We start from the raw sequence: 115,343 nt of genomic DNA, 5'->3' as shown, positions 1-115,343 counted from the left end.
AGAACCAAAATTGTTTCCAAAGAATACGTTTTTAGATTGTGAGAATTCATTGTGAGTACCAATAGTAATTTTATTGATTCCAGTATTGATTTCAAAATTATCCGTAATAGTCAAAATCTTTTGGTCTAAAAGATTCGCAGTAGAAAACCCTTCTGCTCCAAAGAAAATACTTTGATTAGCTCCGTCAAAAATCTGTACAGTTGGGAATGGGTCTCCAGAAGGATCTCTATCATCAGCAACTGTAGTGTAAGCTACTACTAAATTATTAGAAAATTTATTTCCAAATCTTGAATTTAGTTCTAAAGCAGTAGAATTCGTTTTAGAATTAAATAATTGACTACCGTTTATGAAATTAATAGCAGTTGCAGAAGAACGGCTTGGAGAAAATTGCTCAGCAGTAACATAACTGTGTTTTAAAGACAATTTATGGTTGTCATTAATATTCCAGTCTAATTTACCAATGATTTTATCACTAACTAAAGTTCTTACATTATTTTCAAAAGATCCTGGATCATAACCATAAGTAGCTAATTTAGCTCTTAATTCTCCCAATCTACTTCCTGACAATCCAGTGTAAGTTGAAGGATCAAAAGGTTGTGGTGTTTCATTGTCTTGTTTTTCATAATTAACAAAATAAAACAATTTGTCTTTTATGATAGCTCCACCTGCACGAACTCCGTAAGTTTGAGCTGAGAAATCCGCTAATTTTTGTCTTCCGTTTGCTCCTGCTAATGAAGGAGGTGTTTTTGCAGCTAAAGACTCATCTCTGTTCAAGAAATAAGCTGAACCTTCAAAATTATTTGTTCCTGAACGTGTGATTGCACTAATAGCTCCACCTGCAAATCCAGATAATTTAACATCATAAGGTGCAACACTCACTTGAAATTGCTCGATAGCATCAATTGAGATAGGACTTACTCCTGTTTGACCACCATTTGTTCCGTTTGCAGCCAATCCAAAAACGTCATTACTTACAGCTCCGTCAATATAAATTGCATTAAATCTGTTATTTTGACCACCAATAGATAAAACATCATCTCCTCTTAATTGAGCTTGTGGTGTTAACCTAGCAAAGTCAGAAATATTTCTAGACAAAGATGGTAATGCTTTAATTTTATCAGAATTGATTACTGTTTGAGCTCCAGTTCTTTGAGAATTAAATGTATTATCTCTTGAAGTTCTAACTACAACTTCTTGCAATTCATTTGATTCTTCTGCTAAAACAACTTTAAAAGTTTTGTTTTCACCTAATTGAAGATAAACATCATTGTCTACAAAATTTGAAAAACCTACAAATGTTATTGTAACCTTGTATGGTCCACCAACTCTCATATTTGAAATACTAAAATTACCCGTACCATCAGTTGATGCAGAGTAACGAGTACCAGACGGTGTATGAACCGCTAGAATTGATGCTCCCGGTAAGGTTTGAGAATCCTTATCGTAAACATTACCACTAATAGAAGAATTAGTGTTACCCTGTGCGTAAATATTAGGGTTAGCGCAGAATAATACCGCTAGCACAAAAAACAACTTTAATAATTTTTTCATATTGTTTAGTTTATTAATATTTGGCAAAAATATAACATTTTTACTTTAATAAGTTAACACAACGTTAAGAATGGCATTATTTTTAAGCTGGATATTTCACTTAAAACAATATTTATAGCATTTTAAGTGAATAATGAATTTTTTAATAACTATAAATGCTTTTTATTAAATTATTCACATATAATTTTCAATAATCGACATTGAAAAAAATAACATAAATTTTAAAAAACTACTATAACAGAGTCACTTATCCATAAAAAAGCCCCGATTTAGATAAAATCAGGGCTTTTGAAACTTTTAAACTCTTAAAAAAGAGCTGTGAAATCGAAATCTTATGAAAATTTATAAAATTTTAAGAATTTGTTTCAAAATTAACACTACTTATTCAGCAAAAAATGATTCAATAAAAAAGTTGTGGAACTGTCATGACTTTTGACCGTTTTTGTATTAATTTCTTCTAAAATTGAATTTGCTAATTGTTTTCCTAACTCAACTCCCCACTGATCAAAACTAAAAATATTCCAAATAATTCCTTGTACAAAAATCTTGTGCTCATACAAAGCAATCAACGAACCTAAAGTTTTTGGCGACAACTTTTGGATTAAAATGGTATTCGTTGGCTTATTCCCTGAGAAAATTTTAAAGGGCAAAAGAAATTTAGCTTTTTCCTCTGAAACACCTTGTTCATCAAATTCAGCTTGAACTTGCTCTCCTGATTTTCCATGCATTAACGCTTCTGTCTGAGCAAAAAAGTTTGACATCAATTTATCATGATGATCATTGTCTCCATATAAAGGAGTTATGAAACCAATAAAATCTGCAGGAATCAATTTTGTCCCCTGATGAATTAACTGGAAAAAAGCGTGTTGCGCATTCGTTCCCGGTTCTCCCCAAATAATAGTTCCTGTTTGATAATTTACTGGCTTCCCGTCACGTCCAACACTTTTTCCATTACTTTCCATCGTTCCTTGCTGTAAGTAAGGAGCTAATTTTTGCAAATATTGTGTGTAAGGAATCAAAGCTTCACTTTCGGCACCAAAAAAATTGTTATACCAAACACTCAATAAAGCCAATATTACCGGCATATTTTTGTCGAAATCAGCTGTTTTGAAATGTTCGTCCATTTCATTTGCCCCTTGCAACAATTCATCAAAATTATCGTAACCAACGGCTAAACTTATCGTAAGTCCAACAGCACTCCATAAAGAGAATCTTCCGCCAACCCAATCCCACATGGGAAATACATTATTTGGATTTATCCCAAACTCTGTTACTTTTTGGATATTGGTCGAGACCGCAACAAAATGTTTAGCAATATCTTCTGGAGTTGTACCAAAATCTTTTGATAAAAACCATTTTCTGATTGTTTCAGAATTAGTCAACGTTTCTTGTGTGGTAAATGTCTTGGAAACAATTACAAAAAGAGTCGTTTCGGGATTTAGCTTTTTTATAATCTCATTTACATGATCTCCATCCACATTTGAAACAAAATGAACGTTAAGTTGATTTTTATAAAATTGTAATGCTTCAACAGCCATAGCAGGACCTAAATCTGAGCCTCCAATACCTATATTAACAACATCCGTAAACTGTTTCCCCGTATAACCCGTTCTTTCACCCGAAATTACTTCAGTCGTAAATTCCTTTATTTTTCTTTTTACTTCATAAATCTCAGAAACTACGTTGTTACCCTCAACATTTATAATTGCTGATTCTTTAGCACGTAGCGCAGTATGAAGCACTGCTCTATTTTCAGTTTGATTGATTATTGCACCATCAAAATAGTCTGCAATAGCACTTTTAAGCCCTACTTCATCTGCTAATTCTAATAACAACTGAAGCGTTTCTTGATTGATAATATTTTTTGAATAGTCAATTAAAAATTCATTCCATTTTAAATTGAATTTATCAGTTCTACTTGCGTCCAATTGAAATAATTCTTGCATAGAAGCTTTTTGCATCTCTATGTAATGCAATTCAAGTTTCTTCCAAGCAAACGTTTCTGTTGGGTTTATTGTATTTAAAGCCATTTCTAAGGTAGTTTGTAGTATTATTTTAATTTGGCAAAAATACTGAAATTAGTTTTAATGCTAAATGCCTTTTCAATTATATAACAATTTAGCAGGAAAAACACTAAATAGTAATCATTCAATAAGCATATAAAAGTTGCTTTTTTTTAAAGAAAATAAATGTTTTTAGTCCAATTATATTGTAGAACTATAAATTAGCAACACTATCTAATTGGAATTTTAGCGGAGTTATTTGCTTAATAAAACGACTTTTATTATTTCCGGTCATAGGTTCGCCGGTTGGTAATTTTAACCTCAACGCATCAACCTGTACCCCATTTTTCCAAAATCGATAACATACGTGAGGGCCCGTTGCTAAACCTGTACTTCCTACTAAACCAATAACCTGTCCTTGACTGACACGTTGGCCGCGTCTCACGAGTATTTTAGACATGTGTAGGTATTGCGTTGAAAAGGTTCCGTTGTGTTTTACTTTTACAAAATTTCCATTTCCGGCTGTAAAACCACTTTGCTCCACAACTCCACCAGCTGTTGTGGTAATAGGGGTGCCACGTGGCGCTGCATAATCCGTTCCCTTATGCGCTTTCCATCTATGTTGAACTGGATGAAAACGACTTGATGAAAACCGAGAAGATATTCTACTAAATTTTATAGGCGATTTTAGAAAGAAATTCTTTAACGTTTTTCCTTGTTCATCGTAATATTCAATTTTATCTGAATCCGGATTTTGAGCAAAAGGAAATGCGTAAATAATTTTCCCTCTGTACTCAAAAAAGGAAGCTTCTAGTTCTTCCACTCCGTCATAAATACTATCGTTTATGAATCGCTCCGTAAAAGTTATCGCAAAACGGTCTCCTTTTTTGAGTTTCATAAAGTCAATGGAATAGGCATAAATTTTAGCTATTTTACTAGCCAAAGCACCTTCAATCTTGGCATTGCCTAAAGTTTCTGATAATGATTCTTTCAAAACTCCTCCTATGGTGCGCCGCTTGATTGTAATAGGTTTTGTTTTTTTATACACCACAACAGCCGTATCGCGTAAGTCCACTACATAATAATTTAAGGCATCTGGTTGATAAATAAAAACCTGCAAGTCGTTTTTCTTGTTTTTTGAACGAAGCATTGTAAAAGGCTTATTTAGTCTAATGGTTCTCACATCAAAAGTGTCTCTTACCTTAGCAATGATATCATATACTTGTCGCTTTCCAATATTTTGTTCTTCCAGCAAAGTTCCAAAAGTGTCACCTTTTTTTATAGTATCATGAATGACATTAAAATCAGCATATACAAAACCAAACTCACTTTTTTTGGGAGTAAGTTTCACTACTTTTTCCTTAACTATTTCCTCCGTTTTATTGCATGATACTAAAGAAAATAATGCTATTATAACTATAAATATTTGTTTCAAACCGTGTTTTTTTATTCAACCTTCATTTCTACACCCCAATTCTCTAATTCATGACTACTCCACAATTCCGGGAAGAAAATTCTTCTTTGGTATTTAGGATGCATGTATTTTTTCCAATCACTTCCACCAGTAGCTTCACCATCACCTTTTCCGCTTTGATCAATATATTTTTTTGCTGTATTTAAATGTTGCATTACCCAAGTAATATTTACTGTATGATCATAATGACGCATCGCTTGAACTAAATCCGGATTTTTTTGATCCAAATCAGGTAATTGTTTGAATTTTTGCCAAATATTAATGGTGTTATATTCCTCCATATATGCTAAGAATTCTTTTTTATATTTTCTTTCAAATTCCTCTAGTAGATATGATTTTTTACCGGTATGGTAATCTTTTCCAGCTGCCTGCCAATACAAATGCTCTAAGGCAAACTCATAAGGTGTATTTCTATCTATTGAATCTCTATAACGGTGATCGATAAGATTTATTAGGTCTGTAGAGGAAAATTCTATTAAACGGTATTGTGCACTTTGAAAACCACTAGCAGGAGTTAGCGTATTTCTAAATTTCATATATTGATCTACTTCCATTCCATCTCCCATAATACTGAAAGAGGTCGTTAACATATCAAAATAGCGACTAATTCTCATTAATCTTTCAGTAAAAAAATCAGTTTGAATATTTTCACAATAGGAAATCTGTTTCATTTCCCATAGTATCATCTTAAATATCAACTCATTAACCTGATGATACATGATAAAAACCATTTCGTCAGGAAGTGTGGTTCTTTGTACTTGAAGACTCAACAATGCATCCGTTTGAATATAGTCCCAATACGTGATTGGTTTTGACCATAATAAACCTTCCAGTTGCGTTTCTGTTTTTTGATTTATTGCTTGGTATTTTATTTCAATTTCTTTTAAAATCGCTTCTGAACTATCAATACTATTCATTATTTATTTGTTTTAAAAGGATTTTTTAATCCTCTATATGCCTCTATATCTGCTTTTATTGAACCTACTGCTAAGCTGGCTTTTATTCTAATTGGCAGTTTATTATCATCATCTGAAATCCAAACCGTAAGACTTTCTTGCTCTTTAAACACACGACCTGATTGCACTAAAGGTCTGAACACCATTGTTGACACTTCACCAAATTTAGTAGTGATATTTTCACGTCCTATAAATTTGAGTTTAAACTTGGTTGTTTCATCATCAAAAAACATATCAATCGCAACAGATTCTCCTATTCTTAACTTATCAATTCCAGGATAATTCCTTAGATAATAAAAGGTAGACAAAATGTCTTGTGTGTTTTTAGGAACGTAAAGCGTTTTTTCTGTTTTATGCTTGTAATCTTTTACAAGAACTTTATTTGTAGACTGATTAAAAAAGCCTTCTTGGTTTTTAGTATATCCGCCTTCATTAATTTTTCGGACAAACTGATATGGGTTCCTAGTATCCTTATCAATATAGCTTTCGTATAAATCGTCTACTTTAAAAAAGAATCGAGACATTCCTGTAGTATAGCCTCTACCCACAACATGAAAGGTCTTTTTGTTATTTAGTGTAGCATCTTTTACCTCTAATGTGGCATAACCGGCATTTACTATTCCATAATGAATTCGAAATTTAAACCACTCACCCACATCATAAGCATCCTCTTTCGGAGAATCAAAACTTACGGTCATTACCACTACAAAGAATAGTATTATTTTTTTCATCATTACTTTATTCGTCAATTTATTGACTCTAATAGCAAATTTTGTTCCAAATATATTAAAACAAAAAAACTCAGTCAAATAATGACTGAGTTTTTATGCTATTAACTAACCAAAAAACTATAAACTATGAAATTTATATGAAATCAGGAAGGAAACCACCCCTTCCCTTTTTGCGAGTGCAAAGGTAGCTAACAAATTCAGTTTTTTTAGTGAAAAATAAAGTTTAACACAACATTTATATAAAAACACGCTGTTCATCGGTTATTTTTTCACAATATGTAAAAATAATGCTTTTTTACAACGTTCCTCGCAATTGTTGTTCTCTCTCAATTGATTCAAATAACGCTTTAAAGTTCCCTGCACCAAACCCTTTTGCTCCCATTCTTTGGATAATTTCAAAAAACAATGTTGGTCTATCTTGTACCGGCTTAGTAAATATTTGCAGTAAATATCCTTCTTCATCAGCATCAACCATAATGGCAAGCTTCTCGATTTCATTCAAGTCTTCTTTCATCATTTTCATGTGATCGCCCAATCGCTCTGGAATAGCTTCATAATAAGTATGTGGAGGAGCAGATAAAAACTCGACTCCTCTTGCTTTCAATTGTGACACTGTTGTGATAATATCATCGGTTGCTATTGCGATATGCTGAATTCCAGGTCCACCATAAAAGTCTAGGTATTCTTCAATTTGTGATTTCTTCTTTCCTTCGGCAGGTTCGTTGATTGGAAATTTGATTCTTCCGTTTCCATTTGACATTACTTTACTCATTAACGCTGAGTATTCGGTATTGATTTGTTTGTCATCAAAAGAAAGGAAGTTCACAAATCCCATTACCTCTTCATAGAACTTCACCCAAGTATTCATTTCATTCCAACCCACATTCCCTACCATGTGATCGATGTATTTTAAACCTGTTGGCTCTGGATTGTAATCGGATTTCCATTCCTTGTAGCCTGGAAGGAAAACACCTGTATAATTTTTACGCTCCACAAAAATATGTACCGTTTCTCCGTAGGTATAAATTCCAGAACGTACTACTTCTCCAAATTCATCTTTCTCTACCGTTGGCTCCATAAAAGAACGCGCACCACGTTTCATTGTTTCTTCGTAAGCACTTGTAGCGTCTTCAACCCAAAGAGCGGCTACTTTCACTCCATCACCATGTTTTCTCAAATGCTCATGAATAGGAGAATCCTGTGTTAACGGTGTCGTTAAAACGATACGAATCTTGTCTTGCTTCAGCACATATGATGTTCTGTCGCGCACTCCGGTTTCTAATCCGGCATATGCCAATGACTGGTAACCAAAAGCGGTTTTATAATAATGTGCCGATTGTTTTGCGTTTCCTACATAGAATTCTACATAATCGGTTCCTAATAGCGGAAGGAAATCTTGTGCTCCTTCGAATATTTTTTCTAGTCCGTATTCTACTGATTTTACTTCTTTTGACATGATATTTATTTTTGATTCGATACTTCTAGTTTTGGAACACGGATGACGCGGATAAAACTGATGTACACGGATTTATTAATTTAAAAAAATGTTGTTATATATTCTTAAGCCTAGCCCTGATAGTAGTGAAAATCCTTTTTTGAGGTTTTTCAACCGAAAAAAAGATTGCAACGAATAGCAGGAAATAGCTCCTTCTTTCGACTACGCTCAGGATGACAATTGTAATGTGATTGCTTCGTCCCTCGCAATGACTTATTCTACCCAAGATTTATAGTACTGACCATCGTCCAATCCCATCGCTTCTTCGGTGACCATCAAAGGGCGAAACGTATCGACCATTACAGCTAATTCGTGAGTTTCTGTATGACCAATACTGCGTTCCATGGCTCCCGGTGCGGGTCCGTGTGGAATGCCTTTTGGGTGCAATGTAATGTGACCTTGCTCAATATTATTACGACTCATGAAATCCCCATCTACATAGTACAAAACCTCATCGCTATCAATATTACTATGATTGTAAGGCGCTGGAATAGATTTTGGGTGATAATCGTACAACCTTGGAACAAAAGAACAAACGACGAAAGTTGCCGTTTCGAAGGTTTGATGTACTGGTGGCGGCTGGTGTACACGACCCGTTATTGGCTCAAAATTATGAATGCTGAATCCATAAGGGAAATTATATCCGTCCCAACCCACAACATCAAAAGGATGCGTAGCGTAAACTACTTCATGCATCATTCCTTCTTTCTTGATTTTAATTAGGAAATCGCCTTTTTCATCGTGCGTTTCTAACTCGTTTGGCAAAATGAAGTCGCGTTCGCAAAATGGTGAATGCTCTAAATGTTGCCCTGATTCGTTTTTATATCTTTTTGGCGTATAAAAAGGCGCAAATGATTCCACGTAAAATAATCGGTTTTCTGGAGAATCAAAATCAATTTGATAAATCATTCCGCGAGGAATAATCAAGTAATCACCGTATTCGAAAGGAATATTTCCCATCATAGTGCGTAATTTCCCTTTTCCTTTATGAATGAAAATCATCTCATCCGCATCGGCATTTTTATAGAAATAGTTGCGCAGGGATTGCCTTGGTGCTGCTAATCCTATCGTACAATCTTTATTGACAAGCATGGGTTTACGGCTGTCCAGAAAATCGTCTTCGGGCTTTAACTCAAACCCTTTTAGTAATAACGATTTTATGTTTTTTCCAATGGCGATTTTAGGCTCAACAGAATAGGATTTTAGAATTTCCTTTACTTGCGTTGGTCTATGAACATGGTATAATAATGATGAATGACCATGAAAACCTTCTGTTCCAAAGAGTTGTTCGTAATACAAACCGCCATTTGGTTTTTCAAATTGTGTATGTCTTTTTTGGGGAAAACTCCCTAATTTATGGTATAAAGGCATGATTTTTTTGTTTAAAAGTGTAACAAATTAAAGTTGAGATTACTTTATAATGTGCTATGATAAATCAAAAAAAGGAGTCCTTATTCGGGATTTCTCTTGATAAGGAATTGAAGATACTCTAATAAACCTAGCCATTTTGTTTTCATTATAACAAATATCGGAATTAATATTGAATTAAATTACAATTAAAACATAAACCCGATACTAAACCACGTATATCCTTTTGCATTTTCTGGAGACCAAGAATGTTTTATTTCTATAGGTCCAATTACGGTTTCCAAACCATAACCTACTGCATAACCTGAATATTTAGGAATTGAAACCCAATCTACTGTTTCAAAAATTCGATCTCCAACATTAGCAAAATTTGCCGAAAAATTGAAATGATTGTTTTTATAAAACTCATAATCAATAGTCCCTGTTGATTTTATGTAACTATTGGCTGCAATACTCAAATAGTCATATCCATAAAAATATTTGAAATTATTTATAGGATTGTAACCGTAGCCTCCCAAAATAAAATTAAAAAAAGAAACACTTTCATTCCCGAATGAAAAACCAGCATCGGTATGAAATTTAACCGTTGCATTTTTAAAAAGTGTTGCCGCTACCCCAAAATCAGCTTTTGCAATCGAAAAAGGTTGAAAATCTCCTGTATAATTGGAAGAGACTAAATACGATTGTATATCACCAGAGAAGAACCATCCTTTTTTAGGAAAATATTTATTATCATAAGAATCAAATCTCATATAACCAAAAAGACTCAAGTAATTACTGTTGTCAATTACAGGATCTGTATTGGCTAATGTTTCCGACTTTATTTTCAAATATTTTAATTCTATTCCGCCACCAATTAAAAATTTCTGAACAAAAAGCGATTGAAAATAAGCCTGATTTGTCAGGTCGTGAAAATCAACATTAATAGCATTTACACCCAAGGCCTCTAAATCTATGCTGCTTATTTCTTTGGCTATATTTCTATTAAATTGATTGAATTGTGATTTAAAACCAAAACTTAAATTAAACCCATTCTCTATGTAGTAATCTAAATTATACCGGATATTATCTCCCAAAACGATATCAAGAGAAGTCCTATCATTCTTAAACAAAGTTTTTTTGTGTGTTAGATTAATCAAAACAGCACTCTTGAATAAATTGTCATAATGTAATCCAAATTTCAAATACGTTTTTGACGGATTTTCTTTTAACGTTAGATTTAAATCATCTCCGTTTTTATTTTTATCTAATGAATAAGAAATAGCACTAAAATTTTGAGTGGCATTGATATTGTTTATTCCCTTCAACAAATCATCGTAACAGGTTTTAACTCCCGGTTTAAATCGCAACTTACCAATCACGTATTCCTTGGTATAATTATCTAATTCATTGCTGTTGATATTTACAATCTGCAAGCTATCAGTGACTAATTTTAAATTCGGTTTTGTATAGGGATTCGATTCATCAACCAGTCCTTTTATTTTTTCATAAACAGAGAATGTGGCTTCTTCCCCTTTTCTAATAATTTCTTTTCCTTTATCAAAAGACACTACACCATAATCCTTAATGTCCGGCTTGATATAAACATCCGTTTTATCTACATTTCTTTTCATCCTTTCAATGGACTGAAGATTTGTAATCTGAACCAAAATTCTCGTGGCATCTTTGAGTTGTTTTCTATCTAATAAATCATCTTGAACATCAACCCCTATGATAATATCTGCGCCTAATTTAAGAACCTCCTCAATAGGATAATTATTAATCACACCGCCATCTACAAGCAACTTCCCGTCAATTTCTACAGGAGAAAACAAAGATGGAAATGCAGAACTTGCGATCATCGCCTGCGCTAGATTTCCTTTATTCAATAAAACCTGTTCTCCAGTTTCTATATTAGTTCCAATACATAAAAACGGAATGGGAAGTTTATTAAAATCTTTTATATGTCTCACGTTTCTTGTAATTCTACTCAACAAATTATAATTATACATTCCTTTAGACAATGCTTCAGGAATACCAATTTTGAACTTATTGAACGGCAATACCAATGCGTATAACTCGTCATTCCTTTTTTCGTAAAAATTTTTAGAAGATCGAGGAATGAAATCGTTTAGTAATTCATTAAAATTAGTGGCTTGAAAAATAGAATCAATCTGACTGGCATTATAACCCGAAGCGTAAAGGCCTCCAATAACGGCTCCCATACTTGTTCCGCCAATGTAATCAATCTTGACACCGGCTTCTTCCAATACTTTTAAGACTCCAATATGTGCAAATCCTTTTGCTCCGCCACCACTTAAAACTAAACCTATTTTTGGTTTCTTTTGCTCTTGCGAAAACGCAGTCAAACTAGCAAAAACAAGGAATAACAGCGTGATTTTCTTCATAAACAGCAATATTGGTGGTATATAGAATTCAACAATAAAAGACAGTATTTGTCCAAATATCAAGACTCTAAATTAATCATTCATTTGTAGCTTTGTAAAATTCGGTAATTTTTTTGGCTTTAGACATACCTATAACGTCCGAAATTTCTTTTTCTGACGCTAATTTCAATCTTTTAACACTTTTAAAATGTTGAATCAAAGCCAACATGGTTTTTTCTCCAATTCCCGGAATACTTTCTATAGAAGAATTCAGTGCCGCTTTACTCCTTTTGTCTCGGTGATGGGTAATCCCAAAACGGTGCGCTTCGTTTCGCAATTGCTGGATTACTTTCAAAGTTTCAGATTTTTTATCGAGATATAACGGAATAGAATCCCCTGGATAAAATAGTTCTTCCAGTCTTTTTGCAATTCCAATTATGGCTATTTTTCCTCTCAAACCCAATTCGTCGATACTTTTCAACGCCGATGACAATTGCCCTTTTCCACCATCAATAATAATTAAATTAGGTAATGGTTGATTTTCGTCTAGTAATCGTTTGTATCTTCTGTAAACTACTTCGGTCATCGAAGCAAAATCATCCGGTCCTTCGACTGTTTTTATATTAAAATGACGATAATCTTTTTTACTTGGTTTCCCGTCCTTGAAAACTACGCAAGCCGCAACAGGATTAGTCCCTTGAATATTCGAGTTATCAAAACATTCGATATGTCTAGGCTCTACTGGCAATCGCAAATCTTTTTGCATTTGCGCCATGATTCTTTTTGTATGGCGATCCGGATCTACAATTTGAAGTTGTTTGAGCTGTTCGATGCGGTAAAACTTAGCGTTTCGAATCGACAAATCTAGAATTTGTTTTTTGTCACCTAATTGCGGAACAGTAATTTTTATAGTTTCTCCTAAATCAACGTGAAACGGAACAATCACTTCTCTAGACAGCAATTGAAAACGTTCTCTTAATTCAACAATCGCTAATTCTAATAATTCCTCGTCAGTTTCGTCGAGCTTCTTTTTGATTTCCATCGTATGGGAACGAATAATCGACCCATGAGAGATTTGCAAGAAATTCACATAGGCTGCGCTTTCATCTGAAACAATAGAAAACACATCGATATTAGTAATTTTGGGATTTACAATCGTAGAACGCGATTGGTAATTCTCTAAAATTTCAATTTTTTCTTTTATTTTTTGCGCTTCTTCAAAATGCATTTCGGCCGCCAGATTTGTCATGACCCGTTTGAAATCTTTCATGCTTTCTTTGAAATTTCCTTTCAAGATTTCCCGAATCGCATCCACTTGCTTTTGATAGTTTTCAAGCGTTTCATACCCTTCACAAGGCCCCATGCAATTGCCAATATGATATTCAAGACAAACCTTAAATTTTCCGCTATCAATATTACTTTTACTCAAATCATAGTTACACGTGCGCAGCGGATACAATTCTTTAATCAGTTCCAAAATTGTGCTTACGGTTTTAAAACTGGTGTACGGCCCAAAATATTCCGATCCATCTTTGACCATTCTTCTGGTTGCAAAAATGCGTGAAAAAGGCTCTTTCTTGATGCACAACCACGGGTAACTTTTATCATCTCGCAACAAAACATTATAACGGGGTTGTAAGGTTTTTATCAGGTTGTTTTCTAATAAAAGCGCATCGGTTTCGGTAGGAACTACAATGTGTTTTATGGTGACAATCTTCTTAACTAACACATTCGTTTTTGCCGTATCATGAATTTTATTAAAATACGAAGAAACTCTTTTTTTTAAATTTTTAGCTTTACCCACGTATAAAATCTTCCCTTCCTTATCATAATATTGATATACACCAGGACCATCAGGCAAGGTTTGAATTTGTAAAGCTAAAGTCGTTGGATTCATGTAACAAAGTTAATCTCAAAAATCACGAAATACAAGTCAATATTCTCGAAATCTTTCCGATGAAATTTTTATCAGAATTTTACTTTTTAATACCCTATTATCCTTATTTTTATCTTTTCAAGAACTTATGATAAAAAATAATTCCGCACCAATAGTAATTTTTGGTGAAAGCATTAATCCTGGCGAAAGCAAAACCATTAATGTGGAAATTGCTCGATTACACACGACAACAAAATTGAATATTCCGGTTATTGTGCGCCGTTCTAAAATTGACGGTCCCGTAGTACTTTTCTCTGCCGGAATTCATGGCGATGAGATTAATGGCGTGGAAATCGTGAGGCAATTGATTAGTAAAAAAATAAACAGACCCAAAAAAGGAACTATTATATGCATTCCAATTATCAATGTGTATGGATTTGTCAATAAATCAAGAGAGTTTCCTGACGGCAGAGACTTAAATCGGGTTTTTCCGGGGAGCAAAACTGGATCACTGGCCAGTCGATTTGCTTATCATATTTTAACCGAAATCATGCCCATTGTAAATTATGCAGTAGATTTTCATGCTGGTGGTGCAAGCCGTTTCAATGCGCCACAAATTCGACTTACCCAAAACAATGAACTTTTAAAAATATTAGCTGATGTTTTTAATGCTCCATTTACGTTGTATTCAAAAAATATTTCGGGGTCTTTTAGAAGTGCTAGTGAAAAATTGAATGTGAAAATGCTGCTTTTTGAAGGGGGAAAATCATTAGACATTAATAATTCTGTAGCTGAAGAAGGTGTTAATGGAGCCAAACGTTTGTTGAAACATTTGGACATGCTTGATTTAAAACACACCGTAGTACCACAAAAATCCAACACAATTTATATTGAAAAATCAGGCTGGATACGTGCCAAATGTTCTGGACTATTACACGATTTTAATACGGTAGGAAAGTTTGTAAAAAAGGGAACAATTCTAGCTACAATTACAGATCCTTATGGGAAATTTGAGCGAAAAGTGAAAGCACCAAATGATGGTTACATAATCAACGCAAACCATTCTCCTATTGTTTACGAAGGTGATGCTATTTATCATTTGTCGAATGCTTCTGGTGAAGAAGGAGAATAAAATTATTAAAATGAACAAAACTGAGTTACGACAAAAATACAAAGCTTTCCGAAATTCACTTTCCAAAAATGAAGTGGAAGAAATGAGTTTGGCTATTGCCAATAAAATACTGATACTTCCTATCTGGGAAAACAGCTATTTCCATATTTTCCTTCCCATAACAGAACACAAAGAAGTCAATACCGAATTTATTTTACACTTATTATCGGGAAAAGACAAAGAGATAATTGTTTCTAAAGCTGATTTTGAAACTAGAAACATGACTCATTTTCTATTGACAGACAATACTAAAATTAAGAAAAACAACTATAATATTCCGGAACCAGTAGATGGAATTGAAGTTCCCTCACCTAAAATTGATGTAGTTTTTGTTCCGCTTTTGGCTTACGACAAAAAAGGACATCGTGTAGGTTACGGCAAAGGATTTTATGACAAATTCTTATCCCAATGCAAACCAGATGTAATCAAAATTGGCCTTTCTTTCTTCGAACCCGAAGAAATAATTGCTGATATTTTTGAAGGCGATGTACAACTAGACTATTGTGTGACTCCAAATGAAGTTCACTCGTTTTAAATTTTAATCCGTACTTTCGCAACAGATAAAATCTAATTCATTCATGAGAACATTTAAAAATTCAAGATTTGCCGTAAGCGTTATGGTTATTCTATTTGCAGTTTCATTTTCAAACTGTAGTATTCAAACCGGAACCAGCAGGTCCACATACAAAGCAAAAAAACTACCTCCAGGTCAAGCCAAAAAAATATATGGTGGGAAAAGTGCCAAACGCTATGCTCCCGGACAAAACAAATAAGACCAATAAAGAAAAAGACCTATTCAGTTTTGAATAGGTCTTTTTTTATCTCATGAAAAACTTTGAATCTAATTGTGGTGAAATGCTTTTTTATTGAAAAAAATCAAGATTCCAACACCTGTAGAAATCGCCATATCGGCAACATTGAAAATAGCGTTGAAAAAAGTAAATTCTTTTCCGCCCCAAATTGGCAACCAACTTGGTAAATTTCCGTGCCAAATAGGAAAATAAAGCATATCGACTACTTTTCCGTGAAACCAAGTTCCATAAGGTTGGCCTGAAAATAAAGTAGCTAATTGTTGTTGGCTGTCGTCAAAAATAACGCCGTAAAAAACAGAATCAATGATATTCCCAAAAGCTCCAACAAGGATTAAAGAAATCGCGACAATTAAATAATCGGAGCTCTTTTTTTTCACAGAATCCCACAACCAATATCCAATTCCACCAACTGCGGCAATTCTAAAAAGAGTTAAAAATAATTTCCCATAAGCCCCGGGAATCTGAACTCCCCAAGCCATTCCTTCATTCTCGATGAACAGGATTTTGAACCAGCTAAAAACTTCAACCTCTTCTCCTAAAATAAAATTAGTTTTAATATAAATTTTAGAAACTTGATCAACAAGCAATAAGATAAAAATAAGGAGATACGCTTTTCGTAATGACATTTTATAAATTTTAATGGCGCAAAAATAACAATTTAATCAAAAAAAACGCTCCCAATGGAGCGTTAAATAGTACACTACAAATCGTTTAACGTTGCAAATTCTTTGCTTCGATACTCATTGTAGCGTGAGGAACGATTTTTAATCTTTCTTTCCCAATTAGTTTGCCTGTAACTTTACAAACTCCGTATGTTTTGTTTTCTACACGGAAGAGCGCATTTTTCAAATCACGAATAAACTTCTCCTGACGAATCGCCAGTTGTGAGTTTGCTTCTTTTGACATTGTTTCACTTCCTTCTTCAAAAGCTTTAAATGTTGGGGAAGTATCATCAGTCCCATTATTTAAATCATTCATATAGGCACTTTTTATCAAATCTAAGTCCAATTGTGCTTTTTGAATTTTGTTAAGGATTATCTCTTTGAACTCCGCTAAATCAGCATCAGAGTACTTTGTAGCTTCATCTACCATTTTGTATTATTTTGAAATTAATATCATTGTTTTTATATCGTCAAACTCAATTTCTGTACCGTTTTCTATTTCATCCACAAAAACCAAATCACTGGTTAATGTTTCTGATTTTATATAGGCTTCGTTTTTAAGAATTGCCTCTTCTAGAATTCCATTTCTCTTCAATTGAACTTTAATTTTATCGGTAACTTCAAATCCAGAATCTTTACGGATATTCTGAATTCTGTTTACTAATTCTCTTGAAATTCCTTCTTGTTTTAATTCTTCAGAAATTGTAATATCAAGCGCAACCGTTATTCCGTTTGAATTTGCTACTAACCAGCCCTCAATATCTTGTGATGTTATTTCTACATCTTCTATCGTTAAAAGTACGTTATTTCCAGCAATAACAATACTCAGGCTTCCTTCCTTGTCTAATTGACTTATTTGTTCTTTCGAAAATCCCTGTATCGCCTTAGAAATCAACCCCATATCCTTACCAAAGCGTGGTCCTAACGTCTTAAAATTAGGCTTAATTTGTTTTACCAAAACACCCGAAGCATCGTCTAAAAGTACGATTTCTTTCACGTTTACCTCTGCTTTTATCAGGTCAGAAATAGCCTCAATTTCAGCTCTTTGATTGTCGTCAAGTACTGGAATCATTACCTTTTGCAACGGTTGACGTACCTTTATCATTTCCTTTTTTCGGAGTGATAACACCAATGATGAAATGGTCTGTGCTTTCTGCATTTTACTCTCTAACATTTTATTAACATAGTTTTCAACCGAAATTGGAAACTCCGCCAAATGTACACTGTCATATTTTTCAGTCTGTGTTGCTACAGTTAAGTCTCTGTAAAGTTTATCCATAAAGAACGGAGCGATAGGCGCGCCCAGTTTACTTATGGTTAACAAACAGGTATATAAAGTTTGATAAGCTGCAATTTTATCTTGTGCATATTCCCCTTTCCAGAAGCGTCTTCTGCACAAACGAACGTACCAGTTACTCAAGTTTTCTTGTACAAATTCAGAGATTGCACGAGCTGCTTTTGTTGGTTCATAATCCGCATAAAAACCATCCACTTCTTTGATCAAAGTGTTCAATTCTGAGATGATCCATTGATCAATTTCCGGTCTTTCGTTTAACGGAATCTCCGCTTCTTCAAATTTGAAACCATCAATATTGGCATACAAACTAAAGAACGAATACGTGTTGTATAAAGTTCCAAAGAATTTTCTGCGGACCTCAGCGATTCCTTCTAAATCAAATTTCAAGTTGTCCCAAGGATTTGCATTCGAAATCATGTACCAACGCGTCGCATCTGGACCGTATTCTTTTAATGTTTCGAAAGGATCTGCGGCATTCCCTAAACGTTTGGACATTTTTTGTCCGTTTTTGTCCAAAACTAATCCGTTTGAAACCACATTTTTGTACGCTACTTTGTCGAAAACTAGTGTTCCAATGGCATGCAACGTATAAAACCAACCACGTGTTTGATCTACTCCTTCGGCGATAAAATCCGCTGGAAAATCTTGGTTTTGATCTATTTTTTCTTTGTTTTCAAAAGGATAATGCCATTGCGCATACGGCATAGAACCTGAATCGAACCAAACATCAATCAAATCCGCTTCACGCATCATTGGTTTGCCAGAAGCAGAAACCAAGGTGATTTCATCGACTACATTTTTATGTAAATCAACTAAATCGTAATTTGATTCAGCCATATTTCCAATTTCGAATCCTTTAAAAGGATTTTCCTTTTGGAAACCTGCTGCGATTGATTTTTCTATTTCGTTGTATAATTCTTCAACTGAACCTATTAATATTTCTTCTTGCTTGTCCTCTGTTCTCCAGATTGGCAATGGAATTCCCCAATATCTAGAACGCGATAAATTCCAGTCATTAGCGTTTTTCAACCAATTCCCAAAACGACCTTCTCCAGTTGCTTTTGGTTTCCAGTTGATGGTTTCGTTCAAGTCGAACATTCTATCTTTAACTTCAGAGATTTTTATAAACCAAGAATCTAATGGATAGTACAAAATAGGCTTGTCTGTTCTCCAGCAATGTGGATAACTGTGGACATATTTCTCTACTTTAAATGCTTTATTTTCTTCTTTTAACTGAATAGCAATTTCTACATCTACGGAGCGTTCCGGTGCTTCGCCTTCGTTATAATATTCGTTTTTAACGTATTTACCGGATAAATCTCCAAGTCCTTGAACAAATTTTCCTTGCAAATCTACTAACGGAACAGGTGTTCCATTTTCGTCTAAAACCAATAACGGCGGAATTTCTGGTGTCGCTTCTTTAGCCACTTTTGCATCATCAGCACCAAAAGTTGGTGAAGTATGTACAATTCCGGTTCCATCTTCTGTAGTAACAAAATCACCAACAATTACTCTAAATGCGTTTTCTGCATTTTGATACGGCAAAACCAATGGCATTAATTGTTCGTACTGTATGTTTAGTAAATCGGCACCTTTGCACGTTGCAGTAACGAAAAACGGAATTTTTTTATCTTCTTCTTTGTAATTCAACAACTCGCTAACGGCTGATACTTCGGTATATTTTCCAGCAAATTGTTTTCCCACTAAAGCCTTTGCTAATATCACATTAACTGGCTTAAAAGTATATTGATTGTAAGTACTTACTAAAACGTAGTCAATTTTTGGACCAACAGTAAGTGCTGTATTACTTGGTAAAGTCCAAGGTGTTGTGGTCCATGCCAAAAAGAAGGTGTCTTCAAAAAGATGTCCTATTTCAAAAATACGCTGTAAATTTGGTAGGTTGTCTTCCTTCACTTTAAATTGTGCCACAACAGTAGTATCCGTCACATCGCGGTAACTTCCCGGTTGATTTACCTCGTGCGATGACAATCCTGTTCCTGCTTTTGGTGAATAAGGCTGAATGGTGTAGCCTTTGTACATTAAATCCTTGTTGTAGATTTGTTTCAAAATCCACCAAACGGTTTCCATATATTTGGATTTGTAGGTCACATACGGATTTTCCATATCTACCCAATACCCCATTTTTTCGGTCAAATCATTCCATACGTCCGTATAACGCATCACGGTTTTTTTACACGCTTCGTTGTATTCTTCGATTGAAATGGTTTTCCCGATATCTTCTTTGGTAATTCCAAGTTCTTTTTCAGTTCCAAGTTCAACTGGCAAACCGTGGGTATCCCAGCCGGCTTTACGCTTTACTTGAAACCCTTTTTGCGTTTTATAACGGCAAAAAATATCTTTAATGGCGCGTGCCATTACGTGGTGAATTCCCGGTAAACCATTTGCCGAAGGCGGTCCTTCAAAAAACACAAACGGTTGATTGCCTTCGCGAGTGGTGACACTCTTTTCAAATATATTTTCTTTCTTCCAAAAATCCAGAACTTCTGACGCCACAGTTGGTAAGTCAAGTCCTTTGTATTCAGTAAATTTTGTGCTCATTTTATCCTTTTCTAAATCGAGGTGCGAAAGTAAGGAATTTTGAATAAAAGAAAGAAAAGATGAGAGAAAATAGACAAATTTGATTAGAGAATTCGATAAAATTCACAATAAGTCCGACAACATTCTATTTTAAGAAAAAACTTCTTTTAAAACATCCAAAGATTTTGGTTTTCTAAAACCATCTAGGTGAAAACTGTAATAGTCAATTAGGATTCGGAGCAAAATTTGACGTTCGATCACGTGAAAGATTTTTTGACTGTTATCAAATTTTAGATCAATCAGTTTTTTAAACAAATTACTTTCGTGTTCTGTGAGTGAACTGATCGCGTGAAAAGGGGTAAAAACACCTTCGTTCATTTCGAAAAAAGGCATATCAAGGTCAGAAATATCAGGGTAAAAGCCCAAATACTTTGTAGTTTCCAGCAATAAAATTAAGTGGAAATTAGCAATCTCGTCATGATTGTCTAACCAATGCATAGCGGCTTCTAAGAACGTAAATAACGGCTCATTTTCTTCCTCTTCGTGTATGGAATGGTGCAGCATTTCGGAAATAAACATCACCATCGTACTTTTATAAATATCCGAATGTATCGAATGAAAAGCCGAAGCAATTTTTATTTCTTTGAAATTCTCTAAAGTACCTTTGTTTTTATGAACCGCTTCTATATCAAGAATTGTAAGTGGCTGGAAATAGGCGATTTTTTGGTTCGATTTTCTTCCTGAAAACGCATCCCGAACAAAATAGGACTTTAAACCATGAGATAACGTAAAGCATTTTACAATCAAGCTTTTTTCCTGAAATTTTAAAGAGGAGAGCACGATGGCTTTTGTTTTAACTTGCATTTTAATTACGAATTAATAATTACGAAATTACGACTCGAAATTCGTAATTATTAATTCGTAATTTATCTGATTATCATTACTTTTTTAACTTTGGTCTCGACACCATCTTGTGCCGAAATAAAAATCATATACACGCCCGAAGCCACTTTGTATTTCCCAAAAGCGGTAGTATCCCATTCTATCGTTCCGCCTTCAGAAATGGTTTCATAAACCAGATTGCCTTCGATATCGGTTATTTTAATATTGGCTTTATCTAATAATCCCGCAATTTTAACCGTTCCTTGGTATTCTGGTCGCACTGGATTTGGATACACATACGCATTGCTTAAATCGTCATTGGCAGCAGTAGCAGTTCCTTTGAAAGAGACCAACCCTTTAGAAGTGGCAATAAAAACTTCACCCGTAGCACTATTGATATCAACGTCATTTACAACATTGCTGGGCAACGGCGAATTGCTAGTTGTAAAATGATACTTGGTTTCCTGTCCGTTTGGCGACACTAAAAATACCCCAGAATCAGCTGTGCCAATCCATTTATTATTAGCGCCATCAACAGCAATATCTGTAATAAATTGTTCAAATAATAATTCCTGCGCTAGGTTATCTTCCAAAATAATGATAGGATTTGCCGTCATCTGCTCCTCTGATTGAAAACTGCTTACATTTGGCAAAACCCGTAAACCTTTTGTGGTTCCTATCCAAAGTTGGTTTCTGTTATCTATGGCAACTGTTCTAACATCCGCAATTGGTAAATTTCCTGTATCAGAACCAGTAGTGATTTTTTTAAATTTAATATTGGTCTCATTAAAACCAACAACACCATCTCTGCTTGTTGACAGCCATTTGGTTCCATTTCGATCTATAGCCATTGTTCCAAAATTATTATCATTTGGTGAATCTAAAATAACATCCATTGCATAGCTTTGCCACTGCCCATTTGTTCTAAAAACTTTTAATCCATTTTTTACTCTACTATTAGTGACCCAAAGATTTCCTGATTTGTCAAATGCCGTTCCGTTTATCCTAATGTCAATATAAGTTGGACCTAAAAAGGTTAACGATTCTAAACCACTGTTCGTTTGATTATATAAAATTGTAGGCACATCATTTTCTATTTTTAACAAACCAGAGAAAAAAGAACTCGCATACACTTCGTTTTCCTTGTTGGGATTAACTATAATTCTAGTCATCGACTGGGCTCCTAGAACATCTTCATACGGAATATTCAACCATCCTGTTGTACTAAATTTACTGATTCCGTAACTATCTAACGGATACGGATTATAATCTGCCGTATAATCGCCATAAACCGTCCAAAGCGCACTTGTTGTCGTCTGAAGTCCAAATATATTATTCCGTGACGGGCCGATAGGCGTTATATTCTTAAAAGTTACTGCCGAAGAAAGTGAAGCCACAATCAATCCATTTTCTTTGGTACCAATGAAAATCGCGTCTCCAATTATTGTTGCACACGTAAAAATTGGATTACTATCGGTAATTTGATTTGTATTTATTTGGCGTATTAAAGCCATCTGATTATTGTAAATATAAACGCTGTTTGCGGTGGTTACAATTAGATGATTTACCGTTGCTCTCATATCTAATACGGGCTGAGAAAGAACAATAAGTCCTATAAAAGAATTAGAACCCGAATTAAATTTATGGATGTATCCTGTCCCATTAATAGCGAACATGTCCGTGCCAAAAGCCGCTATACTAGACCAATTTCCCGAGGCAATTGTTTCCCATTGGTTATAATCGATTAAATTTTTATTAGAAATATTAGCTCGACGTATACCGCTATTTGTAGCAGCATAAATAAATCCATTAAAAAGTGCTGTTTGATTCACTCTGATTTCGGCTCCATTGTCTCCAATAAAATAAGTATCTCCAAATTGCAGGGTAGCCAGATTAAATTGAACAATTCCAAAATCACAGGAAACGTAAGCAATCCCTTCAAACTCCATGAAATGATTGATTTTTTTGATATTTGGAGGAAGTTGCTTGTTGATAATATCGACCACATTCAGCATGCTTCCATCGGCTTCATTGATCACTATTAGGAGTCCGTTTTCGTAACCAACTATAGTTTTATTGAATGTTGCACTATGATACACCGATGAGATTGTTTGACCAGAAAGTCCGTCAATAGTATTCGTAGTTTTAATTACGTTTGTTCCTAAGTTCTTTGAAAACAATGCATTTTCGGAAGCTGCAAAAACAGCCGTTGCTGATTCTGATACATCTTTAATTTCATTATAAGAGAAATAACCTTGCCACGACAAGTTGCTTTGGGCAAAACCCATTTGGATAAAAAGTAAAAGCAAAAAGTATAAAACACTCTTTTTCATTATTTGCATCTATATTGGTTTACAAATATAGAACAAAGGATTTTAGATTTAGGTTTTACGATTTTAGATTACAGAATTAGTCACAATAAAGAATTTAAATAAACCTAAAAACCTTCTCCCGAACAAACGGAAGAAGGTTTTTTTTACATGATTTTAGATTTAAATCTAAAATCGATACTCTAAAATTCCTATACCACTCCTTGAGCAAGCATAGCATCGGCAACTTTTACAAATCCAGCAATATTAGCTCCTTTTACATAGTTAACATAGCCTTCAGAATCTGTTCCGTATTTTTTACATTGATTGTGAATCCCAACCATGATTTCTTTTAGTCTACCATCAACCTCTTCACTAGTCCAGTTCAAACGAATAGAGTTTTGAGTCATCTCTAAACCTGAAGCTGCAACACCACCAGCATTTGCTGCTTTACCTGGAGCAAAAAGCACTTTAGCTTTCAAGAACAATTTGATTGCTTCTAACGTACATGGCATATTTGCTGCTTCAGTTACACAAATAACTCCATTATCAATTAAGTGTTTAGCATCTTCCTCATTCAACTCGTTTTGAGTGGCGCAAGGTATTGCTACATCAACTTTTACTTCCCAAACACTTTTCCCTTTGTGAAACTCTGCTTTTGGATATTTTTCTAAATAAGCTTCGGCTCTGTTGTCTCCTCTAGCTCTCATTTCAAGCATAAAATCAATTTTCTCACCAGAAATCCCTTCTTCATCATAAATATATCCGTCAGGACCAGAAAGCGTCACCACTTTTCCGCCAAGGTCATTCACTTTAAGCGCTACTCCCCAAGCCACGTTTCCAAAACCAGAAATAGAAACTCTCTTTCCTTTGATGTTTTGACCAATAGTATTTAGCATTTGTTCTGCAAAATAAACTACTCCAAATCCTGTTGCTTCTGGTCTGATTAAAGAACCGCCATAAGCCAATCCTTTTCCAGTTAAAACTCCAGTAAATTCGTTTCTTATTCTCTTATATTGACCAAATAAATAGCCTATCTCTCTTGCTCCAACTCCAATATCTCCTGCAGGAACGTCCAATTGTGGCCCGATGTGTCTGCACAATTCAGTCATGAAAGACTGGCAAAAACGCATCACTTCCCCATCTGATTTTCCTTGTGGATCAAAATCAGATCCTCCTTTTCCACCACCCATTGGCAAAGTAGTCAAACTGTTTTTGAATACTTGTTCAAATGCTAAAAACTTAAGCACTGATAAATTTACAGTATGATGAAAGCGAATTCCACCTTTGTAAGGTCCAATTGCTGAATTCATTTGAATTCTAAAACCTCTGTTTACCTGAATTTCACCGCTATCATCTACCCAAGGGACACGAAATATAATAGAACGCTCCGGCTCCGCTATTCGAAGAAGCAAATTTTTTCCGTCGTATTTTTTTTGCTCTGCAATAAATGGAATAACAGTTTCTGCAAATTCCCTAACAGCTTGAATAAATTCAGGTTCATTTGGATTCTTGGCCTCAACTTGAGCCATAAAATCATTTATTTTTAGTAACATAGATTATAAATAATTTAATTAAGAAAACGATTTCGTTATAATGGACAAATATACATTTTATAAAAATATTCGGACTCTGTTTTTTTTAATTTCTAAATAGAATTATCTTTTCATTAAGCATTTTTAAACAATTGTGTTATTGACATCCTTATTTAAACCAAATGACTACTACTTTCGTAAGTAAATAAGAATTTGTCTGCTTATTTTTAATTTCCATTTTTTTTTATATGTGTATGATGTTTTTATATATTTGTCAGGATTAGAAATACGACCCTAATGATCAAACAAACAATCCTCTTTTTAATAATCTGTTTAGGCCTTTCACCTGATTTAACTGCTCAGTTTGGTGGATTTTCGCATGAAATAGGTATAATCGCAGGACCTATTGCTTTTCAATCTGATTATGGGGAACGTTATGATTTATCTACAAATGCAGGAAACACAGGCCTTGGAATTGGAATTATCCATTACTTAAATTTCTCTTACAAAGCTGAATGTAACTGTTACACACCTGAAACTTATTTTAACGACCATTTCAAATTAAGGTCTGAACTCTCTTATAATAAAACAGAATTAAAACATTTTGGACAATGGACTGAAGGCAAACCTTCGTTAGGAAAAGAGCAATTGAAAGCAATGACTGGAAATACTGCAGTAACTAATATCGGGATGCAACTTGAGTTTTTCCCTTGGAGCATTCGTGATTTTACGGCAAGAACAGGAAGTTTAGGACCGTTTGTCAGTCTTGGCGGACAATTCAGTTATTACAATGCCGAAGCCTCATCAACATTAGGTCCATTAGGAACACCTTTAACCACATTTCCTAAATATTTAACGCCAACAGATGGTCGCCCTTATGGATTTTCTAACGAAGGAGGAACGGTTTGGTCTGTTATTTCTAGTGTAGGAACTCGTTATAAACTAAGTCCGTTACGAGATTTAATGGTTGATTTAAGATTCCAATATTTTTTCTCCAATTGGGTAGATGGTTTAAATCCTAATCCAGAACTTTATAAAGAAAACAAAGCTAATGATTGGCTGGTGTGGTTCAATGTGGGGTATATTTATTACTTACAATAGCCAACATACTTTGCATAAAATATAAAACCCCAATTCTAAAATTTAATTTAGAATTGGGGTTTTTTCATCATCTCTCCCGAAGCAGCGGGACTCTCTACGAAAGAGAGGTAAAAAAATGGGATATTTATATTTTTTACGCTAATGCTTGTTTCAAATCTTCGATTAAATCCTGTGCATCTTCTATACCTACACTTAATCGAACCAGATCATCGGTAATACCGACTTCCTTGCGCTTATCTTCGGGAATCGATGCATGTGTCATCAGCGCCGGATGATTGGCCAGCGACTCTACTCCGCCCAATGATTCGGCCAAAGTAAACACCTTTAGTTTTTCCAGAAAATTAATAGCATCTTCCTTTTTACCAGAAACAAAAGTAAACGACACCATTCCTCCAAAACCGCTCATTTGTTTTTTGGCAATTTCATGATACGGATGACTTGGTAATCCTGGATAATATACTGTTTTAACTTTTGGATGGTTGTTCAAAAACTCCACTACTTTTCCTCCATTTTCGCAATGTCTTTCCACACGTAAATGCAAGGTTTTTATTCCTCTAAGTACCAAGAAACTGTCCATTGGTCCTAGTGTAGCTCCTGTTGCAAATTGTTGAAAATGCAATTGTTCGCCCAGCGCTTCATCTTTTACAATCAAAGCACCGGCAATAACATCAGAATGACCTCCCAAATATTTCGTCGCCGAATGCATTACAATATCAGCTCCTAAATCCAATGGTTTTTGTAAATAAGGTGTTGCAAAAGTATTATCAACTGCAAAAAGAATTTTATTCTCTTTTGTGATGGCAGCGATTTCTTGAATATCGGCTAATTTCATCAACGGATTGGTTGGTGTTTCCACCCAAACGAGTTTTGTGTTTTCGTTGATTAATGACTTGAATTTCTCGATGTCATTCATATCTACAAAATGAAATTTTATTCCAGAATCTTTGTAAATACGGGTAAACATTCGATACGTTCCACCATACAAATCATCCATAGCAATGATTTCATCACCCGCTTTAAAAGAACGTAAAACACAATCTGTAGCTGCTAATCCTGATGAAAAAGCCAATCCTCGTGTTCCATTTTCAATACTTGCCAATGCATTTTCAAGCGCGCTTCGGGTAGGATTTGCAGCCCTACTGTACTCATAATCTGGATTTATAGGCTGCCCTGGACTGGTTTGTACAAATGTTGATGTTTGATATACAGGTGGCATAACTGCTCCCGTACTTGGATCATGATGCTGACCACCGTGGATAACCTTTGTATTGAATTTCATATGTGTAAATTTATTGTTTTTTAAAGGTCATATGTAATTCGCATATTTTCATTGGTGCTTGCGACCAATTTACAGTCATGCTCATTTCATATCTTTTTAATTTTAAATGCTAAATAACGTCACAAATTTACCCTTTAATTTATTTTAACCAAGCTACAAGTTGATACCTTTGTATATAATTAACAATTTTGAGATGAAACACTTTATAATTTTTGCGGCATTCCTTTTTTTACTAACTGGTTGTTCGAACGAATTGGCTTTTAAAGACCAATCTTTTCAGAAAAAAACAACGTTACCCTGCAGACAAAATTGCGCTTCTATTAGTGTAAAAATACCTGTTGCAAATGCCGTCCCTATTGTAGCGGACAGCATCAACAAAAAAGTGTTTTCGGTAATGAAAGAGATTGTTTATTTTGGCGAAAAGCCATACACATCAACTGATTATAATGGATTATTAACCTCATTTATTGATTCCTACGAAAAACTACAAAAAGAATTTCCGAATGAAACCTTTGGCTGGGAAGCAAAAATTAATGGAAGCATAAAATACCAATCTGAAAATATTTTGAACATAGAAATCAACCATTATACCTACACGGGTGGCGCTCACGGATATCAAGGATTGCGTTCGCTATTGTTTGATTTAACGACAGGAAAATCTATTCCAAATGAGGACTTGTTCCATGACAAGAGTACTTTTATGGCTTTCGCCGAAAAAAAATTCAGAGCCAAATATAAAATCCCTGCAAACAAATCGATCAATGCAACCGGATTAATGTTTGAAGACGAGAAATTCAATCTTCCCCAAAATATTTTCTATACCGACAAAGGATTACTGCTTTATTACAATTCCTATGAAGCTGCATCGTATGCTGACGGACCAAAAGAATTGTTATTGCCTTATAACGAAGTGAACGATTATTTAGCGGTTAAATAAATTTCTTTAAATCACAATAATAATTCCCCTTCATCAAAATTCAAAACGCCGCAAAGAGGATTCTGGGTTTTAAAACGAACACTTCTCGTTGATGCTACTTCCTAGCCACGACAGTAGTGAAAATCCTCGTGATCAAAACACTATTTTTTCTTGACAGAAAAGAGCGACCGCAGGAAACTCCTTTTATGGCTTAGAAAAAAAGTGTTTTGATTGCGAGATTGTAGCGTATGGCTGGAAAAAACTCCCCATACTCCTTACTTGATTTCTAGAGAAACTTACGAATAATAGTCATAATCCCAAGGTGAAGCCCTTCGTGAAAATTACTGAAAGCCATGGCATCCTCGGCATTTTTTAAGACATGATTTCCCGTTGATGTGGTGTACTCATGGTAATTTTGGAAAAGTTCCGCATCATAATCCAGTTGTGTTTGCTGAATGGTGGAAAACAACAAAGTTGTGAGTTCCTCGACTTCAGATTGCGTAGCGGGATGTTCCGGCTTGGTTCCCTTTTTGTATTTCTCCACTAATTCATCAGAAACCATCATTGGCAAACCAGAAAGCTTGTATACTAATAGTTGTTGTGAGACGATTATATGACCGATGTTCCAAATCAAATTGTTGCTGAATCCTTCCGGAATTGTGTTGAGTTGGTCAAGAGTATATCCCGATAGAAATTTTGAAACCATATTTCTGCTTGTAGTGCTGACGTCGAATAATTGATTCATTTTTTTATTTTTTTGATAAAAATAATCATTTTCCGTGTCAAATGAATTTTCTTTGCACAAAGAAATCGCTATTTACATGGACATAATATACTATCTCGCTTCTTGCGACACCTGCAGAAAAATTATAAAATCATTACCTAAAGAACATGATTTTAAATTTCACGACATTAAACAAGACCCAATTACTGTTGCCGAATTAGAAAAAATGCGTGAGCTTTCTGGCAGTTACGAGGCGCTTTTCAGCAAAAAAGCACAGTTGTACAAATCAATGGATTTAAAGAACAAATCGTTAAACGAAGACGATTACAAAAAATACATTTTGGAACATTACACCTTTTTAAGTCGTCCCGTTTTTATCATTAAAGACAAAATTTACATCGGCAATACCCAACAAAATATGTTGCAAGTAATGAAAGCTTTGGCATAATGTCCAAAAGAAATCTTGCCCTTATTGGTGCCACAATCGTTTCCATAATTTACGGCGTCACGTTTACCATTGCCAAAGATGTCATGCCGTTGTATATTGATGCCTATGGTTTCATCTTGTTACGCGTGGGCGGTTCGGTGGTTTTGTTTTGGCTGATTTGGTTTTTTATGCCAAAAGAGAAAATTGCGCTCAATGATTTTCCAAGAATCATAGCGGCAGCTTTCTTTGGCGTGGCTTTTAATATGCTTACGTTTTTCAAAGGATTGAGTCTTACTTCTCCCATTAGTGCGGCCGTAATCATGGTTTCGACACCGATGATTGTTTTGACGCTTTCGGCATTGATTATGAAGGAACGCATGCAAAAAAGAATGGTTTTTGGGATTATCCTTGGATTAATCGGAACTGCTTTTCTCATTTTGTACGGAAAATCCATTGGCAGTGCCACGAATGCCGGGTTGGGAAATTTTCTAGTTTTGGTCAACGCCATTTCGTATGGATTTTACCTGATCATCGTCAAGAAATTAATGGATAAATACAATGCGTTTACGTTTGTAAAATGGATTTATTTGTTTGGTTTTATTATGGTTTTGCCTTTTGGCTGGAGCCAATTTCAAACTGTTGAATGGGCTTTGGTTCCCATGGATATTTGCTGGAAAATAGGATTTGTAGTAATTTTTTCTACCTTCCTGACCTATTTGCTGAATTTGCTTTCGATGAAAGAATTAAAACCAACTACGGTTGCTGTTTTTATTTATTTACAACCGCTATTCGCCACTATTTTTGCGATAAGCCTTGGCAAAGACGAATTGAGTTTGGTGAAAATTGGTTCGGCCATTTTGATATTTGTTGGTGTTTATTTGGTTACACAGAAAAAGAGTGTTCAGTAATCAGTGTTCAGTCTTTGATTTAGAATCTTCTAATCTCAATCCATTTATACGTCAAAACCTGATTATAAAAAAAAGCACTAAATACTAAAAACGGACCACTGACCACTTTTTTATTATCTTTGACCTCTTTTAGAAAATTATATGATACAATCAATGACGGGTTTTGGGAAAGCAACTTTGCAATTACCAACCAAAAAAATCACGGTAGAAGTAAAATCTTTAAACAGTAAAGGTTTGGATTTGAATGTGAGAATGCCTTCGCTATACCGAGAAATGGAATTGGGTTTACGCAACCAAATTGCACTGAAACTGGAAAGAGGAAAAGTAGATTTTTCTATTTTTATCGAAAGTACCGCGGAACAAACTTCTACGAAAGTAAACGTGCCGATTGTAAAAGCTTACATCAACCAATTAAGAGAAGTGTATGCTGATGCAGATGAAACCGAGCTAATGAAAATGGCGGTTCGCATGCCAGATACCATGAAAATAGAACGTGATGAAATCGATGAAAACGACTGGGTACAAATCCAAACCGTTATCGAAGAAGCGTTGCAAAACATCTTGAATTTCAGAAGAGATGAAGGAATGTCACTTGAAAAAGAATTTCAATTGCGAATTGGTAATATTCGTCAGTATATGACGGAAGCTTTGGCGCTTGATCCAGAACGCGTTCAAGCGATAAAAGATCGTTTGCAAACTGCAATTGCTGAACTTAAAGTAAATGTAGATGAAAATCGTTTCGAGCAGGAATTGATTTATTATTTAGAAAAATTAGACATCACCGAAGAAAAAGTACGTTTGACGAATCACTTGGATTATTTCTTGGAAACCATCAACGGAACCGAAGCCAACGGAAGAAAATTAGGTTTTATTACCCAAGAAATGGGACGTGAAATCAATACGATGGGTTCTAAATCCAATCACGCACAAATGCAAAAATTAGTCGTTCAGATGAAAGACGAATTGGAAAAAATCAAGGAACAGGTTTTGAATGTTTTATAAAGAATAATAAGTAGAGACGCGATTCATCGCGTCTTTTTGCATAAAAATTAGAAGTGATTGCACATCTAAAACAACAACAATATAATGAGCACAGGAGGAAAATTAATAGTGTTTTCAGCACCTTCGGGATCTGGAAAGACGACCATCGTTAGACATTTATTATCAAAAGAAGATCTGAATCTGGAGTTTTCTATATCAGCAGCTTCACGTTCTCCAAGAGGCGAAGAAGTAAACGGAAAAGATTATTATTTCATGTCTACCGAAGAATTTAAAAAACACATCAAGAACGAAGATTTCCTTGAATGGGAAGAAGTATATCGTGATAACTTTTACGGAACCTTAAAAAGCGAAGTAGAACGCATTTGGGCCAAAGGAAAAAATGTGATTTTTGACATTGATGTTGCTGGTGGATTGCGAATTAAGCATAAATTCCCAAATGAAACCTTGGCCGTTTTTGTGAAACCTCCAAGCGTAGATGAACTCAAAAGAAGATTAAAGGAACGCTCTACCGAAAGCGACGACAAAATCAATATGCGCATCGCTAAAGCTTCTGTTGAGCTGGCTACAGCACCGCAATTTGATGTGATTATAAAAAATTACGATTTGCCTATAGCTCTTGAAGAAGCGTATCAGTTAGTAAAAAGCTTTGTGAAAGAATAAAAAACATTACACAAAGATGCACAAAGAAAAAGCACAGAGACACGCAAAAAGTTTTAAAATTACTTTGTGAATCTTCGTGTAAACTTTGTGAAACTTTGTGAAACAAAATAGTATGAAAATCGGACTCTATTTCGGAACGTTCAACCCAATTCACGTTGGGCATCTCATCATTGCCAATCATATGGCGGAGCATGCGGATTTAGACCAAATCTGGATGGTGGTTACGCCGCACAATCCTTTGAAGAAAAAAAGCACTTTACTTGATGATTACCATCGGTTGCAAATGGTGCATCTTGCCACGGAAGATTTTCCAAAAATCAAACCTTCAGATATTGAGTTTAAATTATCACAACCTAATTATACCGTGAATACTTTAGTTCACTTACAGGAAAAATACCCCAAGTACGAGTTCTCCTTAATCATGGGCGAAGACAATTTAAGATCTTTGCACAAATGGAAAAACTACGAAGTGATTCTCGAAAACCATGATATTTATGTGTATCCCCGCATTTCATCGGAAACTGAAAATTTAGATCTGAAAAATCACCAAAAAATTCACATGATAGATGCTCCGGTTGTCGAAATATCATCGACTTTTATTCGGGAAAACATTAAAAACGGGAAAAATGTGCAGCCGTTATTGCCAGCTAAAGTTTGGGAATATATTGATCATAATAATTTTTATAAAAAATAATTACGCCAACACTCGTTTCAATTCCAATTGAATATTCTCAAAAACAATGCTCAGATTATCATTTTTACTTGATAATAAAAAAACTTCTGTGCTTGGCATTTGCTTGCTGTTCCACAACAATTGAATTTTATTTTCTTGCATTAAACTTTTAGCATTACAATCCCAAACAACAGCAATACCTGAGTTTTTCGAAATTATTTCCAGCATTTCATACTCGGACGGAATAATGTAATTTGGAATCATCGAAGGTCTTTTTTTATTAAAAACATGCAGCCAGAATAGTTTAATATGCGGAATTTGAGCATTGTGACTGAACCACTTTTGATCGTTTAACCACTGTTCGATAGCAGAGAAATCCTTTATTTTGATGTTTGATTTTAATTCTGTAGCATCAATATTCGTGGAACCCACTATAATTTGTTTTATTTCGCCAAGCTTCTTCTGGATTGTGTCAAAAGTGTCATATTGTTTGGTAACAACTGCAAAATCGAGCTTTTTAGAATCGACCAATTCAAAAAGGACATCATTTTCATGAAAGCTAAAATCAATAAAATCAAATTTAGAAACCAAAGCACTACCCAAACTACTCATCAAATGCTTTGAGATTCCAATAGAAATTAATCTATTGGCATTGAATGCTTTGGCACGAAAACCATTCTCCACATTTTCCAATCGGTCCAATGCTTCAATGATTAAATTATTGAGTAACTTAGCGTATTCCGTTGGTTCGACACCTTTAGACTTTCGATTGAAAAGTTTATATCCTACATGGGCTTCCAACATGGATATTTGCTGACTAACAGCAGGTTGACTGATAAATAATTCTTTGGCGGCCAAAGAAAAATTACCGTTTTTGTAAACGGATTTAAACGTTCGATACCATTCTAGATTAACCATGATATAAATATATTTATCACAAACATAATTTAAATTATTTTTACTGATAGCATATTCGCCCTAAATTTGTACAAACAAAATTACAAATGAAGAAAATAGCATTATTTGCCGTTATAGCATTAACCGTAAGTTGCATTTCTGCAACTGCACAAAATAAAAAAAGTATGAAAAAGGTATTATTTGTTGTTACCAGTCACGATAAATTAGGTAACACAGGAGAAAAAACAGGATTTTGGACAGAAGAATTCGCTGCCCCTTATTACGAATTATTAGATAAAGGAGTACAAATTGATGTTGCAACTCCATTGGGCGGACAACCACCAATTGACCCAAAAAGTGAAGATCCATCAGCAGCAACTGAAGATACTAAAAGATTTGATGCCGATACAGAATTATTGGCAAAGCTTAAAAACACACATAAATTAGCCGATGTAAAAGAGTCTGATTATGATGCGGTTTTCTATCCAGGTGGCCACGGTCCATTATGGGATTTAGCGACAGATGCAAATTCAAGCGCTTTGATTGAAGCTTTTTATACTAATAATAAACCAGTTGCTTTTGTTTGTCATTCCCCAGCGGTATTAAAAAACGTAAAAGTAAATGGAGAATTTTTAGTAAAAGGTAAAAAAGTAACTGGATTCTCTAATACTGAAGAAGAGGCGGTTGGATTAACTAAAGTTGTTCCATTTTTATTAGAAGATGCGTTGCAAGCTAATGGCGCGATCTATTCTAAAATTGGAGATTGGCAACCGTACGCCGTAGAAGATGGTTTATTGATAACAGGTCAAAACCCAGCTTCGTCTAAATTAGTTGCTGAAAAATTATTAAACCAATTGAATTCAAAAAAATAAGAAGATGTTAAATTTCGAATTATACAATCCTACCAATTTAGTTTTTGGAAAGGGACAAATAGAAAAACTATCCACATTAGTGCCACAAGGAGCAAAAATCCTTTTGGCCTATGGTGGTGGAAGTATTTTCAAAAATGGAATTCATGAGCAGGTTACTAACAATCTAAAAGGTTTTGAAATCGTAGAATTTGGAGGAATTGAACCAAATCCACATTTTGAAACATTAATGAAAGCGGTAGCAATTATCAAAGAACAAAAAATAGATTTTATCCTTGCCGTTGGTGGAGGTTCTGTAATTGATGGCGTAAAATTCATTTCGGCCGCTGTGAACTTTGACGGAAATCCAATGGATATTCTTCAAAAGAGATTATTGATTAAAGATTTGTCTAAAGTGATTCCTTTTGGAACTGTATTGACTTTACCGGCAACTGGAAGCGAGATGAATTCAGGAGCTGTAGTAACCATCGAATCTACTCAGGAAAAATTAGCTTTTGGCGGTTCTGCTTTGTTTCCAAAATTTTCTATATGTGATCCAACGGTAATTGAATCTTTACCAAAAAGGCAATTACAAAACGGAGTTGTAGATGCCTACACTCATGTTTTGGAACAATATTTAACATATCCGCACGAAGGATATCTTCAAGATAGAATTGCAGAAAGCATTCTGCAAACTTTAATCCAAGTGGGTCCAGAAGTAGTGGAGAATCCTAAAGATTATGCTCTAGCTTCTAACTTTATGTGGAGTTGCACAATGGCCTTGAATGGATTAATCCAAAAAGGAGTTCCTTCGGATTGGGCAACACACATGATTGGGCACGAATTAACGGCTATGTACGGAATCGATCACGCCAGAACATTAGCAGTTGTCGGTCCAAATTTATACCGAGTGATGTTCGAAACCAAAAAAGAAAAATTGGCACAATACGGAAAACGTATTTTCAATTTGACTGGAACTGAAGATGAAATTGCAAACGAAGCCATCAACAAAACCGTTGCATTTTTCCACACCATGGGAATGGACACTAAATTATCAGATTATACCAAAGATTTTGACAAAACTGCTGATTTCATTGTAAAACGTTTTGAAGAAAGAGGTTGGTTAGGATTAGGTGAAAAACAAAATATCACTTTAGAAAAGGTAAAGGAAATTGTTGAAATGAGTTATTAATTCTAGTAATACCAGTGCTGAATAAGTCAGTACAAAACAAAAGGCGTTCTCATTTTTATGGGAACGCCTTTTAAAATTCTAAACTATAACTAACTAACTCAATCCGCATTATTTTGTTAAATTATTAAACAATATATAACGATAACGAAATAGTAGTAATTATATTGTGTTAAAAAATAAAAAAATAAAAATTATTTTTTTATCGGTATCATCATGCCTTTTTTAGTACGTTTAAAAATCAATCCTCTTGTTCTATTTTTATTTGTGTAATCAATACTTTTTTAAGTACTTTTGATTAAATTCAATAAAAAAATGGCTGAAAATAAAAAATTCGCAGTAATAGGTGGTGGAAGTTGGGCGACAGCGATAGCGAAAATGTTATGTGTAAATCTTACTGAAATATCTTGGTATATGCGTAATGAAGCTGCTATAGAACACATTAAAGCATACAAACACAATCCAAATTATTTGAGTTCGGTTGAATTCGACATCAATAAACTGAAACTGACGAGTGATATCAATGAAGCTGTGGCGTATGCAGATTACATTATTTTTGCTATTCCATCGGCTTTCTTAAATGGCGAATTAGAAAAATTGACCGTATCATTACAAGATAAAATTATTTTCTCGGCTATTAAAGGAATTGTTCCTGAAACAAGCTTAATTGTAGGAGAGCATTTCCATGTAAAATATGACATTCCGTATTACAACATTGGTGTAATTACAGGTCCTTGTCACGCTGAAGAAGTTGCTATGGAACGTCTTTCTTATCTTACGATTGCGTGTGGCGACCCTGATAAGGCAAAAGTTGTCGCAAAAAATCTATCTGGAAATTACATCAAAACTAAAATTACGGATGATATTATAGGAACGGAATATGCTGCTATGTTGAAGAACATTTACGCTATTGCAGCTGGAATGGCGCACGGTTTAGGCTATGGCGATAATTTCCAGTCGGTATTGATGAGTAATGGCATACGCGAGATGAAAAAATTCATCAAGAAAGTCCATAAAATGAAACGTAACATCAATGATTCCGCATACTTAGGCGATTTATTAGTTACTGGTTATTCTATATTCTCCAGAAACAGAATGTTTGGAAATATGATTGGTAAAGGTTACACCGTGAAATCAGCAATGATGGAAATGAGTATGGTTGCCGAAGGATATTATGCCGCAAAAAGCGCTTATAAACTCAATCAGGCATATGGTGCCAAAACGCCAATTATAGATGCTGTGTATAGTATTTTATACGAAGGGCAGGAAGCGAAAGCTGTTTTCAAAAAACTAACTGATAAACTGGATTAATTTAGCTTCAAATAACAACCAAACACAATCACTTCATGAGCGAAAGATGGAAATACCAGATTAAAACTGGCGGAATTTGGGGTGTATTTATGACGGTTTTCAATGTATTGTTTGACATAAAAGAAATCCCTTTTTCGGAACAGGTTGCTACGCCAAATTTTTATATTCGCGCAGCAGTTTACATCTCGGTAGGCATATTTGTTTTGGGTTATTTTACTTGGAAATCAAAAGTTAAACAACAAAACCAATAAATTATTTTATGAGCGAAAGATGGAAATTCCAACTTAAAAACGGGATGATTTGGGGGCTTATGGTTTCTTGTATCATGGCTGGATTTGACCTGTTCGAAATGACTTTTGAGGATGCGTTTTTATCCAAAAAGAATCTATCCCGAATGTTATTATTTGTTGTTTCAGGGATATTTGTGGTCAGTTATTTTAGTTGGAAGAAGAAAATAAAAAGAGACAGTAATACTGGCTTATCTCACGATAACGCCGTCAACAAATAAAATAGGCACTTCTTCGACTTCCGTTTCATTGATTGAATTGGCTTTGAAAATGAACTTTTTATCGTATAATTTTCCATCCATGAAAAAAGTAAGCATGAACTCATTGTTCAGTGCCAAAACACTTTTTTCAATCATTTCAACTTTCACTACAGAAACCGCTGGTACTTCGACAAAAGCATGACGCAAAAGGGAAGTTTTCTTCATTTCGCCGTCAATAGTTCCAAAAGCTTTAGAAACCACCATAACACTTTCGATAAGGTAATCACTATCGTTTACTAAATAAGCGTACCATACTTTTTCCATGAAATCGTCACTCCATTCCTGGACTGCCGCAAAAAATACGTTTTCTACTTCGGGTATGATAATGTCTTTTTTCATAAGTTAGTCTTAATGTCTAAGGTCGTAAAGTCATAAAGTCAAGGAAAATCTAAAACAGGTATTTCTTTCGACTTTATGACTTTATAACTTTTGACTAAATTGAGGATTTGAATTGCTCCAAGAAACGAATGTCATTTTCGTAGAACATACGGATATCACCGATTTGGTACAATAACATGGCGATTCTTTCGATTCCCATTCCAAATGCAAAACCGTTGTATTCGTCAGGATTGATGCCACAGTTTTTCAAAACGTTAGGATCTACCATTCCGCAACCCATGATTTCTAACCAACCAGTTCCTTTGGTGATTCTATAATCGGTTTCTGTTTTAAGACCCCAATAAATATCAACCTCAGCACTTGGCTCCGTAAATGGAAAATAAGACGGACGTAAACGGATTTTTGATTTTCCGAACATCTCTTTGGTGAAATATAAAAGCGTTTGTTTCAAGTCGGCAAATGAAACGTCTTTATCAATATATAATCCTTCCACTTGGTGAAAAATACAATGAGAACGGGACGAAACGGCTTCATTACGAAAAACTCTTCCTGGAGAAATGGTACGAATAGGCGGTTTGTTGTTTTCCATGTAACGCACTTGCACTGATGATGTGTGCGTACGCAACAAAATATCAGGATTCGTTTGAATGAAAAACGTGTCTTGCATGTCACGCGCCGGATGGTATTCCGGTAAGTTTAATGCAGTGAAATTATGCCAGTCATCTTCGATTTCCGGACCTTCAGAAACGTTGAAACCAATGTTTGAAAAGATGTCAATAATTTGGTTTTTTACCAATGAAATAGGGTGACGAGAACCAATAGTTATAGGCTCAGCAGAACGCGTTAAATCTCCATAAAAACCTTTAACTTCATCTTTACTTTCTAAAGCTTCCTGAATGGTTTTTACTTTATCCTCGGCAGAAGTTTTAAGTAAATTAATTACTTGTCCAAATTCTTTCTTTTGTTCGTTAGGAACGTTTTTGAATTCAGCAAAAAGTTCTTTTAAAAGCCCCTTGCTTCCAAGAAATTTAATTCGGAATGTCTCTAATTCTGCTGCGTTTTGCGTTGAAAAAGCTTGTGCTTCGCCAATATATTCTTTTATCTTATCTATCATTTTCATTCAATAATTGAGAGTGCAAAATTACAAAATTTGTTCCAAGTACACCCTTTAAAGTTTAAAGTTTCCGTTCTAAATTGTTAGATTGTTTCGATCTCCGAAAGACAGAAAATGAAATCATCAATCTATAAGTTCTCTTTCAAGAAAATAATTCACAATAGCTTCCTTCATTAAAACTGATTGTTCACCCGCTTTTAGCGGAGGTAATTCCTCTTTTACCTTATAATGTGGCCATCCATCTTCATCAAAAAACTCAAATTCATAGAAGCCATACGGTTCTAATAACCTGCAAATTGCAATGTGCATCAAGTTTAATTTTTCGTCTTTTTTATATTCTCTGTGTACCTTTCCAAGCTCTTGTACGCCAATTAGGTAAATAATGGAATCGAGATCTAAGTCTTCTCCCTGAGAAAATTGATTGGAAAGTATATTTACAAGCTGTTCCCAGCGTTCTTTAAGTTGTGTGTCTCTTGACATTTTTAATTTAGGATTTGTGATTTAAGATTTAGGATTTGTTAAAAAACAAATTGTAAAAGTCTTAATCAAAATTATTTTGGCAAAGATAGGTACTCCGTTTTTGACTTTGGAATATTCTTTTATCTTTGTTCTTTTCTCTTTTATTATTTATTTATGGGATTTTTGGATATTATTTTGGGTGTATTACTTGCTTTTGCTTTGTATAAAGGCATTAGAAATGGTCTTTTTGTAGAATTAGCCTCTTTAGTTTCACTAATCCTTGGGATTTATGTAGCAGTTAAATTTTCTTCTTTTATGAAAGATTTTATCGGTAGTTTCGTGAAATGGAATCCCAATACCATTCAAGTAATTGCTTTTGTACTCACATTTATCCTGGTAGTAATTGGAATATCACTTTTGGGAAAATTCCTCACTGGAGTAGCTGATTTTGCCTTTTTAGGGTGGCTAAATAAGTTAGGTGGTGGTTTCTTTAGGGTGTTAAAAACAATTTTGATAATCGGAATTGTTTTCAAGGTTTTCGAAAAAATAAACTACCATAATTTTTTAGCCAAAAAAGAAACTTTAGACAATTCTCTTTTTTATAATCCAATTCAAAAAACAGCAGGATTCATGTATCCTTCAATAGAAAATTGGTATGATGATTTGAAGAAAAAGTAATCAATAGTCAGTAAACCCTATTATTTCACTTCCTTAATCGTGCTGCTCTCAATCCAGCCTTCGGTTCCATCCGTTAGTTGTACTTTTTTCCATTTTCCAATGATTTCCTCTACATACACTTTTGTTCCTTCGTGTAGCACAAATATTGGTTGACCGCCATTTCTGGGTTCGCTTTTTACATTGGCCATTTCAGCAAAAACAATCGCTGGCTTTTCAGTATCAAAATGACTTTTTTCAAAAATTGTAGATGAAACACTGATTAGAATTAGAAAAAAAAGAACAAACATTCCAAAAAAGAAAATCCTTTTTGAAAGTGAAACTTGGGAAAAATAATACCCAACAAAAAACAAAAGGAATGCCATTGCCAGTCCAACAGAAATCCAGGCCCACGTATTGTAATGATAGATTCCCGTAAAATCCCGAATCAACTTTGCAAAACCTACTTTTGGGATTACTTTAATTTCATCAATCGTTCGTTTTTGAGCGAATTTCAAGTTGTTAATGGCATCGTTATTATTTGGATTTAACACCAATGCTTTTTCATAATTATAAATAGAAGGCGCTACTTTATTCAATTTATAATACGCATTTCCTAAATTAAAATACAATTCTGAGGAATGTTTGCTTTCTGTCAAAACACTTTCATAAGCCGCAACCGCCTCCTGATACTTCCCTTTTTGATAATACGCGTTTCCTTTTTCAAAGCCACTTTGGGCAAAGAAAACTTGGGTTGTCAATAATAATATATAAAGTATGTTTTTCATTTTAATGTTATAAAGTTGTCGATTAACCATTCTTGCAAATCTACATGAGATTGCTTCGTTCCTCGCAATGACATCGTTGGTTAAGCAATTTGTTTTTCTAAATCTGAAATAATCACTACCGCTTTATCAAAATCTTGTTGTATCGTAACACTTGATGATGGTGCATATCGTGCCACTTCACAGTTTTCCGTAAGCGCAATAAAGTCATTTACAGCTTCTGGTTTTGCATTTCTTGACAATAACAATTCTTGAATATTATCCTTACTCATCTCTGAAGTCTCAATATGTAACTTCGCTTTCAAGAAATTATGCATTGCTTTCTCTAGTGCAATATAAAACAGTTCTTTATTGTTGATTTGTTTCTTGGCTTCTGATAAATATTTTTTGGCTAATCTATTATTCATTCGAATTCTGTTTCCTGCGACATCACCATCAATTGCTTCTTTTTTCTTTTTGAATAAAACGATTAAAGGCAGCATTAGAAAAGGAAAAAAGAATAATCCGTAAAATAAATTAGACCCAAAAAAGTCTTTGGTATTCATTGTCAAAAGATTACTTTTCAACTTTATAAATTTGAATTGCTCTACTTTCTCTATTTTATTTTTATTTCCATCTGCACTCGAAGCTACGGTTGCATCAGTAGGTGAAGGACCATCAAGAACATTAATCATTATCTCTGGAGAACTTAGCGTTTTGTACGTTTTGGAACCCAAATCAAAATACGTAAATTTTAATGGCTTTATCGGGTAATTCCCTTTGTATTGCGGAACAATGGTATAACTATCTGAAATTTTTCCCGCCATTCCTGAAAGAGGTGTATCGACTTGTTCGGTATGAACCGCATCATACATTTCTAGGGCATTTGGCGCTATCGGTTTTGGCAAACTGAATAATTTAAGATTCCCTTTTCCGGTTACACTCACTACTAAGTCCAGACTTTCTCCGTTTTTTAAATCGGTTTTCGTTGGTGTTACTTTGAAATCAAAATTTCCAACTGCGCCTGAGAAGTCTTCTGGTTTCCCTGCTTCGGGAAGCGACTTAACATTTATAGTTTTGGTTCCCGCAGAAACTCTCTTGGTTCCTTCGGTGACAACCATTCGGCCAAACATATCCCTACGATTCGACGGTAATTGAACATCAATATCCAATGCTAAAGGCTCAATGACCAATTTTCCTGATTTTTGAGGATATAAAACTATTTTTTTAAGTACTATAAAACGGTATTTCTCCCCTTTAAACATGCCCTCTTCAGCAACAAACTGTTTTATATCAATATTCTGACTCCAGAAATCATTGTATTTTGGCTTATTGACTTCGTTCGAATTTGTGATTCCGATATTATTAAAATACAATTTATAAACCACCGTAATGGGCTCGTTTATATACGGATTTGTTTTAGAAACATCAGCTACTAAATAGAGCTTTCCTTCCGCATCAATTTGAGGATCATTTGGATCTCTAGGCTGTTCCGTTGCAGCGGTAACATTTATTTTTATCGGTGCCGTTTTATAAATTTGCCCGTTGTATTCAATAGCCGCAGACTTGATTGTGAACGTCCCTTTTTGATTGGGTACCAGAAAATAGGAATATATTTTCTCGAAAGAACTTCTTCCGTTTACCCAAGACTGACTTACTTGCTGACTTGGTCCAGCAATAATTCTAAATCCTTCAAAAGATGGTTGAACAAAATTATCCCCATCTACATTCATCATAAAATCGATACGAAGTCTCTCGTTTATACCTAATGTAGCTTTACTCACTCTAGCCTCAAATTGCACTTGGGCGCTAAGTAAATTGCATATCATTAAAACGAGTACTGCTATAAATCTTTTCATTTTCAAATTATCTAATTGAACTACCAATCTTTCTCGGTCTTAGCTGGTTTTCCTTGTACTTTCTTAGCATTTACTTTATCCTGAACCTTTTTTTCTTCTTTATTCACTGCATTCAACAGGTTTTCTAAACGCTCTTTAGAAATTCCTCCTGGAGCTGGTTTTGGTTCTCCATTTTCATTAGGTTTAGGATCTTTATTTTGTTTGTCTTTATCTCCCTTATCATCTTTCTTGTCTTTATCCTTATTGTCCTTTTTATCTTTTTCTCCGTCTTTCTTATCGTCCTTCTTATCTTTATCACTCTTTTTATCGTCTTTCTTTTTATCGTCCTTTGGGGGATTTTCTTTTAGCATTTTTTTTGCCAAAGCATAATTATAACGCGTTTCTTCATCTGTAGGATCATTTCTCAAGGCGTTTTTATAGGCTTCAACGGCTTGCGTATAATCCTTTTCATTCATGAAAACATTTCCTAAGTTATGAAAAGCGCGATGTTTCTGAGGTCTTGTTTTTGAATTTTTTAAGGCTTTAGCATACGCAAATTTTGCTTCCGAAGATTGTTTTTGCTTATAAATAGTGTTTCCCAAATTGAAAGGCGCGGTTGCTTTATTTGGAAATTTTGAATCCGAAATTCTATAATTAGCTTCGGCATCTACAAATTTATTTTCAGCATATTCCTCGTTCGCTTTAGGCAATATTCTGTCTTTCTGTTGTGCGTTTGCAACAAAAGAAAAAAGCAATAACAGGTATAAAATTATGTTTTTCATTGTGTTTTTAAATGTAAGTGTCAAAGTATACTTAGTGCTTTTGTTCCAATAATGGAGTGCAACCCGATACTTTAAACTTTTTTATTCTCGTTAAATAAATTCAATTTGTTTACCCAACTTGTTTTTCTTTCCAAAAGGAAAATATCCAGAAATAAGAACACAAAAGCAAAACCTAAAAACCATTGAAATTGCGACTGAAAATCGGCCATTTCTGTTGCTTCAAATTCGGTTTTTTGAATGTTATTCAATGCATTCTTGACGTATTCCAGTACTTCTTTAGTGTTGTTTCCGTTTACATAACCGCCTTTGGTTGCTTTAGCAATAGCTGCCAAGCTCTCTGGAACTAATTTCGTAATCACTACTTCATTATTATTATCTCTCTTGAAACCTTCGACAACTCCATTTTTCTTTAATGGAATTGAACCTCCTTTTTCAGTTCCTACACCAATTGTAATGATTTTAATCCCCAATTTATTTGCTTCTTCGGCCGCTTCTTCCGCACCTTCGTTATGGTCTTCACCATCCGAAATCATAATCAGCAGTTTACTCGTTTTTTTATCATCAAAATACGTTGACGACAATTTAATCGCCTCGTTGAATGAGGTTCCTACTGAGGAAACCATATCTGTATTCATACTTTGCAAAAACATTTTTGCAACGCTATAATCCGTAGTAATGGGCAATACTGGGAAAGCGCTTCCGGCATACGCCACAATTCCTATTCTATCGCTTCCCAATTGATTGATAATTTGCGAAACAATTTGCTTGCTTTTGTCCAAACGATTTGGCGCCACATCTTCAGCAAGCATACTTTTGGAAACATCCACTGCAAAAACAATGTCTATTCCTTCTCTTTTTACGGTTTCCATTTTAGTACCAATTTTTGGATTTACCAATCCAAGAATTAATCCGGTCAATGCCAAAAGCAATACTCCTAATTTCAAAACTGGTTTAAAAACAGAGCTCTCTGGGCTCAATCTTTTCACCATTTCTAAATCGCCAAATTCGCGTTGTTTTTTTCTCTTCCAATATAGATTATACAAGAAAACCAACACCAAAAGTGGTAGTATAAAAAGAAGGTATAAATATTTTTTTTCGTCTAATTCCATAATTTTTCTTAACCGCTAAATTCACAAAGAAGGCGCAAAGTTCACAAGGCTTACTAACGGTATAAACCTAATTATTTAAAGACTTCCTGACTTTTGTGTTTAAATATTATATAAAGCTTTTAAAAACTGTATTTCGCAATCCTAATTCCAGCAACAATAAAAAACCTGCAAACCAAATAAATGGCCTGAATTTCTCATCATAATCATAGAATTTTAATTCCTCAATTTCAGTCGTTTCTAGTTTATTGATAGAAGCATAAATCTCAGCCAATTTACTGTTGCTTGTTGCTCTAAAATATTTTCCATCTGTTTTTCTAGCAATATTTTTCATTAACTGCTCGTCAATTTCCACTTTCATCATTTGGAATAAAAACTGTCCATTAGGTGCAACTGAATAAGGAAACATCGCCATTCCGTTTGTTCCAATTCCTACCGTATATACTTTTATTCCGTATTGTTTGGCGATATCCGAAGCCGTTTCTGGCTCGATAAATCCGGCATTATTCACCCCATCTGTCAAAAGAATAATTACCTTACTTTTAGCTTGACTGTCTTTTAATCTATTGACAGCAGTTGCTAATCCCATTCCTATTCCTGTTCCATCCTGCAAAACAGTATCGTATTTAATACTGTTGATAGCATCTAGAATTACGGCTTTATCACTAGTTACTGGAGTTTTCGTATACGCTTCTGATGCATATACCACAAGTCCAATCCTATCGTTTGGTCGTTCATCAACAAAATCAGCAGCAACTCTTTTCAGTGCTTCCATTCGGTTTGGTTTCAAATCCTTGGCAAGCATACTTCCAGAAACGTCAATTGCCATAACAATATCAATTCCTTTCGTCGTTTTTGTTTTATTACTCACATCAACTGTCCTTGGTCTTGCCATAGCTACAATCATAGAGCACAAAGCTAGAATTCTAAGCGCATTCAACATTGGCTTTAGCTTTGTCAAATAGGAATTAGAACCTTTAAATCCTTGTAACGAACTTATCTTTAAGGTGGCTGATTGGTGATTCTTTTTCCGTAACAACCATACAATTGCTACTGGAATCAGAAGAAACAACCAAAAAAACTCTGGGTTTAAAAAAGTTACTTTAGTCATTATTTACTTACTTGTTTTAATTCGACAGAGCTCAAAACGCGTTCTGATATTTCATTTGCATAGGTATCGCCTTCTTCATGAAACAATAAAATCTGCTGTAATCCGCCTTCTTGACTGAACAATAATGCTTCGTAATACATTTTTGCACTTGACTTACTGCCTTCATTAATTTGCGAAAAAGTACCATAAGCTTTAACGCCCTTAACACCTTCTTTGGTTTCAAACTCTTCTTGCTTTACAATCATATTCTTTGCACCTTGCGCTTCCATAGATTGCAATATACCATCCATTGATTTCGTCAAATCTATTTGTGTCTCCTGCTTGAATTTTAAAGTAGAAACCATCAGATAAAACGGATCTAAAGCACTTCCATACGCAAAAGACTGCATTTCTTTAATCAAAGCCATTCCCTCTTTAGGAAGTGTTTTTGTCAAATCTACTCGCTTAAGTACTTTTGGTGTTTCTATGATAATTCCAGGATTTCCATAATCACTTTTCACCCATTCTCCTTCTAATAATTCTTTGGTAGGATGACCAATAATGTTATCTTTTACATAACTAAATCCTTTAGTAACAATGAAAAAAGTAGTGGTCGCTGCCAATAAAAAAACAACTGAAGCTACTGCAGTTACAATGCGTTTATTTCTTTGTTTGCGCAATTGAATTTGAATCTGTTTTTGTCTTTGCGCTTCATTCAACAGCATGTCTTCCTCTACAGGAATTTCGACAGGAATTGAATTGTCTAATGTTAGAATTGCTTTTTGAATTTTATTTCGGTCTTCGGTAATTTCAAAATCCAATGGTTTTGACTTGGCAAATTTCACTAAATCGGCTTGTTTCAAAACACGCTCCAGATTTTCAATTATTTCCTGCGAAAGCGTCATTTTCTTTTTGACAGAAGCCGCTCTAAGACCCTGAATCAGTTCCGAAGTCGTACTTTCCATTGCCGGAATTTCTATCGCTTCTTCAATATAATTTCTGGCGATATCCGTCAACTCACTATAATACGCTTTGACTTCTCCTTTTTGCCAAAGTTCTTTTTTCTCTAAAGTATCCAGCAAACTAGTCGCTTTCTCGATTGGGGTTTTATAAATTTCTTCGTGTAGCTTCTTTTCTTGGCGTTTTTTAATGAACCAATAAATAAAAGCTCCAATACCTACAATCAAAGCAATAATCAAAAGGTATTTCCACCAATCACCTACTGGGTTGTCTGCTGGCACAATGTCTTTGATGTCAAACATTTTTTGCTTCAAAGTATCCACTTGAACATTCGCCACTTCTACCAAAATCGAATCCGTAAGAAACGGTTTGCTGTTGATAAAAATCTTGATACTAGGAACCACGTATCTACCGGAATCAAATTGGGTCAACCCGTATTTTTTAATTAACTCATAACGCCCGTCCATTTTGACCGTATCAATAGGATACGACTGAATCACCTCTAAAGCGCCAAAGTTTTTTAATTTCGGGAAAATCACTTTAGACGAAGTATCAACAGTAGTTTTTATAGACAGTTTAAATTCCGCACCAATTTTATTTTTAGTCGTGTCAATACTTGTGACTACTTGCTTTTGTTGTGCAAAAACCGCAGTCGAAAGCAGCAATAGTAGTAGGTATAATTGTTTTTTCATCTTTTATTATTGAACCCTTATCTCGATTTAAAGTAACTTAATAATTTCGTCACATAACTTTCGTCAACTCTTGTGTTTACAACACCGGAACCTGATTTACTGAATGTTTCTTTAAAATAATTAACTTTGTCGCGGTACTGTTTTTCATAATTCATTCGTACTGCTTTCGAACCGGTATTTATCAATTCGATCGCTCCAGTTTCGGCGTCAAGCATAGAAACCATACCTAAATCCGGCATTTTTTCTTCTCGAATATCGTACACGCGAATCCCAGTTATGTCGTGTTTTTTTGCAGCAATTTTTAATGTTTGTTCATAATCTTCCGACATGAAGTCAGAAATTACAAACACAATCGCTTTCTTTTTTTGAGTTCCCGATAAAAATTTTAAGGCTTGAGCAATATCTGTTTTACGACTTTTAGGCTGAAACTCTATCAATTCCCTGATAATACGCAACACGTGAGAACGTCCCTTTTTAGGCGGAATATACAATTCGATTTCATCCGAAAATAAAATCAAACCTATTTTGTCATTATTTTGAGTTGCTGAAAAAGCCATGGTTGCAGCAATTTCTGTAACAATATCTTTCTTGAATTGATTTTTTGAACCAAAACTTTCTGAACCCGAAATATCTACCATTAACATCATGGTCAATTCGCGTTCTTCCTCAAAAACCTTAACGTGCGCCTCGTTGTAGCGCGCGGTTACATTCCAATCAATCGCACGAATATCATCTCCGTACTGGTATTGACGCACTTCACTAAAGGTCATTCCACGTCCTTTGAAAGACGTATGATATTCTCCCGAAAAGATGTGATCGCTCAATCTTCTGGTTTTGATTTCTATTTTTCGGACTTTTTTTAAGAGGTCTTTTGTATCCATTTTTAATTTGTTTAAAGTTTAAAAGTTTAACGTTCCAAGTTCGTAATCCAACAACTTGAAACTTTAAACCTTAAACAAACTTTAAGGTACTTCTACTTCGTTTACGATTTTGTTAATGATATCTACTGAAGTAATATTTTCGGCTTCCGCTTCATAAGTAACTCCAATTCTGTGACGCAATACATCATGAACTACAGCACGAACATCTTCTGGAATTACATAACCACGACGTTTGATAAAAGCGTAGCATTTGGCGGCAGTCGCCAAATTGATACTTCCACGTGGTGATGCTCCAAAACTGATTAATGGTTTCAAATCAGCCAATTTATATTTCTCTGGATATCGTGTGGCAAAAATGATATCAAGTATGTATTTTTCTATTTTTTCATCCATGTAAACCTCACGAACTGCTTCCTGAGCGCGTAAAATTTGTTCCACAGAAACTACAGGATTTACTTTTTCATAACTTCCTTTTAGGTTTTGACGAATCACTAAACGCTCGTCTTCCATTTTTGGATAATCGATAACCGTTTTCAACATGAAACGATCGACCTGCGCTTCAGGTAACTGATACGTTCCTTCTTGCTCAATTGGATTTTGAGTAGCCAAAACCAAAAATGGTCTATCCAGTTTGAAAGTAGTGTCACCAATAGTCACTTGCTTTTCCTGCATGGCTTCCAATAATGCCGATTGTACTTTGGCTGGCGCACGGTTAATCTCATCAGCAAGGACGAAATTAGCGAAGATTGGTCCTTTTTTTATCGAAAATTCATTAGCCTTAATATTGTAAATCATTGTTCCTACAACATCGGCTGGCAATAAATCCGGTGTAAATTGAATTCTGCTGAAAGATCCCTGAACGGCTTGCGAAAGGGTGTTTATCGCTAAGGTTTTTGCTAATCCGGGAACACCTTCCAATAAAATATGCCCTTGACCCAAAAGTCCAATTAACAAACGCTCCACCATGTGCTTTTGACCCACAATAACCTTGTTCATTTCCATTGTGAGAAGGTCTATAAATGCACTCTCTCTTTCGATTTTTTCATTGATTGCTCTGATGTCTAAAGTCGCCGTATTTTCTTCCATTTTATTATTTTTAAAACCTTGAATTTAATGCCTTCGTTTTGAAGGTGCAAATTGAATTTTTTTTTAGAAGTAAGATGTTAATAAATGGTTAAAACTTCAATAAAACCACTAATTTTAAGGACGAATTATGATACAATTTTTATATTTTTAAGAACTTTGAAAAATATACTTTGAAATAGCAGAATTACGAATTTCAATAAAAAATAAAAACCATGAATAAAACAAAATTATCGCCTATTGTTGCTGGCGTCATGAATTGGGGAATATGGGATAAAAATCTCAATACCAAAGAAATGGAAAACATGATTAATGTGTGTTTAGAGAACAAAATCAGCACCTTTGATCATGCCGATATATATGGTGATTATACCACCGAATCTGATTTTGGAAAAGCCTTTGCTTCAAGTAAAATTGCGCGAGAAAAAATACAATTAATATCAAAATGTGGCATTCAGATGGTGACAGAAAACCGTAGCAATGCCATAAAACATTATGAATATTCAAAAGATTATATTATTTGGTCCGTTGAAAACTCCTTAAAAAACCTTCACACTGATTATTTGGATGTGCTATTATTGCATAGACCTAGTCCATTAATGCAAGCAGATGAAATTGCTGAGGCGGTTTTAAAATTAAAATCAGACGGAAAAATCATTGATTTTGGCCTTTCTAATTTTACGCCTTCACAAACCGATCTGATTCTTCAAAAAACAGAAGTTTTGTACAATCAAGTGCAATTTTCGGCAACGAATTTCGAACCAATGGTGGACGGAAGTTTTGATTATATGCAAGCCAATAACATTCGACCGATGTCATGGAATCCGCTGGGATCTGTTTTTAGAAAAGATATTCCACAAACCAGACGATTGAAACAATTACTGGCGACCTTAGTTTCAAAATACCATTTAGGATCGGATTCTATTTTACTTTCTTGGATTTTAAAACATCCTGCGCAAGTAATTCCTATAGCAGGAACGGTAAATGTGGCCCGAATTCAATCGTTGATGAAAGCAGTAGAATTAGAATTAGATAAAGAAGATTGGTTTGCCATTTGGGCAGCGAGTATGGGAAATGATGTAGCCTAGAATTAGTGTTCAATACAGCAACTTTAGAATATAAAACAGAAAAAAATAATGACTAAAACAGCCTTAGTGACCGGAGCGACCAGCGGAATTGGTAAAGCAACTGCACAAATATTAGCTAAAAATAACTATAAAATTATTCTTTGCGGACGCCGTGAAGAACGCTTAGACGAGTTGAAAAAAGAACTTTCGGCATTCACAGAAGTGCATACTTTGTCCTTTGATGTTCGGGACAAAAAAGCGGTTTTTGAAAGTATCAATTCTATCCCGGAAGCTTTTTCAACAATTGACGTTTTGATTAATAATGCCGGAAATGCACATGGTTTGGATCCTATTCAAAACGGAGATTTAGATGACTGGGACGCCATGATTGACATCAATGTCAAAGGACTTTTATATGTTTCGAAAGCTGTAATCCCGCAAATGATCGAACGAAAATCAGGTCATATCATCAACATTGGTTCCATAGCCGGAAAAGAAGTGTATCCAAACGGAAACGTGTATTGTGCCTCCAAACATGCTGTTGACGCCTTGAGCCAAGCCATGAGGATGGACTTGAATCCTTACGGAATTCGCGTTGGTGCCATTCATCCCGGTGCCGTAGAAACGGAATTTAGCGAAGTGCGTTTCAAAGGCGACACAGAGAAAGCCGCCAATGTTTACAAAGGTTTTGAGCCATTACATCCAGAAGATATCGCTGACATTATTCACTTTGTAGTTTCCAGACCGTATCATGTAAATATTGCCGATTTGATGGTATTGCCAACAGCACAAGCCGCTGCTACAATTTTAAAAAGAGATTAAATTATTATTTATTTCTATTATTATTTATAAACCCTTTAAATATGGCGAATTACAATTCTTTTGAGGAAATGGGAATCTATCAATTAGCTAGAGAACAAAGTAACCATGTTTGGCATTTAATTCAAAACACAACTCTTGGTCAAGATTATAAATTAAGGGATCAAATCAATGGTTCTTCTGGGTCAGTTATGGATAATATTGCTGAGGGTTTTGGCCGGGGAGGAAACAAATAATTTATTACTTTTTTGAGTTATTCAAGAGGTTCATGTTGTGAAACAAAAGCACAATTACAAAGGTCCTTCGATAGAAAACATATCAACGAAGAAAACTATTTGGAGTTAACTTTAAAATCTCAAATTATAATCGACCAAATTTCAAAATTCATGAATTTTTTAAAAAGTTCTGATAGAACAGGATCAAAATATGATTAATAAATATGTCTTAACAACAATAAAAAATAGAAATAAATAATAATCAATACCGATGATCAACAAACGCATTCTTATCAAGAACCTGCTTGCTCACAATGACGAGAGCAGTTTTTATGATAAAAAGCGTCAGTTGAATTTGCATACACGGGAAGGAAAAGCAAAATTTTTAAAACACATTTGTGCACTTTCTAATTCAAATCCTACAAACAATTCCTATATTGTTGTGGGCGTGGAGGATCATGACAATCTTATTGTGGGCGATGATTTTTTTGACGACAGCCGGATTCAGAATTTAGTGAATGCCTATCTGGAAAATCCTCCGAAAATTCAATATGAAAATGTGCCTTTCCCAAATTTGCCAAAAGATAAAGTTATCGGACTGGTAACGGTCAAGCCAAAAAGCAAAACTTCACATTTCAAAAAAGGAATTCACACGATTCCTGCCAACAGTATTTTTATACGGCGAGGCAGTAACACGATGCCTATTGAAGGCGAAATTGAAAAGAATTACCAGAACACGGAAACCGTAATTGGCATCGAAAACAACTCCCGAAACAGCATTGAATACACACTCGATGGTGTAATTGATTTCATGAATTTTCGGCACAAGGATATGGCGCCAAAATATAAAGTATTCAAAGAATTATTTGTGATTTGCTGGGCAGGAATAGCGAAAAAATCTCGTGAAAAAACGTATTTATCACGCGTAGATATTGAATTAATCAACGAACAAATCAAGCTATTTTACTCGGCTCAGGATGTGGTCGAAATTACTTTCGATGAAGATACTTTTACGATTATTGAATATGTTCCTTTGGGTTTAAACGACAAAACGAGCTACTATCCTTTAGAAAAACAAACGATTCATTTTCATGACAATGGCTATTACAAAATAGAAAGAGAGATGCTTTTTCAGCCTCCAGAATTCAACAAAAAAATGTTATTTCATATTTACAATGCCAATATTACTTTGCTGAACAAACTCCAAAAAGGACTTTCATTATCTGAGCGAGAACAAAAAGATTTAGAGAATTTACCTTCCACTTTTATGATTTGTTACCTCAACGGTTTTGAAGAAGCCAAACAAAAACTGATAGATGCAAAAACACTGATAAAACCTTTCAGCCAAGTATATTTATCGTTTAAAGAAGCGCTGCGAATTTTGAGAAAAATGAAATATGATGTACAGTAGCTATAATTTTATTATAGATTTCATTCTTTAAGAAAGCCCAATACATAAGCATTAATTTCTCTTTTTTGTCTTTTATTTCCGCTGTCATTCATGTCATTATGAATGGTATTGGGGAGTTTAATGATTTTTATTCCGAACTTTTTCTGATCTGTAACAGTAGGCAAAATTCCTTCATCTGCAGGTTGGTCACTGGAGCGAAGCGAGTAAATTTTAGGCGTAGAAGTTCTGGGCAATTCCATTCTGCGGTTGTCCAATGAAATTATTTTATTGGCCAAATTTGGGTATTTATGAGCAAATAAAACCGTCATATCGCCTCCATTGGAATGTCCAACTAGGTTTACATGTTTGAAATCTAATTCTGGTTTTATTCTTTTCAATTCATTAAGAACAAACAGGATATTCTCTGCTCCTCTTTCCCAATTTGATCGTCGTACCACTTGAGGAATTCCTGTCAAAGGCAATAAATCATCGGTTGCTAATTCATGCTGGATACTCACTACAAAATAGCCTTTGGACGCTAATTTTTTCGTCAGATAGGAATACGATTTATTTGCACCCGGTTTATTTTCTCCATAACCGTGACTCACAATTACCAATTGTTGATTTGAAATTTTATCCTTTACAATTGGGGAATAAAACGCAACCGGAATCAACCTGTTTCTGAAACTGTCTAACCAACTGGCACTATCTGATTTGACCTCAAATGCTTGGTTATTGAGTTTGGGTTTTGTTGCTGTTTTATGAGACGTACAACTTAACACCAGAAAACAAAACAATATTTTCAGGGATATTTTCATGTGAATTTGGAACATTTATCTGATTGAAAAATATTTTTTAAAATGAAAGTATTGATTTATTATTCTAAATCAAAGCCAACAATTCTTTTAAAACCTGACAGATCATTTTAGCCAAAAGTAACGATAACGCAAGAAGTGTACTCATTTTATAGCGGTTTATTTTTTGTAAAGTTAATCTTAAAAAATAAAAAAAACATCACCTAAAACAGTGATATTTTATTCCCTGATTAAAACAGCATTCTGAAGAAATTCCTATTCTATTTTTCATAAAAATTACAACCTTTAAAATACCGTTTCTTTTAATTTATTTAAAAAAATAAGTTAAAGTAGCATACTTCATCACTCTTTTACTTAATTTTATGACTTGGAAACAGCGTTGTTTTTTGGCTGTTTTTACACTAATAAAGAACATTCAGTACATGAGAACACTTGTTATAGGCGATATCCACGGTGGTTTACGAGCATTGCACCAAATTATGGAGAGAGCCAACGTTACTAAAAACGACACTCTGATTTTTCTGGGAGATTATGTTGATGGCTGGAGCCAATCCCCTCAGGTACTCGATTTTATCATTGATTTAAAAACCAAACAAAACTGTGTGTGCATACGCGGGAATCATGATGATTTATTACTGGAATGGCTTGATGAAAGCAAAGACAATCTGTTGTGGTACAAACATGGCGGGGAAGCGACTGTTTTGGCCTACGAATCCGTTAGCGCAGAAACGAAACAAAAACACATTGAATTCCTGAAATCTCTGGATAATTATCATCTGGACGAGCAACGTCGTTTATACGTTCACGCTGGTTTTACTAATATGAACGGTGTAGATTTTGAATATTTTCCCGGTCTTTTCTATTGGGATAGAACCTTGTGGGAAACTGCATTGGCATTAGACAAAACCATGAAAACGGATGACATTTTCTACCCAAAACGTCTTACGCTATACAACGAAATTTATATTGGTCACACGCCAGTTACGCGAATAGGTGAAACAACGCCAATTCAAAAAGCAAATGTGTGGAATGTGGATACTGGCGCAGCTTTCAAAGGACCATTAACGATTATGGATGTTGACACCAAGGAATTCTGGCAAAGTGAACCTTTGAACCAATTGTATTTTGATGAAAAAGGAAGAAATTAGATTTTATTGAACTACTTTTGCACCCACTTAAAAAAATTAAAAGTATGAAAAAGATTACCACATTAGTGTTGCTATTAACAGTTGGCTTGATCAATGCACAGGCTTTCAAAGGAAAAGGAGATGTGAAATTTGATGTTGGAGGTAACTTTCAAAATGGAGGATCTGGAATTCGTGTTTCTTCTGATTTTGGAGTTGGAGAAAACATGTCATTCGGATTTGTGACTTCTTATTTGTTATCCGTTTCTAATGATGATTTAGGAAACAAACCTGATTTTGGAGACAGAGTAGATATTAAAGGACGATTCAATGCAAACTTGGGGAATGTTTTTCAATTTGATCCAAAAATGGATATTTACCCAGGATTGGATTTAGGCCTACGAAATTTTGGTGCGCATTTAGGATTCCGTTATTTCTTTACGGAAGGTTTTGGTATTTTCTCTGAAGCTGGAATTCCAATAGCCACTTATAAAACGGATGCTGTAGGTTTTGATAAATTAAACAATCAATTTACGTTTAATATTGGTGCTTCTTTCAATTTGTAAAACACTTTTCACAACAATTACCGAAGCAATTTGAAATAAAAAAAAGGCAATTTGAACTATTCAAATTGCCTTTTTTAGTTTATTCTATTTTGTTGTTACAAATCAAATTTGATTCCTTGTGCCAATGGCAATTGGGTTCCGTAATTGATTGTATTAGTTTGTCTTCTCATGTAGGCTTTCCAAGCATCTGAACCTGATTCACGCCCACCACCAGTTTCTTTTTCACCACCAAAAGCACCACCAATTTCTGCTCCGGAAGTACCAATATTTACATTGGCAATTCCACAATCAGAACCAGATTGAGAAAGGAACAATTCCATTTCTCTCATGCTGTTTGTAAAAATAGAAGAAGAAAGTCCTTGTGGAACTCCGTTTTGCAACGCAATCGCTTCTTCAATCGTGCTGTATTTCATAACATATAAAATAGGCGCAAAAGTTTCTGTTTGAACGATATCAAAATGATTCTCAGCTTCAATGATACATGGTCTTACATAACAACCACTTTCATATCCTTCGCCTTCAACCAATCCACCTTCAACGATGATTTTTCCGCCTTCTTTTTTGGCGCTTTCAATCGCATCCAAATAATCCTGAACAGCTCCTTTGTCGATAAGTGGCCCAACGTGATTATTCTCATCCAATGGATTTCCTATTTGCAATTGACCGTATGCATTTTTCAATACGCTGATGGTTTTGTCATACACACTTTCGTGAATGATTAAACGTCTGGTCGATGTGCAACGTTGTCCTGCTGTTCCTACCGCTCCAAAAACGGCTCCGACCAATACCATACTGATATCCGCATGTTCCGAAACGATAATCGCATTGTTTCCTCCTAATTCAAGGATGGTATTCCCAAAACGTTCTGCTACGGTTTTTGATACGTGACGTCCTATTCTAGTTGATCCTGTAAAAGAAACCAATGAAATTCTTTTGTCATTATTGATTAAATCTCCTGATTCGTTTCCAGTTACCAAACAACTAACACCTTCAGGAACATTATTTCTTTTTAAAACTGTTTTGATAATATTTTGGCAAGCCACTCCGCATAAAGGCACTTTTGAACTTGGTTTCCAAATCGCAACATCACCACAAACCCAAGCAATCATTGCGTTCCAACTCCAAACCGCTACCGGAAAGTTAAATGCCGAAATGATTCCAACCGTTCCTATTGGATGATATTGCTCATACATTCTGTGCAAAGGTCTTTCAGAATGCATGGTTAATCCGTACAATTGACGGGATAATCCCACCGCAAAATCACAGATATCAATCATTTCCTGTACTTCACCATATCCTTCTTGAAGACTTTTTCCCATTTCATAAGAAACTAGTTTTCCAAGAGGCTCTTTGAATTTTCTTAATTCATCTCCCATCTGACGAACGATATCACCTCTTTTTGGAGCTGGAACCATACGCCATTCTAAAAACGCTTCCGAAGCTTTTTGCATTGCTTTTTCATAATCTTCTTTAGAAGACGTTTTTACTTTTCCAATTAAAGTCCCATCTGCTGGCGAATAACTTTCGATGATTTTTCCGTTGGCAAAATTAGCTGCTCCAGTTGATGTTCCTTCATTTATCTCCTCAATCCCTAATTGCTTAAGGGCTTCTTTGATTCCGAATTGATCTGCTATTGTTATCATTGTAACTTTTTTATTAAAAATTGTTATATTTTTTTACAAATATATTGATTTAAGGTGAAAAACTAAACATTGCTACTTTTATTTTACGCTTTTTAGCCGCAATAGTAGTGGCATCCTTTTGTGGTATCGTAAAAAAACGAGACCACAAAAAATAGAACGGATAGCGGGGCATGAGCGAAGCGAACTGACGAAGTAAATAGCTCCTAATACTGAAATAAATTCAGCATTAAATTATTTTTTGGCAACAAATCTTGGATCTGTTTCCATTATACTGCCACATTTTTCGCAGGTTCTCAACTTTTCTGAATTATAAAAATGCTCAAAGTGAGGCAGGAAATCATTCTCTATATTCTGCAGTTCAAAATAAACCTCGTGCAGCTTGTGATTGCAGGTATCGCAAAACCATAATAAACCATCCGTATATCCTTTTCCAGCTCTTTTTCGTTCAATGACAAGTCCAATAGAACCTTCAGAACGCACCGGAGAATGCGGGATTTTAGCAGGATTAAGGTACATATCACCGGCACGCAATTCCATTTCTTTGCGCACACCATCTTCTTGAATAATCACTTTGATGGTGCCTTCAAGTTGGTAAAATAACTCTTCGGTTTCGTTGTAATGATAGTCTTTTCGGGCGTTTGGACCCGCAACAATCATTACGATATAATCACCGGATTCCCTGTACAAGTTTCTATTACCAACGGGTGGTTTTAGGAGATGACGGTTTTCGTTAATCCATTTATTGAGGTTGAAAGGTTTTGCAATTGCCATGATTTTTATTTTAAATGTAAAGTTATGAAATAATAAATCGTTATTTTTTTTCCTTAATCAAATAAATATACACTGGGAAATGATCGCTAAACCCAATTTCGGTGTTAGAATGTCGCAACGGATAGCCTTTGTATTGCCCGCTGGTTTGTATCAAAAATGACTTGTTATAAATTCCGGCTTTCCAATATCTAAAACTCGAAAAGTCTGATTGCAGTAAAGTTTCTGAAACCATTATTTGGTCAAAAACATCCCAAGCATCCCGAAATGCGATGGTTCCAAATCCTTTTTTGGCCATTTCTTCGAATGGATTATAAATTCCAAATGGCTGAACCTCTGCTTTTTTAGCTTTGGCACCAAGCCCTAATTTGACACTTTTATTATACGGACCATCATTCAAATCACCCAACGTAATCACTTTTGCATTTGGATTTATGCGTTGCAGGGAATCAATTATTTTTCGGTTTAAAGCACCAGCAGCTTCGCGAAACGGACTTGATTTTTTCTCACCGCCAGAGCGGGACGGCCAATGGTTCACTATGATATTAATTTCCTCTCCGTCCAGAAATCCGGTCACTAAAAGCTGATCTCGTGTGTAAACCCGATAATTTTTGGTGCTTATTTGCAATTCATCATCTGTTTTTTCCTCGGAACTGGCTTTGGAACTTTCTTGCGTGAAAGTTCCTTCTTTATAAATGTACAACGGAATATTACTGTAACTCGTGGGCTGGAATTTCTTTTTTTGGTACAACAACGCCACATCGATTCCTCTTTTGTCTGGCGAATCAAAATGAATGATTCCGTAATCTTTCTCGATTAATTTGGGTTGCTTGACTAAATCTTCCAAAACTCCTCGGTTTTCAATCTCGCATCCGCCAATAAATGTGGGCGAATCAGTATTTTCAGCTGAACCAATTTCAGATAAAACGCGGGCTAAATTCCCCAGTTTCTTTTCGTATTTATCAAATGTCCAACGTTGCAAACCCATTGGCGTCCATTCTTCATCAAAAGTATCTGGATCATTTATGGTATCAAAAAGGTTTTCGAAATTGTAAAATGCCACCGTATGAATGACGTATTTTTTCTGTTGCGCAGTAGCTTTTGCTATTGGAAAAAATAAAAAAAGAATAGGAATCCAGTGCGTAATTCTCATAAGTGTTATTTATTTCCAGTCGGTGATTAGATTCCTTTTTTGAATCTGTTTATTGTAAAAATAGTCATTTGGTAGTGAACTTAAAATTATTTTCTAATTGTCTATCTTTGTTTTTGTCTTACAAAGACTCCATAACTCCAATTATTTTAGAAAAACAATACAACATGAATGCAAACCGATTTACTTTTACATTACGCTGTCGTGTTTTATATAAATTTCTATCCCTTATTTTTGTTTTACAATCTTTCAACAGTCAAGCCCAATACAAAATGATTACACCACCAAGTTTACAAAAAGGAGATACCGTAGCAATTTTGGCAACAGCCAGAAAAAATATAGATGACAACCTGAAACCCGCCATCGATTTGTTGCACAGTTGGGGACTGGAAGTAGTCATAGGCAGCACCATAGGTTTAGACAACGATCAATTAGCCGGAACTGACGAACAACGTGCCGCCGATTTTCAGCAGCAACTAGACAATCCAAATATAAAAGCAATCTGGTGTGTAAAAGGCGGATACGGAACTGTACGCATGATTGATTTATTGGATTTTACTGCCTTCAAAAAAAATCCGAAATGGATTGTTGGTTTTAGCGATGTGACCGTTTTACACAATCATTTAAATACAATGGGTTTCAAATCCATTCACGGAATCATGCCAATAACCGCTCCAAGAGCAACTCCGCAAGCGATAGAAACTATGCGAATTGCGTTATTTGGTGAAAAATTATCGTACGAAATAGACCCTTTCCTGATGAACAGACCAGGAAAAGCTACCGGAGAATTAGTAGGTGGAAATTTATCGATTCTATACAGTTTGTTTGGTTCTCCATCCGCAATTGACTGTTCTGATAAAATCTTGTTTATAGAAGATTTAGACGAATATTTATATCACATTGATCGCATGATGATGAATTTGAAACGAAATGGATGTCTGGAAAGTATCAAAGGAATTGTTGTGGGTTCTATGACAAAAATGAAGGACAACGATATTCCGTGGGGGAAAAATGCCATTGAAATTATCGAGGATGTCACTAGAAAATACAATATTCCTGTCTTGTATAATTTTCCTGCAGGTCATATCCAAGACAATAGAGCCTTGATTTTAGGGAATAATGTGACTCTAAATGTCAATGAAAAATGCAGTACGCTGGTTTTTGAATAAAGGGAATTCGATTTTTAATTGCAGAAGTTTTAAACCTTAAAACAAAATTTTTGAATGGCGGAACATAACGAACTCGGAAAATTAGGAGAAGAAATGGCCGTCGAATTTCTAAGGAAAGACGGATATTCTATTTTGGAAACCAACTGGACGTTCCAAAAAGCCGAAATAGATATTCTTGCCCAAAAAGGAAATACACTCGCAGTTATTGAAGTCAAAACCCGTTCTTCATTAGAATTTGGCTTACCACAAGATTTTGTAAAACCCAAAAAAATCCAGCTTCTTGTAAAGGCCGTTGATGCATTTGTCAACGAAAGAAATTTAGACATTGAAGTCCGTTTTGACATAATTGCCATCCATAGAGAAGGTAAATCTTTTGTAATTGAGCACCTTATCGATGCTTTTTATCACTTTTAATTACTTTTTATTGATGTTACATTTGTAACAAATTGTTTTTTTATTTATATTTGCTGTGTTTTTAACACACAACATAACTAAACTTACACCTCTAACTAACTAAAAAACCTTAGGAATTATGAAAACTGTTTCTTCTATTGTAGAAAATTACATCAAAACAAAGCCTTTTTTATTGAATGCATTATCGCTTGGAATTATCAATTTAACGTCATTATCCAGAAATATAATGACTGAATTAGAAAGTGAATTTGGCAAAGAAGTAAAACAAGGAGCTGTTGTAATGGCTTTAAAAAGATTAACAGAAGAGTTAGACTTCAGGTTAAATCATAAGATTAACAAAGTCATCAAAAACATAGGGGAAATTACTGTTCGTTCCGCTTTGACGGATTATACTTTTGCAGCCTCGGAAACCGTTTTAAACAAACAAGCGGACTTAATTACAGATATTAATTCGCTACCAGATATTTTTTATACTTCATCTAGAGGCGTAAATGAAACTAATATTGTGGTAAGCAATAGCATCAATCACCTAGTTGACAAGCATTTTGCTAATGAGAAATTGATTCAAAAACTAGACAATCTGGCTTCGATTACGGTAAAATTACCCAAAGAAAATATTGTTGTTCCTGGAATTTACTATTTCATTTTTCAACGTTTGGCTTGGGAAGGAATCATCATCAATGAAGTAATTTCGACTTCTAATGAATTCACCATATTAGTGAGCGAAGAACAAGTTGATGTTGCTTTTAAAGTAATTAAGGATTTGAAGAATTAATAAAAATTCTATTATATAAAAAAGCTTCCAATCCTCAAAAGGCTGGAAGCTTTTTTATTTTATTCAAACTTTCAAAAATTAAATTCCACAAAGCAATACTACTTTTAACCTTAATTTTCTAAATGGTTTTAAAATCATAAATTAACTTTAATCATTCCCCTCCCAACAACTCCATAAACTCTAGCGCTGTTCTGGTATTTTTTACATTATCAAAAGTCAACAAAAGACGCAATCCAGCCGGCGTTTGCTTTTCTTTCATTTTACATAAATTAGGATGTTTTTGTACAAATTGCAACACTTGATTGAAGCGTTTGGATTGGTAATAATCTGATTGTTGATCCGAAATGAAATACCCAATCATCTTGCCTTGTTTCATGACTAATTTCTCGATTCCAAGACGGGTTGCAATCCATTTGATTCGGATACTATTCATTAACGCTTTGGCACGAGGCGGCATTGGACCAAAACGGTCAATCAATTTGTTTTGGAAAATGATTAATTCTTCTTCATTCTTTACAGCGCCTAATTCATTGTACAAACTCAATCGCTCCGAAACATTATTGATGTATTCATCTGAAAACAACAACTCAAAATCAGTGTCAATTTGCAAATCTTTGACGTATTCTTTCGTTTCGATATTACTTTCTTCGGGATACAGATCCTTAAATTCATTTTCTTTCAATTCATCAATGGCTTCATTCATGATTTTTTGGTACGTATCAAAACCAATCTCATTGATAAAACCACTTTGCTCGCCACCCAATAAATCTCCGGCACCACGAATCTCCAAATCTTTCATCGCAATATTAAATCCGCTTCCCAATTCACTAAATTGTTCCAAAGCTTGAATACGTTTTCTGGCATCATCGGTCATGGCTGAATACGGCGGACAAATAAAATAACAAAACGCTTTCTTGTTGCTTCTTCCTACTCGACCGCGCATTTGATGCAAATCAGACAATCCAAAATTATTCGCATTATTGATAAAAATCGTATTCGCATTGGGAACGTCTAATCCGCTTTCGATAATGGTGGTTGCCACCAAAACATCAAATTCTCCGTTCATGAAAGCGAGCATTAATTCCTCTAGTTTCTTACCATCCATTTGGCCGTGACCAATTCCGACTCTGGCATTTGGGACCAAACGCTGAATCATTCCGGCCACTTCTTTGATATTTTCGATTCGGTTATTGATGAAGAAAACCTGTCCGTTTCGCTGAATCTCATACGAAATCGCGTCCCGAATCATCTCTTCACTAAAACCTACTACATTTGTTTCAATAGGATATCTGTTTGGCGGAGGCGTCGTAATTACTGATAAATCGCGCGCTGCCATCAGTGAAAACTGTAAAGTTCTTGGGATTGGCGTTGCTGTTAGTGTCAATGTATCCACGTTAGCAGCAATCGTCTTGAGTTTATCTTTTACATTGACACCAAATTTTTGCTCCTCATCTACAATCAGCAATCCAAGGTCTTTGAAAACTACATTTTTGTTGACCAACTGGTGCGTTCCAATGACAATATCCAGTTTTCCTTCGGCTAATAATTTTAGTGTTTCTGCTTTCTGTTTTGCTGTTCTAAAACGATTCAAATAGCCAATTGAAACCGGCATATCTTTCAATCGTTCTGTAAAAGTTCTAAAATGTTGGTAGGCTAAAATAGTGGTAGGAACCAAAATTGCTACTTGTTTGCTATTGTCAACTGCTTTAAATGCAGCCCGAATGGCAACTTCCGTTTTACCAAAACCTACATCACCACAAACCAAGCGATCCATTGGACGATCGCTTTCCATATCGGCTTTTACTTCTGCCGTTGATTTGGTTTGGTCCGGTGTATCTTCGTAAATAAAGGAACTTTCAAGTTCATTTTGCAAATAACTGTCAGGCGCAAACTGGAATCCTTTTTCGAGTCTTCTTTTGGCATACAACTGAATCAGATTAAATGCAATATGTTTGACTCTAGCCTTAGTTTTTTGTTTTAAAATCTTCCAGGCATTCGACCCCAATTTGTAAATTTTGGGTGGTGTTCCGTCTTTTCCGTTGTATTTTGAAATTTTGTGCAGTGAATGAATACTCACATACACAATATCATTATCGGCATAAACGAGCTTGATGGCTTCTTGTGTTTTGCCTTCGACTTGTATTTTTTGCAACCCTCCAAAACGCCCAATTCCGTGATCGATGTGAGTTACATAATCGCCAACGGATAAAGTCGTGAGTTCTTTTAGAGTAATATTCTGTTTTTTCGAATAGCCATTTTTGATGCTGAATTTATGGTAGCGTTCAAAAATTTGATGGTCCGTGTAACAGGTTATTTGATTTTCTTCGTCAATAAATCCTTGGTACAAAGGCAAAACAACGGTGTGATATTGCTTGCGGATATTCTCAGAATTCGCTTCGTCCAACGTTTCAAAAATATCATGAAATCGTTTCGCTTGGGCGTCATTCGAGCAAAATAAGTAATTTTTGTATCCGTTAAAATGATTTTCATTCAGATTATTCAGCAACAAATCAAACTGTTTATTGAACGACGGTTGTGGCTGAATGTGAAATTCAAATTTTTTGGTGGTTCTAAAAATAGCTTTCGAACTCAATTCAACAATCGAAAAATCCAACGCTCTTTTTATAAATTCCGTTTGATTCAAAAACAATTGTTCCGGCGAAGACCGCTTTATTTCCTGCGACAATTTTGCGAAAGCTTCTTCGGCTTTGCCAAATTGTTTGTCTAATTGTGCTAAAAAATCTTCGGTGTTCTGAATAAAAATTACGGTTTTCTCCGAAATATAATCCAAGAAACTTTCTCGGTTTTCCTGAAAAACTTTGTTTTCCACATTTGGGATTATCGTAATCTTTTTTTGTGTTTCAATAGACAATTGCGTGGCTACATCAAAGGTTCGAATGCTCTCCACTTCGTCTCCAAAAAACTCGATTCGGTACGGATTATCATTCGAAAATGAAAACACATCAACAATTCCTCCACGAACCGAAAACTCTCCTGGTTCTGTAATAAAATCGACTCTTTTGAACTCGTATTCAAACAAAACTTCGTTTATAAAATCGATAGAAATCTTGTCGCCAACAGCAACTTTCAACGTGTTTTTATCCAATTCTTTTCGGGTCACTACTTTCTCGAATAAGGCTTCGGGATAGGTGACAATAACAGCGGGTTTCTTGCGGGAATTGATTCGGTTTAATACTTCGGCGCGAAGCAAAACATTGGCATTATCCGTATCTTCAATTTCATAAGGACGGCGAAAAGAGCCCGGATAAAACAGAACGTCTTGCTCACCAATCATTTGTTCCAAGTCATTCAAATAATAGGCAGCTTCTTCTTTATTGTTTAAAACTAGTAAAAAAGGAAGCTCGGATTTCTTGAAAATCGAGCGAATCACGAATGAAAATGCAGAACCCAACAAACCAGTTAAGTGCATTTTGACTTGATTATTTTCTACTAAACGAGCAACAATTTGCTGGGTTTTTGGCGAATTATCGTAGGTATTGTATAAGGCTGTTTTACTCAACGCGTGGTATATTTGGGTCGATTATAGGTGTATTAGGAATGGCTCTTGTGGTATCCATCATTTTTAATAGATCAGATTCTCCCTCTTCGATTGGAATTTTACTTTTCTCGACAATTTTATCCATTTGTCTTTGTAAAGAAACCAATTCTAAGTTGATTTCTGAAACCAACAACGTCACTTTTTTATCTGGAATATTATCCAAATGAATGAATAAATCCAACAATCGAACTTTAGTAATCAAAGTCGAAATCCTACTTCTTATCTGAGGTTTGTTGTATTCATACGGTATATTATCATCCAAAGCCGTCACTTTTTTAGAAAGCGCTTTTGATTTTTGCTGAAAAGCTCCAATCGTTTTTTTCGGTTTTACGGCTAATTCTGCAAGGAATATTCTCCATTCGTTCCAAGAGGCGATACTTTTCTCTCCCGCTTCGGTTACTGGCTCATTATATAAAACCCAACCTTTCTCTATGTTTTTGAAAATGACTTCTCTTTTTTGCATCTCTTTTTCATTCTCGGCAATGCGTTTTTGATTGTCATCTTTACAAGACAACAACAGGAAAATCAGCGAAAAGAACACGGCTAAATTGTATTTCATTTTTAATTTCATTAAAGCACAAAGTTACAAAGTAAATTTACAATAATGAATTCCAGTAATCGAATAACAATCTAATATTGCTTCACTAATTTTTATGTGTAAAAACATGATAAATTTCTTAATTTATCATGTTTTTAAAGCGTATTTTAAGATTTTTATAATCATTTTCATCAAAATTATGTTATTTGCGAAAACGTTATCTTTGTTTTTCAAAACAGAAAAAAATGAGTACGAAAATATTGATTATTGGCGCTTGCGGCCAAATAGGAACGGAGCTTACCCAAAAATTACGACAACTATACGGAACAGAAAATGTAATTGCTTCGGATATCCGAAAGCTAAATATTGATGTGGTGAATTCCGGTCCATTTGAAGTCATCAATGCGTTGGATTTTAATCAAATTGAACATTTAGTAGAATTGCATCAAATCACCGATGTGTACTTAATGGCTGCTTTATTATCAGCTACAGCCGAGAAAAACCCTGCATTTGCTTGGGACTTGAATATGAATTCCTTATTTCATGTTTTGAATTTGGCGAAAGCTGGAAAAATAAAAAAAATATTCTGGCCTTCGAGTATTGCCGTTTTTGGACCCACAACTCCAAAAGAAAAAACGCCTCAATACACGATTATGGAGCCATCAACGGTGTACGGAATCAGCAAACAAGCTGGCGAAAGATGGTGCGAATACTACCATAACATCTTTGGTGTAGATGTAAGAAGCATCCGTTATCCAGGTTTAATCAGCTGGTCATCGCCTCCTGGTGGCGGAACTACGGATTATGCGGTGGATATTTTTCACAAAGCACTTTCAGATAAAACATACGAATGTTTTTTATCCTCGGAAACTAAAATGCCGATGATGTATATGGACGATGCGATTGCTGCGACCATCCAAATTATGCAAGCGCCAGTTGACAAAATAAAAATTCATTCGTCGTACAATCTAGCGGCCATGAGCTTTACACCAACGGAGATTGCTGCCGAAATCCAGAAACACATTCCAGAATTTACCATTACTTATGAGCCGGACTTCCGTCAAAAAATAGCCGACAGCTGGCCAGCAAGTATAGATGACGCTGAGGCCAGAAAAGACTGGGGATGGAAACACAAATTTGATTTGGAAAGCATGACTACCGATATGCTTGAGCATTTGAAATAGATCTACTAAGCATAAAAAATGCCGCAAAATTTATGTTTTGCGGCATTTTTTTATTTTGAGCTAATTTCTGCTAGCAGCTTTTTCACTTCCTTAAACTGTGATTCCGATTTAACTTCTAAAAGATCTCTTGTTTTTCCATTTTTCAGCTGAATAAAATATATAATTTTATTAAATGAAACACGCTCTTTGATTCCCACAATTTGATCTACTGTAATTTTATCTAAACCCGTTTTTCTAAAAAAATAATTTCGAAGCCCAAAAGCAGCAATCATGCCAATAATCAACCAAATTAATTTCATAAATCCAAAAGCTACCTGAGGATTGGATAAATTTAAAACTGCATTTATAAAAGTTATAATCAAAAGCAATTTCACAATAAAAAAATGATTTTTCAAACCATCTTTGATTTCAATTGATGCAGTAGTTTGATTGTACTTAATATCCATAAAATAAAGATTATTTTATCTCGTATGTATTATTCTCCTTTTTCAAATCTGCCATTAATCCACTTGAATCAATCGTTATTTTCTTGATAGAAGCTTTGGGTTTCGCAATGTTGAATTCAAACGTTGGATACGCCCAAGCCCAATCAGAAAGTACTGTTCTTTTTACTGCCGGATTAGGGTTTTCTTTTTCGAAACTCATCATGCGCAACGGAATGTAAAAACTTTCCGATGTTCCATCAGTATATTCCACAGTCAAATCTATTGGCATTGGCATTCTTCCAATTCTTTCTAAAACCACCTTGGTTTGTCCTGCATTTTCTGCTACTTCTTTGATGCCGTAATCAATAGTGTTGGTCGTTTGTGTCCAATCTGTCAAATACCAATCTAAATTGGCACCTGAAATTCGCTCAGCTGATCTTTTGATATCATTTGGCGTAGGGTGTTTGAATTTAAAATCGCTGTAATACTTTTTCAAAGTTTTCATCAAATTCTCTTTTCCTATTAGATAAATCAATTGAGTTAGGAAAAGTTCACCTTTGCTATACGATGTAATGCTATATACTCTATTTTCGTCAAAACGATCTGCATGCGTACCTTGTGGTAATTCTTTACCTGAATTTACCATTGAAAAATATCCTGAATACGCTCCCTTAAATGGATTTTCTACTTTTTTATCGGCAATTTCATTTAGTCCAAAATCTTCAAGGAACGAAGTAAACCCTTCGTCCATCCAACCGTGTTTGGATTCATTGGAAGCCAAAACATGTTGGAACCAAGAGTGCGCCATTTCGTGTGCAGTTACGCCAAGCAAGCCGTCAAAAGTACCTTGCCCTAAAATCAATGTACACATGGCATATTCCATTCCGCCATCGCCACCTTGAATTACAGAGTATTGTTTGTACGGATATTCCCCAACCGTTTTGTTGTAAATCTCCATCAACTGTACTGTTTTGGGCTGAAGGTTTTTCCAATTTTCAATATATTTTGGATTGTTTTTATACAAGAAATGAATATCGACTCCGTTAGGCCCTTTCGCCACATCGTGAATATAATCCTTATCAGCAGCCCAAGTAAAATCATGAACCATTGGTGCATTAAAATGCCAAGTCAATGTTTTCGTTTTCTTGGGTACAGATACAACCACACCTTGATCTTGGTAACCAAAACCAATTTCATTTTTATTTTGCAAATAACCCGTTCCACCTAAAACGTAGTTTTTATCAATCGTGATTTTGACATCAAAATTCCCCCAAACACCATGAAATTCTCTGGCAATGTAAGGATCTGCGTGCCAACCTTCAAAGTCAAATTCGGCTAGTTTTGGATACCATTGTGCCATTGACAACTCTACGCCTTCGGCATTATTTCTTCCAGAACGACGAATCTGAATGGGAACCTGACCATCAAAATCTAATGTGAATGTAGTTTTTGAATTGGGTAAAATAGGTTGAGCCAAAGTCACTTCAAGAATAGTCCCAATCTCTTTTGCAGCAGCTACTATTCCATCCTGTTTGAAATTAGAAATTCGCAAATAACCAATTTCATTTGGTTTCAAATTTTTAATTCGGCTTTCTTTGACTTCTTTATCGCCCACTTTTACTTTAGTGACCATTCTGCCGTCTGGATCTTTGATACTTTGAATTCTAGCATCCATTTCGCTTCCCGGCTGAAAGGCATTATTGAATAAGTGATAGTACACTTTTCTCAACGTATCAGGAGAATTATTGGTGTAAACCAATTCCTGTTTTCCTTTGTATTGGTATGTTTTTACATCCATGGATACCTCCATTTTATAATCGACCTTTTGTTGCCAATACGAAGTGTTTTGAGCCAAAAGACTTCCAAAACTTATTGAGAAAAAGGAAAATAAAATTATTTTTTTCATATTTGATTGAAATAAAAATGGAAGGACAAATTGCCCTTCCATAAAATTAAGTTTAATGTGTTTATTTTGACATTTTTTCAGCCATCAATAAAGCATTGTATGCGTTTACTATTTTTCCTGATTTAGACAAAGTAGTAAAAGAGCGCGTATCAGCTGCTTTTCCTCCTACAATAACATCTGTTGAAATAGCAACACCAGAATCCATTAAGATGTGTTTTACTTGTTGAGCAGATAATTTTGGGTAATACGAACGAATTAATGCAGCAACTCCGGCAGCATTTGGTGCAGCCATTGAAGTTCCTTGTAAATATTTATAAGTATTGTTTGGAGTTGTTGCGTAGATTTTTACACCCGGAGCAAAAACGTCAACATTAATTTTTCCAATGTTAGAAAAACGAGCCACCACTTTATTACCGTATTCAAAATTCAAAGCACCAATTGTGATTAAATTATCCGCAAACTCGGTTACTTTATCTTCAGAATCGTTAGGGAAATTCTCTGCATAATCAATATCTTTCGCATCATTTCCAGCAGCGTGAACAATTAATACATCTTTTTTCTCCGCATATTTTATCGCATCATAAACCCATTGTTTGTGTGGAGAAAAACTTTTTCCAAAACTTCCGTTGATAACTTTCGCACCATTGTCTACTGCATAGCGAATTCCTAATGCGATATCTTTATCATACTCATCACCATCTGGCACAGCACGAACAGTAAGAATTTGAACGTTATTAGCAACACCGTCTCCGCCAAGTGTATTGTTTCTAGTTTGAGCAACAATTCCGGCAACGTGCGTTCCGTGAAGAATTTCGTTCTTGTCTGGCCCCATCACATTGTTGTTCCCGTATTTTGTGTCAGTAATATCGTCTGGATTATCTCCTACCACTTTACGGTAATCTGTTTTCAGATTATCTCCGTTTATAAGAGCAATTTGGTCGTCTAATTGGTTTTGTACCGCGACTTTTAGCTCCGCTATTGGCAATCCATAAGAAAGCATTTGTTGCATAGCCGCTTTACTTTTTTGTGTTGCTGGTTCTTGCGAAACAATCGCATTTACTTCCTCAATAGTGTACACTGGTTTACCAAAATGTTTCACTAATGTAGCATCACTTGTAGCAATAGTCTCTAACATTTGCTCTGAACGTGTTTTTCCTGCAATAGCATCAGCCACTTTTTTATCATTCAATGCTTTTGCTTCTAAATACGTAGCTTCATTAACTAAACTTTTATTTTTGATGATTCTTTCGTATTCCAAATTCTCTTTGGTACTGTCTCCAAGAAAATTCCATCCGTGAATATCATCGATATATCCGTTTTTATCATCATCAATTCCGTTTCCAGCAATTTCTTTTGTATTAGTCCAAAGTACGGACTTCAAATCCTCGTGTTCAATATCTACGCCTGAATCTACAATTCCAACAATAACTGGCACTCCTTTTTTACCTTTCAATAATTCAGCATACGCCTTGTCAACACTCATTCCAGGAATGGTATCCGTCACAATATCTAAATGACTCCAACGTTTTAAATCGTTCTCAGCAATAGGTGCCTTTTTTGAAATGTTCAGCGGTGCGCTAATGGTAACTAACTCAGAATTAGAAGCATTTGAAACTTGTTTTGCTGCGCCACACCCTACTAATGCTAAAAAAGCAAAAGCAGAAATGTAAATAGGTTTAATGGTATTCATCGAAAATGTTTTTGTTAATTTTAAAATATTCGTCTAAAATAATTTTTTTTGTTACAAAAATCGTTGTGATTAACACTATGTTAAGATTTGTTCGCAAGTAAACACTTCTGCTAAGCGAACGCCTTTCTCGGTTTTTTGTACGGTTATTATTTCATTGTGCGCATCATGTTCCAAGAACAAATAATAATTATTATCAGCCGCAGCATTCATGAATTTTTCTTTTTCTGGCATAGTCAATAAAGGTCTGGTGTCATATCCCATTACATAAGGAATAGGAATGTGTCCGGCTGTCGCCAATAAATCAGCACAAAAAACGATTGTTTTGTCCTTATATTGAATGTGCGGAATCATTTGCTTTTCGGTATGTCCATCTGCAAAGAAGATCCCAAAACCCAATTCTGAAGTTGAAAGAAAATCACCTTCGGGCCTTTGAATGAAATTTAATTGCCCACTTTGCTGCATTGGCAAAATATTTTCAGCCAGAAAGGACGCTTTCTCTCTGGCATTAGGTTTTGTCGCCCATTCCCAGTGATTTTCGTTAGACCAGAATTTAGCATTTTTAAAAGCCGGTTCGTATCCCGTCTTATCTTTATTCCATTGTACGCTTCCACCACAATGGTCAAAATGCAAATGCGTCATAAAAACATCGGTAACATCATCACGATGAAAACCATACTTAGCCAACGATTTATCCATCGAATGCGTTCCCCAAAGCGAATAATATCCAAAGAATTTCTCAGACTGTTTGTTTCCCATTCCGGTATCAATCAAAATTAATCGGTTACCGTCTTCAATCAATAAACAGCGTGCTGCAATATCAATTAAGTTATTTTCATCGGCAGGATTGGTTTTGTTCCAAATAGTTTTTGGCACTACACCAAACATTGCGCCACCATCCAATTTAAAATTTCCGGTTTCTATAGGATATAATTTCATGTTTTTTCTTTTTTTTGAGAGGAATCAAAGTTAAGAAATTCAAACACTTTTACTGGTCGCAAATAGCTTTTTTCTATTTTTGCATTAGTTATAAAAATGTTATCGATTATGGAAAAAGCTTTTTATACACTATCTTTGTGCTTAATTTAGACAAAATCAATATAAGCTATGATAAAAGTTTCTGACACAGCAAGAAAAAAAATCATCGATTTAATGCAAGATGATGGTTTTGATGCAGCAAACGACTACGTAAGAGTAGGTGTAAAAAGCGGCGGATGTTCTGGATTGTCTTATGATTTAAAATTTGATAAAACAAAAAACGAAGACGATAAAATATTTATAGACAACGATATCACTATTGCTGTCGAAAAGAAATCGTTCCTTTATTTAGCCGGAACAATATTAGAATTTTCAGGAGGAATTAATGGTAAAGGGTTTGTTTTCAATAACCCAAACGCCAATCGAACATGTGGTTGCGGAGAATCATTTTCATTATAGTCGAATGTCGAAAGTCATAAAGTCGAAAGACTTGTAATGACTTTAAAACTTTAGACTTTAAAACTTTAAGACAAAAAATATGTCAAAATACACAGAAGACGATTTAAAAATCGAACTCGAAAATAAAGAATACGAATACGGATTTTACACCGAATTAGAATCAGAAACGTTTCCTATTGGTTTAAATGAAGATATCGTTCGCGCTATTTCGCACAAAAAAGGAGAACCTCAATGGATGACCGACTGGCGTCTGGAGGCTTTTCGCGCTTGGGAGCAAATGACAGAGCCGGAATGGGCAAATGTACATTATACCAAACCTGATTTTCAAGCCATTTCTTATTATTCTGCACCTAAAACGGTAGATCCTAATAAAACATTGGACGATGTAGATCCAGAGCTTTTAGAAATGTACAAAAAGTTAGGAATTTCTGTTGATGAGCAAAAAATGATGAATAATGTAGCGATGGATATCGTAGTCGATTCGGTTTCTGTAGCAACAACATTCAAGAAAACATTAGGCGAAAAAGGAATTATCTTCATGAGTATTTCTGAAGCCATCAAAGAGCATCCAGAATTAGTTCGTAAATATTTAGGAACCGTTGTACCACAAAAAGACAACTTTTATGCGGCACTAAATTCAGCAGTTTTCTCTGACGGTTCTTTCTGTTATATTCCAAAAGGCGTTCGTTGCCCAATGGAACTTTCTACTTATTTTAGAATCAATCAGGCAGGAACAGGACAATTCGAAAGAACATTATTAGTTGCTGACGAAGGTAGTTATGTATCTTACTTAGAAGGCTGTACTGCTCCAAGTCGTGATGAAAATCAATTGCACGCTGCTGTAGTGGAACTAATCGCTTTAGACGATGCCGAAATCAAATATTCAACCGTACAAAACTGGTATCCTGGAAACAAAGAAGGAAAAGGTGGGGTTTATAATTTTGTGACCAAAAGAGGAATCTGTGAGAAAAACGCAAAAATTTCTTGGACACAAGTAGAGACCGGTTCAGCGATAACTTGGAAATATCCTTCCGTTATTTTAAAAGGAGACAATTCAACAGGAGAATTTTATTCGATTGCGGTTACCAATAATTTCCAACAAGCCGATACAGGAACCAAAATGATCCATTTAGGTAAAAACACTAAATCGACTATTATTTCTAAAGGAATTTCTGCCGGAAGATCACAAAACAGTTATAGAGGTTTGGTACGAATTTCACCAAACGCCGATAACGCCAGAAACTTTTCACAATGTGACTCGTTGTTAATGGGAAACAATTGTGGTGCGCATACTTTCCCTTACATCGAAAGTAAAAATCCATCGGCTAAAATTGAACATGAGGCTACGACAAGTAAAATTGGTGAAGATCAAGTTTTCTATTGCAACCAACGTGGAATTCCAACCGAAAAAGCTATTGCTTTAATCGTAAACGGTTTCAGTAAAGATGTATTGAATAAGTTACCAATGGAATTCGCCGTAGAAGCACAAAAATTATTAGAAATTTCTCTTGAGGGATCTGTAGGATAACCTTTTTAAGACTTTATAAAAACAACACGTTTATGTTATCAATAAAAAATTTACACGCCTCAATTGGGGATAAAGAAATATTAAAAGGGATTAACCTTGAAGTAAAAGCGGGAGAAATTCACGCGATAATGGGGCCAAACGGAGCTGGAAAAAGTACATTGGCGTCTATCATTGCAGGAAACGAAAACTACGAAGTAACCGAAGGTGAAATATCTTTAGACGGAGAAGACCTTTCAGAATTGGCGCCAGAAGAAAGAGCACATAAAGGTGTTTTTCTTTCGTTCCAATATCCAGTGGAAATTCCAGGAGTTTCAGTTACCAACTTCATGAGAACTGCTATCAACGAAACCCGCAAAGCAAACGGTCAGGAAGAAATGCCTGCTAATGAAATGCTAAAAGTGATTCGTGAAAAATCAGAATTATTAGAAATCGACCGTAAATTTTTGTCTCGTTCGCTAAACGAAGGTTTTTCTGGTGGAGAGAAAAAACGTAACGAAATTTTCCAAATGGCAATGTTAGAACCAAAATTGGCTATTCTTGATGAAACCGATTCTGGTCTTGATATTGATGCCTTACGTATTGTTGCAAATGGTGTTAACAAACTAAAAAGTGACAAAAATGCAATCGTAGTGATTACGCACTACCAAAGATTATTAGACTATATCGTTCCTGATTTCGTTCACGTATTATACAACGGAAAAATTGTAAAATCCGGAGGAAAAGAACTAGCACACGAACTAGAAGAAAAAGGATACGACTGGATTAAACAAGAACAAGAAGCTTAAAATTAAAATAGTCTAAAGTCGAAGGTCATAAAGTCAAAAGAAAAAAGTAATGGGGAAATTTAATTCTTTCGAAGAAATTAATTCTTGGCAAAAAGCAAGAGTTTTTAATAAAAGAATTTACCTAATTACTGAAAATACAAATTTCAAGAAAGACTTTGATTTCATTAGACAAATTAGACGGGCTTCAATTTCTATATCATCAAATATCGCTGAAGGTTTTGAGAGAAATACTGACAAAGAGTTTATTTACTTTTTATATGTTGCAAAAGCTTCCGCTGGAGAAGTTCGTTCTCAATTATATTTAGCATTTGATTTGGATTATATTACTAAAGAAGAATTTGAAAAACTTTTAGAATCAGTAACAGAAATATCAAAATTGTTAAGTGGTTTTATTAAATATCTGAGTCCAAAGTCATAAAGTCTAAAGTCATAAAGAGGTAACCTCAATATAACTTTAAATACTTTCAGATTAAAAACTCATAAATAACGTTACGTTGACAATCCAAAGTCTTTCGACTTTCGACTTTCGACTTTAAGACTTAAATTAAAATGGAATTGAAAGAAAAATTACTATCGTCTTTTATGGCTTTCGAAGAGCGTGTAGATGTTCACTCTGAACTTCATGACGTGAGAACTGCCGCCATAAAAAACTTTGAAAATAAAGGTTTCCCAACCAAAAAAGACGAAGCTTGGAAATACACTTCGCTAAATGCCATATTAAAAAATGACTTTACCGTTTTTCCAAAGCAAGAAAATGCAGTTGAATTTAATCAGGTAAAAAAATACTTTTTACACGAAATAGACACCTATAAAGTGGTGTTTATTGATGGTGTTTTCAGTTCGCATTTGTCGTCAACAACACACGAAGGAATTGATGTTTGCTTGATGTCATCGGCATTGACCAAACCAAAATACAAAATGGTTATTGATACTTATTTTAACCAAATTGCCAACAAAGACGAAAGTCTGACTTCTTTAAATACGGCTTTCGCCAATGAAGGAGCGTATATCCACATTCCAAAAAGTAAAGTCGCGGATAAACCGATTGAGATTATGTATTTCTCAACTGGAAACGAAGCAGCTCTTTTGGTTCAGCCAAGAAACTTGGTGATTGTTGGTGAGAATTCTCATGTTCAAATTATCGAGCGTCACCAAAGTTTGAATGAAAATCCGGTATTAACGAATTCTGTTACCGAGATTTTTGCTCAAAAACGTGCTATCGTTGATTATTACAAAATTCAAAACAATACACTTGAAGCAAATTTAATTGACAATACGTACGTTTCTCAACAAAAAGAAAGTCACGTTTCGGTTCACACTTTCTCTTTTGGAGGAAATTTGACAAGAAACAACTTGAATTTCTATCACTTTGGAGAACACTTGACAAGCACTTTAAACGGAATCACCATTATTGGCGAAAAACAACACGTAGATCATTATACTTTAGTAAAACATTCGGCTCCAAATTGCGAAAGTTTCCAAGATTATAAAGGAATCTATGCGGATCGTTCTACGGGAGTTTTCAACGGAAAAGTATACGTGGAGAAAGACGCACAAAAAACAAATGCATTCCAAAAAAGCAACAATATTTTATTGAGCGACAAAGCGACAATAAATGCAAAACCACAATTGGAAATTTTTGCCGATGACGTAAAATGCTCTCACGGTTGTACTGTTGGACAATTAGACGAAACTGCAATGTTCTACATGCAACAACGCGGAATCCCTAAAAAAGAAGCCAAAGCATTATTGATGTATGCGTTCTCGAATGCCGTTATCGAAAACATCAAAATACCAGAATTGAAACAACGAATTACCAAAATTATCGCTACGAAATTAGGGGTGAAATTGGGATTTGATTTGTAATCCAAATCAAGAAGTTATAATAGCAACCCTGTCAGAGTTTAGAACTCTGACAGGGTTTTTTAATATGATTGTTTTTTCAAACTCCCAATTATCCCACTCAACATTCCATTAAAATCAAAATTAGATTCTTCTTTCAACCCCATTCGTACAATTACTAAATCAAGTGACGGAATAATCGCCACCATTTGCCCTTGAAAACCGCTGCAATAGTACATTTCCCTTGGAACATCGGGAAAATGTCCTCCAGCATTGAGCCAAAAGTGTCCGCCATATCTTCCGTTAGATGTATTTGTAGGAGTTGCAGTGTATTTCGTCCAACTTTCGTTGAAAATTTGTTCTCCGTTCCAGTTTCCTTTATGCAAATACAACAAGCCAAATTTTGACCAATCTCTCGTTGTAGCCCAACCGTAGGATGAACCTACATAATTTCCTGCCATATCCGTTTCGATTACCATAGAATTCATTCCTATTTTATCAATTAAATCTGTGTACCAAAAATCTAAATATTCTTGATGCGTTTTGAACTGCTTGCGCAAAATCCCTGAAAGTAAATTTGTCGTTCCAGATGAATAATTCCATCGCGTGTTAGGTTTATATTCGGCCGGTTTCTCAAGTTGGGAACGCGTCATATCCTCGGCTTGAAAAAGCATTTGAGTAGCATCGCAAATTTTATCGTATTTCTCTTCCCATTCCAAACCGGAATTCATGTGAAGTAAATCACTAGTAGTTATCAATTTTCGTTTATCATTCGCCCATTCAGGAATTGGAGCTGGCGCATCAATATCAAATTTTCCTTGTTTTTCTAAAACTCCAAACATCGCGCTAGTAATACTTTTTGTCATCGACCAGCCCAAAATTTTACTGTTTTTATCGAAACCAGTATCGTACTTTTCGGCAATGATTTTGTCTTTATAAATTACTAAAAGGGAACGCGTTCTCTTTTTCAATTCTCCTTTTTTATCAAAAGCATTGGCTACAGCCACATTCAATTTAGCATAATCAACGTTAGCAAAAATGGTGTCTTCAGGTTCATTATTTCCATACGGAAAAGGTAAATTATTATTCAACTTTGTTCTTTTGGGAACCAAATACGGTTTTGAAACATCAAAATCATCGTTGATTAAAGTCGCTCCTAAACCTTCACGGTAAATTGCTTTTCGTTCTTTCAAACCGTAAACTGAAGCCACAGCAAATTTTCCGGCATTTTCAATTTTATTTTTTGCCAAATCAATCATGTCGATATCATTGTCGCCTTTCTCAATCATTTCTTGCGAACGATTATCAATAAAATGTCCCGAAGCGATACTTTTGGCTGAAAAGCCAGAAATTAAATCTAATTTTGGATAAGTCGTGAATCCAACATAAAAGATTCCGATGAAAGAAGCAAAACCAACGAACTTAAAGATTTTTTTCATAGAGAATTAATTTGAAGCAATTTAATAAAAAAGAACCACATTTTTGAACCGATATTGAATTGAGAAAATCAAGTTTTATTAACAAGTGTTTGCCAAAAATTAATTCCAATTTCACTACTTTTGTATTTAGAAAAATTCTAAATAATGATGAGCTAATCTTAGATTAGTTTCTCTAAAAAAATGTTGACTATTGGCTTTATTCAAGACCAACAAAACATTAAAAAAAGCAGACACATGTTAGACATAAATAAAATTAGAGCCGACTTCCCTATTCTTTCCCAAAAAGTAAACGGAAAACCATTGGTTTATTTCGATAATGGAGCTACTTCGCAAAAACCACAAGTGGTAATTGATGCGATTTCAAAATATTATCAGGAAATCAACGCTAATATTCATCGTGGCGTTCACACGTTAAGTCAACTAGCGACGGATGCTTACGAAATTTCACGCGGTAAACTTCAAAATCATATCAATGCGAAATTCGCTCATGAAGTGCTTTTCACTTCGGGAACAACACACGGAATCAATTTAGTTGCCAATGGATTTGCTTCGATTTTAAAACCCGGTGATGAAGTTTTGGTTTCGGCATTGGAACACCACAGCAATATTGTGCCTTGGCAAATGTTGTGTGAGAAAACGAGAGCGACTTTGCGTGTGATTCCAATGAATGAGGATGGAGAATTGATTATGTCTGAATATGACAAATTACTTTCGGATAAAACAAAAATCGTAACCGTAAATCATATTTCGAATGCTCTTGGAACGGTCAATCCAATTAAATATATGATTGACAAAGCGCATGAAATTGGAGCAGCAATTTTGATTGATGGAGCGCAAGCAGTTCCACATTTAAAACCCGATGTCCAAGCTTTGGATTGTGATTTCTATGTTTTTTCAGGACATAAAATTTGTGGTCCCACAGGAACTGGAATTTTATACGGAAAAGAAGATTGGCTGAATAAATTACCACCGTATCAAGGTGGTGGCGAAATGATCAAAGAAGTAAGTTTTGAGAAAACAACCTATGCAGAATTGCCACATAAATTTGAAGCAGGAACACCAAACATTGCTGGCGGAATTGCACTAGGAACCGCCGTTGATTATATGAACGAAGTAGGTTTTGACAACATTCAACAGCAAGAAAAAGAATTACTGGAGTATGGAACGCAACGTTTATTAGAAATTGAAGGTTTGAAAATTTTTGGTACGTCAAAAGAAAAAACTTCCGTAATTTCGTTTAACATTGAAGGAATTCATCCGTATGATATTGGCACCATAATTGACAAATTAGGAATAGCGGTACGAACAGGCCATCATTGTGCGCAACCTATCATGACTTTCTTTTGTATTCCTGGAACGATACGAGCGTCATTTGCTTTTTATAATACCAAAGAAGAAATTGACATCATGGTTGCTGCTATCAAAAAAGCGCAACTTATGTTATCTTAAAAACTAAAATTAAAGTCACATGAAAATACTTTCTTTATTGTTCCTAACGATTTTTTTGGGCAACGGTTGTGATAGTGCCAAAGCGCAAGATATTGAAACTGCTGTCATTGAATACACCGCCAATACCAGAGGTTTTTATCAAAAAATAACCGTCAAAAATCAGATGGTAACTATTTCTAAGGACAGAGATGGAAATGACAAACCAGTACCAAAAAAAATATCGGATGCTGAATGGAAGGATATTTTAGATTGTTTTGAAACGATGGAATTAGATAGTTTACCCCAATTAAAAGCACCAACTGAGAAACGATTTTACGACGGTGCAGCTATCGCGAATTTGAAAATTACCTTCAAAGACAAAGCGTATGAAACGGATAGTTTTGATCATGGGTTTCCACCAAAAGAAATTAAGAAATTCGTGAATACCATAACTTCATTAGCTAAAGAATAAAACTGAAACAAATTCAGCATACTATGAAAATTAAAGAAATACAAGAAGAAATAGTCGACGAATTCTCCATGTTTGACGATTGGATGGAGCGTTATGAATACATCATCGAATTAGGCAAAAAACTACCACTAATTAAAGAAGAATTCAAAACCGAAAACAATTTGATTAAAGGCTGCCAGTCAAAAGTGTGGCTACAAGGAGAACAAACGGATGATAAAATTGTTTTCACTGCCGATAGTGATGCCATTTTGACCAAAGGAATTATTGCGATATTGATTCGGACTTTTTCCAATCAAAAAGCGTCTGATATTCTGGAAGCTGATATGGGTTTTATTGATGAAATAGGCTTGAAAGAACATTTATCGCCCACACGCGCCAATGGATTGGTATCTATGATAAAAAATATAAAAATGTATGCTTTGGCGTTCAATGCGCAGAATTAATTTTGCTATTCTTATGAAAAAAATATTTTTTACATTGATAATTTTAGTCTGTAATATTGTTTTCTCACAAACAGTAATACCGGAAAAATATTCAAAGGTAAAATTTGTTTATGAGCAAAAATCGAACTTTTTCATTGAAAATTACAAAGTGTACGCAGACACATTATTACTCAAAGTAGAATATCCAAAATTAAAATTTTCAAAAGTAATAAGCCCGACCGATTCAACAAAAATTATTGGATTTCTTGAAATTAAAAATTTTAATAACGAAGATAAAAAAAAGCTAGAAAATAATTTATATCATACAACACATACGATAGAGGGAACCTATGATTTAAAAAAGAATAAAACAAAACTATCTTTCACGAGAGGGAATAAAACTTTAAACGAAATTTTTAAAAAATATTTTGGAAGCAGTTATAGTCCATTTAAATTCAATGTTGTTGTTGATTACAATGAAAAAAAAATTCATACTAACTATCCAAGAATAAAGTACACAAAATCGTTTGACTCACAATTAAAAAAGATCAATTTTACAAGTGCCGATAAAAGTTTAGGAACTTACACTTTTCAGAACAGCAAAGGTATTCAAACGAATGTGATTAGTTTAGACAAAAAATACAATACTAAAATTACGCCTGATATTATATTTTCAAATAATGATTTTGGAGTTGGTGAAATCGTTTCTATATTTGATACAATTACATTAATATCAGTTACTTACGAATAAAAAAATAACAAAATTTAAAATTATGACACAAGAAATAGACACCACTGAATTAGGAGAATCAATCGTAAAAATATTAAAGACCATCTACGATCCGGAGATTCCTGTAGACATCTACGAATTAGGATTGATTTATGACGTAATGGTTAATACCGATTATGAAGTAAAAATCTTGATGACGCTTACTTCCCCAAACTGCCCAGTTGCAGAAAGTTTACCAAGAGAAGTAGAAGAAAAAGTAAAATCAATTACCAATGTAAAAGATGCTGAAGTAGAAATCACTTTTGACCCACCGTGGAGCAAAGATTTAATGAGTGAAGAAGCAAAATTAGAATTGGGAATGCTTTAAATTAGTCCTAATGTCAAAAGTCATAAAGTCTCAAAGTAGTTGACCTTATGACTTTCGACTTTCGACTTTAAGACTTCAAAAATGGAAGAAATAATAAATAAAGTTGCGAATAGTGTTCTGGAAGTTTTCGATCTCGAAGATTATTATCCAAGCGGAATTCGGGCGCAAATCGATATTTCGCAATGGCTTTTAGAAGGATTTTTATTGAAAGAAAAAGACTTTAGAGAGGAATTGAAAAATCACGACTGGTCCCATTACCAAGACCAATATGTAGCGATTCATTGCAGTACCGATGCTATTGTTCCGGCCTGGGCATCCATTTTGGTTGCGATTCAACTAGCACCGTTTGCAAAAAAAATCATCAATGGAACCATAGCCGATTTAGACGCTTCACTCTATGAAGAATTGTTACCAAAAATAGACTATTCCGTATATGAACATAAACCTGTTATTATAAAAGGATGTTCCAGAAAACCGGTTCCAATGCGGGCTTATGTATTAGCAGCGCATTACTTGCAACCTTTTGCACGAAGTATAATGTATGGCGAAGCATGTTCTGCCGTTCCGTTGTATAAAGCGCCAAAAAAAGAATAACACCTCACATTAATTTATACTTTTAGTTAGCATTTAAAATATAAAGTCATGAAAAAAATAGCTTTTTCTTTCCTATTCCTTTTCACCATACTTGCTGTTACAGCACAAGAAACAGCAACAGACACGATAAAGTATTGGACCAAAAAAGGAAACATATCACTGCTTTTCAATCAATCTGCTTACAATAAGCAATGGTTGGGTGGTGGAACATCGAATGTGGCGGGGAATTTTGGACTGAATTATGACTTCAATTATAAAAAAGGAGATGTCGTTTGGGATAACAAACTGATTCTAGCGTATGGTTTAACCAAAATAAAAGGAGATGAAAAAATAGCTAAAACTGATGACCGCCTGGAATTAAATTCGCTTTATGGAAAGAAAGCCAACGGACAATGGTACTATTCTATGTTTTTCAATTTCAAAACACAGATGGATACTGGTTTAGATAAAAATATGTTGAAAATTTCGCATTTTTTCTCTCCAGCTTATTTCCAATTGGGACCAGGAATGCTTTGGAAAAAAAGTGATAATTTAAGTGTCAATTTTTCTCCGGCAACGGCTAAACTTATTGTTGTTCATCCTCATTTTACAGAACTTGGTCCTTCTTTTGGAGTATTGCAAGGCGATGCAACCCGATTTGAATTTGGAGCCAGCATTTCAGGATATTACAAATTTAATATCATGACGAATGTATCTGTAGAAAACCGATTGAATTTATATTCCAATTATTTAGATAATCCTCAAAACGTTGATATTGATTACCAAATGAATGTCATCATGAAAATCAACAAATACTTGTCGGCTAACGTAGCCGTTCAGGCCATTTATGATGACAATTCGATTCAAGCCGTTCAGGTTAGAGAAGTATTTGGATTGGGCGTTAATTACGGGTTTTAAGAAAATATATTTTATAAAAAAAGACCTTTAGAAAATTCTAAAGGTCTTTTTTTTGTTCTGTAGTGTCTCTGTACTCTGGTGCTCGTTTGCAACGAGTACCTACTTACTTATGTAAACTAAATAAAGCGTTTGCAACGCGACTAATATAAACAGATTACCATAAAGGTTCGACATTTACATTACAAAAAACAGTATTGTCTTCTTCATAATTTCTATAACTACTGTTTACATAATCTCTTTCATGAAAAACAATTTCGGCTTCAACAGGATTATAATGAATATAGTTTAGACGCTGTTCTATTTTTTCCAAAGTATCCAATATAACCGGATGAAAACCATCTTGCCACACTTTATAATTTTTAGCTCTTCCTGATTTTTGAGCTTCAAAACTAAATTTCCGTAACAGCCATTCTCGCCTGCTCTCAGGATATTCTTTTAACGCTTCTATCAGTTTTTTTGAGGTGAATTTTTTAAAATCCCGAATAACACCTTGTAATTCACCATCAAATGCTGTTACAATTAAATGAATATGACTAGTCATATATACATAAGCATGCACACTCAATCCTTTTTCCTTGATACAATAATTTAAGGATTCGTCTAAAATACTACAATAATTAGGTCTTACTAATAAATCAACCCAATCTACAACTGTTATTGTAATAAAAGTTGGCACTGTACTATCGATAACTTTATAATTCTCAGACATATTTTTTTGAAAATATCGATTTTAAGAAACGCTACTATAAACAGTCGTATACTTGTTTTAAAGGTACTCCGGTTTTAGCGATCCGCGTTGCAAACGCTATAATTTGTCTCTTAATTTAAGTAGGTACTCGTCGCAGACGAGCACCAGAGAACGAGGAGAAACGAGCACTAGTGGGGTGTAGTGGCTGTTAGCAGTAGTCTTTATTTAGATATTTCGGATATATTTAAGGTTTTAGATATTTTTAGCCAGCTAGAAATCATATGAAATAAAAAATAAGCAGTTATTAATTGCAGAAATCTGATTATCTGTGATAGTTTTGATAAAGGTTTTATAAAGCCAAAAACAAAACCAGTTACTGAATCTAACCATATGTCGTTATATGGAATAAATTGTTTTGGATTATGGATTTTAGTATTTAATAAATTCATTTCTTTAGTAAATTTATTAACCCCATCGATTAAATTCCCTGATTCTAATTTTAAGGTTGCAATTCTGATATTATTTTTAAAAATGTCAACTTCTTTTTCTCTACTTCTATCATTTGGTCTCTCATCGTCTTTTGAAATAGATTTAACAATAAAAGTGTATTCTTTTATTTTTTGCTTCCTATCTTCAATTAAATTAATCTTTGTATTAGGAAATTTTGACTTTAATTCAAAAACAAAAACTGAATCTTTATAATTTTTAAGTTCTTCTTTATAGTTTTTTATATTTTTATTCAAATATTCATTATTAAAGCTATAGTTTTCTTTGTCATAAGAATAGTTTAGATAATGAAAATAAGGAAGTAAGCCAATTAACATAAATGTTAGAAAATAAAAAGTCGACATATTACTATATCTTTCTCTTGTCAAATTAAATAAGGAGAATAGTATTACTGCAATTAATATTAAAAATACTGTCTCGCCATATTTTATTGATATTTCTTCACCAAAAATATATTTTAATACAGAAATTAATAAGCTTGATATTATTATGAAACTAAATTCTTTATTTTTCATTATTTTCTACGCTAAGATTACTGCTAACTAGTATATACCCGCTACAAAATAGCGCATATACATCTCATTTTAAGTGGATAAGCGCTAATACGTAGTGCATTACTTTCAAATATACACTTTAATAATTATCTTACAAATTATCAAATGGACTTTTTATTTGTAAATTATCGTTATCGTTAATCCGCATGAAGGATGGAAGCGGAAATCCTCCCGATTTTTCTTCGGGAGATTATAGCGTACAGCCTGACGCAGCTGTAACGCAGAGGAAGCTGGGACATGCCCAAAAAAATCCCTCTTGAAAATATCAAAAGGGATTCTGTTGCTGCACTAGCGCTGTTCTCGACTGCGCTCGAACGGACTGCTGTGTACTCTATAAATTGAAAATTATTCGTTTTCGTCTTTGTCTTCTTTTTCCACTGCGTCTTTATAATCCGGATATAAAAACTTATTGTACGGAAAACGGGTGATGTGAATTTGTCTTACGGCTTCGTAAACGCGTTCTCTGAATTCCTCGAAATTTTCTTTGTTGGTAGCCGAAATGAACAACGCATTTTGCTCTCCTACTCGACTCATCCAAGTTGCTTTCCATTCTTCCAGAGTGAAATGTCTTGGTGTTTTTTCGGTCATTAAATCATCTTCATCAATAGTCAGCGGTTTGTAAGCATCAATTTTATTGAAAACCATAATTACCGGTTTGTCATTGGCTTTGATATCTGATAATGTTTGGTTAACGGATGCAATATGATCTTCGAACTCCGGATGCGAAATATCAACTACGTGCAATAACAAATCCGCTTCGCGAACCTCATCCAGCGTACTTTTGAAAGAATCAACCAGTTGCGTTGGCAATTTCCTGATAAAACCTACGGTATCCGAAAGCAAGAAAGGCAGGTTTTTAATAACTACTTTTCGAACAGTCGTATCCAATGTTGCAAAAAGTTTGTTCTCTACAAAAACGTCACTTTTCCCAACAGCATTCATCAAAGTCGATTTCCCCACATTAGTATACCCAACCAAAGCCACTCGTACCATGGAACCGCGATTGCCTCTTTGCGTTCCCATTTGTTTGTCGATTGCTTTGATTTTATCTTTCAATAAAGCGATTCGGTCACGTACAATACGTCTGTCGGTTTCAATCTCTGTCTCTCCAGGTCCACGCATTCCAATTCCCCCTTTTTGACGCTCCAAGTGTGTCCACAGTCCCGATAATCGAGGCAACATATAGATACATTGCGCTAATTCTACCTGCGTTCTGGCGTACGAAGTTTCGGCACGTTGCGCAAAAATATCCAGGATAAGGTGCGTTCTGTCCAGAATTTTACATTCTGTTATGATTTTAGATATATTTTTTTGCTGTGAAGGCGATAATTCATCATCAAATACCAAAGTCGATATATCATTTTCTTTTACAAAAAGATGAATCTCATCAATTTTTCCCGTTCCAACAAAAGTTTTAGGATTAGGGCGTTCCATTTTTTGCGAAAAACGTTTCACCACTTGGCCTCCTGCGGTAAAAGTCAAAAACTCCAATTCGTCAAGATATTCGTTTAGTTTCTCTTCACTTTGGTTTTGAGTCACAATACCAACGATAGCCGTTTTTTCGAAATTTATTACTTCTTTTTCTAACATATTTTTGAATAAGTTACAAATTTAATGATTTGTAAGGGACTTATTGAGTTCTGGGTTTATAAAAAAATCATAACGTGTGAATAATGATAGTATTTTGGTCTGACGAGATATAAGACCAAAGAAGCCCCAAAAGAAATTAGCGAATTTGCGGTAATTGTAAAATCTCAGACCTTTGCAGTGCTTACTTTAGGAGTTCCATTGGATTTTTAATTATTTTTACCGGAATTTAATCCCATTTGAATGAATCGCTTTTTGACAGTACTTCTTGCATTTTTGTCTCCCGTTTTTCTTTTTGCCCAAAATAATTCTGAGGAATTATTGCAGGAATTGGATCAAACGGTTGCTGATTACCAATTGTATTCAGATAAAAAAGAGATTCAAGTCAACAAACTCAAAGAACTGCTGCTTTCTACTTCGTCTGATATTCAAAAATACGATGTTTACGGAAAGTTGTATGCGGAATATAAATCGTATCAATCGGATTCAGCATTGATTTATGCTCGAAAGAGTTTTCAAATAGCCGAAAAACTAAATGACATTGAAAAGCTAAATCATGCCCGATTAAATCTAGCTTCCATCATGGGAACATTAGGAATGTACAAGGAAGCAACCGATATTCTTAATCGAATCAACATCACTACTTCACCCGAATTAAAAGGTTATTATTTCACCGTAAATAGCGTCGTTTATGGCTATATGTCTGATTATGCTGCTTCACTTCAGGAAAAAAAGAAGTATATTGTTTTAACAAAAAAGTACCGTGATTCTTCTCTAAATTATTACAAACCACAATCCAGCGCCTATATTATGGCGAAATCCAGTACGCTTCTTGATGCCGGAAAACACAAGGAAACACTGGCTTTATTGATGAACTATTTCCCGAATATTGCTCACAACAGTGATGATCGAGCGGTTATTGCCTACATTATTTCACAGGCGTATCGCCAAAAAAAAGACTTTAATCAGGAGAAAAAATGGTTGACTATTTCGGCTATATCCGATTTGCAGTTGGCCAAGAAAGAATATATTTCGTTGCGTTCGTTGGCTTTTCTAATGTATGAAAACGGGGATATTGATCGCGCTTACAAATACATAAAACGCTCGCTTGAAGACGCTCTTTTTTGTAATGCACGCCTACGAACCTACGAAATCTCAAAGATGTTGCCTATTATCAACGAGGCGTATCAAAAACAAAATGAAACCAATCGATTTCAGTTGGTACTGTTTTTAATAAGTGCGAGTATCTTATCCATGTTCTTGTTGGCGGTGCTTTTTTTACTTTTCAAGCAAATGAAAAAATTATCCAAAGCAAAGCAGGATTTAAGTTTGGCCAACAGCAAGCTTTCGGAGTTGAATACGGAACTAAATACTTTCAATGAAAAATTGAATGTAACCAATTATACGCTGACCGAAGCCAATCTTCTGAAAGAAATATACATTGGCCGCTACATGGATCAGTGTTCAGACTACATCGGAAAATTAGACGAATACCGCCGAAAATTGAATGTGATGGCAACAACAGGAAAAATGAATGACCTGATTAGTGCCGTAAAGTCAAAACAATTTGTCGAAAATGAACTCGCAACATTTCTCACGAATTTCGACAAGACGTTCCTGCAACTCTTTCCTAATTTCATACCGGAATTCAGTGCTTTGTTAATTGACGAAGAAGCCATACAATTGAAAGAAGGCGAACTGCTGAATACGGAACTACGAATCTTTGCACTGATTCGTTTGGGCATCAAAGACAGCGCAAAAATTTCGACATTTCTTCGGTATTCGGTATCCACAATTTACAATTACCGTTCACAACTCAAAAACAAAGCAGCAGGTCCAAGAGAAGATTTTGAAGCTAACGTAATGCGGATTGGAACCAATCTAAAATAGAAAAATTCTGTTTTTCAAGAAGGTCTTTGGGATTAAAACAATCTTGACGACCTCTTTTTTATTATAAATCCACCACTTTTTTTAAATACTAAATTTACATAATAGACAGTTATTCAGTATCTTGCATTTAAAAAAGAGAAACGCAATCTACTTTTTTATGATGACAAAAATATGTAGTGTGTAAAGCGTTTACTTTTACCTTTTCGAAATATAGAAAACTTTGAGTTTTTCTATATTTCGATTTCGTGAAAATCAGAATCTATTACCACACCTGAAAAATTAATTTATCAAATTCTATTTAAAAAATGAAGCAATTTCTTTTCACAGCCCTAATGTGGCTCGCGTTTTTTAACCCTGCACAATCGCAGCAGTTAAAATCACCAAATGGAAAATTTGTAATGGAGTTCTCCTTACAAAACGACGGAACTCCAAGTTACAGTTTAAATTACAAAAATAAAGCAGTTGTAAAACCAAGTAAATTGGGTCTTGAGTTAAAAAATGACAAAAAATCGTTGTTAAATGACTTTACTGTTGTTGATACAAAGACAGCCACTTTTGATGAAAACTGGAAACCAGTTTGGGGAGAAGTAGCCTCCATTCGCAATCATTATAACGAATTGGCAGTAACCTTAAATCAAAAAAAAACCGATAGACAAATTGTGATTCGTTTCCGTTTGTTTGACGATGGTTTAGGTTTCCGTTATGAATTCCCTTCGCAAAAAAACCTTACTTATTTTGTAATCAAAGAAGAAAGAACGCAATTTGCAATGACAGGAGATCATACAGCGTTTTGGATCCCAGGTGATTATGATACCCAAGAATATGATTACACTACCTCAAAATTATCAGAAATCAGAGGATTGGCTGAAAAAGCAAAAACGGCAAATGTATCCCAAACTTCTTTTTCTTTGACAGGAGTTCAAACTTCGTTAATGTTAAAAACCGCGGACGGATTGTATATCAATTTACATGAAGCAGCATTAATCGATTATTCTTGCATGCATTTGAATTTGGATGATGCAACCATGGTTTTCGAATCTTGGTTGACACCAGATGCAAAAGGAGACAAAGGATACATGCAGGCTCCAAATCATTCGCCTTGGCGTACCATAATTGTTAGTGATGATGCGAGAGAAATTTTGGCTTCAAAAATGACGTTGAACTTAAATGACCCTAACAAAATTGAAGATACGTCATGGATAAAACCGGTTAAATACGTCGGTGTTTGGTGGGAAATGATTACCGGAAAAAGCTCTTGGGCGTATACGGATGAATTTCCTACGGTACAACTTGGCGTTACTGATTTTTCAAAAGCAAAACCAAATGGAAAACATGGTGCTAATAACGCCAATGTGAAAAAATATATTGATTTTGCAGCGAAACACGGTTTTGATGCGGTTTTAGTAGAAGGTTGGAATGAAGGTTGGGAAGACTGGTTTGGTCATTCTAAGGATTATGTTTTTGATTTTCTGACTCCATATCCAGATTTTGATGTCAAAGGATTACATGAATATGCCAAATCAAAAGGCGTTAAAATGATGATGCACCATGAAACTTCGGGTTCGGTACGTAACTACGAGCGTCACATGGATAAAGCGTATCAGTTTATGAAAGACAATGGATACGATGCTGTAAAAAGTGGTTATGTAGGTTCTATCATTGAAAACGGTGGAAATCATTATAACCAATTTATGAATAACCACTATCAATTCGCAATAGAAAAAGCTGCTGATTATAAAATTATGCTGAACGCGCATGAGGCGGTTCGTCCAACAGGAATTGCAAGAACGTATCCAAACTTAATTGGTAATGAAGCTGCACGCGGAACAGAATATCAATCTTTTGGTGGTTCTAAACCAAATCACGTTACTGTGTTGCCTTTTACACGTTTAGTGGGTGGACCGATGGATTACACTCCTGGAATTTTTGAAATGGATTTGAGTAAAATGAATAAGGACAACAACTCCCATGTAAATAGTACCCTTGCAAATCAATTGGCATTATATGTAACGATGTACAGTCCGTTGCAAATGGCAGCTGATACTCCAGAAAATTATGATCGTTTTCCAGATGCTTTTCAGTTTATCAAAGATGTAGCGGTAGATTGGACTGACAGTAAATACTTGGAAGCAGAACCAGGACAATATGTAACCGTTGCGCGTCAAGCAAAAGGAACAAACAATTGGTTCGTTGGTAATGTAAATGGCGATACTTCTCGTACCTCAACCATCAAATTTGATTTCTTGGAAAAAGGAAAAAAATATGAGGCAACGATTTATGCTGATGCAAAAGATGCACATTATAAAACAAATCCGCAAGCGTATACGATTCGCAAAATGACGGTAACCAACAAATCAAAACTAGCACAACTTAGTGCTCCAGGTGGCGGTTATGCGATAAGCATTATTGAAATCAAAAAGTAATAAATTACAAAAGGCTGTCCGATAAGACAGCCTTTTTTGATTTTATAGTAAGCTCGAACTAATTTACTTTAATCAATTTGACATCAAAAATAAGTACCGAACCTCCAGGAATAGGTCCGTTGTCATTGCCTCCATACCCCAAATGAGACGGAATTAACAGCACTCCGTTTCCACCTTCTTTAAAAAAGGGAATACCTTCTGTCCATCCTTTTATCACTTGGTTCAAACCAAATGAAATACCTGCAGCATTGCTTTGATCAAAAACATTTCCATTAGTAAAATACCCTTTGTACGCTACCGTTACATTAGATGAAGCTGTTGGTTGAGTTCCGGTTCCTGCTTCATTAACCACATAATACAAACCGGAATCCGTTTTTGTCGCTGTTAAATTATTTTTGGCAATATAATCCACAATTTCTTTTTCGTTTTGAACCGTGTAATCAACAGGTTTTGATGCTTCGTTATCCGACAAACAAGAGACAAATAGTAAAGAAACTAATGCTAATAAAGTAGATTTCATAATTAAATTTAAATGTTAAAGCTGCAAATATAACAATTCAAGCAAAGCCTTTTATAAAAATAATTAATCACCAAAAACCTGAACATCATCTACTTGAAAAGCACCATCCAAAGCAAGATTTTTTCCGGAACCGGTATATTTAAAAGCGATATTGATTTTGCCTTTATAAGAAGATAAATCTACTGCGCCACTGCCTACAAATTGATACCAAGGCGTGGCTTGTTTGGGTAAATTTACCACTAATGGAATCCACGTTGCAGTTGCAATATTCAACCCGTCAAAATTACTGGAAACATAAACTTCCAAAGAATTTAACTGGGAATCAACATCTAAGTGGTGCTGGGCCGTTCTAAAAGTTAATACTTCTTTCGTATGAACATCCATGTCAATTTTTGGAGAAATCAACCAAGCAATATTCGAAACAACTTTGGTTCCGCTAATGGCAAACTCTGCATACCCATTTCCGGAATACACCGTGCCTTTCCAAAAAAGCGTTCCTTTTTGGACCATATTCGCCCAACCGGGAAGACTTAAATTCGACTTATCGACAACTTTTTCAAAATCTTGAGAGAAAAAAGGAACTGCTCTGGTTCCAGTCATGACCACATCTTTTTCAGAACGGGGCAATAATTGGTAATCACTTCCATATTTTGTCAAAATTCCTCTCACTTTTCCGCTTCCATTGGGAACTATTTTAGTTGCAAAATCAGAAAAACTACTCGTTCTAAAATACACTTGATTGCCTAATTTATCAACCAATCCCCAATTCGTCGCACCGCCCACATTATTGGTTTCTTCAAAATAATGACGACCAATTGCCAAAGCTGAAAACTGCACATCAGACAATTCTACCAATGTATTCAAATTGGAATCGTTTAACAATTCCGACATGGTTAACGAGCGAACTAAAGCCTCCTCTTTGACATTCGTACACGACGCATTCAACACTTTTTTATACTCATTTTGCGAAAGCCGCCCTACTCCGCCTTCATTATAGGAATTCACAAAAATACTTCCGATACGCATTCCACCGAATGAAATATCCGTGTATTGGTCTTTCAACTTGATGTATACTTTATTGCCCAATCTATAATCAATATACAAGTTAGTAGCGTCTACAGGAACGCTAAATCCAATTGCTGGGGTTGTGGCTGTTGCCAAAGTCTGAAAGGAAATCGACTTGAAAAAATTCCCCGATTCATCACTGGAAACCACATATGCCTCAATGATATCATCGTATTTGTATTGCGTTACAATGGCATTCGCAACCGCATGAACTTCGCTCACTGATTTATTTGTAGCTAAATCCGGCTGCGTACAAACTAGTTTTGGAGCCACAACCTCATCTGTCACGCAACTACCAAATGTGATTGTCAACAGTAAAAATAGAACCGATTTGTAAAATTTTGATTTCATATACTTTAATTTATAGGTTGATATAAAGATTCACGAAATACGTTCTTCCGTATCCGTAGAAATATTTTGGTCCAAAAGAAGGCGTACCACTGGAAACATCTTGATTAATTTGCCTGAAATTAGCATTTCGGGCTTGTTCGTAACCACCCGTTTTATATATAACATCAAGCACATTATTGATACTGGCAAAAATCCCAACATTCTTTCCGTAGATCCGCCATGATTTTCCACCCACAAGATTGAGCAACGTGGTTGGATCAAACTTCTCTTGTTTTATCAGTGTTGCTGCCCGTTCCTCAGTAGCTTCTGGGAAATTGAAACCGCTTGCGGGATTTTTATAAAATATTTCAGTTCTGGAAATAGGCGAAATATCAATATAACTGTTGGTAAGGTAATTTACATTGGCGCTAATCCACCAATATTTTGGATCTCGATATTCAATTCCCACAGAATATGCGCGTTGTGGCATTCCCGCTTGTTTGTAATTTTTTAGGGAAGCCGTTCCAAAATCAAAAACCGGACTGGTATTCTCTGGAGTTGCTTCGGCATCGTTCGTCAACGTCACCTGTGGATTACTGTCATACGTATATTCGCCAAAAGCAGCTGAAAAAGTGGTTTTAAAAGTTTGGCTTAATTGATATTCCAAACTAAATTCAGCTCCCATATTCTTCTTGTTTAATTGCGTTAATGTTTGGCTCACAAAAGCATCTGTGTTTAAATATCCAGCGCCATCATCAAAAATCCCTTCGGCATAAAAGAAGGAAATTTGAGTCGCATTTTTTATCAGGGAATAATAAGCCGTCAATCGCGCTTTCAGTTTTGGAGACCGATACACATAACTCGCGTCCAAACTACTGATGTTCTCACTTTCGATTCCATCTACAATTGCATTATTCAATCGAGAATTTGCAAACGTATTTCGCAAAGAAGGCGCTTTAGTCAAATGTGCCGCATTAAAAGTAACCAACTGTTTGCCGGAGATTTTCAAATTGAATCCGGCTTTGAACCCAAAGTTTTCAAACGCAACTTTTTCACTTTTACCGAAGGAATTGGTTTCATAGATTCCGTTTTTGTATAAGCCTTCCCTTTGATAAGTAGCACTAGAAAAATTCTGAGCCAGATAAAAATCTACTTTATTGTAGGTGAATTTGAATTGGGTAAATGCCTCCAAAGTAGTAGCAAAAAAATTATAATTATATCCATAGTTATCGCCAACAACAACTTGACGGTCTGGATTATTGAGATCAGATTGCGATTGATTTCCGCTATAAAAAGCGTCGATATCTTCAAAATAAGAACCGCCAAGCAAATCCAACAATTTTTGTGAATTATGCGATTTTAGTTTTTTGAATGACGCTCCAACATTCAAAAAGATATTTTCTGAGAGTTGCGCAGTCAAATTTGTTGTCGCCACCGCCGTTTCATCCTCTACTTGATCTTCGTACAAAACATACTTACTTTTTGTAGGTTCGTATCCCGTAATGGTTCCATTAGTATCCAAAATTGGATTTTGATTGGCTTGGTACAAAGCGGGCCAATTAATTTGAGGATTGGCCAAAAATTCCGCTTTGCTTTTATCTGCATTCTCATAATCAGGAATAAATGCTCCAGAAAACTCACCATTATCTGGCGCATACAGAGAACTGTAATAACTAGGTATTTTTCTATAATAAGTAGGATCTGGACTATTGGCATTTTGATAATCGATATTGCTGTTAGCAATTGTTCCAAATTGATACATCACACTCGAATTCAGATTGGCCTTTTCGCTAATTTTAAAATAATGATTCAGCATAAAGGTAGGTTCTTCAATAGTTTTTATACGCGCATTTCTCTTTTCACCATCTTGAAAACCCCAATAGGAATTGTATTTCACGTTCGTCAATTGTGTTACTTCGGCGGTGTTTGGTGAATTTTTAGCTCTGGAATTGGGCGTGTAAAGTGCGGTTAGATTCAACGAATGTTTCTCGCTTAATTTTTTTTCAAGACTTATAAAAAAGGAATTCGCATCATAATTGGTCCCTTCAAAATACCCTTCCTGTGCCCAACGTTTTCCCGCGGAAACTACAAAAGCCCAACCGCGGGAATTCATTCCAGAAGCATGGGTTGCCATCGTGCGCCAACTGTAATTGGTATTGGTTCCTGAAAATGTAATTCGGGAACCAGGCCTGTAAATAGAAGCCCGTGTGTTGATTTCCTGTGTTCCTAAAATACCGCCAAAGGTATAATCCGAAGGAGCGGTTCCGAGTGTAAATTCTTGATTGCGAAGCGCATCATTCAATCCACCCCATTCGCCCCATTGTGGTCGTCCGTCATAGATTTTATTCATCGCAACGCCATTAATCATCATCGTAGAATGTTCGCTGTCTAATCCACGAACTCTAAAACGGGCTTGTCCCCAGTTGAAAGCAGCGGCTTGCAAAAAAGCATCTCGCGACGATTGCAGGAGTCCGGAAGTACTTTCGGAACTGCTGTTGTCCTCACCAAAGTCACTTTCGATAAGTGTGATGATACTGTTTTGTTGTTCTGTGGATTGGTCTTCTTCTAGCGCAATTATTCCCAAATCCAGCATTTGTCCTTCGGTAATTTCAATGGGATATAAGGCATCTTTGAATCCTTGACTGTGAATAAGTAACAATAGATTTCCCGTAGGAGCCGTATCAAAACTAAAATTACCATCGGCTTTCGTGAGTTGCATTAAAGTTGTATTTTGAATACTGACTACCACAAAACCTAGTGGATTTTGAGTTTTAGATTCGATAACTTTACCGAAAAATCCCGTATTATTTTGTGCTGTAGCGCATCCTATTTGAACTATAAAGAAAAAAAACAGGTGAAATCTATTCATATATTCAAATTATGATGAGGACATATATTATCTATACCGACTATCGATAGGATTTATAGTAATTCTAGCAAGATGTTCAACCGTTTAAATTCTTTCTAACGGTTGAACAAAAAGCATAGAAAGTATCATCCGAAATCGGACGATAACTTGTCAATAATTAAAAATGAATTTTGGAAAAATAAGAGGTAAGTCCCAAAGGAAATACTTATCAAAGTGGTATTTGAAACTTCTTATGCCTTTTTAAATTCTACGCTGAAAGAATTATAATGTTAAAAATACAAAAAAAACCACAACATATTGATTTTCAATAGAAATTTTCTTATAAAATACAAAAAGTCGTTTGTAGCCCCGATGGCAGCAAGTATCCTTTCCAGTCCTGAACTTGTTCAAGACTGGAAAGATACTGCGTACAGCGGGGAATGTGTTGTTATGAAAACGAATGCTGTGCTCCTAATACTTCTATTTATTCTATTGCTTTGATTCTGGAAACCATTAACGCAATTAAAACTCCAAAGATACCGATGAACGCGAATGAAAATCGCAAGCTAAACAACTCCGCAATATATCCAATAACTGGCGGCCCCATCAAAAAACCTAGAAAACTGACGCTGGAAACTGTAGTCAAGGCAACGCTTGGTGATACATTAGGATTTTTTCCGGCAACGCTGTAGACTGTGGGCACTATGGTAGAAACTCCTAAACCAACAAACATAAAGGCAATGGTTGCGGGAATAACAAAGGGGAAAAATACGGCTGTAAAAAGTCCTGCTGAAATCATAACTCCACTGATTTGTAAGACGGTTTTCCGACCAAATTTATGGATAAGACCGTCACCTAAAAAGCGTCCTCCTGCCATCATAATCATAAAGGAAGTATATCCCAAAATCACTAATGGTCCGGGAGCCTTGATGACATCTTTGAAATAAACACCACTCCAGTCAAACATGACGCCTTCACTAGCCATACAACAAAAACCAATTATTCCCAACCAAATTAAGGAACTGTCGGGTTTTGAAAAAAGTTTTTTCTTTTCGGTTTTGATAGTTTCTTTGGCTTTGATCAAGAATTTATAATTAAAAGCAATCATCAATAGCACTATTCCGCCAACGATCAAAAAATGTCGGTAGGGATTCAATTCTAAAGCCAGCATCCCTAACCCTACTAAAGCTCCCGTGAACCCGGCAAAACTCCACATTCCATGAAAAGAAGACATAATCGTTTTCTTGAAAAGGACTTCAGTATAAACCCCTTGTGTATTGACAGCGATATTCGATAAATTACCAAAAATTCCAAATAAAAATAATCCCAACGACAGTTGCCAAGCTTGAACAGCCAGACCTAAATTAGTCAGACAAAAAACATAAAAAAGCAAGGATACTATAAGAATACGGTTGCTCCCAAAACGGGTGACTAATTTACCAGAAAAAGGCATGATTACTAATTGTCCTAATGGCAACGCAAATAAAATACTTCCTAAATCGCCTTCACTTAACTGCAATGCAGTTTTTATATCCGGAATTCGGCTTGCCCAAGTGGCAAAACATAGTCCCATTCCAAAATAAAACATAGAAACGGCCCAACGCGTTCTGTTCAAATAGGAAATCTTAGCGTCTTTGTATGTTTTTTTGAATTTTGCTTTGGTTTTTGAGCGTCCTAAAAAGTTTAAATCTATCAAAGTGATTTATTTTAGCATTTAATGGGTCAAAATTACAAAAACCATTGATTGGTTGTGTCGAAACAACACATAAGAAAAAAAAATACAACGTTATTGTTTATAAAAAATACATAGTTATCCTATAAAATTAATCACCGCTAATTCATAAATTTTAAAAAAAGAAACAAAATTTGCGAATTCGCAATTGGTTTTACAAATCAATTGCTTTTTTCTGAGCGCTACTTTCAATGGCAGCTTCAATAATTTGCATCACATGAAGACCATCTTGTGCCGTAACTGGTTCCATAGCATCTTGTGTAATTGACTTATAAACACCATCAAAAAAGTCGTAATAATTCCCCTGAAGTGTTGGGATAAATTCTTTTGTAATGGCCCCATTTATCTCCGTATGCAAAAATCCTTTTTTATCAGAAGATTCCTTTCCCCACGCATGTAAATTTGGTTTTTTTCCTAATTTTAATTCATCTTCCTGCACATCGCCACGCACTTTCAGGAAAGAACCTTTCTTGCCATGAACCACAAATGCAGGGATAGCTTCGCGCACAAAGAATCCTGCTTTTAATCGGACACGCAAAGTGGAATAATACAGTAAAATATCAATGTAATCATCTACTAAAGAATGTTCTCTTGTGATACGAATATCTGCAAAAACAGCTTTTGGCAAACCAAATAAACACAATGCTTGATCAATCAAATGCGGTCCCAAATCCTTGAGAATTCCTGCACCTGAATTGGCCGTTTCTTTGTGTTGCTTTGGACTTAAAATCGGATTGTAACGATCAAAATGAAATTCGGCTTCTACAATTTCGCCCAAAACCTCATCTAAAATAATTTTCTGTACGGTTTTAAAATCACTGTCCCATCTTCTATTTTGGAAAACAGCAAGTTTCAATCCTTTTTCTTTGGCAATAGCCGCTAATTCCTGCGCTTGGGCAACGGTTGTAGTAAATGCTTTTTCGACCAACGCATGTTTTCCAGCCAGTAAAACTTTCTTCGCATATTCATAATGGGTTTCTACGGGCGTATTTACGACCACTAAATCAACATCATCTTCCAACAATTCTTCTATTGTGGCGTAACTTTTCACTTCCGGAAAATCCTGGTGAATTAATTTTTTACTTCTTTCCCATGAACCGAGTAGTTCAAATCCGGGATGAAAGGCGATGAAAGGCGCGTGAAATACTTTGCCGGACATGCCATAAGACAATAATGCTGTTTTTATTTTATCCATGAAGTTCGTGTTATTGTACATTTTATTTTTTGAAACATATAAGTCATATAAGTCTTTGAAGAATGACTACTGCTTATCGCAACGTCAAATCTTAACTTTCTTAATTCCTTAATGGTTTAAAAACCGAAGAGATGTTTTTTCGAACCATATAAGGCATTTAAGTTCATGTAAGAATTGGATGTTTTTTTCCAGTTTTAAAAGTAAAACTTACATGACTTATATGTTTAAAAATTATAATCTTATTTTTTAGCTCTTTCGTATTGTTTTGGCCATTCAATTTCAGCTTCTAAATCATGGGCAAATGTCAATCCAAGATTAGGATTTCTAAGTGATTCTCTGGCGAATAACACTAAATCTGCTTTTCCAGATGCAATGATTTCCTCGGCTTGAACAGCCTCGGTGATTAAACCAACTGCGCCTGTTAGGATTCCAGTTTCTTTTTTTATGCTTTCGGCAAAAGGGACTTGGTAATTTGGTCCTAACGGAATTTGTTGGTGTGAAACTGCTCCACCCGAGGAAACATCAATTAAGTCGACTCCTTTTTCTTTTAATATTTTCGAAAGCTGCACGGATTCCTCAGCATTCCATCCACCTTCTGCCCAGTCTGTAGCCGAAATTCTAACGAATAAAGGCAAATTATCTGGCCATTCTGACTGAACTGCTGCTACAACATCAAGTGTCAAACGGATTCGGTTTTCAAAACTTCCACCGTATTCATCAGTTCTAAAATTAGATAGAGGGGAAAGAAACTGATGCAACAAATAGCCGTGTGCAGCGTGGATTTCCATTACCTGAAAACCAACTTGCACCGCTCTTTTTGTAGCCGATTTAAAATCAATAATTACTTTTTGAATTCCGTTTTTATCTAAAGCAATAGGAGCGTTTTCAGTGTGATGATACGCCACAGCACTTGGCGCCACGGTATCCCAACCGCCTTGTTCAACGGAAACTTTCCTACCACCGTTCCAAGGTGATGCTGCACTTGCTTTTCGTCCGGCATGCGCCAATTGGATTCCGGGAACTGAGTTTTGACTGCCAATAAATTGATTAATCTGCTGCATTTTCTCGATTTGCTCGTCTTTCCAAAGTCCTAAATCTTCAGGAGAAATTCGACCTTCTGGAGAAACTGAAGTCGCTTCCTGAATGATTAATCCGGCGCCGCCACTAGCACGACTACCAAGGTGTACCAAATGCCAATCATTGGCAAAGCCATCAACAGCTGAATATTGGCACATCGGAGAAATTACAATTCTGTTTTTAAGTGTAATACTTTTTATTTGGAGTGGGGAAAATAATTTTGAAGCCATAAAGATGATTTTAAAGTGAAGAAAACGGGAAATATTCGTTTCAAAAAAGTAAAGTTAAGAGACTCGTTCGAAAGTAAAAATTGAAATTCCAATAATTAACAAACATTTAAAATCTTCTGGAACAATTATTGTAAAAAAAACAAATAGAAAACCTTACTTTTGTGAGTTATAAAAATTAAATTAATAAGAGGACTAGATTGCTTCATTCCTCGCAATGACAAATAAATGGACATAGTTATCAAGCTTTCTCAATTTTTATTGAGCTTATCATTACTTATAATACTTCACGAATTAGGACATTTCATTCCTGCAAAACTGTTTAAAACCAGAGTCGAAAAATTCTACTTATTTTTTGATGTTAAATATTCCCTTATCAAAAAGAAAATTGGTGAAACTGAATACGGAATTGGTTGGTTGCCTTTGGGCGGTTATGTGAAAATTTCCGGAATGATTGACGAAAGCATGGATAAGGAACAAATGGCCTTGCCTCCGCAACCTTGGGAATTTCGTTCTAAACCGGCTTGGCAACGATTGATTATCATGTTGGGTGGTGTTACTGTGAATTTTATTTTGGCTTTCATTATATATATCGGAATGGCATTTGCTTATGGCGATACTTATATTTCAAATGAAGATTTAAAAGATGGACTTTTGATTGAGAATCCGGTGATGAATAAAGCTGGTTTTCAAACAGGGGATAAAATCATTGCTATTGATGGTGAAAAAATCATCAAGTTTGACAATGAAATGAATATACGAATCATCATGGCCAAACAAGTCCTGATTGAAAGAAATGGAATAGAGCAAACTATAAAAATACCAGTTGATTTTGTAGATCAATTATCGAAAATAGAAAAAGGATCTTTAGTTTCGATTAGAAAACCTTTTGCAATTACTTCAATTTCTGAGGGATCGTTAAATACCAATTTACAACCAAAAGATATTATTTTGTCTTTGAATGGGCAAGCTACTAAGTATTATGACGAAGTAACTTCAGTATTAGAAAAGAATAAAAATAAAACTATTGCTGCGGTTGTTTTAAGAGATGAAAAACAAGTTCCGTTACAGGTTGTAGTTTCTAAAGACGCAAAATTAGGAATTGGTTTTGGAAGCTTAGGAATGGAATCATTAAAGAAATTAGGATACTATAAAATCAGCAAACAGGAATTTAGTTTTATGGAATCTATTCCGGTAGGTATTACAAAAGGGAAAGATCAGTTAGTAGGATACGGAAAACAATTAAAAATGATCTTTAGTCCAAGCACCGGTGCTTACAAACAAGTAGGAGGTTTTAAAGCGATATTTGATATTTTTCCTAATACATGGAGCTGGGAAGTTTTCTGGAGCATCACCGCTTTATTATCGATAATGCTGGGCGTAATGAACTTATTACCTATTCCAGCTCTTGATGGTGGTCACGTGATGTTTTTATTATATGAAATTATAAGTGGTAAAAAACCTAGTGATAAATTCCTAGAGAATGCGCAATTGGCTGGTTTCGTTTTACTTATCACACTATTACTATTTGCAAACGGAAACGACATTTACAAGTCAATTGTAGGGAAGTAAAAAAAAATAAAAAAAGTTCGATTTTTATTTGCACAAACCAAATGATAGCCTATCTTTGCACCGCTTTACAACTTAAACACACATCATCATAAAGCACTAAAAAACGTTCATTCAATATTAGAATTAAAATATACAGTTTCCTTCTTAGCTCAGTTGGTTAGAGCATCTGACTGTTAATCAGAGGGTCCTTGGTTCGAGCCCAAGAGAGGGAGCTTTTTAAAAAGCCTTTACAGAAATGTAGAGGCTTTTTTGTTTTAAGGCGTTAGTGAAAGCGAGGCTTGCAAATAAAAACTAGAAAATGATGTTGCATTGCCTTATCACAATTTCCTCCTACTCCAAAAAAGCTGCAGCACAAACCAATATTCCCCAACGAAAAGAAAAACGAAATAAATTATAATAAAACAGTATTTTTGACTAATCGAATAAAAATGAAAGCAAACCTTTTTTTGAAATTAGCCGAATTATAAACCAACTCATTTTCTGACTCAAAGGCTTATTGTTTAAAACAAATTCCATTTTAATGAACTTAAATTTTAATTTAGATCTAGCTGAAGGATATAAAAGCAATTCACAGATTGCAAGAGTATTAACTGAAAATTGGGTAAAAGTAAATTCATATTGTCCAAACTGCGGTCAACTACCCTTAAACGATTTTGAAAACAATATGCCAGTTGCAGATTTTTATTGTTTAGAATGTAAGGAAGAATTTGAATTAAAAAGTAAAAACGGAAAATTAAGCACCATAATTAATGATGGAGCTTATGAAAGTATGATAAAAAGGATTACTTCTGATACAAATCCTAATTTCTTCTTTCTGACTTATGACAACAATAAAGTTAATAATTTTTTAGTGATTCCAAAACAATTTTTCACTCCAGAAATTATTATTAAACGAAAACCACTATCAATTACTGCTAAAAGAGCTGGTTGGGTTGGTTGTAACATTGATATTTCAAAAGTTCCTGAAAATGGAAGAATTTTTATAGTTGAAAATTCAAGAATTATTGAACAAGAAAAAGTACATTTAAAATTAAAAAGTACTGATTTTTTAAAATCTAAAAGTTTAGAATCAAGAGGTTGGATATTAGATATTTTAAATTGTATTGAACAAATTAAAAAGCAATCATTTACATTAGATGAATTATACACTTTCGAAAATAAATTAAAAATCAAATACCCAAACAATAATCATATCAAGGATAAAATTCGTCAACAACTACAATTTTTAAGAGATAAAGGATTAATAGAATTTAACGGAAGAGGAAATTATAAAAAAATTGAAATATGAAAAAATTTATATTTATTTCACCCGAAGGCGCCACTGAAGCTCCAAATAGTTCATACGAAGTAAACAATATGCAAGTAATAGGTATTGTTGAAGATGTTACCAATGAAGACGAAGCATTAAAAAAACTTCTAATTGAAAACTTATGGATAATTGATGCAGAATTCAATATTGCAGAATTTATAGTTTATGAAATCTTATAATTTCAAATTCAAAAATCTCCCTTCAATACCAGAATTTTTTAAAGCTAATGCATTCTCTCTTCCATAAGCAATGAAAACACTTGGAGCAACTGGTCTGCCACTTTGTATTCCAAAAATGTCATAGAATCTGATTCTTCCCCTTACAAATAAAATCGCATTCGCATCATTCCAAATATGCTCAAAGAAATATATGGTTTCAGTCCTTGCGTATATTAATGCTATTCCATTTCCGTGATTTTTTAATTTTTCCATCCATAAATCCATTCCTCTACCATAGGGTGGATTTAGATAAACTCTACCAAACCAATCTTTTGACAAACCATCATCAGAAATATTATAATTTGTTTTTGCATGTAAAAAAGGAGCATTAATTGGACTACATGGGTCTAAATCAAATTTACCTAATTTAATTACTAATTCAGGCGGTGTCAACCATTCTACAGTAGTGTTTTCTGAGCGTTCAAAAGAAGTATCCATATCATTTATTTAATTGTTCAAAGAAATAGATTAAAAAAATGCTACACAACCCACAATAAGTGTGATTCTGATCTTTTTTCTAATCTATAAACAAAGGCAATTGGGACAAATCAGAGGGTTTTGATTTCATCAATGACTTCAATCGCAACTGGCTTACTAAGGTGCGTGAAAAACTAAAAGACAACGGTACTATTTGGATAAGTGGCACCTATCATAATATTTTCTCTATTGGACAAATCTTACAAGAATTGGATTTCAAAATTCTTAATGTGATTACTTGGGAAAAGAACAATCCACCACCTAATTTTTCGTGTCGTTTTTTTACTCATTCTGCCGAATTAATCATTTGGGCTCGTAAAAAAGAGAAAGTACCACATTATTACAATTATGAGTTAATGAAAAAACTAAACGGCAATAAACAAATGAAAGATGTTTGGAAATTGCCAGCCATTGCAGGTTGGGAAAAATCATGTAGCAAACACCCTACTCAAAAACCACTTGCTGTTTTGACTCGTATTATTCTGGCTTCCACACAACCTAATGCTTGGATACTTGACCCTTTTGCAGGAAGCTCTACAACTGGAATTGCTGCCAACCTAGCTAATCGACGTTATTTAGGGATAGACATGGAAACGGAATTTTTAGAAATTAGTAAAGCCCGAAAATTAGAAATTGAAAATCCCGAAATTGCAGAAACATATCGCAAAAAAATTAATGGCTTTGAGAATAAAAAACAATTTCAAACGTACTTAGAGGTTGAACCTAAACCTAAGGAAAAAGTTGTTTTAGGATATACCAGAAGTAAAGATTTAGTAACACTTACTAAAACGAACACCTTTTATTTTCACTCAACTGATAAGCAAAATAATTTTTTAGAATTTCCATATGATTTACACAATGCCAAGAAATTAGTAATCTACTCTGGCGGTAGAACAAAGGCATTTTATCTAACCTCTTTTTGTGGAGACATTGCATCCATTGCGCACAAACACAAATCTAAAATTGAAGGAAAAGAGAACTCTAAAACTGACTATTATTTTGAAATAAAATTAAAAGATAATTTTAAGGAAGACATTACTATAAATGTAAAATCTAATCTCAAAAAATGGATAAAGGAATATAGTGAGGAATACAATTTAAAATCAGTTAATTATTTACCAGTAGTAACTTTTTTAGAAAATATTTTTTTAAAAGAATGATAAGTCTTTACTTTAAAAAATAAATTCAATTCAAAAAAAATGAATCTTTTCCAAATCACAAAAACGAATAATCTTAGTCTATTAAAAGAAAAACCTTTTAAATTGGAGCGAGAAATTCAAGCGTTAGTTGAAAATAATCTTCCAGAATTGATGGGTTTAGAAATGGTGAAGTCTGAATTTTTCATCAAAGGCAAGCGTATTGATACTTTGGGCTATGACGCGCAATCAAAAGCTTTTGTAATAATTGAATACAAACGAGATAAAAGCACAAGCGTAGTCGATCAAGGTTTTACCTATTTGAGTTTAATGCTTGAAAATAAAGCTGATTTTGTTTTGTCCTATAACGAAACACTTCATAAAACCATTCATAGTAAAGCTATAGATTGGTCACAAACAAGAGTCGTATTTGTCTCGCCAAGTTTCACTGAAAATCAACGACTAGCAACAAACTTTAAAGATATCGCCATTGAACTTTGGGAAATAAAACGATATGAAAATGATTTAATCAGCATCAACCCAATCAAGAAAACTAAATCAGCTGAGAGTATCAAACCCTTAAGTAAACAAAATAGTATCATACAAGCAGTCACAGCTGAAATCAAGGTATATACGGAAGAAGATCATTTAAATAGTTCTTTGGAGGAAGTTACAGAATTGTATGAATGGTACAAAAATGCTATTTTAAACTTATCCGATGATATTGAAATTGTTCCCAAAAAACTATATATCGCTTTTAAAAAAAATAAAAATATTGCAGATATTATTATACTGAAAAAAGGGCTCAAGATTTTTATTAATCTGAAAAAAGGGCAATTGGACGACCCAAAAGGATTAATGAAAGATGTATCAAAAACTGGACATTGGGGAAATGGCGATTATGAAACCATCGTAAACAGCACAATGAATTTAGAGTACCTAATGAGTTTAATTAAACAAGCTATATTATAGTTTTTTAAATATTTTGAACACGATATAATATTACTTGAGGCATAAAATTTAAAAACAAAAAAGTAAACTTTACATATTCTTTCCTTGAGCCCAAAGGGAATCTTTTTAAAAAGACTTTACAGCAATATAAGGTCTTTTTTGTTCTAAAGCTGTTTTTGAATTAGTGCATACGCAAATTAACTTCATGATACTTTTCGCCTTAAATAAGGAAGTATTCTGCATTTTATTTCTTAATTTTCACTTCGTAAAGAAATGAACGTATGATACGAAGAAAATTTATTGGTTCCGCGGCTTTAATAGGAATAGCCAGTCTTATGGGATTTAAAATACCTGCACCAAAAAAATCACTACTGCACCAAGTATACTTTTGGCTAAAAAATCCAGAATCTGAAGCAGATAAAAAAGAACTCATTGCTGGTTTAAAAAAGTTGGCATCCATTCCTACTGTGCGTCAAATTCATGTAGGAACTTTGGCATCAACTGAAAAACGGGATGTAGTAGACACTTCATGGGACGTTTCGGAACTGTTGTTTTTTGACAATGAAACCGACCAAAAAATATATCAAGATCATCCTATTCATCAAGAATTCATCAAGAAATGCGCTCATTTATGGGAAAAAGTTGTTGTCTATGATACTTTGAGTATATAGCTATAGCAAGTTTTAACTATGGTAAAAATAAAATAGGGCTTCAACAAACACAACTTGAAACCCTATTTTTATGAGACTATTTTAGGAAAATCCTTATGAAACCTCTATGGAATTAATCGATCCTTTCGAAGCTGCTCAAACAAATCATAAAAGGAATCTTCCGTACTTTGAAAAACAGTAAAGCCGAGTTTCCTGCTTTTAGACATATCCGTCATCACTTCTATTGGTCGGCCCAAATCAAGATCAGTATGCCATGGTGAGGCTAACTGGTTTAAATCGGATTCTTGCAATCCATTTTCGGAGGCTATTTTTTTCCAAATTGTAGCATCTTCACTCATTTGTTCTTCAAGAGGATGAATCGTACCATCAAAACCGATTGCCTCAATTCCGAACGATTCCGCTAATTTATTCCACAACCATTTCCAACGAAAGAAATCTCCATTGACCACGTTGAACGCTTCGTTACGAGCCGCTTCTGTAGTGGAAGCCCATATTAAATGTTCAGCCAATACTCTGGCATCTGTAACATCTGAAAGTCCATTCCATTGCGCTGCTGAACCCGGCCACTGAAATGGCTTTCCTGTTTCTTTACAAATAATGGCAAATACCGCAAGCGTAGTTCCCAGATTCATTAAGTTTCCTACCGCTTTTCCTATAACCGTATGCGGGCGGTGAATGCTCCATGTAAAACCATCTCGCGATGCAGCGGCATAAACCTCATCTTCTTGAGCATAATAAAAATTCTCTAAATCTAGACGTGGCTGCTCTTCCCTAAGCGGTGTTTCGGGCAAAAATCCTTCTTTAGCGTAAGCCTCAAAAGGTCCAAGATAATGTTTCAGTCCTGTAACAAGTGCTACGTGTTTCACAGATTTTTTAGCAGATAATGCCTCCAGAAGGTTTCTGATCATCAAGCTATTCACCCGAATATTTTCGGCTTCAGAATCCTGACGCATCCAAGTTGTAATGTAAATGTGTGTGGGAAAAACGTCTTTTAAAGCGGTCTTTAAATGCTCCAAATCCAAAAGGTCTGCAGCAACTGGCTTAAGGTTTTCTATATCTTTTCGTGGGTTTCTGGCTAAACCGAAAGTGGTCCAGCCTTTAGCAATAAGTTTTTCTGCGAGATTACTTCCCGTTATTCCGGTTGCTCCAACTACTAACGCTATATTTTCCATGTTTGTATTTTAAAATTATAAAATACAAATTTCGGGAATGCGACAAAGACTATACAGGACATAGCGCACATATAATTTGTGACCTATATCACATCAATGCGACAACCGGCTTAATGTTTCTCTTGAAATACCAAGATAAGATGCGACTAAAGTTTTAGGAAGGCGCTGAATCAAGTCTGGATACAACTGAATAAATTGTAGGTATCTTTCCTGGGAGTTCTTACTCATTAATGATAGAATTCGGTTTTGAAGCGCAATATTTCCGGCAGTCATTTTTTGCAAAAAGAAGAATTCCATTTTCTGTAATTCGGCACACAATTTTTCTCTGTTCTCAAGAGTGATATAATAGGTTTGTGTATCTTCTAAACAGTCAATGTTGAGCGTAGCATTCTGGTTATTATAGAAACCTTGATTATCAGTAATCCACCAATCTTTCATGGCGAATTGCAGGATATGATTCTTACCTGATTTGTCTATGTAAAAAGATTTCAAAAATCCTTTTACAACAAAATAAACATACGGAACAGAATTTTCCTGCTGCACAATGTATTGATGTTTTTTATAGTTACCTACCGAAAAGTGGGACAATACGAATCTAAATTCATCATCGGTTAATGGTACAATTTTCTCAATTTGTTGCCTTAAAACTGCTTCCATAAGTTCTTTTATTAATATCTGATAAAAATACAAATTAAGAGAACGATTAAAAAACCTTTACAATCGCAAACATAAATAATACAAAATTTTAATATAATTTTTGATCAAATTGAAAACAATATTTTCGGTTATTTTAGATTAGTACAACTGCGAATCTTGTGCATTCAAGAGAATCCATTTTTTATCACTATTTAATTTAAAAGTACCAATGTGTTCTTTATTCCATTCGTTCGGACCTATTAACGAAAGAAAGTTTACCCCTTCAGCATCTCTGTACAAATGATAGATTTCGCCAATAACGGGTTCAAATGAAAATTTAGCGCTATACACTAATTCATTCCATTCGTATTCTTGCATTAATTTTTCGTATTGAAGCTTGAGTTCATTAAATTTATTTCCTAGCTCTTTATTTACATTATCAATTCCCCTGCTTTTCCAGGAAACCACGTCATCAACTCTAATTACAGGTGCTCCAACTCCCGTTGCGTAAGGCAAAACATTAGCGTTATATCCTGCTTCGACGGTGTATACAACATTATCTGGTTTTTTATTTTCCATTTGCTTTTTTTCTATTTTAAGATAATTAACCACGAGTAATTAATACCTATTTGTTTCATCTATATTTTTTCCAAAATGAATTCAAAATATTTATTCGTTCAAAACTATTCTTTGGTTACCAAATTATTGTTCTAAGCAAAAGCTGATTCCCAAATTTAAAAAACGAATATTTTGTTTAAATATTTTAACGCAAAGTTAAACAAAAAAAAACATAAATCCTCAACACAATTCGACTCTTGGTAGGCAATAATTAATTTAGTTTTTACATCATATCAGAATAACCAAAAAATAATTTTTCAATGTGTCGAAATAACACAATTATTTTTTACATTTGGAAACTATAAAATGCTATTACACTGATAAATAAACCATCATGAAATCAAAAATTCTTCTCCTTCCGTCTATATTGTTACTAACTGTATCAATGAAGGCGCAATCCAAATGGACCGAAACCACTAAAGAATCTCATAACATTGTTCAAAACCAAGGCGGTCAAACATTAGGCTATTCGCCTAAATCAGGAATTAAAATCATCCAAGTAGACGGCTTGGCTTTTAAGGACCTCAACAAGAATGGAAAATTAGATATTTATGAAGATTGGAGAAAACCAGTAGCGGAACGTGCCAAAGATCTTGCAGCTAAAATGACAGTCGAGCAAATGGCCGGATTAATGTTGTACAGCAGGCATCAAGCTATTCCCGCACAGGAAGCAGGAATGTTTACGGGAACTTATAACGGAAAACCATTTTCAAAAAGTGGTGCAAAGTCATCTGATTTGTCTGACCAGCAAATTGGATTTTTAACCAAAGATAATTTACGTCATGTGTTGATGACTTCTGTTGAAAGTCCAACAGTTGCTGCAACTTGGAACAACAATATACAAGCTTTAGTTGAAGGTATTGGAATGGGAATTCCTGCCAACAACAGCTCAGATCCTAGAAACGGCGCCAATAAAGATGCCGAATACAATGCAGGTTCAGGCGGAGCCATCTCACAATGGCCAGAAGAATTAGGGCTTGCAGCAACTTTTGACGCTGCTATCACTGCTCAATTTGGAAACATTGCTGCACAAGAATACCGAGCTATGGGAATAGCAACGGCACTTTCGCCTCAAATTGATTTGGCAACAGAACCAAGATGGAATCGATTTGTAGGTACTTTTGGCGAAGACCCAAAACTGGCTACCGACATGGCACGAGCCTATGTTGACGGATTTCAAACTCCTAAAAAAGCGGTTAACACCTATAATGGCTGGGGACATCAAAGTGTAAATGCGATGGTGAAACACTGGCCAAGTGGCGGTCCTGAAGAAGCGGGACGCGATGCGCATTTTGCCTATGGAAAATTTGCAGTCTATCCAGGAAATAATTTCGAAACACACTTAAAACCTTTTACCGAAGGCGCTTTTCAACTCAACGGATCTACCAAAAAAGCATCGGCAGTGATGCCTTACTACACGATCTCATTTGGTCAAGATAAAAAAAATGGCGAGAATGTGGGGAACGGTTTTAGCAAATACATCATCACCGATTTGCTGAGAGACAAATACAACTACGATGGCGTGGTTTGTACCGACTGGCTCATTACCGCTGATGAAGGTCCAAAACCAGATGTGTTTGCGGGAAAATCTTGGGGAGTTGAATCCTTAACTGTGGCCGAAAGACATTACAAAGTGCTTATGGCTGGAGTTGATCAGTTTGGAGGAAATAACGACATCAAACCGGTTTTAGAAGCCTATCAAATGGGCATAAAAGAACAAGGCGAAGCTTTTATGCGCAAACGTTTTGAGCAATCAGCAGTTCGTTTACTTCTGAATATTTTTAGAGTGGGATTATTCGAAAATGCCTATTTAGATCCGAACGAAACCAAAGCTATTGTTGGAAAACCAGAATTTATGAAAGCCGGTTATGATGCTCAATTAAAATCAGTGGTACTGCTCAAAAACCAGAACAAAACGCTACCAATTACAAAAGGAAAAACAGTTTATATCCCAAAACGCACTACGCCTGCAGGAGTTAACTTTTTTGGGCAACCATCACCTGAAAAAACAGAATATCCTGTTAATTTAGAATTAATTAAAAAATACTACACGGTAACCGATGACCCTAACAAGGCTGATTTTGCTTTGGTTTTCATCAAAAGCCCAATCAGTAATGGATACAGCAGAGCCGATAGAGAAGCTGGCGGAAATGGTTATGTGCCCATCAGTTTGCAATTAAGCGACTACACTGCCGTAGATGCAAGAACCCAAAGTATTGCTGCTGGTGATCCTGTCATTGACCCTACTATCAACAACCGTTCGTATGTAAATAAAACTAGTAAATCCAGTTCGTATCCTGATTTAAATACCATTTTGGATACTAAAAAAGCAATGAAAGACAAACCCGTTTTGGTTGCTGTATCGGTTTCAAATCCGATGATTTTTAGTGATTTCGAAAAAAATGTTGATGTAATTTTGGGCGAATTTGGCGTACAAGTTGAAGCTTTGCTAGATATTGTTTCTGGTAAAACCGAGCCTTCAGGATTGCTGCCATTACAAATGCCAGCCAATATGTCTACTGTTGAAAAACAACTCGAAGACGTTCCTCACGATATGATTCCGTACCAAGACACCGTGGGAAATGTATATGATTTTGGATTCGGATTAAACTGGAAAGGAGTCATCCAAGATGCCAGAACAGCCAAATATAGTGTCAAGAAATAAAGCACAAATTCTGAAAAACCACCTCTTCGCTAGGTGGTTTTTTTGCAACTATTTTCAATTTTGCTTTTTGAAAAAAACCGAACTCTAGATTAAAAAAAACAATCAAATATGCTGCTCGAACAACTGATTTTGTTAATTCGATGTAAAAATTAAATCCAACTAGCAATATTTATTTGGCTTTTAGTACCTTTAAAAAGTTTTTATTAAACCATAAATCATGAAAAAAATAGCACTTATTTCGCTTTCTATATTCTCCATGCTTGCACTTAATTGTGAGGCACAAACCAAACCGAATGATGTAGTTGTCCAAGACGAAGTACAAAATTACACTTTAGAAACTGTGGCAACAGATATAGCTATTCCGTGGGGAATGACTTGGTTGCCAGACGGAGCACTATTGGTTACTGAAAAAAGTGGCACTTTGTATCACATTAAAAACGGACAAAAAACGGCCGTTAAAAATCTACCTAAAGTGTACACTCGCGGACAAGGTGGTTTGTTAGATATCGCTTTGCATCCGGATTACGCGAAAAATGGTTGGATTTACATGACTTTTGCCTCTGAAGAAGGAGAAGGCACTGGTGGAAATACCAAATTGATTCGTGCCAAATTAGTTGACGGCGGCTTGACGCAAATAGAGTCATTATACAAAGCAACTCCAAACACAACCAAAGGACAGCATTTTGGTTCCCGAATTGTATTTGACAATGCTGGATTTCTTTATTTCTCAGTAGGTGAGCGCGGCGAACACTTTGTTAATCCACAAGATATTACTCGAGATGGTGGGAAAATTTACCGCCTAAATGATGATGGAAGCATTCCTAAAGACAATCCTTTTGTGGGTAAAGCAGGAGCCAAAGAGGCCATTTACACCTACGGAAACCGCAACCCACAAGGAATGGCCAAAAACCCAGCCACAGGCGCCATTTGGGCACACGAACACGGACCTCAAGGTGGCGATGAAATCAACATTATTCAAAAAGGAGTCAATTACGGTTGGCCAGTAGTTACGTACGGCATCGATTATGACGGCACTACAATAAGTACGCAAAACGAAAAAGCAGGGATTGAAAAACCAATTTATTACTGGTTACCTTCTATCGCGCCAAGCGGAATGACTTTTGTAACCAGCGACAAATATCCAGACTGGAAAGGGCATTTATTAGTAGGATCTTTAAAATTTCAATATCTAGAATTGGTTCAACTGAAAGGAAACGAAGTTGTGGGACGCCAAAAAATAGCAACGGGTGTGGGTCGTGTACGTAATGTAGCGCAAGGTCCAGATGGTTATATTTACATGGGTGTTGAAGGAAAAGGAATTGTAAAAATTATACCCAACTAAATCATGATCAACACAAAATTAGTCGTAGGATTGGGTATGGCATTACTTGGTAGTATGGCAGCAAAAAATTCTTTTGAAACAACAGCATACATCAGCGTTGATAAAAACAACAACTTTGTAACAACTCAAAATCCTGGTAAAGAAATCTACGCCGATTTTTGCATGCAATGTCATGGTGCAACAGGCAAAGGCGATGGCACTAATTTTCCGCCACTAGATGGTTCGGATTGGTTAAAAAACAAACGTAGCGCGAGCATTTCAGCAGTGAAATACGGTCAAAGTGGCCCCATAATTGTCAATGCAAAAAAATACAATAGCAGCATGCCTGCCATGGGACTCACGGATCAAGAAGTAGCTGATGTGATGAATTACATCATGACCTCGTGGAGCAACAAACAAACCAAAGTGGTGACTGTAAAAGAGGTTGCCACCATCAAAAAATAAAGTGTTTTTTCAAGTTTACTTTAAAAACTATAGAGTACCGAAAAACCTCCGTAATAATTGACTGGATTTCCTGGATAAAAATAACGCGGTGCTGCAGTACCAAATCCTACCGCATTGGGTAAGATATTTGCAGCATACTTTCTATTTAGGGCATTGTTGACTCCTGCATTGACCTCCGCATTTAACCCCTTAAACAAGCGGAACAAATAGGTTACTTTACTATCCAACAACGCATAGCGGTCACTGTATTTGGTGTTGCTATCATTCATCGGGATTTTACCAACGGTTTGCAGAGCAGTATTCCAGCTTATTCCCAATTTTGTTTGTACATCAAACCCGAAATTAAACTGTGACTGTGGTGCGCCAGTAAGTTGATTTCCAGAATAATCAGCATCGCCATCTATAAATTCATTGAACTTAAACACATTAAGAGCACCCGAGACATAGGTCTTAATTTGCACTTGTTCTCTGTTCAAAAGAGCATATCTCAGTACATATTCAAGACCTGAATGTGAACTGCTACCCGCATTGATACCTACAAATTGATCTTCGGCCGTGCGTCGCGCTACCAACAAGTTTTTGATTTGAGTAGTGTACAAAGCAATTTCAGTATAAAGTTTTTGTTTCAACCAATTCCCTTTAAAACCTAGTTCATAATTCCACCCCAATTCTGGCTTCAAGCTGATGTTAATCTTACCTTGAGGCGTTAAGGTTTCTGCAACCGATGGCACCGAGAAACCATTGCTAACTGAGGTATAAAGATGTTTTCCTTTGCTTACTTGATAGGACAATCCGACACGTGGAGACCAAACAGCTCCGAACGAATTAGGCTCATTCTGATTGGTTTCATTTGCCAGTAAATACGAAGTATTATTGAAAGACAAACCCGTTTCTAATTGTAGTTTTGAATTCAGTTGTAGCTCCATTTGAACGAAAAAAGTACTGTAATTTCTATTTTGATTTACAGAACTAAAAGCTTCACCTTGCACACTTCCTTGCCCCGGATGCGATTGATACAAATTACGATACAAGGTGTTTTTGTATTGCTCTCGGAGTAATTCTGTCCCAAAACTCAGTTCCATTGGTACTGCAAAAAGTTGGTCTTTGAAGTTCGCATGCGATCGCAAACCTACTGTATTGGTGTTATCCTCTAAAATATCAAAAGGTCGTGGTTCATAAGCATCTTTAAAACTACCAAAAACACTAGTTTGCAAAGACCATTTAGCAGAAAATTGATGCTGATGCGCGAGTCCCAAAAGTACCTTGTCGTAAGATTCAAATCCTTTTGCAGCAGCCCAAGTTGGAGCCGCTTTCTCAGGATTGTTGTTAAAATCATTTTCGTTAATCGAACTCGGGATAAACGCTTTTAATCGCGTAAATGTTCCTAGAAAAGATAATTTCCCTTTTGAACCCAACTGTTGCTTGCCGTGTACATTCACCGTTTTTCGATTGTAGTCACTGTTAGCTCTAAATCCGTCTTGCTGCACATTGGCAAAACTGCTGTACCAATTGCTTTTTGCATTGGCGTAACCCGCAGTATATTGTTGGTGTAGCAATCCAAAACTCCCAAAAGTAGTGGCTGCTTTCGCAAAAGTTTCTCGTGGTGGCGTCTCTTTTGAAAACAGTTGAATAACACCGCCCAAACCCGAGCCAAAACTCGTAGCATTGGGTCCTTTGGTGATTTCAATTTTTTCGATGGCGCCTAAATTAAGATCGTCAATCGTAGTTTCGCCTTCGCCGGTAGTTAGCGGAATGCCATCAAAATACGCTTTGATTTTAGTTGTGCCAAATTGTGCACGCGCTCCAATACCGCGTACCATGATTCGATTGGTGTTTAATGCGCCTTGCTGCATACTCACTCCCGGAATTGTATTTAATATGGGGGTTAAAATCAGTCCATCACTTTTATTGATATCGACTGCGGTAAGTACTGCGACAGCTGCTGCTGTGTTTTGAATTGTTTTTTGTATTGGCGCACCTTTCAATACTACTTCAGATAATGAAATGGTATCTTTTTTTATTTGTGAAAAAGCAGCAGTGGTAATGCATAAGCAAAGAAGTAAAGAAACGAAGTTTTTGAACAATTTTTTGGAGTTTAGATGAGTAAAAAACTTCTATAAAGTTAACGTTTTCTTTGTATTCGCCAAAAACTGTTCTGAAATTGAACTAAAAACAAATAGAAATCAACAACTCAACAATTAACAGATATCCATTCCGTTTAAATATTAAATTTAAAATTTAAAATCCGTAAATTATGTAATAAATAGGCGTTGAAACATAATTATAAATGATTTCTCGGTTCTAAAATACTATATCTTTACATTGAAAATAAATAGAATTAATTTATGAAAAAATCAGCTATTGCACTTATTGTACTTCCATTATTGCTTTTGAATATTTCCTGTGAAAAAGGAAAAGCAGCAGATGCTGTAACCGATACAGAAAAATCAGATAGCGTAAAAAAGGTCATTGAAGAAAAAACAACACTTACTCTAGATACCGTTGACTATAATAAAAAAATGGTCGCGTTAAGCAATAATGACACTACTGGCAGATGGCCCGCAAAAGCACCTTACCCTTTAGCAGGTGCTTTGTTACCCTACAATAGAATTATTGCGTATTACGGAAATCTATATTCTACAAGAATGGGAATATTGGGTGAACTTCCCCAAAAAGAAATGATAACAAAACTGCAAGGCGAAGTAGCTAAATGGCAAGCAGCCGACTCTACTGTGAAAACAATTCCTGCATTGCACTACATCGCCGTTACGGCTCAAGGCGCTCCTGGAAAAAATAACATGCACCGTTTACGAATGCCTTTTAAACAAATTGATACCGTTATAAGTTGGGCAAAACCCATCAATGCACTAGTGTTTTTAGATATACAAGTAGGACACAGCACTGTAAAAGCAGAAGTAGCGGAGTTAGAAAGATACCTTTCCATGCCGAATGTACATCTTGGAATTGACCCTGAATTTTCAATGAAAGGCGGAGAGCGTCCAGGTTCTAAAATCGGGCATTTTACTGCGGCTGATATAAATGACGCCATTACTATTTTGGCTGA

Annotated in this window: 102 protein-coding genes, 1 tRNA gene and 2 pseudogenes (2 of these 105 cut by a window edge); 51 read left to right on the top strand and 54 right to left on the bottom strand. The window is 35.1% G+C overall.

What is annotated here, in order from left to right; genetic code table 11:
• The 9 genes from V5J73_RS00805 to uvrC form a co-directional block, all read right to left on the bottom strand.
• Positions 1–1,551, bottom strand: partial view of a TonB-dependent receptor gene (locus V5J73_RS00805; protein ID WP_338646913.1) — the beginning only. 1,695 nt of this gene lie to the left of the window's left edge; the window shows 1,551 of its 3,246 coding nt (coding positions 1–1,551); the start codon lies at positions 1,549–1,551; the stop codon falls past the left edge of the window.
• Positions 1,552–1,928: 377 nt separating this feature from the next.
• Positions 1,929–3,581: a glucose-6-phosphate isomerase gene (gene pgi, locus V5J73_RS00800; RefSeq protein ID WP_338646912.1), complete on the bottom strand. Its 1,653-nt coding sequence runs from the start codon at positions 3,579–3,581 to the stop codon at positions 1,929–1,931.
• A gap of 187 nt (positions 3,582–3,768) precedes the next feature.
• Positions 3,769–4,989 (bottom strand): M23 family metallopeptidase, encoded by a 1,221-nt coding sequence (locus tag V5J73_RS00795; protein WP_338646911.1) that lies wholly within the window; start codon positions 4,987–4,989, stop codon positions 3,769–3,771.
• A gap of 11 nt (positions 4,990–5,000) precedes the next feature.
• Positions 5,001–5,945 (bottom strand): tryptophan 2,3-dioxygenase family protein, encoded by a 945-nt coding sequence (locus V5J73_RS00790; RefSeq protein ID WP_338646910.1) that lies wholly within the window; start codon positions 5,943–5,945, stop codon positions 5,001–5,003.
• Positions 5,945–6,715: a DUF3108 domain-containing protein gene (locus tag V5J73_RS00785; RefSeq protein ID WP_338646909.1), complete on the bottom strand. Its 771-nt coding sequence runs from the start codon at positions 6,713–6,715 to the stop codon at positions 5,945–5,947. Before V5J73_RS00785 ends, V5J73_RS00790 begins: the two co-directional genes overlap by 1 nt.
• 295 nt (positions 6,716–7,010) lie before the next feature.
• Positions 7,011–8,171 carry a 4-hydroxyphenylpyruvate dioxygenase gene (gene hppD, locus V5J73_RS00780; protein WP_338646908.1) on the bottom strand — a complete coding sequence of 387 codons (1,161 nt, stop codon included), beginning with the start codon at positions 8,169–8,171 and terminating at the stop codon, positions 7,011–7,013.
• A gap of 252 nt (positions 8,172–8,423) precedes the next feature.
• Positions 8,424–9,581 carry a homogentisate 1,2-dioxygenase gene (locus V5J73_RS00775; RefSeq protein WP_338646907.1) on the bottom strand — a complete coding sequence of 386 codons (1,158 nt, stop codon included), beginning with the start codon at positions 9,579–9,581 and terminating at the stop codon, positions 8,424–8,426.
• Between the two features lie 185 nt (positions 9,582–9,766).
• Positions 9,767–11,965, bottom strand: a complete 2,199-nt coding sequence (locus V5J73_RS00770; protein WP_338646905.1) for a patatin-like phospholipase family protein — start codon at positions 11,963–11,965, stop codon at positions 9,767–9,769.
• Between the two features lie 76 nt (positions 11,966–12,041).
• The gene (uvrC, locus tag V5J73_RS00765; protein WP_338646904.1) at positions 12,042–13,841 is read right to left on the bottom strand and encodes an excinuclease ABC subunit UvrC; all 1,800 of its coding nucleotides are present in this window, start codon (positions 13,839–13,841) and stop codon (positions 12,042–12,044) included.
• 127 nt (positions 13,842–13,968) lie between these two features.
• On the opposite strand from uvrC, the gene V5J73_RS00760 reads away from it, so the two are divergent.
• The 3 genes from V5J73_RS00760 to V5J73_RS00750 are packed head-to-tail and all read left to right on the top strand — an operon-like array spanning position 13,969 to position 15,764.
• On the top strand, positions 13,969–14,952 hold the full coding sequence (locus tag V5J73_RS00760; RefSeq protein WP_338646903.1) for a succinylglutamate desuccinylase/aspartoacylase family protein: 984 nt from the start codon (positions 13,969–13,971) through the stop codon (positions 14,950–14,952).
• A gap of 10 nt (positions 14,953–14,962) precedes the next feature.
• Positions 14,963–15,526, top strand: coding sequence for a 5-formyltetrahydrofolate cyclo-ligase (locus V5J73_RS00755; RefSeq protein WP_338646901.1), 564 nt, complete (start codon positions 14,963–14,965; stop codon positions 15,524–15,526).
• Between the two features lie 43 nt (positions 15,527–15,569).
• Positions 15,570–15,764 (top strand): hypothetical protein, encoded by a 195-nt coding sequence (locus tag V5J73_RS00750; RefSeq protein WP_302134911.1) that lies wholly within the window; start codon positions 15,570–15,572, stop codon positions 15,762–15,764.
• 68 nt (positions 15,765–15,832) lie between these two features.
• On the opposite strand, the gene V5J73_RS00745 is transcribed toward V5J73_RS00750, so the two are convergent.
• The 6 genes from V5J73_RS00745 to gdhA all read right to left on the bottom strand — a co-directional run bounded on the left by V5J73_RS00745 (position 15,833) and on the right by gdhA (position 25,047).
• Positions 15,833–16,429, bottom strand: a complete 597-nt coding sequence (locus V5J73_RS00745) for a lipoprotein signal peptidase (RefSeq protein WP_338646900.1) — start codon at positions 16,427–16,429, stop codon at positions 15,833–15,835.
• Positions 16,430–16,514: 85 nt separating this feature from the next.
• The gene (locus V5J73_RS00740; RefSeq protein ID WP_315206130.1) at positions 16,515–16,895 is read right to left on the bottom strand and encodes a TraR/DksA family transcriptional regulator; all 381 of its coding nucleotides are present in this window, start codon (positions 16,893–16,895) and stop codon (positions 16,515–16,517) included.
• Between the two features lie 6 nt (positions 16,896–16,901).
• Positions 16,902–20,321 carry an isoleucine--tRNA ligase gene (gene ileS, locus V5J73_RS00735; RefSeq protein ID WP_338646899.1) on the bottom strand — a complete coding sequence of 1,140 codons (3,420 nt, stop codon included), beginning with the start codon at positions 20,319–20,321 and terminating at the stop codon, positions 16,902–16,904.
• A gap of 129 nt (positions 20,322–20,450) precedes the next feature.
• Entirely contained in the window at positions 20,451–21,164 is a 714-nt protein-coding gene (gene recO, locus V5J73_RS00730) for a DNA repair protein RecO (protein ID WP_338646898.1), read from the bottom strand.
• 62 nt (positions 21,165–21,226) lie between these two features.
• A complete protein-coding gene (gene porZ, locus V5J73_RS00725) occupies positions 21,227–23,515 on the bottom strand; it encodes a type IX secretion system anionic LPS delivery protein PorZ (RefSeq protein ID WP_338646897.1) in 2,289 nt (762 codons plus the stop codon).
• A gap of 188 nt (positions 23,516–23,703) precedes the next feature.
• Positions 23,704–25,047 carry an NADP-specific glutamate dehydrogenase gene (gdhA, locus tag V5J73_RS00720; protein WP_338646896.1) on the bottom strand — a complete coding sequence of 448 codons (1,344 nt, stop codon included), beginning with the start codon at positions 25,045–25,047 and terminating at the stop codon, positions 23,704–23,706.
• A gap of 276 nt (positions 25,048–25,323) precedes the next feature.
• Between gdhA and V5J73_RS00715 the strand changes: the two genes are divergently transcribed.
• A complete protein-coding gene (locus V5J73_RS00715) occupies positions 25,324–26,127 on the top strand; it encodes a THC0290_0291 family protein (protein ID WP_338646895.1) in 804 nt (267 codons plus the stop codon).
• A gap of 133 nt (positions 26,128–26,260) precedes the next feature.
• Here V5J73_RS00715 and V5J73_RS00710 read toward each other — a convergent pair whose 3' ends face one another.
• Complete coding sequence (locus V5J73_RS00710; RefSeq protein WP_338646893.1) at positions 26,261–27,406, bottom strand: cystathionine gamma-synthase; 1,146 nt, start codon at positions 27,404–27,406, stop codon at positions 26,261–26,263.
• A gap of 193 nt (positions 27,407–27,599) precedes the next feature.
• On the opposite strand from V5J73_RS00710, the gene V5J73_RS00705 reads away from it, so the two are divergent.
• The gene (locus tag V5J73_RS00705; RefSeq protein ID WP_338646891.1) at positions 27,600–28,343 is read left to right on the top strand and encodes a DUF3298 and DUF4163 domain-containing protein; all 744 of its coding nucleotides are present in this window, start codon (positions 27,600–27,602) and stop codon (positions 28,341–28,343) included.
• Positions 28,344–28,608: 265 nt separating this feature from the next.
• Here the strand turns inward: V5J73_RS00705 and V5J73_RS00700 are convergent, their stop codons facing one another.
• Positions 28,609–29,067, bottom strand: coding sequence for a DinB family protein (locus V5J73_RS00700; RefSeq protein WP_338646889.1), 459 nt, complete (start codon positions 29,065–29,067; stop codon positions 28,609–28,611).
• Between the two features lie 76 nt (positions 29,068–29,143).
• Between V5J73_RS00700 and V5J73_RS00695 the strand changes: the two genes are divergently transcribed.
• The 5 genes from V5J73_RS00695 (at position 29,144) to nadD (ending at position 32,737) form a co-directional block, all read left to right on the top strand.
• Entirely contained in the window at positions 29,144–29,494 is a 351-nt protein-coding gene (locus V5J73_RS00695; RefSeq protein WP_338646887.1) for an arsenate reductase family protein, read from the top strand.
• A complete protein-coding gene (locus tag V5J73_RS00690) occupies positions 29,494–30,381 on the top strand; it encodes a DMT family transporter (protein ID WP_338646886.1) in 888 nt (295 codons plus the stop codon). The genes V5J73_RS00695 and V5J73_RS00690 overlap by 1 nt, the downstream gene beginning before the upstream one ends.
• A 141-nt stretch (positions 30,382–30,522) precedes the next feature.
• On the top strand, positions 30,523–31,383 hold the full coding sequence (locus V5J73_RS00685; RefSeq protein WP_338646884.1) for a YicC/YloC family endoribonuclease: 861 nt from the start codon (positions 30,523–30,525) through the stop codon (positions 31,381–31,383).
• 84 nt (positions 31,384–31,467) lie between these two features.
• Positions 31,468–32,043: a guanylate kinase gene (gene gmk / locus V5J73_RS00680; protein ID WP_338646882.1), complete on the top strand. Its 576-nt coding sequence runs from the start codon at positions 31,468–31,470 to the stop codon at positions 32,041–32,043.
• Between the two features lie 112 nt (positions 32,044–32,155).
• Positions 32,156–32,737, top strand: coding sequence for a nicotinate (nicotinamide) nucleotide adenylyltransferase (nadD, locus tag V5J73_RS00675; protein ID WP_338646880.1), 582 nt, complete (start codon positions 32,156–32,158; stop codon positions 32,735–32,737).
• Here the strand turns inward: nadD and V5J73_RS00670 are convergent, their stop codons facing one another.
• Positions 32,738–33,634: a LysR family transcriptional regulator gene (locus tag V5J73_RS00670; RefSeq protein ID WP_338646878.1), complete on the bottom strand. Its 897-nt coding sequence runs from the start codon at positions 33,632–33,634 to the stop codon at positions 32,738–32,740.
• Between the two features lie 86 nt (positions 33,635–33,720).
• Between V5J73_RS00670 and V5J73_RS00665 the strand changes: the two genes are divergently transcribed.
• The 5 genes from V5J73_RS00665 to V5J73_RS00645 all read left to right on the top strand — a co-directional run bounded on the left by V5J73_RS00665 (position 33,721) and on the right by V5J73_RS00645 (position 37,469).
• Positions 33,721–34,485 carry a type 1 glutamine amidotransferase domain-containing protein gene (locus tag V5J73_RS00665; protein ID WP_338646877.1) on the top strand — a complete coding sequence of 255 codons (765 nt, stop codon included), beginning with the start codon at positions 33,721–33,723 and terminating at the stop codon, positions 34,483–34,485.
• Positions 34,486–34,489: 4 nt separating this feature from the next.
• Complete coding sequence (locus tag V5J73_RS00660; protein WP_338646876.1) at positions 34,490–35,653, top strand: iron-containing alcohol dehydrogenase; 1,164 nt, start codon at positions 34,490–34,492, stop codon at positions 35,651–35,653.
• Positions 35,654–35,965: 312 nt separating this feature from the next.
• Positions 35,966–36,961, top strand: a complete 996-nt coding sequence (locus tag V5J73_RS00655) for an NAD(P)H-dependent glycerol-3-phosphate dehydrogenase (protein ID WP_338646875.1) — start codon at positions 35,966–35,968, stop codon at positions 36,959–36,961.
• Positions 36,962–36,996: 35 nt separating this feature from the next.
• Complete coding sequence (locus V5J73_RS00650; RefSeq protein ID WP_338646874.1) at positions 36,997–37,212, top strand: hypothetical protein; 216 nt, start codon at positions 36,997–36,999, stop codon at positions 37,210–37,212.
• 8 nt (positions 37,213–37,220) lie between these two features.
• On the top strand, positions 37,221–37,469 hold the full coding sequence (locus V5J73_RS00645; protein WP_338646873.1) for a hypothetical protein: 249 nt from the start codon (positions 37,221–37,223) through the stop codon (positions 37,467–37,469).
• Here the strand turns inward: V5J73_RS00645 and V5J73_RS00640 are convergent.
• From V5J73_RS00640 to V5J73_RS00630, 3 genes are all read right to left on the bottom strand, one after another.
• Complete coding sequence (locus tag V5J73_RS00640; RefSeq protein ID WP_338646871.1) at positions 37,440–37,847, bottom strand: hypothetical protein; 408 nt, start codon at positions 37,845–37,847, stop codon at positions 37,440–37,442. The genes V5J73_RS00645 and V5J73_RS00640 overlap by 30 nt on opposite strands.
• Before the next feature lie 94 nt (positions 37,848–37,941).
• Positions 37,942–38,961 (bottom strand): phenylalanine--tRNA ligase subunit alpha, encoded by a 1,020-nt coding sequence (pheS, locus tag V5J73_RS00635; RefSeq protein WP_338646870.1) that lies wholly within the window; start codon positions 38,959–38,961, stop codon positions 37,942–37,944.
• Positions 38,962–39,084: 123 nt separating this feature from the next.
• Positions 39,085–39,441, bottom strand: a complete 357-nt coding sequence (locus tag V5J73_RS00630) for a hypothetical protein (RefSeq protein ID WP_338646868.1) — start codon at positions 39,439–39,441, stop codon at positions 39,085–39,087.
• Positions 39,442–39,594: 153 nt separating this feature from the next.
• Here V5J73_RS00630 and V5J73_RS00625 point away from each other — a divergent pair, with 153 nt between their 5' ends.
• Positions 39,595–40,098: a CvpA family protein gene (locus V5J73_RS00625; RefSeq protein ID WP_338646867.1), complete on the top strand. Its 504-nt coding sequence runs from the start codon at positions 39,595–39,597 to the stop codon at positions 40,096–40,098.
• 20 nt (positions 40,099–40,118) lie between these two features.
• On the opposite strand, the gene V5J73_RS00620 is transcribed toward V5J73_RS00625, so the two are convergent.
• The 8 genes from V5J73_RS00620 to V5J73_RS00585 form a co-directional block, all read right to left on the bottom strand.
• Entirely contained in the window at positions 40,119–40,862 is a 744-nt protein-coding gene (locus tag V5J73_RS00620; RefSeq protein ID WP_338646865.1) for a tetratricopeptide repeat protein, read from the bottom strand.
• Between the two features lie 80 nt (positions 40,863–40,942).
• Entirely contained in the window at positions 40,943–42,697 is a 1,755-nt protein-coding gene (locus tag V5J73_RS00615) for a BatD family protein (RefSeq protein ID WP_338646863.1), read from the bottom strand.
• Between the two features lie 20 nt (positions 42,698–42,717).
• Positions 42,718–43,458, bottom strand: coding sequence for a tetratricopeptide repeat protein (locus V5J73_RS00610; RefSeq protein WP_338646862.1), 741 nt, complete (start codon positions 43,456–43,458; stop codon positions 42,718–42,720).
• A 71-nt stretch (positions 43,459–43,529) separates the two neighbouring features.
• Positions 43,530–44,567 (bottom strand): VWA domain-containing protein, encoded by a 1,038-nt coding sequence (locus V5J73_RS00605; RefSeq protein ID WP_338646860.1) that lies wholly within the window; start codon positions 44,565–44,567, stop codon positions 43,530–43,532.
• A gap of 106 nt (positions 44,568–44,673) precedes the next feature.
• Positions 44,674–45,675: a vWA domain-containing protein gene (locus V5J73_RS00600; RefSeq protein ID WP_338646859.1), complete on the bottom strand. Its 1,002-nt coding sequence runs from the start codon at positions 45,673–45,675 to the stop codon at positions 44,674–44,676.
• A complete protein-coding gene (locus V5J73_RS00595; RefSeq protein ID WP_338646858.1) occupies positions 45,675–47,306 on the bottom strand; it encodes a hypothetical protein in 1,632 nt (543 codons plus the stop codon). Before V5J73_RS00595 ends, V5J73_RS00600 begins: the two co-directional genes overlap by 1 nt.
• A 17-nt stretch (positions 47,307–47,323) precedes the next feature.
• Entirely contained in the window at positions 47,324–48,187 is an 864-nt protein-coding gene (locus V5J73_RS00590) for a DUF58 domain-containing protein (RefSeq protein ID WP_338646857.1), read from the bottom strand.
• Between the two features lie 81 nt (positions 48,188–48,268).
• Complete coding sequence (locus V5J73_RS00585) at positions 48,269–49,273, bottom strand: AAA family ATPase (protein ID WP_338646856.1); 1,005 nt, start codon at positions 49,271–49,273, stop codon at positions 48,269–48,271.
• 212 nt (positions 49,274–49,485) lie between these two features.
• Here V5J73_RS00585 and V5J73_RS00580 point away from each other — a divergent pair, with 212 nt between their 5' ends.
• The 4 genes and pseudogenes from V5J73_RS00580 (at position 49,486) to V5J73_RS00565 (ending at position 52,782) form a co-directional block, all read left to right on the top strand.
• Entirely contained in the window at positions 49,486–50,358 is an 873-nt protein-coding gene (locus tag V5J73_RS00580) for an aldo/keto reductase (protein WP_338646855.1), read from the top strand.
• 48 nt (positions 50,359–50,406) lie between these two features.
• Entirely contained in the window at positions 50,407–51,159 is a 753-nt protein-coding gene (locus tag V5J73_RS00575) for an SDR family NAD(P)-dependent oxidoreductase (RefSeq protein WP_338646854.1), read from the top strand.
• Between the two features lie 41 nt (positions 51,160–51,200).
• A pseudogene (locus V5J73_RS00570) lies at positions 51,201–51,590 on the top strand (four helix bundle protein).
• 52 nt (positions 51,591–51,642) lie between these two features.
• Complete coding sequence (locus V5J73_RS00565; protein WP_338646853.1) at positions 51,643–52,782, top strand: ATP-binding protein; 1,140 nt, start codon at positions 51,643–51,645, stop codon at positions 52,780–52,782.
• Between the two features lie 20 nt (positions 52,783–52,802).
• On the opposite strand, the gene V5J73_RS00560 is transcribed toward V5J73_RS00565, so the two are convergent.
• Positions 52,803–53,579: an alpha/beta hydrolase family protein gene (locus V5J73_RS00560; protein ID WP_338646852.1), complete on the bottom strand. Its 777-nt coding sequence runs from the start codon at positions 53,577–53,579 to the stop codon at positions 52,803–52,805.
• Between the two features lie 419 nt (positions 53,580–53,998).
• On the opposite strand from V5J73_RS00560, the gene V5J73_RS00555 reads away from it, so the two are divergent.
• Together V5J73_RS00555 and V5J73_RS00550 are read left to right on the top strand one after the other, a co-directional pair.
• On the top strand, positions 53,999–54,724 hold the full coding sequence (locus V5J73_RS00555) for a metallophosphoesterase family protein (protein WP_338646851.1): 726 nt from the start codon (positions 53,999–54,001) through the stop codon (positions 54,722–54,724).
• 44 nt (positions 54,725–54,768) lie between these two features.
• Entirely contained in the window at positions 54,769–55,266 is a 498-nt protein-coding gene (locus V5J73_RS00550) for a DUF6646 family protein (RefSeq protein ID WP_099714072.1), read from the top strand.
• Between the two features lie 95 nt (positions 55,267–55,361).
• Here V5J73_RS00550 and amaB read toward each other — a convergent pair whose 3' ends face one another.
• The 3 genes from amaB to V5J73_RS00535 all read right to left on the bottom strand — a co-directional run bounded on the left by amaB (position 55,362) and on the right by V5J73_RS00535 (position 58,830).
• Complete coding sequence (amaB, locus tag V5J73_RS00545; protein ID WP_282731826.1) at positions 55,362–56,909, bottom strand: L-piperidine-6-carboxylate dehydrogenase; 1,548 nt, start codon at positions 56,907–56,909, stop codon at positions 55,362–55,364.
• Between the two features lie 231 nt (positions 56,910–57,140).
• Positions 57,141–57,680, bottom strand: coding sequence for a 3-hydroxyanthranilate 3,4-dioxygenase (locus V5J73_RS00540; RefSeq protein ID WP_338646850.1), 540 nt, complete (start codon positions 57,678–57,680; stop codon positions 57,141–57,143).
• Between the two features lie 40 nt (positions 57,681–57,720).
• On the bottom strand, positions 57,721–58,830 hold the full coding sequence (locus V5J73_RS00535; protein ID WP_338646849.1) for an endonuclease/exonuclease/phosphatase family protein: 1,110 nt from the start codon (positions 58,828–58,830) through the stop codon (positions 57,721–57,723).
• Positions 58,831–59,099: 269 nt separating this feature from the next.
• Between V5J73_RS00535 and V5J73_RS00530 the strand changes: the two genes are divergently transcribed.
• The 3 genes from V5J73_RS00530 (at position 59,100) to V5J73_RS00520 (ending at position 61,185) form a co-directional block, all read left to right on the top strand.
• Entirely contained in the window at positions 59,100–59,996 is an 897-nt protein-coding gene (locus V5J73_RS00530) for a S66 peptidase family protein (RefSeq protein ID WP_338648635.1), read from the top strand.
• Positions 59,997–60,050: 54 nt separating this feature from the next.
• Positions 60,051–60,410 carry a YraN family protein gene (locus V5J73_RS00525; protein WP_338646848.1) on the top strand — a complete coding sequence of 120 codons (360 nt, stop codon included), beginning with the start codon at positions 60,051–60,053 and terminating at the stop codon, positions 60,408–60,410.
• 118 nt (positions 60,411–60,528) lie between these two features.
• Entirely contained in the window at positions 60,529–61,185 is a 657-nt protein-coding gene (locus V5J73_RS00520; protein ID WP_338646847.1) for an aspartate kinase, read from the top strand.
• A gap of 151 nt (positions 61,186–61,336) precedes the next feature.
• Here V5J73_RS00520 and mfd read toward each other — a convergent pair whose 3' ends face one another.
• Both mfd and V5J73_RS00510 read right to left on the bottom strand, forming a co-directional pair.
• Entirely contained in the window at positions 61,337–64,705 is a 3,369-nt protein-coding gene (mfd, locus tag V5J73_RS00515; RefSeq protein WP_338646846.1) for a transcription-repair coupling factor, read from the bottom strand.
• On the bottom strand, positions 64,698–65,303 hold the full coding sequence (locus tag V5J73_RS00510; RefSeq protein WP_338646844.1) for a hypothetical protein: 606 nt from the start codon (positions 65,301–65,303) through the stop codon (positions 64,698–64,700). Before V5J73_RS00510 ends, mfd begins: the two co-directional genes overlap by 8 nt.
• 224 nt (positions 65,304–65,527) lie before the next feature.
• Here V5J73_RS00510 and V5J73_RS00505 point away from each other — a divergent pair, with 224 nt between their 5' ends.
• Positions 65,528–66,466, top strand: a complete 939-nt coding sequence (locus V5J73_RS00505; protein WP_338646842.1) for an L-threonine 3-dehydrogenase — start codon at positions 65,528–65,530, stop codon at positions 66,464–66,466.
• Positions 66,467–66,516: 50 nt separating this feature from the next.
• Here the strand turns inward: V5J73_RS00505 and V5J73_RS00500 are convergent, their stop codons facing one another.
• The 4 genes from V5J73_RS00500 to V5J73_RS00485 form a co-directional block, all read right to left on the bottom strand.
• Entirely contained in the window at positions 66,517–66,912 is a 396-nt protein-coding gene (locus V5J73_RS00500; protein WP_338646840.1) for a hypothetical protein, read from the bottom strand.
• A gap of 10 nt (positions 66,913–66,922) precedes the next feature.
• A complete protein-coding gene (locus tag V5J73_RS00495; protein ID WP_338646839.1) occupies positions 66,923–68,797 on the bottom strand; it encodes a M1 family metallopeptidase in 1,875 nt (624 codons plus the stop codon).
• Positions 68,798–68,858: 61 nt separating this feature from the next.
• A complete protein-coding gene (locus tag V5J73_RS00490; RefSeq protein WP_338646838.1) occupies positions 68,859–70,487 on the bottom strand; it encodes a S8 family peptidase in 1,629 nt (542 codons plus the stop codon).
• Positions 70,488–70,562: 75 nt separating this feature from the next.
• Positions 70,563–71,423 carry an MBL fold metallo-hydrolase gene (locus V5J73_RS00485; RefSeq protein ID WP_338646837.1) on the bottom strand — a complete coding sequence of 287 codons (861 nt, stop codon included), beginning with the start codon at positions 71,421–71,423 and terminating at the stop codon, positions 70,563–70,565.
• A 168-nt stretch (positions 71,424–71,591) separates the two neighbouring features.
• Between V5J73_RS00485 and V5J73_RS00480 the strand changes: the two genes are divergently transcribed.
• From V5J73_RS00480 to sufD, 5 genes are all read left to right on the top strand, one after another.
• Positions 71,592–71,921, top strand: a complete 330-nt coding sequence (locus V5J73_RS00480) for a HesB/IscA family protein (RefSeq protein WP_338646836.1) — start codon at positions 71,592–71,594, stop codon at positions 71,919–71,921.
• Positions 71,922–72,000: 79 nt separating this feature from the next.
• Complete coding sequence (sufB, locus tag V5J73_RS00475) at positions 72,001–73,449, top strand: Fe-S cluster assembly protein SufB (RefSeq protein WP_338646834.1); 1,449 nt, start codon at positions 72,001–72,003, stop codon at positions 73,447–73,449.
• Between the two features lie 32 nt (positions 73,450–73,481).
• On the top strand, positions 73,482–74,234 hold the full coding sequence (gene sufC, locus V5J73_RS00470) for a Fe-S cluster assembly ATPase SufC (protein WP_099714056.1): 753 nt from the start codon (positions 73,482–73,484) through the stop codon (positions 74,232–74,234).
• Between the two features lie 49 nt (positions 74,235–74,283).
• Complete coding sequence (locus tag V5J73_RS00465) at positions 74,284–74,652, top strand: four helix bundle protein (RefSeq protein WP_338646831.1); 369 nt, start codon at positions 74,284–74,286, stop codon at positions 74,650–74,652.
• Between the two features lie 131 nt (positions 74,653–74,783).
• Positions 74,784–76,100, top strand: coding sequence for a Fe-S cluster assembly protein SufD (sufD, locus tag V5J73_RS00460; RefSeq protein ID WP_338646830.1), 1,317 nt, complete (start codon positions 74,784–74,786; stop codon positions 76,098–76,100).
• A 59-nt stretch (positions 76,101–76,159) separates the two neighbouring features.
• On the opposite strand, the gene V5J73_RS00455 is transcribed toward sufD, so the two are convergent.
• Positions 76,160–77,515 carry a serine hydrolase domain-containing protein gene (locus V5J73_RS00455; protein WP_338646828.1) on the bottom strand — a complete coding sequence of 452 codons (1,356 nt, stop codon included), beginning with the start codon at positions 77,513–77,515 and terminating at the stop codon, positions 76,160–76,162.
• 234 nt (positions 77,516–77,749) lie between these two features.
• Between V5J73_RS00455 and V5J73_RS00450 the strand changes: the two genes are divergently transcribed.
• The 7 genes from V5J73_RS00450 (at position 77,750) to V5J73_RS00420 (ending at position 82,425) form a co-directional block, all read left to right on the top strand.
• A complete protein-coding gene (locus V5J73_RS00450) occupies positions 77,750–78,964 on the top strand; it encodes an aminotransferase class V-fold PLP-dependent enzyme (RefSeq protein WP_338646827.1) in 1,215 nt (404 codons plus the stop codon).
• A 19-nt stretch (positions 78,965–78,983) separates the two neighbouring features.
• Positions 78,984–79,415, top strand: coding sequence for a hypothetical protein (locus V5J73_RS00445; RefSeq protein ID WP_338646822.1), 432 nt, complete (start codon positions 78,984–78,986; stop codon positions 79,413–79,415).
• A gap of 23 nt (positions 79,416–79,438) precedes the next feature.
• Positions 79,439–79,858, top strand: a complete 420-nt coding sequence (locus V5J73_RS00440) for a SufE family protein (RefSeq protein ID WP_113636251.1) — start codon at positions 79,439–79,441, stop codon at positions 79,856–79,858.
• 13 nt (positions 79,859–79,871) lie between these two features.
• The gene (locus V5J73_RS00435; RefSeq protein ID WP_338646821.1) at positions 79,872–80,588 is read left to right on the top strand and encodes a hypothetical protein; all 717 of its coding nucleotides are present in this window, start codon (positions 79,872–79,874) and stop codon (positions 80,586–80,588) included.
• 22 nt (positions 80,589–80,610) lie between these two features.
• Positions 80,611–80,934: an SUF system Fe-S cluster assembly protein gene (locus tag V5J73_RS00430; RefSeq protein ID WP_099714049.1), complete on the top strand. Its 324-nt coding sequence runs from the start codon at positions 80,611–80,613 to the stop codon at positions 80,932–80,934.
• Positions 80,935–81,015: 81 nt separating this feature from the next.
• Positions 81,016–81,528: a DUF2480 family protein gene (locus tag V5J73_RS00425; RefSeq protein ID WP_338646820.1), complete on the top strand. Its 513-nt coding sequence runs from the start codon at positions 81,016–81,018 to the stop codon at positions 81,526–81,528.
• A gap of 48 nt (positions 81,529–81,576) precedes the next feature.
• A complete protein-coding gene (locus tag V5J73_RS00420) occupies positions 81,577–82,425 on the top strand; it encodes a DUF3078 domain-containing protein (protein ID WP_338646819.1) in 849 nt (282 codons plus the stop codon).
• Positions 82,426–82,579: 154 nt separating this feature from the next.
• On the opposite strand, the gene V5J73_RS00415 is transcribed toward V5J73_RS00420, so the two are convergent.
• The 3 genes from V5J73_RS00415 to hflX all read right to left on the bottom strand — a co-directional run bounded on the left by V5J73_RS00415 (position 82,580) and on the right by hflX (position 85,764).
• Positions 82,580–83,134 carry an REP-associated tyrosine transposase gene (locus tag V5J73_RS00415; protein WP_338646818.1) on the bottom strand — a complete coding sequence of 185 codons (555 nt, stop codon included), beginning with the start codon at positions 83,132–83,134 and terminating at the stop codon, positions 82,580–82,582.
• 200 nt (positions 83,135–83,334) lie between these two features.
• Positions 83,335–84,135: a hypothetical protein gene (locus V5J73_RS00410; protein WP_338646817.1), complete on the bottom strand. Its 801-nt coding sequence runs from the start codon at positions 84,133–84,135 to the stop codon at positions 83,335–83,337.
• Positions 84,136–84,519: 384 nt separating this feature from the next.
• Positions 84,520–85,764 carry a GTPase HflX gene (gene hflX / locus V5J73_RS00405; protein WP_338646816.1) on the bottom strand — a complete coding sequence of 415 codons (1,245 nt, stop codon included), beginning with the start codon at positions 85,762–85,764 and terminating at the stop codon, positions 84,520–84,522.
• A 252-nt stretch (positions 85,765–86,016) separates the two neighbouring features.
• On the opposite strand from hflX, the gene V5J73_RS00400 reads away from it, so the two are divergent.
• Both V5J73_RS00400 and V5J73_RS00395 read left to right on the top strand, forming a co-directional pair.
• Positions 86,017–87,651, top strand: a complete 1,635-nt coding sequence (locus V5J73_RS00400; RefSeq protein ID WP_338646815.1) for a DUF6377 domain-containing protein — start codon at positions 86,017–86,019, stop codon at positions 87,649–87,651.
• 305 nt (positions 87,652–87,956) lie between these two features.
• On the top strand, positions 87,957–90,074 hold the full coding sequence (locus V5J73_RS00395) for a glycoside hydrolase family 97 protein (protein WP_338646814.1): 2,118 nt from the start codon (positions 87,957–87,959) through the stop codon (positions 90,072–90,074).
• A gap of 58 nt (positions 90,075–90,132) precedes the next feature.
• On the opposite strand, the gene V5J73_RS00390 is transcribed toward V5J73_RS00395, so the two are convergent.
• From V5J73_RS00390 to V5J73_RS00365, 6 genes are all read right to left on the bottom strand, one after another.
• Complete coding sequence (locus tag V5J73_RS00390; RefSeq protein WP_338646813.1) at positions 90,133–90,594, bottom strand: FKBP-type peptidyl-prolyl cis-trans isomerase; 462 nt, start codon at positions 90,592–90,594, stop codon at positions 90,133–90,135.
• Between the two features lie 63 nt (positions 90,595–90,657).
• Positions 90,658–92,010: a DUF5689 domain-containing protein gene (locus V5J73_RS00385; protein ID WP_338646812.1), complete on the bottom strand. Its 1,353-nt coding sequence runs from the start codon at positions 92,008–92,010 to the stop codon at positions 90,658–90,660.
• 10 nt (positions 92,011–92,020) lie between these two features.
• Positions 92,021–94,858, bottom strand: coding sequence for a carboxypeptidase-like regulatory domain-containing protein (locus V5J73_RS00380; RefSeq protein WP_338646811.1), 2,838 nt, complete (start codon positions 94,856–94,858; stop codon positions 92,021–92,023).
• A gap of 463 nt (positions 94,859–95,321) precedes the next feature.
• Positions 95,322–96,533 (bottom strand): MFS transporter, encoded by a 1,212-nt coding sequence (locus V5J73_RS00375; RefSeq protein ID WP_338646810.1) that lies wholly within the window; start codon positions 96,531–96,533, stop codon positions 95,322–95,324.
• Positions 96,534–96,723: 190 nt separating this feature from the next.
• Positions 96,724–97,764, bottom strand: a complete 1,041-nt coding sequence (locus V5J73_RS00370) for a Gfo/Idh/MocA family oxidoreductase (protein ID WP_338646809.1) — start codon at positions 97,762–97,764, stop codon at positions 96,724–96,726.
• A 239-nt stretch (positions 97,765–98,003) separates the two neighbouring features.
• Entirely contained in the window at positions 98,004–99,071 is a 1,068-nt protein-coding gene (locus V5J73_RS00365) for an NADH:flavin oxidoreductase/NADH oxidase (RefSeq protein ID WP_338646808.1), read from the bottom strand.
• A gap of 225 nt (positions 99,072–99,296) precedes the next feature.
• Between V5J73_RS00365 and rseP the strand changes: the two genes are divergently transcribed.
• The 4 genes from rseP to V5J73_RS00345 all read left to right on the top strand — a co-directional run bounded on the left by rseP (position 99,297) and on the right by V5J73_RS00345 (position 102,128).
• Positions 99,297–100,640: an RIP metalloprotease RseP gene (gene rseP, locus V5J73_RS00360; RefSeq protein ID WP_338646807.1), complete on the top strand. Its 1,344-nt coding sequence runs from the start codon at positions 99,297–99,299 to the stop codon at positions 100,638–100,640.
• Positions 100,641–100,778: 138 nt separating this feature from the next.
• A tRNA-Asn gene (locus tag V5J73_RS00355) sits at positions 100,779–100,852 on the top strand.
• 284 nt (positions 100,853–101,136) lie between these two features.
• Entirely contained in the window at positions 101,137–101,928 is a 792-nt protein-coding gene (locus V5J73_RS00350; protein WP_338646806.1) for a DpnI domain-containing protein, read from the top strand.
• A complete protein-coding gene (locus V5J73_RS00345) occupies positions 101,925–102,128 on the top strand; it encodes a hypothetical protein (RefSeq protein ID WP_121364101.1) in 204 nt (67 codons plus the stop codon). The genes V5J73_RS00350 and V5J73_RS00345 overlap by 4 nt, the downstream gene beginning before the upstream one ends.
• Here the strand turns inward: V5J73_RS00345 and V5J73_RS00340 are convergent.
• Entirely contained in the window at positions 102,123–102,605 is a 483-nt protein-coding gene (locus tag V5J73_RS00340; protein WP_315205894.1) for a DNA N-6-adenine-methyltransferase, read from the bottom strand. The genes V5J73_RS00345 and V5J73_RS00340 overlap by 6 nt on opposite strands.
• 83 nt (positions 102,606–102,688) lie before the next feature.
• Here V5J73_RS00340 and V5J73_RS00335 point away from each other — a divergent pair.
• From V5J73_RS00335 to V5J73_RS00325, 3 genes and pseudogenes are all read left to right on the top strand, one after another.
• Positions 102,689–103,318, top strand: a pseudogene (locus tag V5J73_RS00335) (DNA-methyltransferase); the annotation flags it as partial.
• Between the two features lie 525 nt (positions 103,319–103,843).
• Positions 103,844–104,752, top strand: coding sequence for a DUF5655 domain-containing protein (locus V5J73_RS00330; RefSeq protein ID WP_338646805.1), 909 nt, complete (start codon positions 103,844–103,846; stop codon positions 104,750–104,752).
• A 260-nt stretch (positions 104,753–105,012) separates the two neighbouring features.
• Positions 105,013–105,402 (top strand): Dabb family protein, encoded by a 390-nt coding sequence (locus V5J73_RS00325; protein WP_338646804.1) that lies wholly within the window; start codon positions 105,013–105,015, stop codon positions 105,400–105,402.
• A 104-nt stretch (positions 105,403–105,506) separates the two neighbouring features.
• On the opposite strand, the gene V5J73_RS00320 is transcribed toward V5J73_RS00325, so the two are convergent.
• The 3 genes from V5J73_RS00320 to V5J73_RS00310 form a co-directional block, all read right to left on the bottom strand.
• Positions 105,507–106,574 (bottom strand): SDR family oxidoreductase, encoded by a 1,068-nt coding sequence (locus V5J73_RS00320; RefSeq protein WP_338646802.1) that lies wholly within the window; start codon positions 106,572–106,574, stop codon positions 105,507–105,509.
• 93 nt (positions 106,575–106,667) lie between these two features.
• Positions 106,668–107,231, bottom strand: a complete 564-nt coding sequence (locus V5J73_RS00315; RefSeq protein WP_338646800.1) for a Crp/Fnr family transcriptional regulator — start codon at positions 107,229–107,231, stop codon at positions 106,668–106,670.
• Between the two features lie 138 nt (positions 107,232–107,369).
• Positions 107,370–107,789, bottom strand: a complete 420-nt coding sequence (locus tag V5J73_RS00310) for a DUF2452 domain-containing protein (protein WP_338646799.1) — start codon at positions 107,787–107,789, stop codon at positions 107,370–107,372.
• A 373-nt stretch (positions 107,790–108,162) separates the two neighbouring features.
• Here V5J73_RS00310 and V5J73_RS00305 point away from each other — a divergent pair, with 373 nt between their 5' ends.
• The 3 genes from V5J73_RS00305 to V5J73_RS00295 all read left to right on the top strand — a co-directional run bounded on the left by V5J73_RS00305 (position 108,163) and on the right by V5J73_RS00295 (position 112,279).
• On the top strand, positions 108,163–110,493 hold the full coding sequence (locus V5J73_RS00305; RefSeq protein ID WP_338646798.1) for a glycoside hydrolase family 3 protein: 2,331 nt from the start codon (positions 108,163–108,165) through the stop codon (positions 110,491–110,493).
• 217 nt (positions 110,494–110,710) lie between these two features.
• Positions 110,711–111,835: a PQQ-dependent sugar dehydrogenase gene (locus tag V5J73_RS00300; protein ID WP_338646796.1), complete on the top strand. Its 1,125-nt coding sequence runs from the start codon at positions 110,711–110,713 to the stop codon at positions 111,833–111,835.
• Between the two features lie 3 nt (positions 111,836–111,838).
• Positions 111,839–112,279: a c-type cytochrome gene (locus V5J73_RS00295; RefSeq protein WP_338646794.1), complete on the top strand. Its 441-nt coding sequence runs from the start codon at positions 111,839–111,841 to the stop codon at positions 112,277–112,279.
• Between the two features lie 20 nt (positions 112,280–112,299).
• Here V5J73_RS00295 and V5J73_RS00290 read toward each other — a convergent pair whose 3' ends face one another.
• Positions 112,300–114,363 (bottom strand): TonB-dependent receptor family protein, encoded by a 2,064-nt coding sequence (locus V5J73_RS00290; RefSeq protein ID WP_338646792.1) that lies wholly within the window; start codon positions 114,361–114,363, stop codon positions 112,300–112,302.
• 261 nt (positions 114,364–114,624) lie between these two features.
• Between V5J73_RS00290 and V5J73_RS00285 the strand changes: the two genes are divergently transcribed.
• On the top strand, positions 114,625–115,343 hold the 5' portion of the coding sequence (locus tag V5J73_RS00285) for a hypothetical protein (RefSeq protein WP_338646791.1). 304 nt of this gene lie beyond the right edge of the window; 719 of the gene's 1,023 nt are visible here — the first part of the coding sequence; the start codon lies at positions 114,625–114,627; the stop codon falls past the right edge of the window.

The organism is Flavobacterium sp. KS-LB2 (assembly GCF_036895565.1).
Classification (GTDB): Bacteria; Bacteroidota; Bacteroidia; order Flavobacteriales; family Flavobacteriaceae; genus Flavobacterium.
This window is presented reverse-complemented; position numbering and strand designations above follow the sequence as displayed.

Bases quoted from the DNA above. Each gene is read 5' to 3' on its own strand.
- pgi (WP_338646912.1), bottom strand. From the start codon at position 3,581: ATGGCTTTAAATACAATAAACCCAACAGAAACGTTTGCTTGGAAGAAA.
- V5J73_RS00790 (WP_338646910.1), bottom strand. From the start codon at position 5,945: ATGAATAGTATTGATAGTTCAGAAGCGATTTTAAAAGAAATTGAAATA.
- V5J73_RS00785 (WP_338646909.1), bottom strand. From the start codon at position 6,715: ATGAAAAAAATAATACTATTCTTTGTAGTGGTAATGACCGTAAGTTTT.
- hppD (WP_338646908.1), bottom strand. From the start codon at position 8,171: ATGTCAAAAGAAGTAAAATCAGTAGAATACGGACTAGAAAAAATATTC.
- V5J73_RS00775 (WP_338646907.1), bottom strand. From the start codon at position 9,581: ATGCCTTTATACCATAAATTAGGGAGTTTTCCCCAAAAAAGACATACA.
- V5J73_RS00770 (WP_338646905.1), bottom strand. From the start codon at position 11,965: ATGAAGAAAATCACGCTGTTATTCCTTGTTTTTGCTAGTTTGACTGCG.
- uvrC (WP_338646904.1), bottom strand. From the start codon at position 13,841: ATGAATCCAACGACTTTAGCTTTACAAATTCAAACCTTGCCTGATGGT.
- V5J73_RS00760 (WP_338646903.1), top strand. From the start codon at position 13,969: ATGATAAAAAATAATTCCGCACCAATAGTAATTTTTGGTGAAAGCATT.
- V5J73_RS00755 (WP_338646901.1), top strand. From the start codon at position 14,963: ATGAACAAAACTGAGTTACGACAAAAATACAAAGCTTTCCGAAATTCA.
- V5J73_RS00750 (WP_302134911.1), top strand. From the start codon at position 15,570: ATGAGAACATTTAAAAATTCAAGATTTGCCGTAAGCGTTATGGTTATT.
- V5J73_RS00745 (WP_338646900.1), bottom strand. From the start codon at position 16,429: ATGTCATTACGAAAAGCGTATCTCCTTATTTTTATCTTATTGCTTGTT.
- V5J73_RS00740 (WP_315206130.1), bottom strand. From the start codon at position 16,895: ATGGTAGATGAAGCTACAAAGTACTCTGATGCTGATTTAGCGGAGTTC.
- ileS (WP_338646899.1), bottom strand. From the start codon at position 20,321: ATGAGCACAAAATTTACTGAATACAAAGGACTTGACTTACCAACTGTG.
- recO (WP_338646898.1), bottom strand. From the start codon at position 21,164: ATGCAAGTTAAAACAAAAGCCATCGTGCTCTCCTCTTTAAAATTTCAG.
- porZ (WP_338646897.1), bottom strand. From the start codon at position 23,515: ATGAAAAAGAGTGTTTTATACTTTTTGCTTTTACTTTTTATCCAAATG.
- gdhA (WP_338646896.1), bottom strand. From the start codon at position 25,047: ATGTTACTAAAAATAAATGATTTTATGGCTCAAGTTGAGGCCAAGAAT.
- V5J73_RS00715 (WP_338646895.1), top strand. From the start codon at position 25,324: ATGATCAAACAAACAATCCTCTTTTTAATAATCTGTTTAGGCCTTTCA.
- V5J73_RS00710 (WP_338646893.1), bottom strand. From the start codon at position 27,406: ATGAAATTCAATACAAAGGTTATCCACGGTGGTCAGCATCATGATCCA.
- V5J73_RS00705 (WP_338646891.1), top strand. From the start codon at position 27,600: ATGAAACACTTTATAATTTTTGCGGCATTCCTTTTTTTACTAACTGGT.
- V5J73_RS00700 (WP_338646889.1), bottom strand. From the start codon at position 29,067: ATGAATCAATTATTCGACGTCAGCACTACAAGCAGAAATATGGTTTCA.
- V5J73_RS00695 (WP_338646887.1), top strand. From the start codon at position 29,144: ATGGACATAATATACTATCTCGCTTCTTGCGACACCTGCAGAAAAATT.
- V5J73_RS00690 (WP_338646886.1), top strand. From the start codon at position 29,494: ATGTCCAAAAGAAATCTTGCCCTTATTGGTGCCACAATCGTTTCCATA.
- V5J73_RS00685 (WP_338646884.1), top strand. From the start codon at position 30,523: ATGATACAATCAATGACGGGTTTTGGGAAAGCAACTTTGCAATTACCA.
- gmk (WP_338646882.1), top strand. From the start codon at position 31,468: ATGAGCACAGGAGGAAAATTAATAGTGTTTTCAGCACCTTCGGGATCT.
- nadD (WP_338646880.1), top strand. From the start codon at position 32,156: ATGAAAATCGGACTCTATTTCGGAACGTTCAACCCAATTCACGTTGGG.
- V5J73_RS00670 (WP_338646878.1), bottom strand. From the start codon at position 33,634: ATGGTTAATCTAGAATGGTATCGAACGTTTAAATCCGTTTACAAAAAC.
- V5J73_RS00665 (WP_338646877.1), top strand. From the start codon at position 33,721: ATGAAGAAAATAGCATTATTTGCCGTTATAGCATTAACCGTAAGTTGC.
- V5J73_RS00660 (WP_338646876.1), top strand. From the start codon at position 34,490: ATGTTAAATTTCGAATTATACAATCCTACCAATTTAGTTTTTGGAAAG.
- V5J73_RS00655 (WP_338646875.1), top strand. From the start codon at position 35,966: ATGGCTGAAAATAAAAAATTCGCAGTAATAGGTGGTGGAAGTTGGGCG.
- V5J73_RS00650 (WP_338646874.1), top strand. From the start codon at position 36,997: ATGAGCGAAAGATGGAAATACCAGATTAAAACTGGCGGAATTTGGGGT.
- V5J73_RS00645 (WP_338646873.1), top strand. From the start codon at position 37,221: ATGAGCGAAAGATGGAAATTCCAACTTAAAAACGGGATGATTTGGGGG.
- V5J73_RS00640 (WP_338646871.1), bottom strand. From the start codon at position 37,847: ATGAAAAAAGACATTATCATACCCGAAGTAGAAAACGTATTTTTTGCG.
- pheS (WP_338646870.1), bottom strand. From the start codon at position 38,961: ATGATAGATAAGATAAAAGAATATATTGGCGAAGCACAAGCTTTTTCA.
- V5J73_RS00630 (WP_338646868.1), bottom strand. From the start codon at position 39,441: ATGTCAAGAGACACACAACTTAAAGAACGCTGGGAACAGCTTGTAAAT.
- V5J73_RS00625 (WP_338646867.1), top strand. From the start codon at position 39,595: ATGGGATTTTTGGATATTATTTTGGGTGTATTACTTGCTTTTGCTTTG.
- V5J73_RS00620 (WP_338646865.1), bottom strand. From the start codon at position 40,862: ATGAAAAACATACTTTATATATTATTATTGACAACCCAAGTTTTCTTT.
- V5J73_RS00615 (WP_338646863.1), bottom strand. From the start codon at position 42,697: ATGAAAAGATTTATAGCAGTACTCGTTTTAATGATATGCAATTTACTT.
- V5J73_RS00610 (WP_338646862.1), bottom strand. From the start codon at position 43,458: ATGAAAAACATAATTTTATACCTGTTATTGCTTTTTTCTTTTGTTGCA.
- V5J73_RS00605 (WP_338646860.1), bottom strand. From the start codon at position 44,567: ATGGAATTAGACGAAAAAAAATATTTATACCTTCTTTTTATACTACCA.
- V5J73_RS00600 (WP_338646859.1), bottom strand. From the start codon at position 45,675: ATGACTAAAGTAACTTTTTTAAACCCAGAGTTTTTTTGGTTGTTTCTT.
- V5J73_RS00595 (WP_338646858.1), bottom strand. From the start codon at position 47,306: ATGAAAAAACAATTATACCTACTACTATTGCTGCTTTCGACTGCGGTT.
- V5J73_RS00590 (WP_338646857.1), bottom strand. From the start codon at position 48,187: ATGGATACAAAAGACCTCTTAAAAAAAGTCCGAAAAATAGAAATCAAA.
- V5J73_RS00585 (WP_338646856.1), bottom strand. From the start codon at position 49,273: ATGGAAGAAAATACGGCGACTTTAGACATCAGAGCAATCAATGAAAAA.
- V5J73_RS00580 (WP_338646855.1), top strand. From the start codon at position 49,486: ATGAATAAAACAAAATTATCGCCTATTGTTGCTGGCGTCATGAATTGG.
- V5J73_RS00575 (WP_338646854.1), top strand. From the start codon at position 50,407: ATGACTAAAACAGCCTTAGTGACCGGAGCGACCAGCGGAATTGGTAAA.
- V5J73_RS00565 (WP_338646853.1), top strand. From the start codon at position 51,643: ATGATCAACAAACGCATTCTTATCAAGAACCTGCTTGCTCACAATGAC.
- V5J73_RS00560 (WP_338646852.1), bottom strand. From the start codon at position 53,579: ATGAAAATATCCCTGAAAATATTGTTTTGTTTTCTGGTGTTAAGTTGT.
- V5J73_RS00555 (WP_338646851.1), top strand. From the start codon at position 53,999: ATGAGAACACTTGTTATAGGCGATATCCACGGTGGTTTACGAGCATTG.
- V5J73_RS00550 (WP_099714072.1), top strand. From the start codon at position 54,769: ATGAAAAAGATTACCACATTAGTGTTGCTATTAACAGTTGGCTTGATC.
- amaB (WP_282731826.1), bottom strand. From the start codon at position 56,909: ATGATAACAATAGCAGATCAATTCGGAATCAAAGAAGCCCTTAAGCAA.
- V5J73_RS00540 (WP_338646850.1), bottom strand. From the start codon at position 57,680: ATGGCAATTGCAAAACCTTTCAACCTCAATAAATGGATTAACGAAAAC.
- V5J73_RS00535 (WP_338646849.1), bottom strand. From the start codon at position 58,830: ATGAGAATTACGCACTGGATTCCTATTCTTTTTTTATTTTTTCCAATA.
- V5J73_RS00530 (WP_338648635.1), top strand. From the start codon at position 59,100: ATGATTACACCACCAAGTTTACAAAAAGGAGATACCGTAGCAATTTTG.
- V5J73_RS00525 (WP_338646848.1), top strand. From the start codon at position 60,051: ATGGCGGAACATAACGAACTCGGAAAATTAGGAGAAGAAATGGCCGTC.
- V5J73_RS00520 (WP_338646847.1), top strand. From the start codon at position 60,529: ATGAAAACTGTTTCTTCTATTGTAGAAAATTACATCAAAACAAAGCCT.
- V5J73_RS00510 (WP_338646844.1), bottom strand. From the start codon at position 65,303: ATGAAATACAATTTAGCCGTGTTCTTTTCGCTGATTTTCCTGTTGTTG.
- V5J73_RS00505 (WP_338646842.1), top strand. From the start codon at position 65,528: ATGAGTACGAAAATATTGATTATTGGCGCTTGCGGCCAAATAGGAACG.
- V5J73_RS00500 (WP_338646840.1), bottom strand. From the start codon at position 66,912: ATGGATATTAAGTACAATCAAACTACTGCATCAATTGAAATCAAAGAT.
- V5J73_RS00495 (WP_338646839.1), bottom strand. From the start codon at position 68,797: ATGAAAAAAATAATTTTATTTTCCTTTTTCTCAATAAGTTTTGGAAGT.
- V5J73_RS00490 (WP_338646838.1), bottom strand. From the start codon at position 70,487: ATGAATACCATTAAACCTATTTACATTTCTGCTTTTGCTTTTTTAGCA.
- V5J73_RS00485 (WP_338646837.1), bottom strand. From the start codon at position 71,423: ATGAAATTATATCCTATAGAAACCGGAAATTTTAAATTGGATGGTGGC.
- V5J73_RS00480 (WP_338646836.1), top strand. From the start codon at position 71,592: ATGATAAAAGTTTCTGACACAGCAAGAAAAAAAATCATCGATTTAATG.
- sufB (WP_338646834.1), top strand. From the start codon at position 72,001: ATGTCAAAATACACAGAAGACGATTTAAAAATCGAACTCGAAAATAAA.
- sufC (WP_099714056.1), top strand. From the start codon at position 73,482: ATGTTATCAATAAAAAATTTACACGCCTCAATTGGGGATAAAGAAATA.
- V5J73_RS00465 (WP_338646831.1), top strand. From the start codon at position 74,284: ATGGGGAAATTTAATTCTTTCGAAGAAATTAATTCTTGGCAAAAAGCA.
- sufD (WP_338646830.1), top strand. From the start codon at position 74,784: ATGGAATTGAAAGAAAAATTACTATCGTCTTTTATGGCTTTCGAAGAG.
- V5J73_RS00455 (WP_338646828.1), bottom strand. From the start codon at position 77,515: ATGAAAAAAATCTTTAAGTTCGTTGGTTTTGCTTCTTTCATCGGAATC.
- V5J73_RS00450 (WP_338646827.1), top strand. From the start codon at position 77,750: ATGTTAGACATAAATAAAATTAGAGCCGACTTCCCTATTCTTTCCCAA.
- V5J73_RS00445 (WP_338646822.1), top strand. From the start codon at position 78,984: ATGAAAATACTTTCTTTATTGTTCCTAACGATTTTTTTGGGCAACGGT.
- V5J73_RS00440 (WP_113636251.1), top strand. From the start codon at position 79,439: ATGAAAATTAAAGAAATACAAGAAGAAATAGTCGACGAATTCTCCATG.
- V5J73_RS00435 (WP_338646821.1), top strand. From the start codon at position 79,872: ATGAAAAAAATATTTTTTACATTGATAATTTTAGTCTGTAATATTGTT.
- V5J73_RS00430 (WP_099714049.1), top strand. From the start codon at position 80,611: ATGACACAAGAAATAGACACCACTGAATTAGGAGAATCAATCGTAAAA.
- V5J73_RS00425 (WP_338646820.1), top strand. From the start codon at position 81,016: ATGGAAGAAATAATAAATAAAGTTGCGAATAGTGTTCTGGAAGTTTTC.
- V5J73_RS00420 (WP_338646819.1), top strand. From the start codon at position 81,577: ATGAAAAAAATAGCTTTTTCTTTCCTATTCCTTTTCACCATACTTGCT.
- V5J73_RS00415 (WP_338646818.1), bottom strand. From the start codon at position 83,134: ATGTCTGAGAATTATAAAGTTATCGATAGTACAGTGCCAACTTTTATT.
- V5J73_RS00410 (WP_338646817.1), bottom strand. From the start codon at position 84,135: ATGAAAAATAAAGAATTTAGTTTCATAATAATATCAAGCTTATTAATT.
- hflX (WP_338646816.1), bottom strand. From the start codon at position 85,764: ATGTTAGAAAAAGAAGTAATAAATTTCGAAAAAACGGCTATCGTTGGT.
- V5J73_RS00395 (WP_338646814.1), top strand. From the start codon at position 87,957: ATGAAGCAATTTCTTTTCACAGCCCTAATGTGGCTCGCGTTTTTTAAC.
- V5J73_RS00390 (WP_338646813.1), bottom strand. From the start codon at position 90,594: ATGAAATCTACTTTATTAGCATTAGTTTCTTTACTATTTGTCTCTTGT.
- V5J73_RS00385 (WP_338646812.1), bottom strand. From the start codon at position 92,010: ATGAAATCAAAATTTTACAAATCGGTTCTATTTTTACTGTTGACAATC.
- V5J73_RS00380 (WP_338646811.1), bottom strand. From the start codon at position 94,858: ATGAATAGATTTCACCTGTTTTTTTTCTTTATAGTTCAAATAGGATGC.
- V5J73_RS00370 (WP_338646809.1), bottom strand. From the start codon at position 97,764: ATGGATAAAATAAAAACAGCATTATTGTCTTATGGCATGTCCGGCAAA.
- V5J73_RS00365 (WP_338646808.1), bottom strand. From the start codon at position 99,071: ATGGCTTCAAAATTATTTTCCCCACTCCAAATAAAAAGTATTACACTT.
- rseP (WP_338646807.1), top strand. From the start codon at position 99,297: ATGGACATAGTTATCAAGCTTTCTCAATTTTTATTGAGCTTATCATTA.
- V5J73_RS00345 (WP_121364101.1), top strand. From the start codon at position 101,925: ATGAAAAAATTTATATTTATTTCACCCGAAGGCGCCACTGAAGCTCCA.
- V5J73_RS00340 (WP_315205894.1), bottom strand. From the start codon at position 102,605: ATGGATACTTCTTTTGAACGCTCAGAAAACACTACTGTAGAATGGTTG.
- V5J73_RS00330 (WP_338646805.1), top strand. From the start codon at position 103,844: ATGAATCTTTTCCAAATCACAAAAACGAATAATCTTAGTCTATTAAAA.
- V5J73_RS00325 (WP_338646804.1), top strand. From the start codon at position 105,013: ATGATACGAAGAAAATTTATTGGTTCCGCGGCTTTAATAGGAATAGCC.
- V5J73_RS00320 (WP_338646802.1), bottom strand. From the start codon at position 106,574: ATGGAAAATATAGCGTTAGTAGTTGGAGCAACCGGAATAACGGGAAGT.
- V5J73_RS00315 (WP_338646800.1), bottom strand. From the start codon at position 107,231: ATGGAAGCAGTTTTAAGGCAACAAATTGAGAAAATTGTACCATTAACC.
- V5J73_RS00310 (WP_338646799.1), bottom strand. From the start codon at position 107,789: ATGGAAAATAAAAAACCAGATAATGTTGTATACACCGTCGAAGCAGGA.
- V5J73_RS00305 (WP_338646798.1), top strand. From the start codon at position 108,163: ATGAAATCAAAAATTCTTCTCCTTCCGTCTATATTGTTACTAACTGTA.
- V5J73_RS00300 (WP_338646796.1), top strand. From the start codon at position 110,711: ATGAAAAAAATAGCACTTATTTCGCTTTCTATATTCTCCATGCTTGCA.
- V5J73_RS00295 (WP_338646794.1), top strand. From the start codon at position 111,839: ATGATCAACACAAAATTAGTCGTAGGATTGGGTATGGCATTACTTGGT.